Genomic DNA, 113,430 nt, shown 5'->3' with positions numbered 1-113,430 from the left:
CAATTGCTCCAGCTCTCCGGCACAGCCGTGCACATCGCCGATCAGGTCGAACGGGCCGGTATCGTCGATGAAACGATCCGGCGGAGTGGGCGAAACGCGCATGTCCATGTCCCCAATATGGGGTGTTGCGTCCACAGGGCGAACCCCTAAAGCGGGGAGAGGCGGTTCACATGGCCCATCTTGCGGCCGGCACGCACGGCACGCTTGCCATAAAGATGCAGGCAGGCCTGGGGATCGGCCGCCAGCGCCGCCCAGTCGTTCGCATCCTCGCCGATCAGATTCGTCATCACACAGGCCGAATGCGGCGACGGATCGCCCAGCGGCCAGCCGGCCACGGCGCGCATATGCTGTTCGAACTGGCCGCAACCGCAGGCGTCCATGGTCCAATGGCCGGTATTGTGGACACGCGGCGCGATCTCGTTGACCACCAGCCCGTCTGGGCCCAGGTCGAACAGCTCGACCGCAAAGACACCGACATGCTGCAGCCCGCCGCCGATGGCGCGGGCAATCTCCAGCGCACGGGCCTGGGTCGCCGCGTCGATACCGGTCGCGGGGGCGTGGGTCTGTTTGAGAATGCCGTCGCCATGGACGTTTTCGCCCAGCGGCCAGGCCTTCACCATGCCGTCGACCGAGCGCGCCGCCACCACGGAAAGCTCGCGCGTGAAGGCGGCGGCGCCTTCCAGGATAGCCGGCTTCTCGCCGATCGCCTGCCAGGCTTTCGCGGCATCGCCGGGCTCGCGGATCCAGGCCTGGCCCTTCCCGTCATAGCCGAACCGCCGGGTCTTCAGCACAGCCGGCAGGCCGATCTGCGCAATGGCCGCTTCAAGGCTCTCAAGACCGTCAACGGCGGCGAAGGGCACGGTGGCCACGCCGGCCTGGTTGATGAAGGTTTTCTCGACCAGCCGGTCCTGGGTCAGCTCAAGCGAACGGGCTCCCGGGCGCAGATGCGCGACGCGCGACGCGATCTCGACCGTCGCGACGGGCACGTTCTCGAATTCGTAGGTGACCGCGTCGCAGCGCTCGGCGAAGGCCTGGACGGCGCCTTCATCATCCCAGGGCGCGCAGAAGGAGCGGGCCGCAACGCGTGAAGCCGGACAGTCCGGTTCCGGCTCATAGACGTGGACATCAAAGCCCAGCGCAGCGCCGGCCGTGGCCAGCATGCGGCCGAGCTGTCCGCCGCCAAGAATGCCGATCACCGAACCGGGCGAGAGCGGGGCTGTCGTCATGGAAGATCAGTCCTCGACCGTCACCGGTACACTGTCGGTCTGGGCCTGGCGCCAGTGCGCCAGCCGGCCGGCGACCCCGTCATCGGACAGGGACAGAATGGACGCGGCGAGAAGCCCGGCATTGGTGGCGCCGGCCTCGCCGATCGCCAGCGTGCCGACCGGCACGCCGGCCGGCATCTGGACGATGGACAGAAGGCTGTCCTGGCCGTTCAGCGCCTTGGACTTCACCGGCACGCCCAGCACCGGAAGGGTCGTCATGGAGGCGATCATGCCCGGCAGGTGAGCGGCACCGCCGGCACCGGCGATGATCACCTTGATACCGCGATCGCGCGCTGTCTTGGCGAACTCGACCAGCCGCTCCGGCGTGCGATGCGCCGAGACGACCTGCGCCTCGTAGTTCACGCCGAGATCGCGCAAAAGGCCGGCCGCCTTCTTCATGGTCGGCCAGTCGGAACGCGAGCCCATGACGATGGCAACATCGGCAAGACTGGCAGTGGCAGCCATATCGGGTGAGGACGGCGAAAGATCGCTCATGATGCTTCCTGAACGAAGAAAAGGAAGCGCGGGACCTTAACCTCAGCGCGAGGAAGGTCAAGGCGCCTTTCGGTACAGGGCTATTCTTTCGGCGCTTGAGGGTTTCTTAACCACACTTGTTCACGTTTTGGGGTGATTGGAATCGGAGTGGATCGGCGCATGCGCATCGGCCCCTTGAACACGACCGGCAATGTCTCCCGCAGCGGGCGGACGGACCCGGCCCGGAAAAGCGACGCGACAGGCTCTGCTGCGGCGCCGCGGGATTCCGCCTCTATCATGGGCGTGCCCGAGAGCGAACTGACACCGAACGTCCAGCGCGCCCTGCTGTCGCTGATGGGCGAGGTTGATCAGCTGCGCAAGGAAACCGAGCGTCTGCGCGGCCGCGTGCGCGAACTGGAATCGCTGGCCGATCACGACGTCTTGCTGCCGGTGCTGAACCGCCGCGCCTTCCTGCGCGAGGTCTCCAAGGCCCTGGCGCTGGCGGAACGTCACGAAGCGCCGTCCTCGCTGGTCTATATGGACCTGAACGGCTTCAAGGAAATCAATGACACCCACGGTCACGCTGCCGGCGACGCTGCGCTGCATCACGTTGCGGGCCTGCTGGCCACCCATGTGCGCGAGACTGATGCGGTCGGCCGTCTGGGCGGAGATGAATTCGGCCTCGTGCTGACCCTGACCGGCCACGAAGGCGCCCAGGCGAAAGCCCAGGAACTCGTCGATATCATCGAAACGACGCCCTTTGTGCACAAGGGCCACGAGCTGAGTGTGGGTGCGGCCTGGGGCAGCCATCCGCTGCAGGCCGGTCACAAGGCCGAAGAGGCGATGGCCCAGGCCGACGCTGCCATGTATGCGCGCAAGCAGGCCCAGAAAGCCGAAGCCCGCCGCCGTCAGGCCTGAGGCAAGAAGCCCGGCCCGGCTCAGGCGATGATATCGGGTGTGATCTGGTCCTCAAGCCGGGTGATCTCGTCCTTCAGCCTGAGTTTTTCCTTCTTGAGACGAGCGACCTTGAGCTGGTCGACGACACCGTTGTCGGACAGCATATCGACCTCTGTGTTCAGCGCATCATGCTGCTCGCGCAACGCGGTGAGCTGTTCGAGAAGGGCCTGTTGCTCCTGGGAATCTCCGTCCATTCCTGAGCCGTCTCTTTCCGGTTGTCGAACAGAAGCCGCCGGCTCGCCGGCGCCGCCTCGCGGGCGTCGGGCCGGTGTGGCGCGACGAAACAGGGATATTAGCGGCTTTCGACCGGCAGATAAATCCGCAAAGGGCGCTGCGGGCGCGAAGACGCATTCAGCGCCGCCCGCCCTCCAGATCCTCGCCCCAGCGGCGGGTTGAGTCCCAGTCCAGCCCGAACAGGTCGAGGGCCCGGCCGACCGACTGGTCGACCAGATCGTCAATGGTTTCCGGCTTGGCATAGAAGGCCGGCAAGGGCGGACAGATCACCGCTCCCATCTCGGTGAGAGTCTCCATCGTGCGGATATGGCCCAGATGGAAAGGTGTCTCGCGCACCATCAGCACCAGACGCCGCCGCTCCTTGAGCACGACATCGGCAGCCCGTGTGAGCAGGCTGGATGTCACACCGGTGGCGATCTCGGACATGGTGCGCACCGAGCATGGCGCGATCAGCATGCCGCGTGTCTGGAAGGAGCCGGACGCGATCGGCGCGCCGACATCGGGCATCTTGTAGACGTGATCCGCCCGCGCCCGGAAGTCGCGGATCGACAGATCCGTTTCATATCCGAGAGTCATTTCGGCGGCTTTCGAGGCCACCATATGGCTCTCGATCCCCATCGCGCGGAGCGCATCCAACGCCCTGATTCCATAGATAATTCCGGAGGCGCCAGAGACACCCACAATCATCCGGTCCGGCTTCACCATCCCCTAACCTCGAAACGTTTCGTGAATAGACATAATGCGTGGACGTGTTTCAATCGAGTGTTCCACTTCACAAAGAGGAGACATCTCCATGTCCATCGAAGCCCGCATTCGTGAGCTCGACGCCCGTCACACGCGTCTGGATTCTCAAATCGACGAATTGAACAAGCATTCGTCGGCGGACTCGCTGGAAGTCGCCCGGCTGAAGAAGGAGAAACTTTTGCTCAAGGAACAGATCCAATCCCTCCGAACGACCACGCATCAGTCTCTGGCCGGATAATCCGGACGAACTGATGCAAACCCGACTGACACGCGAAGCAGGGGGCGGCTTTCGAGCCGCCCTTTTTGCAGGTTACACTGCGTGTCCCGAAACGGAGACTATCATGCGTGCCTTTGCAGCCCTCCTGTCCCTCGCCCTGATCGCGGCCCCGGCCGCCCTGGCTCAAAAGGACGTGTCGCCCTGTCAGGCTGGCCGGCTCGCGCTGGATGCGGGCGAAAGCGCGCAAGCGATCGAGGATCTGGAGACCTGCCTGGCCAGCGAGGACCTGGAGCCGGATCGTGAGGTCAGTGTCTATGCCGGCCTGGGCGCCGCGTTTCTTGCTGAACAGCGCTACGAGGATGCACTGAACGCCTATAATTTCGCGTTCGCGATTGCAGAAACCCAGCGCGCTGAAGTGATCGAACCGACGCTGTGGCGCAATCGCGGCATCGCCCGGACCGAACTTGGCCAGCTCGACGAGGCGCTGTCCGATCTGCGGCGCGCAGCCGCTGAGATGCCAAACGATGTGATGACCCGGCTGACGCTGGGCATCATCTACCAGGACATGGATCGGGCCGCCGATGCCGTGGTCGCCTATGATCACGTCGTCCGGCTGGAACCGTCATGGACCGGCGCATGGATCAACCGGTCGAGCGCCCTGCTGGACGCCGGCATGACCGGCGCCGCCGTCGACGATGCACGCCGGGCCGTCGAACTGGAGCCGGACAGCGGCACCACGCTGAACATGCTGTGCTGGACCCTGATCCAGGACGGCCGCGCCCGCACGGCACTGCCCCTGTGTGAACAGGCTGTAGCGCTGGAACCCGAATCCGGCGCGATCGTGCACTCCCACGCCTCGGCGCTGGAGGCACTCGGCCGGATGGACGAAGCCCTGCCGCTCTACCGCCGGGCCTGGCAGCTGGCGCCGGACGATCCGGAAATCACCCAAGACTATCAGCGCACGCACAATCCCTGACCGTCCCGCCACCCCGGTATCCGGGCAGGCGCCATTGCAACGCGCCGCAGCTCGTGCAAGGTCAGCGATCCCGCTTGGGCGCAACACGCCCGTTTGGAACAAGAGGATCACATCATGGGTGACCGCGTCGCCATCGTAACCGGTGGAGCCAACGGCATCGGCAAGGCCTGTGCGCGCCGTCTGAGCGAGGATGGCTGCCAGGTCGTCATTGCCGATATCGACCAGCAGGCCGGCGAAGCCCTGGCCGACGAGCTGGGCGCCGAGAAGGGCAAGGCCCTCTTCGTCTCCTGCGATGTGTCGGACCGGCTGTCGGTCAATAACCTCCTGTCAGAAACGCGGGCGACCTTCGACCGGCTGGACGTGCTGGTGAACAATGCCGGCATCGTCGCCAAGGGTGACATTCTCGATCTGTCGGATGGCGATTTCGACCGGGTTCTGGGCGTCAATCTCAAGGGCGCCTTCCTGGTCGCGCGCGAAGCGGCGCGTCAGATGGTCGATCAGATCGAGGAAGGCGGCGAACGCGTCGAGGATGCCCGCCGCCGCTATGCGATCATCAACATGTCCTCGGTCAACGGCGTCGTGGCCATTCCCGACCAGCTGGCCTATTGCGTCACCAAGGGCGCGATCGATCAGCTGACCAAATCCATGGCGCTGGCGCTCGCGAAACACGGTATCCGCGTCAACGCGATCGGCCCGGGTAGTATCAATACCGATGTGCTCAAATCCGTGAACGACAATCCCGAAGCCATGGCCAAGATCATGTCGCGCACGCCGCTGCAGCGGATCGGCGATCCCGACGAAGTTGCCTCTGTGGCATCCTTCCTCGCTTCGCGCGATGCCAGCTATGTCACCGGCACCACGCTCTATGTCGATGGCGGGCGGCTGGCGATGAACTACACGGTGAGCTGATACAGCAAGGCCGGCCCCGACGGGACCGGCCCTTTTCCTGTCATCCTGATGATGATCAGTCCTGCTTGGAACCGCCGAACAGGGTTTCCAGATCGACATCGTCCGGATTGAACTCGTCGCTCGGCTTTTCCAGCTCTTCCTGGGCCTTGAGCGTATCGCTGAGCATTTCCGGATTTTCTTCTTCCAGCTTGCGGCGGCGGGCCGAGGCCTTCTTGACCTGATCGTCGAGATCGATCTGGGTGCACAGGCCCAGCGAGACCGGATCCGTCGGCTTGATATTGGCCGAGTTCCAGTGCGTGCGCTCGCGTACAGCCTGGATCGTGGTCTTGGTCGTACCGATCAGCTTGGAAATCTGGGCGTCGGACAGTTCCGGGTGGTTGCGCACCAGCCAGGCAATCGCGTCCGGACGGTTCTGGCGGCGCGACAGCGGCGTATAGCGCGGACCGCGGCGCTTGGCCGGCGTGTGCAGGTCGGCGTATTTCGGCTTCACCACCGTCATGCGGTAGTCGCTGTTGTTTTCCGCCTTCTCGATTTCTTCCCGGGTCAGCTGCCCGTTGGAGATCGGGTCGGCGCCGCGCACACCCACGGCCACGTCGCCATCGGCAATGCCTTTGACTTCCAGCGGGTGCAGGCCGCAGAAACCGGCAATCTGCTCGAAGGTGAGCGAGGTGTTGTCGACGAGCCAGACCGCCGTGGCTTTCGGCATCAGGATCTCGGTCATGGATTCAATCTCCCTGGGAGAAACAAAAAAGCCCGACGCGGCGGCCGGGCTTGGGCTTCCGACGCTCCAGTTCGGGATAGCCCGTACACGAAGCGATTTGGTGGTTTTATACCGCAATCGGGCGCCGCTGCAAAGCGGTTGCCCCGGCCAATTGTCAGCAAGTCAGCAGGATCTTCCCCGCATGTTCGCCGCCATCCAGACGCGCATGGGCAGACCTCACATCGTCCAACGCAAAGCGGCTGTCGATCACCGGTGCCAGGCGGCCGGCCGCGATCCACGGCCACACTGTCTCTCGCACCGCACGCGCCAGCCGCGCCTTCTCGGCGTCGGGCCGGGCCCGCAGGGTCGAGCCCGTCAGCACGATCCGCTTGAGCATGACCCGCATCAGATCGACCTCGACCCGGCTGCCTTTCAGGAATGCGATCGAGACAATGCGGACACCGACATTGGCGCAATTGATGTTCTTCTGGACATAATCCCCGCCCACCATGTCGAGAACAACGTCCGCCCCCCCGGCATCCTTCACGACCGCCTCGAAGCCGGCGGCGCGATAGTTGATGGCGATATCGGCGCCCAGGCGCTCGCACAGCGCCACCTTGTGTGCCGTCCCGGCCGTCGCGATCACGCGTGCACCATGGGCCTTGGCCATCTGGATCGCCGTCGTGCCGATCCCGCTCGTCCCGCCATGAACCAGCAGTGTCTCGTCCGGTGACAATGCCCCGATCTCGAACACATTCGTCCACACGGTCAGAACGGTCTCCGGCAATCCTGCAGCATCGGCGAGATCGATCCCCGGCGGTGCCGGCAGGACGGAGCCAGCCGGCGCGATGACATAGTCGGAATAACCGCCCCCCGCGACCAGCGCACAGACGGGATCGCCAACCGCAAACCCGTCGACGCCCGCGCCAAGCGCTGCGACATGACCGGCGACTTCCAGACCCAGCCCCTCAGGCGCGCCGCCCGGTGCGGGATAGAAGCCGAGGCGCTCGATCTGGTCCGGCCGGTTGACGCCGCAGGCGCGGTTGCGGATCAGCACCTGACCGGGTCCTGGCGGCGTCACAGGGCGCGTCACCACGTCCAGCACGTCCGGGCCGCCGGGTTCGCGGGCGATCACGATACGGGTGGTTTCAGCGGACGGCGTGGGCTGGGTCATGGGACTTTTTCCGGCTTCGCGCTATGTTGTGTCATCGCAGTGTGGAGGCTCCCATGTTTCACGATGACGATATGCCCGCAAGCGCCCGGGCGAAGAATGCCATCATCCCCGGCGAGGATCTCAGCGCCCTCTCTCTGGAAGATCTCGCCGAGCGCCGCGCCCTGCTCGAGGCCGAATTGCGTCGAATCGACACCATGACCGACAAGAAGCAGGCCGGTCGCAGCGCTGCGGACGCCGTGTTTAAGTTTTGATCAAGAGTTTCGGGCAGTCTGGCCCGAGCCTTGCTACGAATCGGGCCAGATGTTTGCGGACCGAAACTGGACACGTGATGACTGACAATACGCCGAACCTCTTTCCCGCCGGCGGCGCGCCGGCAGCCCGCGCCCAGGACTTCGCCAATTCGGAGATGTTCCAGAAACTCTTCCGGGAAGGCATGGACCTGGTCGAGGAAACGGCGTCCTATCTGGACGGGCCGGGGCGCGACGACTCCAAGTCGCTCGACCGCGCCGGCGCCCTGTCCTACGCCACCGAGAGCATGAAGCTGACCACGCGCCTGATGCAGGCCGCCTCCTGGCTGCTGGCCCAGCGCGCCGTGTCCGAGGGCGAAATGTCGGCCCACGACGCCACGGACGGCAAGTACCGGCTGTCCCGCGACCGTCCCGCCGACGGGCTTTGGCCAGAGGGTGAAATAGCACCGGCGGTCCTGATGGATCTCGTGCGCCGCTCGCGCTCGCTTTATGACCGGCTCAAGCGGATCGACGACAATCTTTATGTCGACGGGCCAATGGAGATCGACACCAATCCGGTCGCCGACCAGATCGCCATGCTGCGCGGGGCCTTTGGCGAGCGCTGATGCATCTGCATCCCTGAGAACGGGCAAAGAAAAAGGCGCGCTCCCTGCGGAGCGCGCCTTTTCTCTTGGCGTCTTGAAAGGACAGCTTACACGAAGCCCTTGAACTTGTCCTTGAAGCGCGAAACACGGCCGCCGCGGTCCAACAGCTGCTGATTGCCGCCGGTCCAGGCCGGGTGAGACGTCGGATCGATGTCCAGGGTGAGCACGTCGCCTTCCTTGCCCCAGGTCGACTTCGTCTGGAACTCGCTACCGTCCGTCATCTTCACAGTGATGACGTGGTACTCGGGATGGATATCCTTTTTCATCGGTCCGGCTTTCTTTTGATCCGCCGCGCCACCCGATTACGTTGCCGGGCACGCAGCTCATATAAACTCAGGAGCGCGGGTCTATACAGGAAGCCCAGCGCCAGAGCAACCACCGCCATGTGTTGCGGGAACAAGGTCTCCGGGCTTGCCTGGCTAACCGATTGACGTGATCCTCCCGCCCTATCGGTACGAGAGGAGAAGCGCTTGAAAAATCTGACCTGCGGCCTCGCCCTGCTGGTCGTCGTGGCCGCCCCCGCCACAGCCCAGGGCACCACCGCCGGCAGCGACAGCAACAGCGCAACGCCCATCCATTCCGGCACATCCCACGCGATAACCTCTTCCGTCCTCGGCGAAACACGAACGGTGAATGTCTGGCTGCCACCGCATCACGACACCGCGGAAACGCCCTACACCGTGCTCTACCTGATTGATGGCGGGGTGGAGCAGGACTTCCCGCACATCGCCGGCCTCGCCCAGCTCGGCGTGATCTCCTGGCAGTATGAGCCGCTGATCGTGGTCGGCATCGAGACCACTGAACGTATCCACGAGCTGACGCCCGCACCCGCAGACGCGCGCTACCAGAGCCAGTTCGACACCTCGGGCGGGGCGGATGCCTTCCGGGCCTATATTGCGCGGGACGTCATCCCCTTCATCGAGGCGACCTATCGCGTCGGCGAGCGCCGGGCCGTGATCGGTGAAAGCCTGGCTGGTCTGTTCATCGTCGACACCCTGCTCGAACAGCCTGACCTGTTCGACGACTATATCTCGGTGTCGCCCAGCCTGTGGTGGGACGATCAGGCCGTGGCCGAACGGGCCGTCGAACACCTTGCCGCCGCCGATCATTCGGACACGCGTGTCTATCTCACGATGGGCGATGAGGGCGGCACGATGCAGGCCGGGCTGGATACGCTGCTTGCGGCCCTCGATGCGGTCGAAGGCGCGCCGGAGTACCGCTATGTCGACCGCCGCGAAACCGAGACACATTCAACGATCTATCACGGCGCCGCGCTCGATGCCCTGCGCTGGCTCTATCCTTACCCGCCTTACGATTATGGCGAAGTCCCCTGGTATCTGATCGAGGGCGGCCAGCCCGATGTCGGGAACGAGTAGCGACCGGGCCGCATCCGCATTGATATACACACTCCTCGTGCGTATGCTCTTCGGATCAACGAGAGCAGTGCGCGATGAAGTATGAGCAACCCGCACCCCGCAAACGCGTCAATCTGACGGTTCGCGAAGACATCATGGCGGAAGCGCGCGCGCTGGGCCTGAACACCTCCCGCGCGGCGGAGGCCGGCATCGAGGCGGCGGTTCGCGAGGAGAAGGGCCGCCGCTGGCGCGAGGAAAACCGCGAGGCGATCGAGGCGCACAATCGCCGCATCGAGCGGGAAGGCACATTGCTTCCGACCCCGTGGTGGGCCCAGCCGAAGGATGAATAGGTGGCGCGGTTCGATCTCTACCGGGTCAACACATGGCACGTTCCGCTATTGGTCGACGTCCAGGCCGACATTCTCGAGAATTTCGCGAGCCGTGTGGTTATCCCGTTGCGCGCGGCCGGACCCGATGAGGAACCTTCCCTGCCACGATTGAAACCAATCCTCGCAATCGATGGCGAGCGCCATGTCCTCGTGACCACCGATATCGGTGCCCAACCCCTCCACTGGCTCGGCGAACCTGTCGGAAACATCCGGGAACACCGCGACACCATCACCGCTGCGATGGACTTCCTGTTTCAGGGCTATTGATCCCGCATCACCTAACGCGAAGTCAGTTTCAGCTCGATGCGGCGGTTGCGGGCATTGGCCTCGGCCGAGCGGCCCTGCGCGATCGGATGGTTTTCGCCGAAGCCGGCGGCGACCAGCCGCTCGGACGGCACGCCGAGATCCTCGAACCATTGCACGACCGAGATCGCGCGCGCGGCCGAGAGATGCCAGTTCGACGGATAGGTCGTGCGAATCGGCACCGGATCGGTATGCCCGTCAATGCGGATCACCCATTCGATATCGCCCGGGATCTCGTCGGTCAGCTGGATGATGGCATCCGCGATGGGCCGCAGGCTCTCGCGTCCCTCGCTCGACAGTGCTGCCGAGCCGGAGGGGAAGAGGACATCGGTCTCGAACACGAACCGGTCGCCGACGATGCGCACGCCGGTGCGGTTGCCGAGGATTTCGCGCAGGCGGCCGAAGAAATCGGAGCGGTAGACGGCTAGTTCGGCCGCGCGTTCGGCAAGGGCGGCGTTGAGACGCTCACCCAGATTGATCACCTGCGCCTCGGCCTCCTCGGCGCGTTGTTCGGAGGCCTCCAGCGCGGCGTTGAGCGAAGCGATCTGGTCGCGCAGCACCTGCATCTGCTGGTTCAGCAAGGCGAGCGCACGGCGGCTCTCCTCCGACATCTCCTCTTCCGCCGCGAGATCGGACTGCAGGCTTTCCACCCGGCCCGTCGCCAGGGTCAGCGCGTCTTCCAGCGCGTCGCGCTCTTCGCGCAGGCCGGTGATGCGCACTTCCAGCGCCGCATTCTCGTCGCGGGCCAGATTGAGCTCATCGGCGAGTTGGGACAGACGGGCATTGAGATCGGCCAGCTGGTCGTCCCGGCTGGTCAGCGCGCGCGACAGCGCGAACTGGCCGGCCACAAAGATCGACAACAGGAAGACGATGACCAGCAGCAATGTCGCCAACGCATCGACGAAGCCGGGCCAGTGATCGCCGTTGTCGGCTTCCTGGAAACGCGCAAACCGGGGCGAAGCCATGGCTTATTCCCCTCCCCGCTCCCGCGATTGCAGGGCACGGATGAACACCCGCAGCTCGTCGCGCAGGGCCCGCACCCCCTCCTCGTTCGACGCACGGCTGTCCTCGGCAAAGCGCTGCAGTGTGGTATCGAGCTGGCGGGTGTGGCGCTCCAGCGTATGCGCGAGCCGGTCGAGGGTTTCGGCCGTCTGCTCCAGAAGGGCGCCGACATAGGCCGAGGAAACCTCGCCATCGCCCGCCGATGCCGGACCGGCGGCCGCCAGGCGCGAGATCGAGGACAGCCATTCCTCGATCTCGTTATAGAAACGGTTCTGGGCGCGGCTGGCCTGAAGATCGAGAAAACCGATGACCAGCGAGCCGGCCAGACCGAACAGGGAGGAGGCGAAAGCCGTGCCCATGCCCTGGATCGGGTCTTCGATGGCCGACATCAGGCGCAGCACATCAGCTTCCGCACCCGTCGCACTTTCTGTCACCGCCCGCACGGCCTCGCCGACATCGGAGACAACCTGCAAGAGGCCCCAGAATGTGCCCAACAGGCCGAGAAAGATCAGCAGGCGGCCGAAATAGCGTGTGAAGGCGCCCGCTTCCGACATGCGAGCCCCGACGGAGTCGAGCACGGTGCGCACCGAGCCGGCCGACAGCGAGACGCGACCATCGGCCTGGCCGATCATCGAGGCCATCGGCGCGATGAGTGCGGGCGGCCGTGGCAAGCTGGACGGGTCTTCTGAGGAGCGGAAACGCACCAGCCAGCGAGCGGCCGGCCCGATCCCCAGCGCCTGGGCATAGGTGTAGAGAACACCGATGACGAGCACGGCAAGGATCAGTCCGTTAATCGCCGGGTTAGCCATGAATGCCGCTTGCAGCGGCTCGATCAGGAACAGCGAAATCGCTGCAACCGCCGCCGTGAACAGCGCCATCCAGACGATGTACCGCCAGGGTCCGGTAAAGCGCACCGCCGGTGCGGAATGCGTGCGATCGTTCCGGTCGAGAACAGGCATACCTTCCCCTCGTGTCAGCTCCAGCCCTTCCTTACCCCGGATTGGGACATTTTGGAGGCGAGGTCAAAGCCTGCCTGCCGCCGGGGGCGCGGGCGTCCTGCAGCACCTTATTCCAGATCGGAATTAATGGAATTCCAAAAGGCGAATTAAATCCGGATGAGAGAGAACATAATTGTCGATCGTCGCGCGGCAGACCCGCCGCCGGACCTGGAAAGCCGATGGAGTCTTCCGATGACCGATACCTCGCCCCGCCACATCCTCCGCGTCGACGCCAGCATGCGCCGGGAGGGCTCGCACAGCCGCGGCCTCGCTGATCGTGTGATCGACCGCCTCACCGCGCAGCGCCCGGGTACGCGCGTCACGGTGCGCGACCTTGCAGACGGTTCGATGCGCCTGGTCGACGAGACCTGGATCGGCGCGAACTTCACCGAGCCCGCCCAGCGCAGCGACGACCAGAAGGCCGCCCTGGCCTTCTCCGACCGGCTGGTCTCGGAATTGCGCGCTGCCGACACGATCGTCATCACCGTGCCGATCTACAACTTCACCATTCCGGCCTCGCTGAAGGCCTGGATCGATCTGGTCGCCCGGGCCCGGGAAACCTTCCGCTATACCGAAGCCGGCCCGGAAGGCCTGCTGACCGGCAAGCGCGCCATCCTGGTCTATGTCTCCGGCGGCGTTGCAGCCGGCAGCGAGGCCGACTTCGCCACGGACTACATGAAGCATGTGCTGAATTTCATCGGCATCACAGATGTCGCGATCATCGATGCCGGACAGCTGATGTTTGCCGAAGCCGAGAAGCTCGAAGCGGCGCATGCACGGATCGAGACGCTGGCGGCCTGAAGCGTGATCAGGTGAAGTGGACACCGGATCACCGGTTCGATCACGCGACCACTCAGGAGTCTGGAGCAGAACCGTTTCCGCAGGAGACAATTCTGCCCTAGGCCGACGCCGCCTTCAGGCGCGCGGTGAGTTCGGCGAGCATGTCCTCGTTGCCGGCGGCGATATTGCCGGTGCGCAGGATGTCCTCGCCGCCATCGGCTTCGGCCACGAAACCGCCGGCCTCTTTCACCAGCACGATACCGGCTGCGATATCCCAGGACTTCAGATTGCGTTCCCAGAAACCGTCATAGCGGCCGGCCGCGACCCAGGCGAGGTCGAGCGCCGCGGAGCCCATGCGGCGGATCCCCGCCGTGTGGGGCATGATCTGGTGCAATTCCTTGAGGAAGCGGGCATGGCCGGTCTTGCCCATGAAGGGCATGCCGGTGGCGATCACGGCCTCGTCGAAATGCTTGCGGCTGGCGACGCGCAGACGGCGGTCCGCCAGCCAGGCGCCACGGCCCTTCTCGGCGTGGAACATCTCGTCGGTGGCGGGATTGTAGACGACGCCGGCGACCAGCTCGCCGTCGCGCTCCAGCGCGATGGAGACGGCGAAGTGCGGCATGCCGTGCAGGAAGTTCAGCGTCCCGTCCAGCGGATCGACGATCCAGCGGTGGGAGCGGTCAGTGCCCTCGACCACGCCGCGCTCTTCCATCAGGAAACCGTAACCCGGACGCGCCTGGGTCAGACGGTCATAGATGATGTCCTCGGCCTTCCTGTCCGCAATGGAGACGAAGTCGGCCGGCCCCTTGCGGGACACCTGCAGGTGCTCGACATCACGAAAATCGCGATTCAGCGAGCGCCCGGCGCGGGCGGCCACTTCGGTCATCACGGTCAGGAGGGGAGAGAGGGCACCCATGCCGAATCAGTCCGCGCGACGGACGTAGGAACCGTCCTCGGTGGCCACAATGATCTTCTCACCCATGCCGACGAAGGGCGGCACGGAAGAGCGCACGCCGTTGGACAGGATGGCAGGCTTGTAGGAGTTGGCCGCCGTCTGGCCCTTCACGACCGGCTCGGTTTCGGCCACTTCCAGCGTGACGTGCTGGGGCAGGGAAATGCCGATCGGGCGATCTTCGTGGAATTCCACAACGACGGTCATGCCTTCCTGCAGGTAGGCCGCGCGGTCCTCTCCGACGAAATCCTTCTGCAGCTCGATCTGCTCATAGCTCTCGGAATCCATGAAGGTGAGCATGTCGCCGGTATCAAACAGGAAGGTGTGATCCTTCTGTTCCAGACGCACGCGCTCGACCTTGTCGGCGGCGCGGAAGCGTTCGTTCAGCTTGCGGCCGTCGAGCAGATTCTTCAGCTCGACCTGGGCGAAAGCGCCGCCCTTGCCCGGTTTCACGTGGTCGGTCTTCACCGCAACCCAAAGCGTGTCCTGGTGCATCAGGACGTTGCCGGGCCGGATTTCATTGCCGTTGATCTTCATGCCGTCACCTTGGGGCAATAAGCGGAACAGCGGCCGGATAGCCGCAAGGTGGCGCTCTCCTATCAGCGAGGACAGGGAACGGCAAGCGCGGCGCCGCAATCGGCTCAGTCGCCCGCGCCGACCTCGCGGACACGCGCCTGGACTTCCAGCGGCAGCGCGCGTTCGAGTGCCGCCTGCAAACGGTCGCGGTCGCGATTGTGGACCGGTGCGCCCAGCGCATCGGCGCCGGCCGCGACGACCCAGCGATAGGCCGCCTCGAGATCCTGCTCGACACCATCGCCCTGGGCCAGCACAAAGGCGTAGAGGAACTGGCTTTCCGCATCGCCGCCGCGCGCGCCCTGGCCGAACCAGTGAGCCGCCAGCGCGGCATCGGCCTCGCCACCACGGCCCTGGTAGAGCATGAGGCCATACTGGCCCTGGGCCGGCGGATAATTGCTTTCTGCGGCAATGCGCAGCCAGCGCCTCGCCTCGGCATCGTCCTGCTCGCCACCCTCGCCATCGGCCCACATCATGCCGGCCTGGAAAGCGCCTTCGGCCAGATTGGCGTCGGCTGCCCGCTCATACCAGATACGCGCGCCCTCGGCGTCACGCGCGCCGCCATCGCCGGCATCGAGCATCTGGGCCAGCTGATACATGCCCTCGGCCGATCCCTGCTGCGCCGCCCGTTCCGCCCAGCGCCGGGCTGACTGGCCGTCCTGCGGCACCGAAGAGGCCTTCAGGGCCAGCGCGTAGGCGACCATGGCATCGATATGCCCGGCCCGTGCCGCGCGTTCGAACCAGCGTCGCTGATCGCCCAGATCGAGACTGTCATCGCCCAGCCGGGCCAGCAGGCCGAGCTGGAAGAGCGCAACGGGGTGATCCTGTTCGGCCGCCCGGCGGAACCAGCCTGCAGCCGCAGCCATGTCGGCCTCACCGCCGCGTCCGTCGCGAGCCATCAGGCCTGCCAGCGCTGCGGCGTCGGTGATGCCGGAAACGGCGGCCGTTTCCGCATAGCGGCGAGCCAGGTACCAGTCCTCGCTGACAAAGGCCATCTGCGCCCGGTACCAAGCTTCCTGGGCAGGGGTCATGCCGGTGGGGACCTCGGCGGTCTCGGCATCGAAATCGCCGGCCTGCGCCTCGCGCTGCACATCTTCGGGCAGCAGGATCAGCTCGTCGGGAAATGCCGCTGCCGGCTCCTCCTGCGCGTGAGCGGCGGAGAGGACGGCAAGGCAGGCGGCGGTCAGGACGGATCGGATCATGGCGTCTCTTTCAGCGCGACGCAGGGGTGCCGGTCAAGTGACATAGCGGTCACATGCGGCCCTCACAGCGGCCCGCTCAGCGGCACACTTCGTTGAACGCCTTCACCGCGGCAGCGGGTCCGTCGGGATGGTTCCAGACACCGCCGGACACGGCGAGGAAATCGGCCCCAGCATCGACCAGCGGCGCGGCATTGCCGACCGTGATCCCGCCGATCGCGACACAGGGCAATTCGAACAATTCGGTCCACCAGGTCAGGATGCCCGGCTCGGCCTGCGTCGGCGCGTCCTTGGTGGCGGTCGGGTAGAAAGCGCCGAAGGCGACATAGTCCGCCCCGGCCTCACCGGCGACCATCGCCAGGTGGCGGCTGTCATGACAGGTCACGCCGACCGTGCGGTCCTTGCCCATGATCGCGCGCGCGGCTTTCACCGTCCCGTCCTGCTGGCCGATATGAACACCGTCACAGCCCAGCGCGTCGGCCAGTTCCGGATCGTCATTGAGGATCACGGCGACATCGCGGGCATGGGCGGTCTCGATCAGGGCCGGCGCCAGGGCGCGGACCTCGTCACGGGAATGATCCTTCAGGCGGATCTGCAGCGCCGCCACCTCACCGCCACCCAGGGCTTCGGCCAGGCGGGCAACGAATGTTTCGTCGATACGGGGCGGGGTGATCAGGTAGAGCGCGGTCGTCATGCCGGCTCTTCTGGCAGCTCGCCCTGCAGCCGACAACCGTTTTCAGCGCCCGCCATTGCGCGCGGGGGAAAACGCCGCCCGAACTACGTTCAGCTTCCCTTCATCTGCATTATGTGAGAAGCACGCGTACGGGATGGCCGTGAGCCTCCCGATCTTTTTTTTCGCAGGGGGAATTCATGTCCATCAAAACCGTTTTCGCCGCCACGATCGCCGCTGCCGCGGTCGCCGGTGTTGCTGCCGCCCAGGACTGGTCGCAAAGCCCGACCTTCGGCCAGACCACGTTGACGGCCGGTTTCGCGCCGGATCCGTACACGGTTTCCATCACCGCCGGCGGCTCGATCGACGCCGGTTCTTCGCTCGGTGGCGCCTGCCGCGGCATGATCGCCAACGCACCGGACTACCGCCTGCACTACAATGCCGGCAGCCTGCCGCTCTACATCGGTGCCCGCTCGAGCTCGGACACGACGATCGTGGTCAACGCACCGGACGGCTCCTGGTACTGCAATGACGACAGCAACGGCCTGAACCCGATGGTGTCCTGGTCGAACCCGCCGTCTGGTCAGTACGACATCTGGATCGGCACCTATGGTTCCGGCAGCGGCATGGCTTCCGCCACGCTGACCATCTCCGAGCTGGGCCGCTAGGCCCTCCGGCGATATCCGAAACGAGAACGGGGCCCCGCGGGGCCCCGTTTTTTATTGCGCAGATGTCGAAGGTCCGGCGGTTCATGCCGTTTCCTTCTCCAGTGCCGCGTCCCATTCGCCGAGCGAGGCGAGGCCGTTCATGCGGGCGCGGTGGTTGAAGGCGGCCTGACCGGCATCGAGATTTTCCGCCTTGCCGGCCCAGGCCTTCAGCGGCGCGGCCTGCAGGGCGCGGCCATAGGAGAAGGTCAGCGGCCAGGGCAGGTCATAGCTGGCATTCATGGCATTGAGGTGGGCCGTGGCCTCCTCGTCGCTCTGCCCGCCCGACAGGAAGGCGATGCCCGGAACAGCGGCCGGCACGCAATTGGCCAGGCACTGCACGGTCATGTCGGCGACTTCCTCGATGCCCGCACGGTCATCCGCCGTGGTGCCGGAGATCACCATGTTCGGCTTGAGGATCGTGCCTTCCAGCACAACGCCCTGGTCGAACAGTTCGCGGTAAAGGGTTTTCAGCGCGAATTCGGTGACTTCATAGCAGCGCTCGATCGAGTGGTTGCCATCCATGATAACTTCAGGCTCGACGATCGGAACGATATTGGCTTCCTGGCACAGCGCCGCATAGCGGGCCAGGGCGTGCATGTTCACATTGATGCAGTACTGGCTGGGCACGCTGTCTTCGCCATTCTGGCCGATATTGATCACGGCGCGCCATTTCGCGAAGCGGGCGCCGAGCTCGTAATAGTCGCCCAGGCGGTCGCGCAGGCCGTCCAGGCCCTCGGTCACGGTCTCGCCCTCAGCGCCGGCCAGCGCCTTGGCACCGGTATCGACCTTGATGCCCGGGATCGCGCCGGCATTGCGGATCAGCTGGACCAGCGTGGTACCGTCCTTGGCGCTCTGGCGGATGGTCTCGTCGTACAGGATGACGCCGGAGACGTGCTCATTCATCGCCATTTCGGTGCGGAACAGCATTTCGCGCCAGTCCCGGCGATTGTCCGGCGTGTTGTCCAGACCGATCGAGGCAAAACGCTTGCCGATCGTGCCCGTCGACTCGTCCGCCGCGAGAATGCCCTTGCCCGGCGCCACCATGGCACAGGCGGTTTCGTTGAGTTGATCGAGATCCATCGCGTCTACCCCAGCTTTAAATACCGATTGGCGGACCGCCGCGGTCCGCCCGTTTTACCCTCGGGCCCTTTTAGTACGCCGGACCCGGCTTGCCCACCGCCGCCCGGCTCAGGCCGCGACGCCGGCCTCGTCCTTGAGCACGCTCACGCCCGGAAGGACCTTGCCTTCCATCCACTCCAGGAAGGCGCCGCCTGCCGTGGAGATGAAGGAGAAATCATTCGACACACCGGCCTGGTTCAGCGCCGCCACCGTGTCGCCGCCACCGGCGACGGCGACGAGGCCGCGTTCCTTGACCGCCGTTGCCGCCTGCTGTGCCGCCGCCACGGTCGCGGTCTCGAAGGGCGGCGTCTCGAACGCACCCAGCGGACCGTTCCAGATCAGCGTCTTTGCCTCTTCCATCGCCATGGCGAGCGCCACGACAGTGGCCGGGCCGCAATCGAGGATCATCTCGTCGTCGGCGACGTCATTGACCGGCGCCAGGCGGGTTTCCGGGTTCGGCTTGAACTCCGTCGCCACGACGACGTCGGAGGGCAGCATGATGCGGCAGCCGGATTCCTCGGCCGTGGCAAGAATGGCGCGGGCCGTATCGACCAGATCCTTCTCGCACAGGCTGACGCCGACACCGACACCCTGGGCATGCAGCAGCGTGTTGGCCATGCCGCCGCCGACAAAAAGGATGTCGACCTTCTTCACCAGGTTCTTCAGGAGATCCAGCTTGGTCGAGACCTTGGCCCCGCCCACCAGGGCGATAACCGGACGTTCCGGCGCTTCCAGCGCGGCGACCAGATGGTCGATCTCGCGCTGCATAGCGAGGCCCGCATAGGCCGGCAGCAGGTGTGCGACACCTTCCGTCGAGGCATGCGCACGGTGGGCGGCGGAAAAGGCGTCGTTGACGTAGATATCGCCGAGATCGGCAAGATCCTTGGCAAACGCCGGATCATTGGCTTCCTCGCCGGCATGGAAGCGCGTGTTTTCCAGCAGGAGAACATCGCCCGGCTGCATGTCGGCCACGGCCGACAGGGCCTCGTCGCCGGTGGTCTCGGTGCAGAAATCCACCGCCGCGCCCAGAAGATCGGCCAGCGGCTGGGCCACCGGTTCCAGCGACATCTCCGCCACGCGCTGCCCCTTCGGCCGGCCGAAATGCGCCAGCAGGATCACTTTCGCGCCGGCACCGGTGAGATGCTCGATGGTCGGGATGGCCGAGACCAGACGCGTGGCGTCGGTCACCTGCCCGTCCTTCATCGGCACGTTGAAGTCGACACGCACGAGGACGCGCTTGCCGGCGACCTCCGCGTCCTGGATCCGGCGGATCTGCGTCATGATCAAAAGCCCCGAGCGCGATCTAGAGGTATTTGCCCATGGCGACAGCAGTGTCGATCATGCGGCAGGCGAAACCCCACTCATTGTCGTACCAGGTCATGACGCGCGCGAGGCGTTCGTCGACCACATTGATCTTGTCGATCGCGACGATGGAGGAGCGGCTGTCGTGATTGTAGTCGATGGAGACGAGCGGGATGCTGTCATAACCCAGCACACCCTTCATCGGACCGTCGGCCGCCGCCTTGACGGCCTCGGCCAGTTCTTCCGCGGTCGTGGCACGGCCGGGCGTGAAGACCAGGTCGATCAGCGACACATTCGGGGTCGGCACGCGCACCGAAGCGCCGTCGAGCTTGCCGGCGAGTTCCGGCAGCACCAGACCGACAGCCTTGGCGGCACCGGTCGTGGTCGGGATCATGGACATGGCGGCCGCACGGGCGCGGTGCAGGTCCTTGTGATTGCGGTCCAGCGTCGGCTGGTCGCCGGTATAGGCGTGGATCGTCGTCATGTGACCGCGCTCGATGCCGACGGCATCGTTGAGCACCTTGGCGACCGGCGCCAGGCCGTTCGTGGTGCAGGACGCGTTGGAGACGACGAGATCGTCGGCCGACAGCTGGTCGTGGTTCACGCCGTAGACGATCGTCTTGTCGGCATTCTTGGCCGGGGCCGAGCACAGCACCTTCTTGGCGCCGGAGCTCTCGATGTGCGCCATCGAGGCTTCTTTCGAATTGAACTTGCCGGTGCATTCCAGGACGATATCGATGCCCAGATCCTTCCAGGGCAATTGCCCCGGATCGCGGTTCGAGACTTTCTGGATCTTGCCAAAGCCGGCATCGATCCAGTCGTCGCCGACCTTGATCTCGCCGGGATAGCGGCCGTGCACGCTGTCATACTTCAGGAGGTGCGCATTGGTTTCCGGCGTCGAGCTGTCATTGATCGCCACAACCTCGATCTCGCCCCAGCGCTTCTCTTCCAGGACGGCACGCAGTGCCAGGCGGCCGATACGGCCAAAGCCGGTAATCGCAACGCGAAGAGCCATGCTCACAATTCTCCATGCAGCACGCCGGAAGGCAGATTCCCGGCCAGAATTTGGCGCGGATTTAGCGGCCTTTCGCGCCTGCGTCCACCGATGCAGTGCGGCAAATGGGTCCGGACGGGAAATTTTTCCTTCCGCCGGCGGAGCAATCACAATTGCCGGACACCGTCCGGCCCGCAAAAGCGCCTTCCGCAAACCCCCGGAAACCCGAAATAATTTTTCGTGATAGCGCTATCGTTTGCAGGGCTGAGCCCCTGCCGGGCGCTCCCATGGCCCGTCCGCAGTGCGCAGCAGCTCCCGCAGGCGAGGACTTGAAATGCCGCCGCCCCCCTGCGAGAACCCTTTTCAACAGTTGATCAACACGTCAAGGGCAGGCGCGTAACACATGAAAGTAATCGTTCTGGGCGGAGACGGCTTCTGCGGATGGCCGACGGCGCTTCACCTCTCCAATCTCGGTCACGATGTCGTCATCGTGGACAATCTGTCCCGGCGCATGATCGACGTCGAGCTTGAGGTCGACAGCCTGACGCCGATCCGTCCGATGTCGGAACGCCTCGCAGCCTGGAAGGACGTCTCCGGCCGCGAAATCCGGTTCGTGAACATGAATGTCGGCAAGGACTACCAGGAGCTGGTGGACCTGATCGAGGCGGAAGCGCCCGACACGATCATCCATTTTGCCGAACAGCGCGCCGCGCCGTACTCGATGAAGTCGGCCCGCCACAAGCGCTATACCGTCGACAATAATCTCAACGCCACCAATGACGTGCTGGCCGCGATCGTCGACAGTGGCCGCGACATCCATCTCGTCCACCTCGGCACGATGGGCGTCTATGGCTATGGCACGGCCGGGATGAAGATCCCCGAGGGCTATCTCAAGGTGAAGGTGGAAACGGAGCACGGCCTGCAGGACCAGGAAATCCTGTATCCGGCCAATCCGGGCTCGATCTATCACATGACCAAGACCCAGGATCAGCTCTTCTTCCATTTCTACAACAAGAACGACAAGGTGAAGATCACCGATCTCCACCAGGGCATCGTCTGGGGCACCCAGACCGAAGAGACCAAGCGCGACGAGCGCCTGATCAACCGGTTCGACTATGACGGCGATTACGGCACGGTGCTGAACCGCTTCCTGATGCAGGCCGCCGTGGGCTATCCGATGACCGTGCACGGCACGGGCGGCCAGACCCGCGCCTTCATCCACATCCAGGACACCGTGCGCTGTGTTCAGCTGGCGGTCGAAAACCCGCCGCAGCACGGTGAAAAAGTGCGCATCATGAACCAGATGACCGAGACGCACCGCGTGCGCGATCTGGCGAAGATGATCGCCGATCTCGCCGGCGCAGAGATGCAGCTGGTGCCGAACCCGCGCAACGAGGCCGACGAGAACGAGCTGCATGTCGAGAACGATACCTTCCTGCAGATGGGCCTGAAGCCCACCACGCTGGCCGACGGCCTGATGGAAGAAGTCACCGATATCGCCCGCAAATATGCCGAGCGCTGCGACAGGACGAAAATCCCCTGCATCTCCTACTGGGGCAAGGGCCGCGAGGAAGCCGCCGAAGGCGTCAAGTCCGCTGCGGAGACCGCTGCGGAATAGGCCGTCCGGCCACCGGAACGAAGAAGGGCGCCCGAAGCGGCGCCCTTTTTTGTGCCCGTCAGCGCGGCAGCAGCCATTTCAGTGCATCGGACTCGGTTTCGAAGACCGCGAAGGCGTGATGCGCATCCTTCAGGGGCAGGTGTTCCCAGACCTGGATAATGGGCGAATTCCAGCGCTCGGGGATAACCCAGGCCTCGCGCACGCCCGGGCCACGCTCTTCCCGGGTCGCATCCATATAGGGCATGGCGACACGCAGATACTGCTCCACCGTCAGCGCGCTCAGATCAGCGCTGCGGGCCAGATCGGTCAGGATACGGCGCGAACCGGGCCATTCGGGTTGGGAGATGATTTCCCGGTCCGACCGGAGGATTTCCTCCATGTCGACCCGCCCCTCAAAACGGATGCGGAACGACATGATTTCCGGATCAAACCGGAAGGCATAACTCATGGAAACCCCCGTCCCCGACCGCTTCTAGACGCGAACCACTGACACCAGCCGCTCAAGGAAGATACAATATTGATAGACTTGGTCGATGACCTCATGGAAGACATGACCGACTTCGCCCTCAAGTGCGCCGCGTGGCGACCATCACACCCTGAACCCGCCCCAACCTCTACCGTCATTCCGGCGAAAGCCGGAACCCAGTCGAACGGCCGGTCTGGGTCCTGACTTTCGTCAGGATGACGGTGCATATCTATTGATTAAACCTTGAAACGCCGAGCACATAACCTGCCGCGATCGAGATAGCTCCGCCGCAAAACGCGACAATAACAAAGGTCTCAAAACCCCGTATCATCAACGCCGAAACTGATACCAGCAATACGACCGCCAGTACGAAATAGTAGATTCCAATTTGGAACCGGCTTGCTTTTCGGTCTGCCCGCCTTGCCACCTACCCCTCCAGCACCCGCACAAGCTTTTCTATGAACACGCAGCACTCATCGAGTTGGTCGATGGATACAAATTCATCCGGCTGGTGGGCCTGCTCAATCGAGCCGGGGCCGCAGACGACGACGGAGAGGCCCGCAGCCTGGAACTGGCCGGCCTCGGTGCCGTAGGAGACGACGCGGGTGGAATTGTCGCCGGTGAGCTGGCGGGCCAGGCGTTCTGCCGCGCCATCTTCTTCCGGGGCAAAGGCCGGCACATCGGAGCGCACGGTGATTTCGACCCGCGCTTCGGGCGCACCCTCGCGCATTTTCGCTTCGACAGCAGCCGCCTTCTCCCGCAGACCCCGCTCGATCGCCCGCACATCATCCCAGGGCGCCGGGCGCATCAGCGAGGCGAATTCGGCTTCCAGCGCCAGGATGTTCAGCGCGGTTCCGCCGTGCATCTGGCCGATGGTCAGCGTGCCATGGGGCGGGTTGAACGGGCTGTCGGCCGGCGCGGCGGCCTCCATCTTCGCGGCTTCGTCGACCAGATACTGCATCAGCGGCACGGCGTGGGTGACGGCGCAGGCACCATCCCTGACCAGCGAGGAATGCGCCTCGCGGCCGCGCAGTTTCACGGTCAGGGAGAACAGGCCCTTGTGCGCGGTGACCACCTTCATGTCCGTCGGCTCGCCGACCACCACGATGGCCGGCTTTACCGGGCCCTCCATGATCCGGTCGATCAGGGCCGGCGCGCCGAGGCACCCCACCTCCTCGTCATAGGAAAGCGCGATATGCACCGGCTTTTTCAGCTCCGCCGCCGCAAAGGCCGGCGCCAGGGCGAGGATGCAGGCCGAAAACCCCTTCATGTCACAGGTGCCGCGCCCATAGAGCAGCCCCTCCTTTTCGGTCAGCGACCAGGGATCGGTCGACCAGGGCTGGCCGTCCACCGGCACGACATCGGTATGGCCGGACAGGATCACGCCGCCATCCACCGCCGGGCCGAAGCGTGCATGCAGATTGGCCTTCGTGCCGTCGGCATTGGGAATGCGCTCGCACACCGCCCCCAGCGCGGCCAGCTTGGCCTCGACATGGTCGATCAGCGGCAGGTTGGAATTGCGCGAGGTGGTGTCGAAGGCGACCAGATCGCGCAGTTCGGCGATGGCAGTGTCGAGACGGGAGGAGGCAGCGGCCATGAGAGCAATCCGATTTATATTGTCGCCAACGTGTTAGCCGGGTTTTTACGGCAAAGACAAATGCGAGTCCGCCCCGGGCGCGATCTTGGGCACAGTCGCCCGGTTCGACTGGGACATGTGGGCGATGATCGCGAAGCTGGCAAACCGGATGATGATGTTCGCGCGGGCGACGCGCGGCAATGTCGCGATGATCTTCGCGCTGGTGCTGACGCCTTTGACCGTGCTGTCGGGCGGTGCCGTCGATCTCAACCAGGCCCTCAATGCCCGCACCCGCCTCTCCCAGGCGCTGGACGCGGCCGCGCTGGCCGTCGGCGTGCAGACCTCGATCAGCGAGACCGACGCTGCCACGCTGGCCCGCGACTTCCTGCAGGCCAACTACCGGAACCGCGAGATCGGAAGCGTGCAGAATCTCGTGGTGACGCTGGACACGGTGAATGACCGGGTGCGGGTCAGCGCGGAGTCGAAGATCGACACCATCGTGCTGGGCCTGATCGGCATCCCCCATCTCACGGTCGGCTGGGAGACCGAGGTCCAGCGGGCACGCAGCGAGCTGGAACTGGTCATGGTGCTCGACAATACCGGCTCCATGGGCGGCTCGAAAATCTCCAGCCTGCGCTCGGCCGGCCTGCTGCTGACCGATATCCTGTTCGACGGCGCCGATGCCGGCATGCTGCGGATCGGCCTGGTACCCTTCTCCTCGACGGTGAATGTCGGTACCCGGTTCGAGCGCGCCTGGTGGATGGATCCGGACGGGCTGTCGCCGGTTCACTCGGAGAATTTCAGCCCGGCCGCCAATCGCTGGGACATTTACGACACGATCCGCAATCGCGACTGGACGGGCTGTGTGGAGGCACGGCCCATCCCGCACGATGTCGAGGACACCCCGCCCTCGGCCGGCGATCCGGAAACCCTGTTCGTGCCCTATTTCGCACCGGACGAATCCGACCGCGGCTCCTATTCCAACGATTATCTCGACGACGATATGGGCGGGTATGACGAGCGGGCGCGGATGCGCAATACGTCGAAATACACCAATGCCTGGATCTCCGGCGCCGGTCCGGGCTGGGGCTGCACCGCGCGCCCGATCACGCCGCTCACCAGCAATCGCCGCACGATCGATGATGCGATCGGCGACATGATCGCCAATGGCACGACCAATATCCCCAACGGGATCGGCTGGGGTGTGCGCGTGCTCTCGCCCGGCGAACCCTTCACCGGCGGCTCGCCCTTCGGCGAAGAGGATACGATCAAGGCCATGGTCGTGCTGACCGATGGCGAGAATGTCATCAATGGCCGGTCGAACCGGAATTATTCCGACTATTCCGGCTATGGCTATGCGCGCGACGGCCGGGTCGGGGTTGTCACGTCAAGCTCCGGCTCGCTGTCGAACGCACTGGATGCGCGCACCCGGGCAGCCTGCGACTACGCCAAGTCGCTGGGCATCCGCGTCTACACGATCACCTTCCAGGTCAACTCGACCTCGACCCGGAACATGATGCGCGATTGTGCGAGCACGCCCTATCTCTATTTCGACTCGCCGTCGGAATCGGCGCTGCGCAGCGCCTTCGAGATGATTGCCGGTGACCTGACCAATCTGCGCCTCTCCCGGTAGGCGCTTAACCCTCCGGAAACCCTGCGGGATAACGTGCCCTTAATTCAGAACCGCTAGCATTTTAGCGAGTTCGAACGGGATTCCGTCATGCCGCTTGCCAGGCTTTTGAAAAATGTGGGCGCGTTCCTCGCCGACCGGCGCGGCAATGTGGCCATGATCTTCGCGCTGTCGCTGATGCCGATCACGCTTCTTGCGGGCGGTGCCGTCGACCTGAACCAGGCGATGACCGCACGAACCCGCCTGTCGCAGGCGCTCGATGCCGCTGCCCTCGCCGTGGGTGTGAATACCAGCCTGTCGAATGCCGATGCGCTGCGGATCGCGAACGACTTCATCGCCGCCAACTATCCCAACAACCGTGTCGGCACGGTGACCAGCATCACGGTGCTGATCGATGACGACACCGACACGGTGACCGTGACCGGCGAGGCCACCGTGGACACGATCATGCTTGGCCTGGCCGGCATTGAGTATCTCACAGTGGGCTGGGAGAGCGAGGTCCAGCGGGCCCGCCAGCGGCTCGAACTGGTCATGGTGCTCGACAATACCGGCTCCATGGGCGGTTCGAAGATCCGCAATCTTCGCGACAGCGCCGAGCTGCTGACCGAAATCCTGTTCGAGGCCGCCGACGAGCCGGGCGACGTCAAGATCGGCCTGGTCCCCTTCGCAGCGACCGTCAATGTCGGCACGCAATACGAGCGCGCCTGGTGGCTCGATCCGGACGCCCGCTCACCCCTGCATGGCAATTGGGCAGGCCCGGGCGGCGTGGTCGAGGAAGAGGAGTGCTCCGGCCGGGGCCGGCGCCGGCGCTGCACCACAACCACGACCAATGTGAATCACTGGGACTTGTTCGACCAGATCCGCAATTCCGACTGGCAGGGCTGTGTCGAAGCGCGTGGCATTCCGCACGATATCGAAGACACGCTCCCCTCGAACGGGCAGCCGGAAACCCTGTTCGTGCCCTACTTCTCACCCGACGAACCGGATAATGATTGGGATTATGCGAATGATTACATGAATGACGAGGTCGGCGGCAGCACCGAAGAGCGCATGGCCCATCTCGACAAGTACAATAATGCCAACGAGTCCTCATCGCGCACCAACCGGTCGTGCACGACCACCCCGATCACGCCCCTGACCTCAAGCCAGCGGACGCTCGAGGACGCGATTGATGACATGGGCGCCAATGGCACCACCAACATCCCCAACGGCATCGGCTGGGGCGTCCGGGTCATTTCGCCGGGCGCACCTTTTACCGAAGGCACCGGCTATGACGATGACGAGGTCATCAAGGCCATGGTCATCCTCACCGACGGCGACAATGTGATGACCGGCCGCTGGACGGATCTGATGTCCGACTACGAGGCCTATGGCTATGCCCGCGATGGCCGGCTTGGCGTGGTCTCGACGAGCGGTAACACGCTGTCCAACGCGCTCGACGATCGAACGGCGGCCGCCTGCGCCTATGCCAAGGCGCAGGGGATCCGCGTCTACACGATCACCTTCCAGGTAAATTCCAGCTCGACGCGGTCCATGATGGAAGCCTGCGCCTCGCATCCCAGCCTGTATTTCAACTCGCCGTCGAACCAGGCCTTGCGGGATGCCTTCGAGATGATTGCGGGTGACCTGACGAATCTGCGCCTGTCGCGCTAGCCGGCTTCATCGGCCCCGGCTTCACCGTTTTCCGCTTCAGGCAGGCCCACCAGCTCGAGCTGGAAGACCAGCGCCTGATTGGGGCCGATCGGACCGCCCGGCGTGCCGCGCACGCCATAGCCCAGATCCGGCGGGATATAGAGTTCCCAGGTCTCGCCGACCCGCATCAGCGGCAGCGCCTCGACCCAGCCGCGGATCAGGCGGTCGGACGGAAACGTCGCCGGCTGACCGCGCGAATACGAGGAGTCGAACTCCTCGCCATGCGGGAACAGACCGCGATAATGCACCGTCACCAGATCGCCGCGTTCCGGCGAGAGCGCGTCCTCATCGGCCGACTGGCGGATCCGGAAGACAAGACCATTGTCGAGCTCGAACACGCAGCGTTCCTCGCGGACACTGTCGAGATAGGCCGTCGCGGCGTCGATGTTTTCCTGTGCACTCGGACGGCTTTCCGGCGCGTCCACTGTCAGGATGGCGGTATCGTCCGGCGTATTGCAGCTGCGGGCCCGGGCGATGGCTTCCTCATCCGTCGCCGGCGGCGGCGTCGAACAGGCCGCAACCAGTCCCAGAACACAGACACTCGTCAACCAGCTGAATTTCTTCATATCTCAAACCCTCCGAGCACTCACTCACCGTCACGCGGCAGGATAGTAACGCGCCAGCTGTCCTGCGGTTGCAGATAGGTTTCTGCCAGGGCGACGATATCCTCACGCGAGATGCTCTCATAGTCGGCGGTCAGGGCCCGGATCCGCTCCAGCCGGTCGGGGTGCGACCAGGACTGCGCCAGCCAGCTCATCCAGGCGCCATTATTCTCGAACGCATTCTCGATCTGCTCGAGCAGCGGCCGGCGGGCCCGCAGCACTTCGTCTTCGGTGATCGCGCCCGCGGCGAGATCGGCCGCCAGCTCCTCGATCGCGGCATAGGTCGCATCGACATTCTCGATACGGACATCGGCACCCACATAGAGATAGCCGTAGCCGGGATAGACGTCGGACGTGCTGGTATTGTTGAAGGCCGAATAGGTGAAGCCCTCCTGCTCGCGCAGACGCTCGGTCAGCTTGAGATCGAACACAGCCCGCAGCAGCGACAGGGCCCGCGTGCGGCGCGGGTCGCTGTCATCGAAGGTCGGCCAGTAGACATTCGCCATCGCCTGGTAGTCGGGGCCGTTGTGATACAGCACGACAGGGTCCTGGACGGGATCCGGGAAGCGGATGGTGCGGGCTTCCTCATAATCCGGCCAGCTCGCCGCCCGTTGCGGCAGAGCACCGAGCGTCGGGGCCAGCGCCGCGACGAGATCCGCCTCGGACACATCGCCGACCACGGTGACCTCGATGGGGGCCTCGTCCAGAGCCGGCTCCAGGAAGGCCTGGACGGCGGCCATATCGATGGCGGCAACCTGTTCGGCATCGGGCAGGCCATAGCGCGGATCGCCGCCCCGGATCATCCGCGTCACATCCGCCTGCAGCACACCGGACGGCGAGGAATAGAGATTGCGGCGGATTTCCGGGATGACGGCACGGAACTGGTCCAGACCTTCCTGGCGCCAGCCCGGATCGGTCAGGAAGGCGGTGAGAAGATCGAACTGCACCCGCAGGTCCGACGGCGTCGTCGTGGCCTGGAAGGTGAAGCTGTCATCGCCGACGCCGAAGCCATAGCCGATATTGCGGCCGGCCAGGACGCGGCCAAGCGCGTCCTCGCTGTGCTCGCCCAGCCCGGCCGAGGTGAAGACGGAACCGGAAATAATGTCGACACCGTCCAGCGCGCGCGGCTCCAGCTCGCCACGGCCGAAGTCCAAACGCACCCGGATCGAGCGGTCCTCGAAATCGGTCTGCTTGAAGGTCACGGCAACGCCATTTTCGAACTGAAAGCGCACAAGGCCGAGACCCTCGATCTCCTCGCGCGAGACGACCTCGCCGGCCGGGCCGAAATCGCCATAGGCAAACTCGCTCGCGCCACTGTCTTCCGGCGCCTCGACGGGCTGCTCGCGGCTTTCTGTCCAGGTCTGGCGGATTTCGTCTTCCGGATTTTCCAGCTCCGTCGGCGACGCCAGGAACAGCAGCGGCTCAACACCCTCCCACTGTTCGCGGAAGGCCGCGTTGACGGCCTCGACGGTGACATCGTCCAGCGACGCCTCGAACCGCTCCAGCATGGAAGCCGGCGTGGTCAGCACCTGGTCCTGGCGCCACATCGACCAGGTCTGGTCGGCGAGATTGGCGCTGGTGCGCGTGCCGGACTGGTCGGCTGAATCGCGCAGGGCGGTACTCATATTGGCAACCTGCTCGGCGAGTTCGGCCTCGGTGAAGCCATGCTCGACGGCACGCCGCAGCTCCTGCTCGACCACCGCGATACCGTCCTGCCACTGGTCCGGCCGCATGATGGCCAGCACAGTCGCCCGGTCGGCAATGCTGAAATCGGAACCGTGATTGGCCGAGGCCTGGATCAGCGGCGAGGTGCCGGAACTGGTCAGCGTCGCAAAGCGGCGCGACAGGATGGCATCGCCCAGATTGGCCAGATTATTCTCGAAACGGGCCTGGGTGGTATCCAGCTCGTCCTCGTGGGGACGCACGGCATCAACCGTGAAGATGGTGTAGATTTCCGGATCGTGGAAATAGCCCACAGAAAGCGGACGCCCTTCGGTGACGGAGCCGACGTCCGGATCGCCGCGCGGATCCTCGATGGACTGCCAGTCGGCAAACGTGTCGCGGATCTTGGCCTCGATCGTGTCCGGATCGACATCGCCGACGACGACCAGCATGCCACGCTGCGGCACGTAGTAATTTTCGTAGTAATCAACAAAGCGCTCGCGCTGGGCGGTCTCGATCACATCGACCGTGCCGATGGCGTCGCGGTCGGGCACCAGAGAATCCGGCAGGCGGAAGCGCCACAGTGCCGTGTTCCAGCGGCGGATCGGCGTGTTGCGGAAACGCTCCTCGGACAGGATGACGCCGCGTTCGCGATCGATCGCCTCGCTGTCCATCAGAAGCTCGCTGGCGGTCTGGCGCATCAGGAACAGCGCCGTATCCACCGTTTCCTCGTCCACTTCGGGGATGTCGAGCTGATAGCCGACCGTCTCATAGCCGGTGAAGGCATTGGTATCGGGACCGAATTGCAGGCCGTGGCGCTCGAGCAGCGGCACCATCTCGCCTTCGGGAACCTCGGTCGAACCGTTGAACGCCATGTGTTCGATGAAGTGGGCGAGACCGCGCTGGTCGTCAGCTTCAGCCAGCGAGCCGGCATTGAAGACCAGGCGGACGGACGCGACATTCGGCGGCGTGTCGTTCTGGCGGATGGCATAACGCAGCCCGTTGTCGAGCTGGCCGTAGCGCACATCCGGATCGGCCGGCAGATCGGAGACTTCATGGACCCAGGTATAGTCCTGCTCCTGCGGCGTCTCGGCAGACGGCTGGCAGGCCACAAGAAATGCGGCCATCGCGATCAGCGATACGCGCTTGAATACTCCGGACACCGGATCTTGCGACATGAGGCTCCCCCTGTTTGCAGCGTGCCGAGCCTAGCGATCCGCGGCCGCAAGTCGAGTGAAAGCCCCGTCAGATTGCAGTCGGGCGGTGTGGTCAGGCCTCGACCGGATCGTGTTCGGCGACCCAATGGCCCGGCACGACCTCGATCAGCTCGGGGCGGTACTGTTCCGCATCCGGATCATCGACCAGCTTCGACTTCATGAAGCGCAACTGGGCCCGGGTATCCATCGGTGAAGGCAGTTCGCCATCCAGCTTGATGCGGACCTTGTTCTTTTCCACCTTGGGGTCGGGTACCGGCACCGCGGAAATCAGCGCCTGGGTATAGGGGTGGCGCGCATCCTCGTAGATCTGGTCCCGATCGGCCATTTCGACCACGCGCCCCAGATACAGCACCATCACGCGGTGCGAGATCTCGCGGACGACAGACAGGTCGTGCGAGATGAAGATCATCGACAGGTCCATTTCCTGCTGCAGCTTGATCAGCAGTTCGACGATCTGGGCCTGGATCGACACGTCGAGCGCGGACACCGCCTCGTCGCAGATCACCAGTTTGGGCTTCAGAATCATCGCCCGGGCGATGCCGACGCGCTGGTTCTGGCCGCCGGACAATTCATGCGGATAGCGGTTGATCATGTTCGGATCGAGCCCGACGCGCTTCATCATCTCGCGCACGGCTTCGGTCCGGGCCTTCTTCTTCATCGACTTGCGGAAGATGAGCATGGGTTCCTCGATCGAGGCACCGATGGTCATGCGCGGATCGAGCGAGGCGAGCGGGTCCTGGAAAACGATCTGCAGGTCTTCGCGCATCTTGCGCATGTCGTCCTTCTTGAGGCCGAGCAGGTCGCGACCGATCCAGGAGACCGTGCCGTCCGCCGACGGGACGAGGCGCAGGACAGCGCGCGCGAGGGTGGACTTGCCGCAACCGGATTCGCCCACCACACCCAGCGTTTCGCCGGGCTTCAGGTCGAAGCTGATACCGTCGACGGCACGCAGCGTCTTGTATTGCGGCTGCAACCCGCCGGAGACGCGGATCGGGAACTGCACCTTGACGTCGGCGACCGAAAGCAGCGGTTCCGCGTCAGCCCCGGAGGCGACCGGCGCCAGCGGCGTGTGACCGGGCCGGTCCGGCTGGTCGAGGCGAGGCATCGCATCCAGCAGCATGCGCGTATAGGCATTCTGCGGCGCGTCGAAAATCTCTTCCGCCGTGCCTTCCTCCACATAGACGCCGTCCCTCATCACCTGGACGCGGTCGGCCATGCGGGCCACCACGCCCATATCGTGGGTGATCAGGGCCAGCGCCGCACCGGTATCGCGCTTCAGCTCGTCCATGATGTCCAGAACTTCGGCCTGGACCGTCACATCGAGTGCGGTGGTCGGTTCGTCGCAGATCAGAAGGTCCGGCTCGCACAGCATCGACATGGCGATCATGACGCGCTGGCGCATGCCGCCGGACAGCTCGTGCGGGAATTGTTTCAGGCGGCGCGCGGCCTCGGGGATGCGCACCCGGTCGAGCCATTCCAGCGCGCGCTTCTCGGCGTCGGCGCCGTTCATCTTCATGTGAATGCCCAGCACTTCCTGCATCTGGGCACCGATACGCATGTGCGGCGTGAGCGAGGTCAGCGGATCCTGGAAGATCATCGTCATGTGACGGCCGCGCACACTGTTGAGCTGGCGCGGCCGCAGGCCGAGGATTTCCTTGTCACGATACTTGATCGAGCCGCGGGCCTTGCCGTTCGAGGCCAGCAATCCCATCGCGGCGAGGAAGGTCTGGCTCTTGCCCGAGCCCGACTCGCCGACGACCGCCAGGCACTCACCCGGATCGATCTTCAGCGAAACGCCCTTGACCGCATTCACAGTCCCATCCGGCGTATCGAAGGCCACCGTCAGGTCGGAAACCTGCAGTATGGGCGCAATATCCTTGCGGACGCCTTCTGTCTCGGACAATGAACAACTCCTCAAACGCACGCTCGAAACGGCGGAGCATATCGCGGGAATCCGCCTTGACCAGTACCCGCATCATTGTCGGATGCAGCGATCCTGCGACGGAACTTGCCACTTCAGGGTGTCCGCTACGGAAACCCTTCCCATGATACACGCGATTGATGCAAACTGGGACCTATGCATGGCACAATCAGGCAATTGCGACGAAGATCTGACCGGATGGCGGAATGACCGCGAACGCTGCAGAAATACTGCGCGCGCTTTACCGCGCTGCGCCGGTCGCCGTCATCATGCTCGACAAGACCGGCCGGATCGACAGCGCCAATCCTGCCGCGGTACGCTTTTTCGGGCAGACCGAAGCCAGTCTCACCGGCCAGCGCGGCGATGTGCTGTTCGCCTCTCCCGATGACTTCAAAACCCTGGCCGAAACCGGCTTCGGGCTGGATGCAGATCGTGAGACGCACGAATTCACCGCCCGCTACCGGGCGCGCGGCGGGCGCGTGCACGATGGCGAGACCATCGCCAGTCGTATCGCCGGTGACGACGGTGACGAGACCGCGCCCAACACGCTGCTGATCGTCCGCGACGTCTCGGCGGAACGTTCGCTTCAGGCGCGGCTGGAAGCCAGCGACATCCAGCTTCGCGCCGCCCTGGCCTCGGCCAATGAGGGCGCCTTTTCACTCAATCTCGCGACCGGTCTCGGCTCATCGCGCGGCTTCATCAATGAGTTCCTGGGGATCCAGACGTCCGATGCCACGATACGGCTGGAACGCCTGCTGAATGTCATCCCCGCCAACATGCGCGACGCGGTCGCTGGCGCGATCGACCGCCTGTCACGCGCGCCGGGCGAGCCCCTGCATGTCACCTTCCCGGCCAGGCGGGCCGATGGCGAGACCCGCTGGCTGGAATTGCGCGGCCAGGTATCGGAATTCGCGCGCGACGGCTCTCCGCTTCGCCTGTCGGGCGTGATCTCCGACGCGACCGAACGCCAGTCGCTGGAAGAACAGCTCGCCGAGCGCGAGCGCCAGCTGGCAAACGCGATCGAGGCGGGGTCCTGCGGGGTCTGGGAGCTGGATACACTAACGCAGTACGTCATGCTGATCGGCCCGATCCGCGACATGCTCGGCCTGGAAGCGGACGCGAAGGCGACTGACACGGCACATTGGCTAGACCGCATCCATCCTGACCAGCGCGACAGCGTGGCCGCCCGCCTGGACGCGCTCATTTCCGGACAAGCCGACCGTCTGGACGTCGAGTATCAGCTGCGCGACGCCCGCACCGATCGCTGGACCTGGCTGCGTTCGCGCGGCCGGCGGCTCAGCGAGGACTCCAACGGACGGCTCGCGGCGGGCATCCTGACCGACATCAATGAACGCAAGGCGCTGGAATTCAGGCTCGCCGCCAGCGAGCGCATGCTGCGAGAAGCTGTCGACTCGGCCAATGAAGGCGTGTGGAGCCTTGATGTGGAGACCGGTTCACTGCGGGTATCCGGCTTGCTGGCCAGCCTTCTGGAGACCTCCGGCAGCGACGAGGCCATCCCGTTCAAACGCTGGACCGAAGTCGTCCTGACAGACGATTTCGAAGCGGGACGCCAACGCTTCCTGCGCATGCTGGAGACCCGCAAGCAAATCCTGTCCGGACCGCCGCGCGCCCGGATCTGGGAGTTTCGCGTCAAGGGCAGCAGCGATGTCGTGGTGTGGCTGCGCGCCAGTGGCCAGATCGCCGAGTGGACTGCGGACGGAAAGCCTGCCCGGATCGCCGGAACCGTGACCAATATTACCGAGGAGCGCCGGCTGCGCGACGAACTCGATCAGAGTGAGGCGCGGCTGCGGGAGGCCCTGGCCGGCGCCCGCGAAGGCGCCTGGCATTTCAATCTGCAGACCCGGATCGGCAATGTCACGGGTATTATTGCCGAAATGATGGGCCTGCCGGCACAGGATGCGCGCGTCACCTTCGCCGACTGGTCGACCCGTATCCATCCGGATGACGCTGACCGGGCGGCGCTGATCACCAACGCCCTTATCGAGGGCTCGAAACCCCAGATCGACACTGTCATCCGCTACCGGTCGGAGGTCGACGGCTGGATTCACATTCATATTCGCGGTCGCATGACCGGCACCGATGCGAGCGGCAAACCCCTTGTTGCGGACGGTTTCATCACCGACATCTCCGAACGCATCCGGACCGAACACCGGCTGAACCAGCGCGAACAGCAACTGGCCGAAGCGGTCGATGCCGCCTCGGTGGGGCTGTGGCGGATCGAAACCGGACCCCGGACACTGGCGCTGCAGGGCACCATCGTCGCCGAACTCATTGCCGACGGCACCGAAGCCGTTGTCGGGCTGGACGACTGGTTCTCCCGAGTACACCCGGATGATCTGCCCGCCCGCGAAATGGCGGCCAAAGCATTCCGGGATACATCGCGCGGCGCGGTCGATGCGGAACACCGGGTGCGCGGACGCAATGGCGAATGGATCTGGTATCGCTCTACGGGGAGTGTCGTCGAGCGTGATGCGGACGGGCTTCCCCGGGTCATCAGCGGCGTCATATGGAATGTCGATGCTGCCCGCCGGGCCGAGGCGGATATCGTCGAACGCCGGGCACGGTTCGAGCGTATCTACCGCGCAACACCGGCAATGATGTACACGATCGATGCCGACGGCGTCATTGTCGAGGTAAGCGACCACTGGCTCAGCCAGATGGGCTATGGCCGGGAAGAGGTGATCGGGCGCAAATCGGTCGACTTCCTCGACGCGGAATCCCGGAAACGCGCCATTGACACCCATCTGCCGCACCTGTTCAGCGCCGGCGGCAACTCCCAGATCCCCTACCGGTATGTGCGCAAGGACGGCTCGACACTGGACGTGCTGCTGTCCTCGATCCTGGAGCGCGATACGGATGGCACGCCCTTGCGCAGCTATGCCGTGCTCAGCGACGTCACGGACCTGCGCGAGGCCAACCGCTTGCTCGAGCGCTCAAACCGCGAGCTCGACCAGTTCGCTACCGTCGCCTCGCACGACCTGCAGGAACCCCTGCGCAAGATCGCGGCCTTCTCCAGCCTGGTCCGGCGACGCTATGGCGAGCGCCTTGACGCGGACGGCCGGCGGAACCTGGAATTCCTGGTGGATGCTGCGCACCGGATGCAGCGCCTGATCGACGACCTTCTGACCTATTCCCGCCTCGCCAGCCAGCCATTCGAATACCAGCCCGTCGACCTGGCCGGCCCGGTGGCCCAGGCCCTCGACAATCTGGACACCTCGGTGGCCGAGAGCCATGCCCGTATCGAGATCGGCGACATGCCGACCGTGCGGGCGGATCCCGTGATCCTGACACAGATTTTCCAGAACCTGATCGGCAACGCGCTGAAATACCGCAGCTTTGCCACGCCGGAAGTCGATATCAGCGCGCGCCGGGACGGCGATCGCTGGATCATCGCCGTCAGCGATAACGGCATCGGTCTCGACATCAAGTTTGCCGAAAAGATCTTCGCGCCTTTCCAGCGCCTGCATTCGCACGAAGCCTATCCGGGCACGGGGATCGGGCTTGCCATGGTGCGCCAGGCCGTGGAACGCCATGGCGGCGAAATCTGGGTAAAGAGCGCACCGGGCAGCGGCGCGACCTTCTATTTCACCCTGCCCGCCGACCGGTCCGTGCCGGCACCGGAACAGGAAACGGCCGATCCCGGCAACGCCGCCCAATAGCGCGTCTTGCGGGATCGCGTTCAAAACCCACAGCCTTGAGCGCGTTCCATGTGAGCATCGACCCCGGCGCCGAAACCCGGTGCCAGGCCCGGGTCGAGCGGAGCGGGAACAAAGAAATAAACGCCGCCGAGTAGCGCGCCCTATTCGAACCGCAGCGCCTCGATAGGATCGAGACGCGAGGCCCGGTGTGCCGGATAGAAGCCGAAGAACACACCGACCAGCGCCGACGCACCGATGGCAATCGCCACAATCAGCGGATTGACGGCGATGTCCAGTTCACCGACTTGCGCATAAACCAGCGTACCGCCCACACCGACGACGAGCCCGACGACGCCGCCGATCAGGCACAGCACAATGCTTTCAATCAGGAACTGGTTGCGCACATCCCGGCGCCGCGCGCCGACGGCGAGCCGCAGCCCGATTTCGCGGGTCCGCTCTGTGACGGAGACAAGCATGATGTTCATGATGCCGATACCGCCGACCAGCAGCACGATCCCCGCCCCGACCGCCAGCAACAGGCCGAGCTGGCTTTCTGTCTCGTTCCGCGCGCGGATGAATTCCGCCATATCGCCGACGATGAAATCATCTTCAGCACCGGGTTGAAGGCCACGCCGGATCCGCAGCAATTCCTCGATATCCGCGATAACCCGTGAGTTGGTTTCGCCCGGTGCGACATCGACAAAGATCGTTTGGACCGCATCGCGCTGGGTTACACGGGCGCCGGCACCAAAGCGCTGGCGGACTGTGTTGAGCGGCGCGAAGATCACATCGTCCTGATCCTGGCCCCAGCTATTCTCGCCGCGCGCCAAAAGCGTCCCGGTCACCTCGAAGGGGTGGCCGCCAATCCGCACTGTCTGGCCGAGCGGGCTGGCGCCGTCGAACAGCTCTTCGATAATCGTCTCTCCGACCAGGGCATAGCGGCGCCCGGCTTCGACTTCGGCCTGGGAGAAGCTGCGACCCTGATCGACTTCCCAGCCGCGTGCCGACAGATAGTCCGGATTCATTCCGACGACACGGGTCGTCCAGTTGGCGCCGCCGAACACCACGGCCGAGGATGTGGTCACCTCGCCGGAGGCACCGGCCACACCGGCGATCTGGGTGCGCAGGGCTTCCACATCACCATCGGTCAACGGATCGGCCGTGCCGGCCCCGCCGCGCCGGCCGCCGAACATGCTGGAGCCGGGCCGGATGATCAGCAGGTTGGCGCCGAAACTGGCGATCTGTTCCTCGACGGCCTGTTTGGTGCCTTCGCTGATCGAGACCAGAACGATGACCGAAGCGACACCGATGACGACGCCCAGCATGGCGAGCGCACTGCGCAGGGCATTCACACGGAGCGCGATCAGGGCGATGCGCAGGGAGGCAGCGAGGTTCATTGGCGGTCCTCCACGATCCGGCCGTCCCGGAACACGATCTGGCGCCGCGCATGATTGGCGACGTCCTGTTCGTGGGTTACGACGATAATGGTGATGCCCTCGCGATTGAGCTGGTCGAAGATCGCCATGATGTCGTCCGATGTCCGCGAGTCGAGTGCGCCCGTGGGCTCGTCGGCCAGCAGGATTTTCGGGTCGTTGACAAGGCCTCGGGCGATCGCCACGCGCTGCTGCTGGCCACCGGACAGCTGGTTGGGCTGGTGGTCCGAACGATCGCCCAGCCCCACCTGTTCCAGCCGCGCCATGGCCCGCTTGCGCCGTTCCGGGGCCGGCACGCCGGCATAGACCAGCGGCAGGGCGGCATTTTCCAGCGCAGACGTACGCGAGAGCAGGTTGAACTGCTGGAAGACGAAACCGATCGTGCGGTTGCGAAAGGCGGCAAGCCGGTCGGCGTCCAGCGCAAGAAGATCCTCGCCCGCAATATGCAGCGAGCCGGAATCCGGCCGGTCCAGCGCGCCCAGCATGTTCATGAAGGTCGATTTGCCCGAGCCGGATGCGCCGGTGACGGCGACATATTCGCCGGCCGTGATGTCGACGCTGACGCCGTCCAGTGCCCGCACCGTCTGGTCGCCCATCGTGTAGACGCGGACAAGGTCGCGACAGGCGATCAATGCGCTCATTCGCGCACCTCGCGCGCGCGGGTCACCACAGCCTCGCCGGCTTCCAGACGGCCGCCGACCACTTCGCTTTTCTGGCTGTCGGAAATCCCGACGCGGATGGGCCGCTCGACCAGCGTGCCGTCAGCCTCCTCGACCCAGACCGTCGCCGAACGGGTTTCGCGCATCTGCCGCTGGTAGGCGCGATAGCGTTCCAGCTGCTCCTCATTGAGCAGCGGGCGGATCTCGCGATCGATCTCGGCCTGCAGGGCGTCGCGATCGAACTCGCCGCCGGCCTGGGCCTGGCTCATCGCCCGTCCCATGGCCGCGCGGAAAACGCCGCGGATCTGGTCCTGCTGGGACGCATCCAGACCGACAGCCTCGCTCATGCGCGCCAAGGGGTCATTGCCCGAACGGCCCCCACCCTGACCACCGCCCGGACCGCCAGGGCCTCCCCGGCCACCTTGCGAGCGACCGCCGCCTTCAACCATCGGCTGCGTCCGCCCTTCCAGCGCCGGCGAGGGCCGGAAGCGAAGGGCCGCATTGGACACTGTGAGAACACCGGCACGTTCCCCGGTGATGATGTCCATATTCGCCGTCATGCCCGGCAGCAGCAGCTCGTCCGGGTTCGCGGCCAGCACGACCACCGTGTAGGTGACGACATTGTTCAGCGTTTCCGGTGCCAGGCGGATCTGGTCGACCACGCCTTCCATTTCGGTGTCCGGGTGGGCATCCACGGTGAAACGCACCGGCTGGCCGGCGCGTATCTGGCCGATATCGGCCTCGTCGATCTGGGCGTCGATCTGCACCTGTCCCAGATCCTGGGCGATGGTGAACAGCACGGGCGCCGTCATGCTCGCTGCGACGGTCTGGCCGACATCGACGGCGCGGTCGACGACAATACCGTTGATCGGCGCGCGGATCGTCGTGCGCTCGAGATCGATGCGGGCGCTAGCCAGCGAGGCATCGCGCTGGGCCAGCACGGCCTGGGCATTGGCGATCTGGGCGCGGGCCACCTCGACATCGGCCTGGGCCGCGTCGAGCGCGGTCTGGGCGGTGTCGAGCGAAGTCTGGGCCACCGTGCCGCGTTCGCGCAACGTCGCCATGCGGTCGAATTCCAGCTGAGCCTCGCGCAGCGTCGCCTGGGCGCGGGTCAGCGAGGCGCGCTGCAATTGCAGGCTCGCCGCCGCCGTCGCGCGCGCGGCCTCCGCTTCGGTGACGCGGATTTCGTAGGTTTGCGGGTCGAGCCGAGCGATCACCTCGCCTTCCTCGACCTCATCGTTGAAGTCGACAAGCAGCTCGGCGATCTGGCCGGACAATTGCGAGCCGACCTCGACCGTCACCAGCGCGCTGACAGCACCGGACGCCGCCACGATGCGGCGCACATCGGCCGGCGCCGCGGCCTCGGTCTCGATTGTCACCTCACCGCTACCGCCTTCGCCGCGGCCGAACATCCACCAGCCGCCCCCGGCAATGACGGCAAGTACAACCGCCCCGGCAATCCAACGCCTGTTGTCGAGCATTCCGTATCCCTTCACGAACCGGCCCTTGCGGCCCCGCCACCCCTGCAGACGGTGCAACGCAGCACGGCGGGCAATCCGTCGCGGCAGATGCAGATCATCGCATGTAGCTCACGGGGGAGGGAAAGGCTATGACGGGAGGTATCGAGTTCAGCGGAAGGCGCCGCGCGTGGAGGAAATCGAGTTCCTGCTGTCCGTTCCGGGCATGCCGCTGGCCTTGCGCCTCGCGCCGCTGGTTGCTGTCGTGGTGTGGATCGTCATCACCGTCAATCTCTGGCGCGGCGGTTTCACCGACCTCACCGAACGCCTCAGCCGCCCGCGCTGGGCTGGCCCGGAGCGCGCCCGGGCCGTGATGATGATTCCGCTGCGCGCGCTCATGCTGGCCGGTGTCGCAGCTTTCGCCGCCGTGATGACGGTGCTGGGCCTGCTGTTCAACGCCGCCGTGATCCTGAACATTGTCCAGGCTGTGCGGGGGCTTTGAGCCCCAAAATCAAGGAAACCTGTCATGAGCGAGCTCCCGCCCTGTCCCGAATGCGGCTCGGCCTTCACCTATGAGGACGGGGCGCTGCTCGTCTGTCCCGAATGCGCCCATGAATGGACGCCCGGCGCCGCACCGGCAGCGGCAAGCGGCCCGGTCTGGCGCGATGCCAATGGCACAGAGCTCGCCGACGGCGATACGGTCACCGTGATCAAGGACCTCAAGATCAAGGGCACGTCCCAGGTCGTGAAGGTCGGCACCAAGGTAAAGAATATCCGCCTGGTCGAAGGCGATCACGATATCGACTGCCGCATCGACGGCGTCGGGCAGATGGGCCTGAAAAGCGAGTTCGTGAAGAAGGTCTAGAAGCTCAGCGTCACCTGCCCGTATCCCAGAAGCGTGGTATCCGTGCCCGGCCCGCCGGGGACAGTGTCCGGGAATTCGCCGGCCAGGAAAGCCGAAGCGCCGATTTCGAACTCCAGCCCCTCAGGGCCGGGCCGGTAGCGGGCACGCCCGTCGATCGCGTGTCCGAGAAAACGGCCGGACTGGCCGGACGGGTCGCGCAGTCCGGCAATGACCCAGCTGTCGGTCGCACTGGCCAGCGATGCCGCCGACCAGGCGATGCGCGCATCCCAGCGCGGCCCGGGCACGACTTCCAGCCTCAGGCCCGGCGCATTGAGATTGGCCGGGGTCAGCGGTCCGTGCAGGCTGGTATTGTTCAGGTCCGTGCGCCGTGAACCGAACAGGCGTTCATACTGGTCGAACCGCCCGTCATCGGGATCCTCGTCACCACTTGCCCAATAGTATTCCGCCGCCAGCCGGGGCTGCCAGGGCAGGTCGAACGTGTAGCCGACGGCCGCAAACAGCATGGTGGCGCTGACATCCAGATTTTCCGTGTCGGTGGCCGCCCGGCTGGCCCGGCGGCGGCCCAGACGCCAGGCGCCTTCCACATCGACATCCCAGCGGCCGGCCTGCGGCGCACGATAGGCCCGTACGCCGGAGGTCACATACTGCCGGTTCGGCGTGGGCGTATCGGCGGTATCGCGTTCCGTCAGCCCATAGACGAAGACCTCGCCGGTCACACCGTCGGCGAGTGCCGGCGCCACATCCTTGCGCCGGTAGTGGACGGCCCAGATGCGCCGGTTCCATTCCTCTTCATCGCCGGACATGCGGTTGTCGGCGATCTCGGCCCGGTTGCCGGGCCGCCGGGAGACCGGGACCACTGCAACCAGGTGCAGTTCGTCGCCGCGCGCATTGTCCGCACGGTAATGAAAACCGGTATAGCTCTTGATCACATTGGCATAGCTGATGCGCTCGATCTGCCGTTTCGAGCCGATGCTCACCGTCTGGCGGCCCACCGTCAGCGTCGCCGATCCGTCCGTGCCGAGAAGCGAGGGCACGTCCGCGCGAGCGTAGAGCTGCAGCACGTCCAGCGGGTTGACGTAGCTCGTACTCAGCGGCGTACCGCTGTCGTCCAGCCAGGCGCGGCTGTCCTGCAGTTCCAGACCGAAAGTGACAGGCTGTATCTCGTACTCGGCGAGCAGAAGATTGCGCATGAACAGCGCCTGGTCGCCACCGGAACCGCCCGCGCGGAACTGGCCGTCCAGCGTTTCATAGCGCAGGCGCGTTTCCCCAGATACCGACAGGCGCGACGGCGGCGTATCCTGGGCCTGCGCACCGGCGCTGACGATCGTGGCCGACACAAGGGCGGCACCGAAAGGGGCAAAACGCAGAAGGCGCGATTGGCCATGGCAGCGCGGCGCGTGCATGATAGGTCTCCGAAACGATGCTCGCCCCGCCTATACGATACGGTTCGATTGTTCAATGACTATTGAAATGAATGACACCCCGGCCGATGACGAAGCCGCCGCCCGCCTCTCCGCACTCGGTCACCCGACCCGGCTGCGCGTCTTCCGCGCATTGATCACAGCGGGCCCCGACGGCATGCCGGCCGGCGAACTGGCCGCGCGCGTCGGGGTGGCGAAGAACAATCTGTCCTCGCATCTCAACGTGTTGCGGCAGGGTGGGCTGATCGTCATGCGACCGTCGGGCCGGTCCCGCATCTATGCCGTCGACCTCGACACGATCGCCGCCACGATCGGCTATCTGGTTTCCGACTGCTGCCAGGGCCATCCCGAAGTGTGTGAAGCCCTGTCGCCCGGCATGGAGCGCGCCTGTTGATTCAATAATACATGAACTATTGAATCATTTGGCTGACAGGATCATACTCCCGGGACAAACAACCGGGAGGTCATCATGAGCATTGCAACACTGAACAGCATTCTGGCGGCGACGCTCGCAGCCGCGGTCCAGACAGGTGTCGAACCGTCGGATGTCAGCATCCGCATCATCGGCTCCGGCTCGCTGGACTGCACGTTCCAGACTGCGGACGGAGAGGTCAGCCGGCAGCAACGGGCACGCCGGTCCGGCAGTTTCGAGACCGTCCGCGCGAACGACGCGTTGTCGGGCCAGTGCACCTACAGCGTTACCGAGAACCGCGAACTGCATGTCCGCATCATGGAAGCGGGACAGTTCGCCTGCCCGTTCGAGCCGGGCATCACCCCCGAAGAATGCTCGGTATCGTTCAGCGGCGAGACGAGCGGCACGTTCGATCTGACCCCGGCCGGTTAATCAGCCGGCCATCTCGTCCGGGAAGTTGCGGGTCCAGACATCGCCGAAGCGGTCATGGGCCCGCACCGCCCGGCCGATCGCCGCGAGGCGCGGGGTTTCCGCGTCGAACCAGTCGCGGCCGGGACGCCGGCGGCCAGACACAGCCGGACTGGTCCGGCGCAGATGCGGCGACCCGTTTTCTTTCGCCCATCGTGATGGATGCGGTTGCGCTGCTGGGCGAGGACAATGCGGCGCGGCTGAAACAATGCGATGGCGAGCGCTGTGGCTGGCTCTTCCTCGACACATCCAAGGCCGGGCGCCGCCGCTGGTGCGATATGGCGACCTGCGGCAATGTCTCGAAAGCCCGCCGCCATGCGGCTCGCAAACAGCCGGCAGGCTAGTGCCAGGCCATCTCCGGCGCCGCCCGCAAGTCCAACATTACGGGAATTTTACTTAACCGGCTGGCCTTTGATGTTGCACTTTGCGACCATAATTCCTGCATCACAGGTTAGGGGTACATCATGAAACGACTACTTACGGCTGCGCTCGCCGCGGCCGTCTCGCTTGGCGGTCTGGCGAATGCCCAGACGCCCGAGATCGACATTCCTTACGAGAGCTTCGAGCTCGAGAACGGCCTGACGGTCGTTGTCCACGAGGACCGCAAGGCGCCGATCGTCGCCGTCTCCATCTGGTATGGCGTCGGTTCTGCCGACGAACCGGCCGGCCGCACGGGCTTCGCCCACCTGTTCGAACACCTGATGTTCAACGGGTCGGAAAATTACAACGACGATTATTTCGGTCCGTTCGAACAGGTCGGTGCGACCGGCATGAACGGCACGACCTGGTTCGACCGCACCAACTATTTCCAGACCGTGCCGACGCCGGCCCTGGAAATGGCGCTGTGGATGGAATCCGACCGGATGACCCACCTGCTGGGCGCCATCGACCAGGACCGCCTCGACGAGCAGCGCGGCGTTGTGCAGAACGAGAAGCGCCAGGGCGACAACCAGCCTTACGGCATGGTGGAATACTCCCAGCTGCGCGCGCTCTTCCCGGAAGGCCACCCCTACGCCCACTCCACGATCGGCTCGATGGAAGACCTCGATGCCGCCTCGCTGGAAGACGTGCAGGACTGGTTCCGCCAGTATTACGGCGCCTCCAACGCGGTTTTGGTGCTCGCCGGCGACATTGACGCCGAAGAAGCCCGCCCGCTGGTGCAGCGCTATTTCGGCGACGCGCCGGTCGGCCCCCCGGTCACCCGCATGGACCAGTGGATCCCGGAACGCGACCGCGACACGACCGAGACGATGTATGATGACGTGCCGCAGGCGCGCATTTACCGCACCTGGGTCGTGCCGGGCCGTATCACCGAGGAACGTGCCCAGCTGGAACTGTTCGCCACCGTCCTGGGCGGCGGCCGCACTTCGCGCCTCTATCGCGACTTCGTCTTCGACCGCCAGGTCGCAACCCGCGCCGTGGCCTATGTCGAGGAACACCAGCTCGCCAGCCAGTTCCACATCGAGGTGACGCTCAATCCGGGTGAAGACCCCGACGCCGCTTCGGCCCGTATCGACGAGATCGTCGCCGAACTGCTCGCCGAAGGCCCGACGGCCGACGAGCTGGCGGCTGCGCGCACGCGCATCAACGCTTCCACCATTCGCGGTCTGGAACAGATCGGCGGGTTCGGCGGCAAGGCCGTCACGCTTGCCGAAGGCCAGCTCTATGCCGGTGATCCGGCGTTCTGGCGCACCCTGCTGGACCGTCTGAACACGGCCAGCGCCGAGGCGATCACCGCGACGGCAAACGAGTGGCTGTCCACCGGCTATCACGAGATCACCGTCCTGCCCTTCGGCGAATTCCAGAGCGTCGCCACCGACGCCGACCGCTCGGCCCTGCCGTCGGTCACGGAAACGCCGGAACTGGTCTGGCCGGCCGTCGAGACGGCTGAACTGTCCAATGGCATGGATATCGTCTTCGTGCGCCGCGATGCCGTTCCGGTCGTGGAAATGCAGATGGTGTTCGACGCCGGCTATGCGGCCGACAGTGTCGAAGGCGGCCAGACGGGTCTGGCCAGCTTCACCATGAACATGCTGGACGAAGGTGCCGGCCGCATGGACGCGCTGGAAATTGCCGCCGAGGCCGAACGCCTGGGCGCCAACCTGTCCACCGGTGCCGGTCTCGACCAGTCCACGGTGACGCTCTCCGCCCTGCGCTCCAATCTGCGCGCATCGCTCGACCTGATGGCGGCCGTGATCACCGATCCGACCTTCGCCGATGACGATATCGAGCGGATCCGCGAACAGTCGCTGAACGGCATCCGCCAGGAGATGGCCAATCCGATCGCCATCGCCCTGCGCATGCTGCCGCCGGAAATGTTTGGCGAAGGCCATGCCTATTCGGTGCCGTTCACGGGTTCGGGCACGATGGAGAATGTGACGGGCTTCACCCGTGACGATCTCGTCGCACACCACCGCACCTGGATGCGTCCGGACAATGCCACGCTGTTCATCGTCGGCGACACGACGCTGGACGAGATCACGCCGATGCTGGAGCGGGCCTTCCGCCGCTGGGATGCCCCGAACACCCCGCTGCCGCAGAAGAACATGGCCCGCGCGGAGAATGCGGACGGCGCCCGCGTGATCATCGTGGACCGTCCGAACTCGCCGCAATCGCTCATCCTGGCCGGTCTGATCGGTCCGGAAGGCACGGTGGAAAATCCGGAAGTCTATTCCGCGATGAATGACGCCATCGGCGGTTCCTTCACCGCCCGGGTCAACATGAACCTGCGTGAAGACAAGGGCTGGTCCTACGGTGCCCAGACCTTGCTCTGGGGCGCCCGCGGACAGCGTCCGTGGATCGTCTATGCGCCGGTCCAGACCGACCGCACGGCGGACAGCCTTGCCGAACTGCTGCGGGAGTTCAACGAGTTCACCTCCACCAACCCGGCCACGGCCGAGGAGCTGGAGCGCTCGATCAACAACTCCACCCGCTCCCTGCCCGGTCAGTTCGAGACCGCCGCCGCCGTGCGCGGCAGCCTCGTCTCGAGCCAGAATTACGGCCGCGACTGGGATTATCCGGCCGGCCTGACCGAGCGCTATCGCTCGCTCGACCTCGAAGAGGTCCGGGCCGCCGCGCAGGAAGTGGTTCACCCCGAACAGCTGGTCTGGCTGATCGTGGGCGATGCCGCCCAGATCGAGGAAAGCATCCGCGCCCTCGACATGGGAGACATCGAAGTGCGCCAGCTGGGCCAGTAAGGCCCGGCCCGCCGGCCGCAAGGCCGCAGGCGAAACAACACCGGGCGCCGGAGACCTCTCCGGCGCCCGGTTTCTTTTCAGGCGCTGGCCAGGCCGGCAGCCGAACGCGCCAGCTAGCCCGCGCGCGTATGGGCGACGCCGCCATCGACGATCAGGGTCGAGCCGACGACATAATCGCCCGCCCGCGAGGCCAGGAAGATGGCCGCGCCGGCCATGTCCTCCGGCGTGCCGATCCGGCCGGAGGGCACGAAGTTTGACACCATGTCGGCATGATCGCGCGCCGCCTTGTTCATCGAGGAGGCAAAGGCGCCCGGCGCGATGGCCGACACCACGACGTTCGACTTCACCAGTTCCAGCGCCATGCGCTTGGTCAGATGGATCAGGCCGGACTTGGAGGCGGCGTAGGAATAGGTCTCCATCATGCTCACCGACAGCCCGTCGATCGAGGCGATATTGATCACCTTGGCGGGACGGTCCTGCGTGGCGCCGTCCTTCAGCGCGCCGAACAGGGCCCGGGTCAGGAAGAAGGGCGATTTCACATTGAGATCCATCACCTTGTCCCAGCCGCTCTCGGGAAACTCCTCGAAGGGCGCGCCCCAGGCGGCGCCGGCGTTGTTGACCAGGATGTCCAGCGCGCTCTCATGCTCGAGATACTGTTTCGCCAGCGCCTGCGCGCCGTCGGCGCCCGACACATCGGCCGGCAGGGCGATGCAGGTGCCCAGTTCCGACAGACGTTCCGCCGTCGCCAGGCAGTCCGCCGCCTTGCGCGAGGAGATATAGACTTTCGCCCCGGCCCGCACATAGCCCTCGGCAATCATCTCGCCGATCCCGCGCGACCCGCCGGTAATCAGCGCCGTGCGCCCTTCAAGGGAAAACAGAGTATCGAGCATGGGGACCTCCCGCTTTGGATTATTGTGTTGCAGGAAGGGTTAGCCGGGCGCGCGGCCCGTGTCGAGGGGGCGGTATGGAATACCTTCCCGTTCCACGAGAGGCTGTCATCCCGGATGGACGCCCCGCGCAGGCGGGGCGAAAGTCCGGGACCCATAATCTCGCTGCTACTCCACTCGCCGCGGGCAGCAGGCCTGCTTCCGGCGAAGACCGGGCGTATAGGTCCCGGCCCTGCGGCCCGCCTGCGCGGGCCATCCGGCCGGGATGACACGGAAGGGGGCTGTCCTGTCGGTGAGAAGGTGGCCGAAGGCCGGAGAGACGCACAAGCTCACCCCTTCTCCCCACCCGGGGAGAAGGTGCCGCGAAGCGGCGGATGAGGGGCGCGCGCCCGCGCCACAAAGAGTCTTTGAATGGCCGCTCCGCGGCCGCCCCTCACCTTTGATTCCTCTCCCCGGGCGGGGAGAGGGGGCAGTATGGAAAGCGCGCTTACGCCAGCGCGACACGCTCGCCCCGCCTTGGCCCCCGGCCCGCCAGGGCCCGCCAGGCGCGCTCGAGCGGACCCTGCCCGAAGGCCTTGAGCCATAGAGGGCTGGCAACAAGCTGGACGATCCATATGCCCGCCACCCAGACCAGGCGATCGTCGGGGTCGAGGGTGTCATAGGCGACCCATTCCAGACCGGCGAAGATCACCAGAAAGAAAACGGAGTGGAAGATGTAGTTTGACAGCGCCATGCGCCCCACCGCCCGGACCGGCGCGGTCCAGCGCGCCGTTTCATGCCCCCGGAACATCAGGATCAGCCCGCCCAGCAATGCCATCGACGTTGCCGCCGTGCCGGTCATATAGGCAAGGGTCGACAGGGGCAGGCTGTGGCTCCAGCCGAGGAAAGGCCCCACGGTCTCGTGCCCGCCGATCCGGCCCAGCAGTCCGTAGACCAGGGGCGGCAGACCGAAGACAAGCCCGCCCGTAATCAGCCGGCGATAGATCCGCGCATCGGCCCGGGCCTGCAGAATGCCCCAGCGGAACAGCGCCATGCCGATCAGCATGAAGCCCAGGGCATTCCACATGCGGAAATACGGCATGGCCGTCCACTGGATGAACTGGTTACGCCAGACATTGTAGCTGAAGAGGTCCGCATAGCTGCCGGCATAGGCCGCGGCCTCGCTCATCGGCGGATCGCCGATGACCAGCCAGCCGTCGAAGAGCCAGGCTCGAAGCGTCTGGGCGTAAAGCTCCGGCCATTGAAGGAAGGCCAGGTCAACCGCCTTGAACGCCAGCCCGCAGGCCAGCAATACCGGCGCCGAAACGCGCAGGAAGAGCAGCAGGACCGGCGCACTGAGGGCATAGGTGAGCAGGATGTCGCCCGGCCAGATCAGATAGGCATGTGCCAGGCCGATCATGAACAAGACCGCCATGCGGCGCAGGTAGAAGCGGCGGAAGCCCGGCGCGTTGACGCGCCCGTCCGCGAGCAACAGCACGCCAGCCCCGAACAGCATGCAGAAGATCGGCATGAAGCGCTGATCGACCAGGGCGTACTGGATCAGCCAGGCCGCGACACTGAGCCCGTCCACATCGTGAATCCGGGACATCGACGTCCCCGTATGCCAGGGGATGTTCGCAACGAGCATCCCCAGGATCGCCACCCCACGAAGCCAGTCCAGACTGTCAAGCCGCTCTGCCCGCATCGCCGCCCCCTGATTGATATGTTATTACGTTGTATGAAGGGGTCGCCGCGTCACAACTTAGCAAGCTGCTAATATTGCTCACACTTCCGTGAGGCGCTGGCGCGGCCGCGGCGCGACGAGCACCCCCGCCTCCCCTCACGGGGAGACGGGGTGCTCGGAAGAACAGCCCTATTCCGCTTCGCTGTCATAGACGAAGACGGCCTCGTAGACCGGCATCCATCCGCCATCGCCGTCGGCGAAGAAATGGGTGTAGCGCCAGCCGCGCGTCTCCAGCTTTCGGGTCTCGGTGCGGAAGGCGATCTGCGATCCGTCGGCGAGGTATTGCTCGCCCTCGATCCAGGACAGGTTCGCCGCCGCATCGCGTTCACCGCGCCCGTGAGAGATCGCCGTTCCGCCGCCGCCATAGAAACTCCATTCATAAAGCCCGGCCGCCGTGTTGTAGCCGGACACGCCTACGCCCATCGGCGCGCCGGCCGGCGAGAGATGGACGCAGCGCAGATAAAGATCACCGAACACCATTTCGCATTCGCCGCGGCCGGACATCGTCTCGCCGCTTTGCGGATCGGTGGCCTCCCAGCTGAAACCGCCGTCGAAATTCTCCTTCAGCCAGAGATGTTCGGGCGTCGCCTGGGCCGCCGCCAGGGACGAGGCAGAGACAGCGAGCACACAGGCCGCGAGACCGTGGCGCAGGGGGGAGCGGAACGGAGTGGACTTGAACATGGGGGAACTCCTCGTTTCGGGATTGGTATCGACCAGGCGCAATCCGGTGCGGACCACGCTGACCGACATCCTGAAAAGAGGTCCGGTGAGGCGTCTTGCCTATTTGGAAATCGGCGATGCCGTTCACGAAGCGTGAGCGGGCGGGCAAGCCTGCGCCCGCCTCGCACTCCCTTCTCCCCGGCCGGCGAGGGGGGGGGGAGAAAACTTATCCCCGCCCCGCCGGGCCGGGTTAGACTGGCGGGGCTGTTTCTCATTGCCGGATTTCTGCTTTCGCGCGCCGCCTTCCGGGCTCTGGCGCAGCCTTGTCATCCTGTGGCACCGCCATGTCGCACCCATGGGGCTGTTATGAGGGTGCTATAGGGCCGTTATGCGACAGATCCGGCACATCAAAGGCCGGACGGCATCACCATAACCACTTATAATTTCGGAATTTTTCCGGATCACCCCGGCAAGATCAGTCCCGGACCCTTATCAGACCTTCCTGGGCCGTCGAGGCGACGAGCTTGCCGTCGCGGGTGAAGATCTGACCACGATTGAAGCCTCGGGCCCCGCCGGACCAGGGGGCGTCGGTGGAATACAGCAGCCAGTCATCCATGCGCACATCATCATGGAACCACAGGGCGTGATCGAGGCTGGCGGACTGCATCTTGCGCGTCATCCAGCTGACCCCGTGCGGCTGCATGCAGGTCGACAACAGGCCCATGTCCGAGGCGAAAGCGAGCACGGCCCGGTGCATCAGCTGGCTCTCGCCGATCGAGCCGGAGGCACGGATCCACAGATTGCGCACCGGGGCACGCTTGTCCGGATTGACCGGGTTCCAGATCTCGACCGGGCGGATCTCGATCGGCCGCGAACGGGTGAGAAACGTGTAGAGCGGTTCCGGGATATCGTCCTTGTAGCGCAGGAAAATTTCCGCTTCCGAGGGCAGGTCGTCCGGTGCCGGCACATCCGGCATCTCGACCTGGTGCTCCAGCCCTTTTTCCTTGCGCTGGAAGGAGGCCGTCATGTTCAGGATCGGCTTGCCGCGCTGCATGGCGATGACGCGGCGGTTGGAGAAACTGCCGCCGTCATAGTCACGCTCGACGCGATAGATGATGGGAAAATCCTCGTCGCCCGGGCGCATGAAATAGGCGTGCACCGAATGGGCGACCCGCTCGGCTTCGACCGAGCCGACTGCCGACATGAGCGCCTGGGCAATCACCTGGCCGCCAAAGACGCGCCCCTTGCCGCCCGGCTTGCGGGCACCGCGGTAAAGGTCGACATCGATCTGTTCAACATCGAGCAGGACGACCAGCCCCGCAGCCACTTCCTGCGGTGTCGGACGGCGATCCGCCGGCGTGCCGTCCTGCGCGCGTTCATCCCCGTCCATCATGCGGCCTCTTTCACGATTGCGTGTTGCACTGCGGCAAGTCTGGACCGTCCGGAGGCAAATTTCCAGCTTCCGGTACGCCGCAGTGCAGGAGGCAGACCGTCTAGGAAGCGACGAGCTTCAGCGATTTGGTCGGCGCATCCCAGGGCAGGTGATTGTCTTCGAGCATCACCATATTGTCGCGATTGATGATTTCCGGGCGCGCGTGATAGCCCAGCAATTCCTCGACATCCTGGTCGGCATGGCGCGCAAGCACCATGGTCTCGTCGGACGAGAAATTCGTCAGGCCACGGGCCAGCTCGTCACCATCCTCGTCATAGACGTGCAGGACATCGCCCTTCTGGAAGTCGCCATGGATTTTGACGATGTCCTCATGGCCGACACCCGCCTTGCTCTCGCGCAGCTTGGTCGCCGCGTCCTGACGGATCACCAGCCCGCCGGCCCGGTGCAGGCGGTTGGTCAGCCAGACCGCCCAGGACGAAGCCGGCGTCCCCTTGGCGATGCAGCGCGTATGACGGCGCTCGCCCTTGAGGATGCCGGACACGGGGCGCTCGATGACACCCTCGCCGATCAGCGTGTTGACGCCGGCGTTCTGCGCCATGTTGGCGGCGCGGATCTTGGTGAGCATGCCGCCGGAGCCCAGCGAGCTGGTGCCGGCGGTGACCTCGAGATACTCGCTGACATCCTCGACCGTCTCGATGAACTGGGCCTCCGGGTCTTCCGGATTGCGGTCGTAGAGCCCGTCGATATTGGTCAGCAGGATCAGATGGTCAGCCTGGATCATCTGCGCCACCTTGGCCGCCAGGCGGTCATTGTCACCGACGCGGATTTCCTCGGTCGTGATGGTGTCGTTCTCGTTCACGATCGGCATGATGCCGTGCTCGAACAGGCGCTGGATCGTGTTCTTGGTATTGAGGAAGCGGCGGCGCTCCTCCAGATCCTCGAGCGTGACAAGAATCTGGGCGATATCGAAGCCGTGCTCGTGGGCGACCTGCTTGTAGGCATTGAGCAGCAGCGGCTGGCCGCAGGCGGCAGCGGCCTGCTTGTCCAGCACGCCGGCATCTTCCGGTGACTTCTTGATCGAGTTCAGCCCCAGGGCCACCGAGCCCGAGGAGGCCAGCACCACATCATATCCCTCCTCGCGCAGCTGCGCGATATCGGCCAGAAGACCATGCATGAAGGCGTATTTCAGGGTCAGCCGGCCATCATTGGCCAACAGGCTGGACCCGATTTTCACGACGATGCGGTTTCGAACACTCACAAGAGGCTCCTCCGTGGCGCGGAACGATGCTGCTCCGCAAAATGACTGGGCGCAAAATATTTTGCGTTCAAATTTTTTCAACCCCAAACCCCGGACGCAGCCATGCAGTATCGCCGCGCCCGCTTCATAATTTGCAGGGTAAAGCTGAACGATTGCTTGTCATCCGGGCTTTCCGCGCAACCAGAAATATTATTTGAATTCGAAATATATTTTGCTATGTATCCGCCCATCAGCGGCTCGATGCGCTTCCGGCGCGTCGAGCGCATTTGTTGTGGGTCTGTCGCAATCGCGCAAACAGTGCGTAATCTGCCGCCGGGCCTCGACAGCGCAGAAGGATTGGCGATGGACATTCTGATGATCGGTTGCGGGAATATGGGCGGTGCCATGCTGCGCCGCTGGGTGGATGCCGTTCCGGCCAGCTATACGGCCGTGAACCGGACACCGTCCGCGATACCCGCCGGCGCCGGTCATGCAGGGTCTCCGGACGCTCTGTCAGGGCGGAAATTCGACGCCATCGTCATTGCCGTCAAACCGCAGCAGATCGCCGATATCGTGCCGGCCTACATGCCCTTTATGAAGGATGATGGCTGTGTCGTCTCCATCGCTGCGGGCTTTTCGATCGCCTCGATGAAGGCCGCCCTCGGCGACCGGCCGGCGATCCGCATTATGCCCAACCTGCCGGGCCAGATCGGCCGCGGCGTGAACGGGCTCTATGCCGATCCGTCCTGTTCCCCGGCCCATCGCGACCTGGCCGACCGGCTGGCGAAGGCCACCGGCTCTGCCATCTGGCTGGACACCGAGGACGAGATCGACCGGATCACGGCCGTCGCCGGTTCCGGCACGGGCTATGTCTTCGAGATTGCCCGCGCCTATGTCGCGGCGGCCGAACGCCTGGGCTTCGCCCCGGACACCGCCCGCACCCTGGTCATCGAGACCCTGGCAGGTGCGGTGGAAATGGCGGCCCAGAGCGAGACGAGCCTGGAAGATCTGCGCAATTCCGTGATGAGCAAGAAGGGCACGACCGAGGCGGGCATCCACGCGCTGCGCCGTGACGGGCTGCTCGAGCAATTGCTCGTCGAAACCACGGAGGCCGCGTACGCACGCGCCTGCGAATTGCGCTAGTTGCCGCGCCTCCGAAACTCCCCGACACTCCAGACCCCGAGCGAACGAGACATGTCAGATCGTATGCAAGCCTATATCGAACAATTGGGACGCCAGGCAAAAGAGGCGGCGCGCCAGCTCGCGACAGCCTCCACCGAGCGCAAGAATGCCGCACTCACGGCTGCAGCCGCCTCCCTGCGTCTTCACGCCAACGACCTCATCGCGGCCAATCGCAAGGATGTCGAGAGCGTCCGCGAGGCCGGCAAGCCGGACGCCTTCATCGACCGGCTGATGCTGGACGAGGCGCGGATCGAGGGCGTCGCCCAGGCCATCGAGGCCATCGCGACCCTGCCCGACCCGGTCGGCCGCCAGCTGATGTCCACCGAACGCCCCAACGGGCTGCGCATCGAACGCGTCGCCGTGCCGCTGGGCGTGATCGGAATGATCTATGAGTCGCGTCCGAATGTCGGCGCCGATGCCGGCGCGCTGTGCCTGAAATCCGGCAATGCCGTGATCCTGCGCGGCGGCTCGGAAAGCCTCAACTCCACCCGCATCATCGTGGAATGCATGAAGGAAGGCCTGCGCGAGGCCGGTCTGCCGGAAAACGCGATCCAGATGGTCGACACCACCAATCGCGCCGCCGTGCAGCACCTGCTGCAATGCACCGATTATGTCGACCTGGTGATTCCGCGCGGCGGCAAGGGCCTTGTCTCGCTGGTGCGCGACCAGGCCAAGGTGCCGACGCTGCTACACCTGGACGGCAATTGCCACACTTATGTCCACCAGCGCGCCGACCTGACCAAGGCGGCCGCGATCGTGAAGAATGCCAAGCTGCGCCGCACCGGTATCTGCGGCGCGACCGAAAGCCTGGTCGTCGACCGCTCTGTCGCCGGCGATTTCCTGCCCGGCCTGGTCGACAGCATGGCGGGCTGCGAGTTCCGCGGCGATGCCGACGCCGTCGCCATCGACAGCCGCATCCAGCCAGCCAGCGAGGAAGACTGGGACACCGAATATCTCGACAGCTGCCTGTCTGTGAAACTGGTCGACGGGCTGGAAGAGGCGATGAACTGGGTGTCCAATCACTCCTCGGCCCACACCGACGCCATTGTCACCGAGGACGCCGATGCTGCGGCCGCTTTCCTGACGGCCATCGACAGCGCCGTCGTGATGCACAATGCTTCGACTCAATTCTCGGATGGGGGCGAGTTCGGCATGGGGGCGGAAATCGGTATCGCGACGGGCAAGATGCATGCCCGCGGCCCGGTCGGGCTGGAGCAGCTCACCTCCTTCAAATACCTCGTACACGGGGACGGCCAGACCCGCGCCTGACGCCCTGCGTCCAGCCTGTCCCCTTCTGACCATCAACCCAAGGCAAGTTCATGGATATTGAAGCTCTGATCTCACTTGCGCTCTATTTCGTCCTGATGATGGCGATCGGCCTCTACGCCTATCGCAAGTCGACGGACGACGTGTCGGGCTACATGCTCGGCGGGCGCCAGCTGAACCCGGCCGTGGCCTCGCTGTCGGCAGGCGCTTCGGACATGAGCGGCTGGATGCTCATGGGCCTGCCCGGCGCGATCTTCGCCACCGGCATGTCGGAGGCGTGGATCGCCATCGGTCTGATGATCGGGGCCTATTTCAACTATCGCCTGGTGGCGCCGCGGCTGCGCGTCTACACCGAGATCGCCGACGACGCGATCACCATTCCGGACTTCTTCGAGAAGCGCTTTGCGGACCATTCGCGCACGCTGCGCGTGATTTCCGCCGTGGTGATCATCATCTTCTTCACGCTTTACACCTCGGCCGGCGTCGTGTCGGGCGGCAAGCTGTTCGAGGCCTCGTTCGGCCTGGACTACCGCCTCGGCCTGTTCCTGACAGCGGGGGTCGTCGTCGCCTATACCCTGTTCGGCGGCTTCCTGGCGGTGTCCCTCACGGACTTCGTGCAGGGCTGTATCATGTTCGTCGCCCTGATCCTGGTACCGGTGGTGACCATCATGCAGCTGGGCGGGTTCGGCCCGACGGTGGATGCGCTGAGCACGCTGAGTGTGGATGTCGGCGGATGGGAGAAATCCTATCTCTCCATGATCCCGCAGGAGAGTCTCGGCCTCGCCGCGATCGGCATCATCTCCACCATGTCCTGGGGCCTGGGCTATTTCGGCCAGCCGCATATCATCGTGCGCTTCATGGCGGTGCGCTCGCTCAAGGACGTTGCCGTAATGCGCCGCATCGGCATGAGCTGGATGCTGATCACGGTGCTCGGCGCCGTGCTGACCGGTGCTGCCGGCCTCGCCTATGTGAAGAGCCAGAATATCGACGTCGCCGACGGCGTTCCGATCGCCCGCGTGATCGAAGCACCGACCGATGCAACAACGTTCAGCGAGCTGGACAATATCGATACCACCGGCGCCTTCTCGGACGGCGATGTGGTGCTGGGTGACCAGGAGACGATCTTCATCCTGCTTTCCCAGGTGATCTTCCACCCCTATATCGCCGGCTTCCTGCTGGCAGCCATCCTGGCCGCGATCATGAGTACGATCTCGTCCCAGCTGCTGGTGTCGTCGAGCTCACTGACTGAGGATTTCTACAAGATCTTCCTGCGACGGGGCGCCAGCCAGAAAGAGCTGGTTCTGGTGGGACGCCTGTCCGTGCTGGCGGTATCGCTGGTGGCGATCGCGCTGGCCTTCGACCCGGATTCCAACATCCTGAACCTGGTCTCCAACGCCTGGGCCGGTTTCGGTGCTGCCTTCGGCCCGGTCGTCCTGATCAGCCTGTTCTGGCGCGGCATGACCAAGCTGGGTGCGATCGCCGGCATGGTGACCGGGGCCGTCACGGTGCTGGCCTGGATCTACGTCTTCAACCTGTCGGGTGTGATGTACGAGATTGTGCCGGGCTTCATCGCGGCGACGATCGCCATCCTTGTCGTCTCCATGGTGACGAAGGACCCGGAAAGCCACGTCACCGACTATTTCGACGAGATGACCGGCATCCTGAAAAAGGGCGAACTGCCCGGCAAGGAATAGACCGTCCGGTCTCTGGACAGTCACGACAAACAGCAACGGCCGGCGGAGCGATCCGCCGGCCGTTTGCATTGGAACGTCAGCATCAATCAGGTGGGGAAGCGGATCGTGACGCACGCCCCGCCCTGCGCACCCTGTGAACGGGTGAGTTCTCCACCAAGACGCTGTGCCAGAGCCTCCATCAGCGAGGACCCCATGCCCTTTCCGGCACCTTCCGCATAGCCCTTGCCATTGTCGCTGACCGACACGGTCGCCTCGTTCTCGCTGATCCGTTCGAGGCTTACCGTTACCAAACCGGGCTCGGTCATGCCCGGTTCGAACGCGTGCTTGTAGGCGTTTGTCACGGCCTCGGTAATGAACAGAGCAGCGGGAATGGCGATATCGGGATCCAGCTCGACACTATCGGCTTCGACGCGGGTATCGACGTCACAGCCATAAACCGTGCTCGCCTGACGCAGATGGTAGAGCAGCTGCTCGAGGAAAGGCGCCATCTCGACGAACCGCAGATCGTCATTTTCATAGAGCGTCCGGTGTACGAGCGCGAGCGCGTTGATCCGGCCGCCGGCCTCGGACAGAACGCGCCGGGCCTCGGCATCGCTGGTCCGGCGGGCCTGGATATTCAGGAAGCTCATCGTCACCTGGAGATTATTCTTCACCCGGTGATGGATTTCCCGCAGCAGGGCACCGCGCTGTTCCGCTTCGGCCTCAAGCTCGGCCGTCCGGGCTTCGAGATCATTGGCCATGGACGCCATCGTCTCGGCCAGATTACGGATTTCCGCTGGTGCGCGGCTGGCGCGCACGGGCTGCAAACCGAGGCGCCCACTGCCGTAGAGGCGGGCCATGCGGCCGAGATAGGCGAGCCAGCGCAGCACGAAGAAATCAACGGCCAGCGACACGCAAAGCAGCGCCAGCAGCCACATCAGCGATGGGACCAGCACCGTCCCCACAATGTCGAAGCCGGCCCAGCTGCCGAGCAGCAGCGACGGCGCGATCAGAACCAGCTGGATGTCGCGGCCAGCGAGCGGCGCCACCAGAAGCGCGCGGCCGGCCAGGCCGTTCACATTCTCGAGCATGACCGGCTCGCCGGTTTCGCGCACCCGGGCCGGAACACCGTCGGGCAGGCGCGAAATGCGCTCCTCGCGCGGGCCGTCTGGAATATAGGCAAGATTGCCGTCAGCATCGCTCAGGGCCAGGCTGGCCTCCGGCGGCAGTGCCTGCATCTGCAGCAGACTGCGGGCCGGCCGGGTGTCGATATCAACCGCGACTGCGCCGGCAAACTCGCCGTCAGCGGCAAGCCTTCGCGCCACAGTCATCACCGGCCGCTGCACCGTCCACCAGTCCAGATAAACGTCGCTGAAAACCTCGTCCTCGCCCTCGCTCAGCCGCACGAACCAGTCGAGCCCTGCCAGCTGGACGCTGTTGGAATCGATCGTCTCGACCGCAGCACAGACGATGACGCCATCCTGGTCGATCAACTTGATATTGGAGTAGATCGGCTGTGCCGCGCGCACGGCAGCCAGTGTTTCAACGCAGCGACGGCCTGTGAGATTGCCGATATCGGGATAATTGGCCAGCGCGGTGACCACGCCAGACACGCGGTCGAGTTCTCCGGCGAGATCTGCAGACGCCTCGACAAGCGCAGAATGCAGACTTTCGCGCTGCCGGGCGCTTTCCTCGCGGAACTCGATCACGCCCTGCGCGACGGACAGGACAAGGAGCGGGCTCAGGCTGAGCGTCAGAATCGCCAGCAGCTGCAGGCGCAGACCGCGTCCCTGCTCCCGCCCCCCGTCGGATTTCGCGCTCCCGGTCAGCCGGCCGACTGGCATTCGGATATCTGCTCAAGCTCATTGAGAATAGTGTCCAGCGCGTCAGACGCCGAAACGCCGTCCTCGCCGCCGGCCAGGGCCGGGCCTTTCTCGAGCACTTCAAGCAACCTGGCACGGGCACGATTGACCCGGCTCTTCATGGTCCCTACCGCACAGCCGCAGATATCAGCCGCCTCCTGATAGGCGTAGCCGCCCGCACCGACGAGCAGAAGGGCTTCGCGATGCTCGGCCGACAATTCATCGAGCGCCCGGCGCACATCGTCCAGCGCCAGCACGTTATCCTGGTCGACTGCCGCCGGCAGCGTTTCACGCGCTGTTTCCTCGTCCAGCTGGACCTGGCGCCAGGAGCGCCGCTTGTCGGAATAGAACTGGTTGCGCACGATCGTGAGCACCCAGGCCTTGAAATTGGTGTTGGCGCGAAACTGGTGACGCCTGTGCCAGGCGCGCAGCATGGCATCCTGGGCCAGATCGTCAGCCGCGGTCGCATCGCCGGTGAGGCCGCGTGCAAACGCACGCATGTGCGGAATCATGTCATGGAGCAGGGCCTTGAACTCGGTCTCTGGCACCTGCTCGACCGGATTGCCATCAGCCATCCGACACCCCCTGTTCCGCCTTGTCTGCCGTCTTGCCGGCAGGCTCGGCAGCGTCGTCGCCGGCATCGTCCAGCGCGCTGAGGAGTGCTTCGAAATCGTCCGGGACACCTTCGTCCAGAACGCTGTCATACATGTCCCGCAACCGGCGCCCGATGAGTTGCTGCCGCGACCGCGCTGTGTCGGCGTCGACGGATCTGGGCGGGCGGGAATCTGAAGAATCGTCTCTCATGATTTCCATGTTTTCAATGCCGCACGCTTTTACAAGCCTAACACGAACCGGCGAAAAAACACCGTCTCGACGGAGGAAACGCCCCAAGCTGCAATGGGTTCCATCTTTTTTCTGGAACACTGGAACCGCACACGCGCGAATGCGTTATGTATGATGCTGGACTGTTGATTATCGGAGGGACGAGGGCCAGATGCCGTTCTCGGAAAACGTAAAACCCCATATTCCCTATCTGCGGCGCTATGCGCGCCTGCTGACAGGTGATCAAAGGTCGGGCGATGCCATTGTGCGTGCCGCTCTGGAAGCTGCGGTCGCCGGCGTCACGCCGATCAACCGCGACCTGCCCCCGCGGGTCTCGCTCTACAAGCTGTTCCACGACAACTGGAAACAGGACACCATTGCGCCGGCCGGCGGAAGCGCCGCCCAGGAACGCCTCACGCGCATCCCGACCCAGGCTCGCCAAGCTCTTCTGCTCACAGCCGTCGAGGGCTTTTCGGTACGCGATGCAGCGATCATCCTTTCGCTTTCGACCGACGATGTCGACCGGCTGGCTGTGGAGGCGCAAGGCGCGATCGAGGAGGGTCTGCGCACGCGTGTGCTGATCATCGAGGACGAGCCGGTTGTAGCCCTCGATATCGAGGCAATCGTCGCCGAGGGCGGCCACGAGATTGTCGGCATTGCCCGGACCCGTCAGGAAGCCGTCGATCTCTATCGCACCAATGATGTGGAACTGGTCCTGGCCGATATCCAGCTGGCGGACGGCTCTTCCGGCATTGATGCGGTCAATGACATTCTCGCTGAGTCCGAAGTGCCGGTGATCTTCATTACCGCCTATCCGGAGCGCCTGCTGACGGGTGAGCGGCCGGAACCGACCTATCTCATCACCAAGCCCTTCATGCCGGAAACGGTTGCGGCGACGATCGGCCAGGTCCTGTTCTTCTTCGAGCCGGCCGAACCCGCACCGGCACAGTAGCGACAGCGCTTTTTGAACTCTACTTGCGGGAGGCTCGCCCCGGGCCTCCCGCTGCTGCATTCAGCTGAGCTGAACGAGCAACAGGATCACCGAAAGGCTGAACAGGGTCAGATAGATCGCGACCCGCGACGGTGTTTCTCCGGGCTTCATCCTTGCCTCCGTGGTCTTTGTTTTATCAAGGCATTAGATCAACGCGCCGGTCCTGCTTCTGTTCCGCACAAGCTCTCCGGATTTCCTTGTATTACAGGCGATCCGGGGATTCTGCGTCACACCCGCCCCGCACAAATGAAAACGCCCGCCTCTTTCGAGACGGGCGTTTCGCAACGTACCGGGAACCGGATCAGCCGTTGTACGGCTCGGTTTCCGTGTCGTCCTCATCGGTCGACGCATCGTCGATGCCGTCTTCCGGGTTCGCCATCTTCCAGGTGTCGAACTCGTCTTCATTGAGTTCGCCATCGGCGTCGGCGTCATAGGCGTCGAAGCCCTCGGAGGTCACGTCCGGTGCGATGGCCTGGACTTCGGCGAGGCTCAGGCCACCGCTCATATCCGTGTCGGCATCAGCGAAGGTGGTATCCTGGGCAAAAACCGGAGCGGCCAGACCAAGGGCAGCGACGGAAGCGATCAGAACAGTCTTTTTCATCTAGGTCTCTCCATTGTTGACCGGTGCTACGGGCCGGAACCGGGGGGAGCTTGTGGCCCGTGCACTTCATCAACGCACCGGCCCCGACTTCGATCCATCGCCGGATGCGAAATTTCGCAGGAATCGTCATGACGGATCCGCGGCATGCTGGATTTGCAGGCCTGCACCCGGTATCGCTCGCATCGTGATAAAAAGAAGCAGGAGCCTCCCATGAGTTCACTGACCGGACGCGTGGCCGTCGTCACCGGCGCATCCAGCGGTCTCGGCCGCCGCTTTGCGCATCTTCTCAGCGATGCCGGTGCCTCGGTTGCCCTGATGGCCCGTCGCGAGGATCGGCTTGCCAGCGAAGTCGACGCCATCGTGGAAAAGGGCGGCAAGGCCATCGCTCTGCCCCTCGACGTCGTCGACGCGGAGGCCATCGGTCCGGCGCTCGACAAGGCGCAGGACGCACTCGGCCCGATCTCGATCATGGTGAACAATGCCGGCGTCGGCGGCGATGGAGCCGCGCTGACCATGCCGGTAGAGCGCTTCGACAATACGTTCGACGTCAATGTGCGCGGCGTTTTCTATGGCGCGCGCGAGGCCGCCAGCCGCATGATCGATAGCGGCGTCGCCGAACGCGAGGAGGCACGGATCATCAATATCGCCTCCATGGCGGCCTTTGCGACCCTGCCCGGCCTGTCAGTCTATTGCGCGTCCAAGGCGGCCGTCGTGGCGATGACCAAGAATCTCGCACGCGAGTGGTCGAAACACCGCATCGGCGTCAATGCGATCTGCCCGGGCTATATCGAAACCGAGATCAATTCGGACTGGTTCGCCTCGGAGGGCGGCCAGCGCCAGATCCAGGGGTTTCCGCGCCGCCGCCTGATGGACGCCTCCTCACTCGATGCGACCTTCATGATGCTCGCCGGCGACGGCTCGCGTTTCATGACCGGGACCGCCATCACGATCGACGACGGCCAGACGCTCTGACACCCCGCCCGGCACCTCACTGATGGCGGATGGAACTCCTTTGGATTGCGCGCGTTGGTTTAGTGGACCAATCAGAAGGAGAGTTGGGTATGAAATCGAGTCATTGGCTTGTTCTGCTGTCCGCCGCCGGCATTCTGGCTGCCTGTTCCGACGGGCCGGCCGAAAACGCCGGTGAGGACGTCGATTCCGCGATCGAGGACGTGACGGGTGAAGATACCGACGCGTTCGAGGAAGCCGGCGAAAGCGTCGACGAAACCACCGAAGACGTGGACGACGAGCCGCAACGCTTCTAGAGCGACCGCCACGCTAGGAGATCGGCCGGGCCAGAAGGGTGTTCACACGCCCTTCGAACGCCCGGCCGACCCGTATTTCAGTACCGTTGTTCAGACGCAGCATCTTGCTGCCTGTCGGCGTTGCCGCCGTCCGGGCGACGCGGCGCAGATTGACGATCGCCGACCGGTGTACCCGGGCAAACTGGCAATCCCCCAGCGTCTTTTCCATCGACGCCATCGTAGCACGCATCAGCCAGGACCGGTCCCCGGCATGGATGCGTACATAGTCGCCTTCGGCCTCGATCCAGTCGATCCGGTTCTTTTCCAGACGCGTGCGGCCATTTCGGTCGCGTATCCACAGATCGCTGTGCCCGTCCCCGCCCGTTCCCCGCAAAGACTGAAGCAGCGCTTCCAGCTCGTCCGCCCGCGCCGTTGCATCGCGGCCGGCCAGCTGTGACCGCGCCCGCCCGAGGGCCTCGTCCAGCCGCTCCATCTCGACCGGTTTCAGCAGATAATCGATGGCCGCAGCCTCGAAGGCCTTCACGGCGTGGGCCTCGTAGGCAGTCACGAAGATGATCTCCGGCCGCACGGTCTGCGACAGGATGGAGGCTATCTCGAAACCGTCGAGCTGCGGCATCTGGATATCGAGAAAGACAACGTCCGGCTTGAGGTCCCGCGCGACTTTCGCGGCCGCGTGACCGTCCCGGACCGCGGCAACAACCTCGACCCAGGGCCGCCGCGACAGCAGGATTTCCAGCCGGCGCAGGGCCAGCGGTTCGTCATCGACCAGAAGTACGCGCATCGCTCTCCTCCCCTCGTGCCGGCGGTTCCATGCCCTGCGGCCATTGCAGCGGCATCGTGATCACAGCCTCGAATCCGCCTTCCGGCCGCGGGCCCGCCTCCAGCCGGCCGGCCGCACCATAAAGAACGGCCAGACGGGCCCGGATATTGGCGAGCCCGACACCGCCGCCGCTATAGGCGCGGGTCGCGACAGCGCCGGCACCGGAATCCGTCACCCGCAGCTCCAGCGCCGTCGCAGAGATGGCGCGGGCCGCAATCCGCACCCGGACCGGGCGGGTCGTCTGCGACACGGCGTATTTGACAGCGTTTTCAAGCAGGGGCTGCAGGATCATCGTCGGAACCAGCGCCTCCTCGACATCCGGCTCGAAATCGACCGCGACCTCCAGACGGTCAGCGAACCGTGTCTGCTCGATTTCGAGATAGAGCTGCTGGGCATCGATCTCCCGGTGCAGCGGCACACGGTCATCCGGTGCGGCATCCAGGGTAAAGCGCAGGAATTTGGACAATTGCGTGAGCATCGTGTCCGCCTCGTTCGCCCGCTCGTCGAGCAGAAGCGAGGAGATCGCATTGAGCGTGTTGAACAGGAAATGCGGATTGAGCTGGAAGCGCAGCATCTTCAGCTGCGATTCCTGGGCCAGCATGATCGATTTGTAGAGCTGGCGCTCCTGCGTGCGCAGGCGCTTGGCAGCATCGAGCGCGAGATAGAATCCGACCCAGCCGACAAAGACCGGAAAATTCAGGAACATCCAGCGAGGTGCGAAATAGAGCAGGAATGACAGCCCGGTATCCATCGGCTCGCCATTGCGCAGCGGCGGATCGCCGGGCAGGACCTGATAATAGGAAAACCAGATGGCGCAGATGTAGATCACCGTCAGAATGATCGCGACACCCAACGCCAGTGCGGCGCGCCGGTAGAGCGGCCAGAGCCGGGTCGGTTTGAGAACAAGGAAATGGGCCAGGGAGGACGCAGTCATGCCGATCCCCTCGGCAAGCGCCACGCGCCAGGCAGTGCCGATGCTGTCGCCGCCATTAACCAGATTGGCCGTCGAGAACACCATCATGGCGGTCCAGAACACGCCCTGGAAGGTCCAGAACCAGCGGGCATTCAGCCCGTCCCAGAGCTCGGCCCGTGCGAACAGGCGCGCGCGTATCCACTCCTGCTCATCATCGGCCTCCGGCACCCCGCCGGACGCTGCACGCCCCTGGTCGAGCAACAGATAGAAACCGCCATAGGCGGCAAATACCCAGTAGTGGACCAGCATGATGCGCAGCATGCGTTCGGTGTCACTGCCGGGCGCTTCGGGGTGCGGCAGAAGCGGTCCGATCAGCACCAGAACGACCGCGGAATAGATCGCCACGCCCACCAGGGCGAGCGCCACCGCGAGCGCAAGGCGCGCGGCCGGGCCCCAGCGGCGCACCTCGGACAAGGCCAGCGCCATGCCGACCGACAGGGCGGCGCCCACCACATCGCTCAGCAATGGCCGCCACGCCGTCGCGACAGACCCGCCAAAAGCGTCCCAGCCATAGGCCAGCGTCACCAGGCTGAAACAGCCCCAGAAGATTCCCGTGAAGATGAGCAATCCGCGCAATCCCAGCGCCGTGCTCGGTGCATCGCGGTGCGCGGCTGGAACAAACGCGGTCTCGATATCCCTCTGCATCACGCCAGTATATGCAGGACCACCGCCTTGCTGGAAATGTCCGTCAATGCCGCTGGTCGTGCTTTTCAGGTCGTTCACCGAAGAATTGCGGACTTTTCGCCGTTACCAGAGCCGTTAATCGTAAATTTTGGCGGCGCTATCGCTTGCACGCAGGTCCAAACCGCGCGGGCCGGGCCACCCCCTCCTCCACGGCCGCACAGACCACTCTGACGACGGCCTCCGGTCCGCACGGGCTCCGTTCGCATATGCTGTCAGGACCGGCGTATAAAATATCGAGCATAAATTGCGCCTTGCCCCTAGCCGAACCATGGAATGCTCTGTTAAAACTTCCTTAATGGGGCAAGCGAACGGGATGTCCATGAAACGCCAGTTTTTGAGCGGTGCCGCTGCAACCGCGCTCGTCGTGTCTTCCGCAATCTTCAGCCAGGGCGCTCTGGCGCAGGAAACCGCAGCTCAGGGGCCTGTCCGGGCGATGGGCGGGGACATCAATCCCTTCGGTGGGGACATCAATCCCTTCGGCGGCGACATCAATCCCTTTGGCGGGGACATCAATCCCTTTGGTGGGGACATCAATCCCTTCGGTGGGGACATCAATCCCTTCGGTGGGGACATCAATCCCTTCGGTGGGGACATCAATCCCTTCGGCGGCGACATCAATCCCTTCGGTGGCGACATCAATCCCTTCGGTGGCGACATCAATCCGTTCGGTGGCGACATCAATCCGTTCGGTGGCGACATCAATCCCTTCGGCGGGGACATCAATCCGTTCCAGGCGTCCCAGAGCCCGTTCTACGGTTTCGTCAGCCCCTTCTGGGGCAATGTCGAGCCCTATTGGGGTGACATCAATCCCTTTGGTGGCGATATCAACCCCTTTGGTGGCGACATCAATCCGTTCGGTGGGGACATCAATCCCTTTGGCGGGGACATCAATCCGTTCTGGGGCGATCTTTCGACCGTAGGCGGCGACATCAATCCCTTTGGCGGAGACATCAACCCCTTCGGTGGCGACATCAATCCGTTCTGGGAAACCGCCGGCGGTGTCTGGGGCGTGATGAATCTCGGCTGGGACCAGATCGATCCGGAAACTGGCGACTACCAGCCGATCGCCGACGGTCTCAACCTGATCTTCGATGAAGCCGAAAACGTCTTCGGCGAGGCTATCCAGAGCGCGACCGGAAAGTCGATGAACGACGCTTTCCTCAACACGCTGCTCAATGATTTCGGTATCGACCCGGCCAATCCGGCCTCTCTGGCGAGCATGGATGCTGCAGACCGGTCCGAGTTTTTCCTGACCTTCTACGACAATCTGATGTCCTATACCGGCATCGACCATGTCGATCACTGGATGGCCGCGACCAACTGGTACCCGGCGCTGTCTCAGATGTATGGCGGCGGCGATCGCGTCCGCATCGGCCTGATGGACTTCTCGACGCGGTCGGGCGACGGCTATTTCCAGCTCGGCCAGGGCGATTTCGGCTCACGTGACTTCCATCACGGTGCGGCAGTCCGCAGCCTGATCAACGCCCCCCTCGACGGCCGCGGCGTGATGGGTGTGGCCCAGGACGCCCGCCTGATCTCCTTTGACCCGTATGACGACACCCAGACCACGGACTGGGGCATGGTCGAACTGGGGATGAACTATCTCGCCCTGATGCAGACGGACATTGTGAACCTGTCCATGGGCGTGTCCGGCTGGACGCTGGCACCGGAATGGGAGCGTGTCTTCACGAGCCCCTTCGTGCGCCTGTTCGGCGACGACACACTTTTCGTTCTGGCCGCCGGAAATGACGGCACCGCCCAGAGCGCCGATGTGAACTGGACCGGTGTCAACACCGTCGACAATCTCCTGATTGTCGGCTCTGTCGATCCTGGCGGTCACATCTCCAGCTTCTCCAACCGTCCGGGCGATGCCTGCCTGACGGTGCAGGGCAGCTGCCAGCCCGGCCATCGCCTGATGGACCGCTTCCTGGTCGCACCGGGCGAGCTGATCCTCGTCGATGATGGCGATGGCGGTGTGATCCGCGTGTCCGGCACGTCTTTCGCTGCACCGCTCGTTTCCGGCGCCGCCGCGCTGGTTAAGGGGCATTGGGGCTGGCTGGAAGGCGCCGATCTTGCCGATGTCCTGCTGCAATCTGCCACCGACCTCGGCGATGAGGGCGTCGACGCCGTCTACGGCCACGGCCTTCTGAACGTGGCTGGCGCCATGGCGCCCATCAATGCCGGCGATCTCTACGTCGTCGACCGCCGCGGCCGCCAGGTTTCGGCCAGCGACGTGATGATTGATGGCGGCCGCCTGCGTTTCCGCTACGGTTCCAGCGACACCGTCGTGCTGTTCGAGAACGTCAACGACACCTTCCGCGATTTCGAGATCTCTGTGGACGCGCTGACGGCTGGCTCCAGCCTGTCGGACAATGTCTCCAGCATCTATGCCGAAACCTATATCTACGAGCGCACGACCGGCAGCTCCGGCGCGAGCTTTACCGATGCCGGCATGATGGACCGCCCGGTCCTGCGCCGCGGCAATCTGGAAGTGACGGCCTTTGCCGGCGCCACCGATCTGCAGGGCCGCGGCCTGTCGCGCGAGCTGGGCTTCCAGACCGGCCTGCGCTTTGCCGACCGCAGCACGGGCCGCGATGTCATGCTGGGCGTTGGCGAAGGCGCGCTTGCCCTGACGGGGAATGACGGGTTCGGCCTGTTCTCCGATCACCGTCCGGAGACCGGCGGCGTGAACCCGGTGCTCGGCTTCGCATCGGGCGGCATCTTCGCCGCCAGCGGCTTCCAGCTCTCGGAGCGGACGCGCCTGACAGTCGGCTCAACGATGAATCACGAAGAGCGGACCTATCTGATCCCCGGCACGGGCGAGGAGCGGCCGCTGCATGATGGCTTGGCCGCCTATCAGGCGATGGCGCTGAACGTGGCGATCGAACATCGCCTGTCGGACACAACCACCCTGCACGGTGCGGTGACGCAGCTGCACGAGAGCACCGGTCTGCTGGGCGCCCAGGGCACGGGACCGCTGGACTTCTCCGGCGGCGCCGATACCAGCGCCTTCTCCATGGGTGTGGACACAGAACTCACGCCGCGCCTTCGTCTGAGTGCCTCGACAACGGCCGCCGTGACCCGTCAGACTGCGTTCGACAGCGGCCTTCTGGATCTCGACGACAATATCGTCTCGACGGCCGCGCAAATGAGCATCCAGTATTCCGGCATCGCCGGTGAGGCCGACGCCATCCGCGTCAGCCTGATGCAGCCGCTGCACGTGGAGACGGGTTCCCTGCGTTACACGGCAGCCCGTGTGACCGACCGGGAAACCGGGGCGCTGGGCTTTGACAGCCAGGTGTGGGAACTGGGTGGCGAGCGTCCGCTCTATACCGAATTCCTGTATTCCACACCGCTGCCCGCCATCCAGGGCGAAGCCAGCCTGTTCGCCCGCCAGCAGGTCGCCGGCAATGCCTTTGACCGGGCCCGGAACGATCTGGCCGCCGGCGCCAGCTTCCGCATGCGGTTCTAAACACCATTGCCGCCCACCGGCGGACATGATTTGCAATACCGATCAAGGCCCTTTCGCAATCGCGAAGGGGCTTTGGTTTATATTAACTTGCATACCCTAACTTCTGGCGAGGTGGACCTGCCGAGTTGGGGAGGCAAGTGAATCAATGCAGCGGCTAATCCTGGCGATTGCAGGCGTGTGTCTGCTGCTCGGTGCAGTGTGCGGACCCGCGTCCGGTCTGACCCGCACCGACGAAGCCCCGCCCGCAAGCAGCTATCGTCAGGCCGTTGAATCGGCCCAGGCGGTCATGATGGCCTCGCCGCAGGAAGCGCTTGAGCGTGCCCGCACCGCCGAAGCCCTGATCCCCACCATCACCGATTTCACCGATCCGGCCACGGCCCAGGCAACCGTCTGGTGGCTCCAGGCAGAAGCCCTTCTGCGCCTGGCCCGGTTCGAGGACGCCCTGCCCGTTGCCACCCGTGCACTCGAGGCGCTGGGCGAAAATCCGCCGAACAGCAAGCTTCACGCGGATATCCTGACCGCGCTCGGCCGCATCAACAAGATGCTCGGCGGCCATGGCGAGGCGCTGGAAAACTACCAGAACGCCTATGACATTTACCGCGATATCGGCGAACCACGCAGCGAATCCATCACCCTGCAGGGCATTGCCTCGCTCTATACCGATGCGCGCCAGTATGAGCGCGCGGTCGAGTATTTCCGTCATGCGCTGGAACGCTATCAGGACCCGGCGCTCGGCCTGTCGGCCAACAATAACATCGCCAATGCGCTGACCCAGCTGGAACGTTATGACGAGGCCGAACTGGCCTTCGAAGCGGCGCTGACACTGGCCCGCGACATGGAGAGCGCTTCGCTGGAGGCGCGCATCCTGGAAAACCTGGCGATCATGCAGGCCGAGGCCGGTTATTTTGATGACGCCAGCGCCAGTATCGACCTGGCCTTCGAGCGCGTCAGCGACATGCCGGATCTGGAATGGACGCGCTTCTTCTGGGGCGTGCGCTCCCAGATTGCCTATGCCCGCGGCGATATCTCGACCGCCATCCGGCACATGGAACGCGTGTTCGACGGCCGTGACCTGACAACCACCACGCAGGCCTACATCACCTATCACGAGATGGCGGCCCGGCTGTACGAATCCGAGGGCGACTGGCGCGATGCCATGGCACACCTGCGTGCCTTCAAACGCCTTGATGACGACCGCGCGCAGTTTGCCACATCGGCCAATACGGCGCTGATCAATGCCCAGTTCGATTTCGCGATCCAGGAAATGGAGATCGACCGGCTGCGGATCGAAGGCCTGCAGCGCGAGCTCGCCCTGCAAAGCTCGCGTGCCAGCCAGCGCGTGATCATCGCGACGGCGGCACTGGCCCTGGTGCTGATGCTGCTGATCGTCGCCGTCGTGCGGCAGCGCTCGGCCAAGGAGCGCGCACGCATCCTGGCCCGCACGCTGTACGAGGATTCCCAGACCGGCCTGCCATCACGCGCCGCACTCGAGCGCAGCCTGGCCGAACGGGCCGTACGCTCGGACGTGCCGCCGAATGTCATCGCCCTGCAGCTCAATCGCCGCAAGCATCTGGAAAGCGTCCTGGGCTTCACCAAATTCGCCGAGATCCAGGCCCGCATGGCCGCCCGCCTGCGCGAGATCGAGCCGGTCGACACGGTCTACAGCATCTCGCCCGGCATGCTGGGCATTCTGGCGACCTGCCAAACCGCAGAAGACGCCCTGGCGCTGGCCCGGACCTGTGTCGAGCGGCTGGCCGAGCCTGTCCGGATTGCGGATCTGGATATCGATGTCTCGGTCCGCGGCGGTGTCGGGATCGGCGACGATCCGGAATTGTGCATCCGCCACGCCACGATTGCCGTCCACCAGGCGCAGCAGCATCGCGAGACTGCAGCCCTGTTCGACGCGGGCCAATACGGCGATCCGTCGCGCAATCTGACCCTGATGACCCGCATGCTCCAGGCGACCCGCGCGGGCGATATGAGCATGCACTACCAGCCCAAGCTCAATCTGCGCACCGGCCGCTACCAGTCCGCCGAAGCGCTGTGCCGCTGGTTCGATCCGCAGCAGGGCTTCATCCCGCCGTCGGCCTTTATCCATCAGGCCGAGGAGATGGGGCATATCCGCGCGCTCACCGAATGGGCGATCCAGCGGGTGATCGACGACCAGCGGCGGTTTACCGAAGCCGGTCACGATATCTGCGTTGCGACTAATATTTCCGGCGCACTCGTTTGCGATACGGATTTCGTCAATATCGCCCTCGACCTGATCAAGACCGCCGCCGGCCGGATCACGTTCGAGATCACGGAAACCGCCGTGATGGATGATCCGGAGCTGGCGATCGCCAACCTGAACCGCATCAATGAGGCGGGCGTGCGCCTGTCGATCGACGATTATGGTTCGGGCCTGTCATCGCTGGCCTATCTGCGCACGCTTCCGGCGCGCGAACTGAAGCTCGACCGCGCCTTCGTGCAGCATGTCGCCACATCGGAACGCGACCGGATGGTGGTGAAGTCGACCGTCGACCTCGCGCACAATCTCGGCCTCGATCTCGTCGCCGAAGGCGTCGAGGACGATGCGGGCCTGGCGATCGTGAAACTGCTGGGCTGTGACTGGGCACAGGGCTTCGGCCTGTCCAAGCCGCTGCCGGTGCCGGAACTGGTGGCCTTCCTCGATGCCGCGAAGGCGGCGGGCGCCGTCGACCTGCCGGCCCCCACCTTCACCCCGCGCCAGATCGGCACGCGTTAGTTCTCGTCATCCTCCGGATCGACCGGGAGCGGCTGCCACTCATAGGCCTCCTCGCGACCCAGATGCCGGGCATACCAGTCCAGTTCCGCATTGATCCGGAACAGGCGGTGCGACAGGTCCGAGAAGGAATGCCCCTCGCCCGGCGCCAGATAGAGCCGCGTCTCGACACCCAGATTGCGCAGCGCCTGGTAGAGCATGATCGATTGTGACGGGTGCACCCGCTCATCATCCTCGCCGGCAAAGATCAGCGTCGGCGTGGTCACGCGATAGAGATCCCGCAGCAGGGATTGCGGCTGGAACACGGTTTCCAGCGCCCCCTCGGCCCAGGCATCGGCGCCGAACAGGAGACGGCGGGCCTGGCGGGTATCGCTGGTGAGATGGTGCGCCGCCCAGTCAACCGCGCTGGCTCCGGACGAGGCCGCGCGGAAGCGGTCCGTCGTGGTGATCAGCCGGTTGGTCATGTGACCGCCGGCGCTCCAGCCGGACATGATCAGCTGCTCCGGGTCGGCGCGGCCCGTCTCCACCAGATAGTCGACCCCGCTCATCACATCCCGGTCGGCATGGGCGAAATAGGTGCCGTGCATGGCCTGCATGAAGGCGTCGCCATAGCCGGTGCCGCCGCGATAATTCACCCACAGCACGCCATAACCCTGCGCCGTCATCACCGGCACATAGCGCCCCCATTTCCACAGGCCGAACTCATCCGCCGAGCGCGGCCCGCCATGCGCCTGCACCACCAGGGGCGGTGGGCCGTCGCCGGTGTGGACGAGCGGCGGGAAGTAGAAGCCCTCGATCACCTGACCGTCATGACTGTTCCAGCGGATCAGCTGCTGTTCGGGCAGGTGATAGGGCGCGACGGTGGCGGCGCCGATCGTCGTCAGGCGGGTTTCCGCCCCATCGGCCGTGATCCGCCAGAGATCGCCATTCGTCGTCGGCGTCTCGAACAGGGCGACAACATTGCCCGCCGCATCCAGCGACCAGTCGGCCAGATGCCGGTCGTGCAGCGAGAGTTCCGTCACCGCGCCGGTTTCCGCATCGATGCGCACCAGGCCGGAACGCACACCCGCCTGCACCGCCACAACCAGCGTCTCGCCATCGGGCAGCCAGGCCATGCCGTCGACTTCGAAATCGGCACCATCGGTCAGGATCCGGCTCTCATTGGTCTCCAGATCGATGACGATGAGATTGTTCTGCACATAGTCCAGCCCGGCACCGCTGACGCGGGCCTTGTAGGCAATCCGCCGGCCGTCGGGCGACAGGCTGGCATTGCTTTCCATCCAGGTGTTGACGGTGATCCGGCGGAACTGGCCGCCCGGTTCGGGCGTCTCGCTGATCCACAGCTCGCTGTCATAGGCGGAGTCCAGATCGGCGGCCGGCGCGATCCGGATCAGCACGGCGCCACTGGCAGCGACATCATAGCTGCGCACCGACCAGTCCCCCTGTGTCATGCGCTCGCGCGCGCCGCTCTCCACATCGACCCGCCAGAGATGGCGGTGCCGCGTGGTCTCGAAATAGGGCTCGATCAGCTCGATCCGGTCACGCCGGTCGCGCTGTTCGTCGCTGAGATCGTCGGTCGCCAGGTAGTAGATGAACTGCCCGTCCGGCGACCAGGACATGCTCTGCACGGAGGTGGGATGCCGGGTCAGCCGGCGCAGATCGCTGCCATCGGCATTGGCCAGAAAGACCTCGTCTTCCTTGCGTCCTTCGGGCGGCTGGTCCGCCGCCAGCATCCGGCCGTCCGGCGAGAAGGCCACCGTATCGGCCTCGTCGAAACCGGACAGATAGGTCAGCTGGCCGGATGCGATATCAAGCACCCAGTACCGGTCGGCCCGTTCATCCTCGGCCCAGTCGGCATGGGTCAGCGTGACAATGGCGCGCCGGCCGTCATCGGCGAGCGAGACCTCGCCGATACTGCGAAGCGCCACCATATCAACCGGTGTCATATACCGGGCGGCAACCGGGATGTCCGGCCGGGCATCCTGAGTTGCGGGGGCGAGGTCTTCAGCGAACGCCGGATGCAGGGGCGCGCTCGCGGCCAGCATCGCGGCCACGGTGGAAAAAGCGAATTGGCGGAACATGGTATCCTCGCAGCGCCTTGCCGGCGCCGTCCAGTCAAAGCGTTGAAAAAGTGCCCGGCACCCTGCCCTGCCATAAAGACAGGACAGCGTGCCGGGCCCAATCGTCTCGGAGGAAGAGACTTAGAAGCGGGAACGCAGGCCGACGTAGAACTGGCGTCCGATCGGATCGTTCTGCGGACCCTTCAGGTTGGACTGGCTGCCCGAGTTGAAATTGCTGGGCAGGAAGGTGCCGTAATCGTCGAACAGATTGGTCACACCGGCATAGACCGTGGTGCGGTAATCGTCACCGAAGCGGTAGCGGGCATAGATGTTCGACACGAAGCGGTCGTCGGCCTCGAAATAATAGGGATCGCTGGGATCCACATCGAGATCGTCGATACCGCCGGACTCGTAGTTCAGCGTATAGCTGGCATAGAAGTCGCCGCGGCTCCAGAACAGGCGGGCCCGGGCCTCGTGTGTCGGATCGTACATGGAACCGTTGGAGTCCTCGCGCACCGGCGTACCGGCTTCACCGATGAACTCGAACTCGTCGGCCAGCGAGCGCGAATAGCGCAGGTCGAGACCGAATTCGCCCGGCACCGACGGCACTTCGAAGTCCCAGAGCACGGAGACGTCGATGCCTTCGGCAAGCAGCTCGTTGAGGTTTTCCTGGCGGTTGATCACCTCGATCACCCGGCCGTTCGACGTGTCGCGTGTGACGACATTGCAGAAGCGGTTGTTCGGGAAGTTCGGCGAGCCGTAGCACAGATCGACCGTGGTCTGGGTCGACACCGAGCCGATCGCATCCTCGACCTTGATATTGTAGTAGTCGACGATGAAGACGAGATCTTCGGCAAAGGCCGGCGACCAGACGGCACCGATGGTGAAGGTGTCGGCGGTTTCCTCGGTCAGCGTGTTATTGCCGGCATTCGGAGCATTGACCGAACCGTCGAATTCGAAGGCCTCGCCGGCATTGTCCGGATCGGCAAAGAAGGCCTGGATACCCGGCTGGCTCAGGCAGTTGGCGGAGATCACGGACGGATCGAAATCCGTGCCCGGCGGCGCCGTGATACCCGAACCGTCCGGCATCAGGCCATCGCACGGATCGCGCAGATCATCGGCGTCCTGGCGCGGCGCCGAGTAGAACTCCGTGATTGTGGGTGCACGTTGCGAGCGCGAATACTGCGTGCGGAAACGCAGCGTGTCGGTCGGTTCCCAGTAGCCGCCCACATTGTAGGACGAGATCGTGCCGATCGTTGAGTAGTCGGCCACGCGCGCCGCGAGCTGTGCGGTGACAGTTTCCAGCAGCGGGATCTCGACCTCGGCAAACGCCTCGACCACGTCGAAGCTGGCTTCGATTTCCGGAATCACCGACAGGCTGGTGGTCTCTTCCAGGATGATCGCGTCGACATTCGTGTCCTGGGTTTCTTCACGCCATTCCAGACCGAAGGCGGCGGCAACCGAACCGGCCGGGGCCTCGAACAGGACGCCGTCCATCGAGCCGCCGATCACGGTCTGCTCGCGGATCTGCTGGACGTGGCCGTCGATACGGATGTAGTCGGCCATTTCCGGCGTGATCGAACCCTCACCGAAAATGTTCAGCGGGATACAGCCATCGGCACGGGCGCCTGCATCGGCACACTGATAGCCGCCGGCCCCGTCTGACTCGACATCCAGCGCATAGCGGATGTTGAGATAATTCAGGTTGTTGCCCTGGATCTGGTTCTGTTCGAACCGACCATAGGTGGCAAAGGCATTCCACTGCCAGGTGTTTCCGATCTCACCGGTCAGGCCGGTCGCCAGGCGCAGTGTTTCGCGTTCATTGTCACGGGTCTCCTGCCCCACTTCGACAAAACGGCGATACCAGCTGACAGAGCCAATGCGTGTTTCTTCGACGGCCGCGGGAATGAAAGGATGATCGCTCGCAATCTGGCCGATATCGAACGAATTGCCGATCGGGCCGATATCCGTGGAATAGATCGCGGACTCGTAAGAGCCCTCATAGAGGCTGTCCACGCGCGACCAGAGCACATCGCCGAAAACTTCCAGGCGCGGCGTCAGCTCGTAACGGCCGCGGGCGGCGGCGGTATAGGCCGTAACTTCCGGCGACAGGGTGCGTCCGGGGCGATAATTCCAGCCATCCAGCGCGGTCTCGAACCCGACAGCCGGATCGCGGCCATCGGCCGGCGCGAGCGATTTGTCATTGTACCAGACGCCGTCGACATTCCAGGCGTCGTCGGACTCGAAACGGCCGCCGGGAATATAGGAGGTCAGGGAGTAGTCATTATACTCGCCATTGCCCGACCAGTCGTCGGTGCGCAGCGAGTCGGGGCGGGTCTCGTCGGCATAGACCGGTGTTTCATGGTCATAGCTCAGCGCCACCATGATATTGCCGCGGTCATTGTCGAAATTGCGGCCCATGGTGAGTTCGAGCGTGGTTTCCTGTTCGCCGCTCGCATCGGCCCAGCCATAGCGGGCCTCGACCTCGACGCCTTCCATATTGCGCTCGAGAATGATGTTGGCCACACCGGCAATGGCGTCGGAGCCATAGATTGCCGAGGCGCCGCCCGTGGTGACTTCGATCGAGTCGACAAAGCCGGCCGGAATGGTCTGCAGGCTGACGCGTTCGCCATTGCCCGAATTCGAGACGGCGCGGCGGCCGTCGATCAGGACCAGCGTCCGCTCGGAGCCCAAGCCCCGCAGATTGATGGTCGAGAGACCGGAATTCTGGATGCTCAGATCGGTGCTTTCCGGCGACAGGCTGGAATCGACACCCGGGATGTCGACCAGGATTTCACCGACATCGACCGTGCCGGACTCGTCGATATCGTCCGTCGTAAAGATCTGGGTCGGGATCGCCGTGGTCGCGTTGGAGCGCCGGATGCGCGAGCCGGTGACCACGATCGTGTCTTCGCCGGACGCCTGCGGGTCGGCCGAAGCGTCCTGCGCGACAGCGGCGCCGCCAAGCAGCATGGCGGCCGCGGACACACCGCCCATCAGCATGGCCCGGCCCGTGGTCCATGCGGTTCGATTACCCAAACTCATCGGAAATCCCCTTGTTTTTCGCACCGTCCCCTCGACCGCGCGTAGTGTTGGTAGAGGGGAGACACGCAAGGGACCGCATCGGGTACCCGGGCTGTCATAAATTTTGAGAAAAAGATGGCGCCGGCCTACCAGCGCGCCCGCACGCCGGCATAGAAGCGGCGTCCTTCGACGTCATAGGCAGGGCTGAAATTGCGCCGCCCGCCGCTTTCCGTGCCGCTTGGCAGGAAGGGGCCGTAATCGTGGAAGACATTGTTGATGCCGCCGAAAAACTGCAGCCGGCCATCTGCGCCGGCGAGATAGCGCACATGCAGATCGTGTTGCATCCACGGATCGATTTCCAGGAAGAGCATGTCTTCGGCATTGGCCTTTGAGGCGCGGTCATGCCCGTCGATCACCGCACCTTCATAGCGCACCCGCCACTGCACCAGCCAGGGCCCGCGTGTTACGCCCAGCCGGGCCGTCCAGCGATGATGCGGCGCGCCGGCCTCGCCATCCCAGACCGCACGGCTGATATCGCCATCCGACGCTTCAAACACCTGCTCCAGGCGATCAGTATAGGCGTAGAGAACCCGCAAATCCCAGTCACCGGACCAGATCGAGGCCGCAGACACCTGCCAGGCATAATCCAGCGTCACATCGGCTCCGGCAGACCGGATCTCGTTGAGATTGGCGACACGGTTCTGCATCTCGAGGAGCTGGCCCGTCTCACCGCGCTGGATGTTGGCGCAATACCGGTTGGCGGTTATCGCAACCGGCGCACCATAGCATTCCGACAATAGCGCCTGGCTGGACAGGGACGAGATCGCACCGGAAACGCGGATATCATAAAGGTCGACCGACAGGCTGAGCCCCTCGGCCTGCACAGGCGTGTAGACCAGTCCCAGCGTCACGGCATCCGAGCGCTCTTCCTGAAGGTCCGGATTGCCCGAATTGGGCGCGTAGACGCTGGTGATCGTCTGCTCGTAGACGCCGTCTTCCGCGATGGCCCGGGCAATCCCCGGCTCGGAGCGGCAGTTTTCGGCAATCTGGCCGGAACTGGTGCCGGTTACGCCGTGGCAAGGGTCGCTGACGGTGTCATAGTCGCCGCGCGGACCGGAATAGAGCTCGGTCAGGCTGGGCGCGCGCTGGGCGCGGGAGATCTGCCCGCGGAAGGCCAGCGCATCACTGGGCGACCAGACCCCGCCGAGACGATAGCTGCCGACCAGACCGACCCGGTCGATATCGTAATGGGCCAGACGCACGGCTGCGGTCACGTCGAACCGATCCGGGACAACAGGCACTAGCGCTTCAGCAAAGACTTCGCTCGCATGGCCGGCCGCATCCAGACCGGGAACGCCGACATAGCCGGTCTCGCGATTGAGAGCCGCCGCATCGCCACGCGTGCGCTGGCTGTCGACGCGGTATTCGCCCCCCCAGGCAAGCGACATCACGCGCCCGTCCGGCAGCACGACATCGCCCAGCGCCGACCCGGTCAGCGTCCATTGCTCGACCTCGACCTCCAGCCGGTCGGTGGCGCGGATATAGTCCGCCGCATCCGCCGAGATCGCGTTCACGCCGAACATGTCCAGCGGCGCGCATCCGGCTGCGCGCGCAGCGGCGCTGACACAGCGATAACTGCCGGGGTTTGCCGGGTCGGCCTCGATGTCCAGGGCGTCGCGGATGCGGGCGTAATTCACCTCACCACTGCGCAGCTGGTCCTGGTCGTAGCGGCCATGGCCCAGGGCGATATCCCAGCTCCAGATCCCGGCCTCGCCCTGAAGCCCGGCCCAGAAGCGTTGTGTCGTCCGGTCATTCTGGCGGTATTCCTCGCCCAGCTCGCTGAAGCGCCGGCGCCAGGTGATGCCGGACAGCCCCTCGTCCAGCGCAGCCTGCCGGATCGGCTCGGGCACCAGTGCATGATCCACCGGGATCATGCCGATCCGCTCATTTTCGAGCCCGAAACGCTCATTGTAATAGGCGGTCTGGGCTTCCCGGATGGACAGACTCTCGCTGCGCGAGAACAGGCCCGTGAAATAGGCCGACACGCCGCCATCGAAGTCGTAGTCGAGCTTCAGCGCGAACAGGTCGCGCTCACGCGGGACCGAAATCGTGGCGAAGGAACGGGTGTCATAGCCGTCGGTCGCGATGTCGAAATCGGTCTGCAGCCCGGTTTCGTCATACCAGAAATCATAGCCGATGAAGCGCCCGCCCGGCGTGTAGCTCGACAGGTCCGTTTCCAGCGTTTCGCCATCGCTCGACAGGCTGACCGGAACCCGTGCCCAGTCGCGATCCTCTGCACCGATACGGCGGATGCTGTCCTGGGTGAGATTGAGAAGGAGACGTCCACGGCCATCGCCGAACCGCCAGCCCTGCGTGGCGCTGAGCACGCTATACTGGCCGCCGCCATCCTCGGTCATGCCAGCCTGGGCGAGCAGGCGGCCGCCTTCCAGGCTATCGATCAGAACGAAATTGACCACGCCCGCAATGGCGTCCGAGCCATAGACCGCAGAGGCACCGCCGGTAGAGATTTCCACCCGTTCGACAAATTCCGCCGGGATGGTGTCCGAGCCGAAGCGGCTGGCATTGCCGCTATTGGCCACCGTGCGCCGCCCGTCGATCAGCACGAGTGTCCGCGTCGTGCCCAGACCGCGCAGCCCGATCGAGGACAGGCCGGCATTCTGGGCGCTGAGATGGGTGGAGGCGTTGGAGAATTCCAGCGTCGCCGGCGACTGGCTGGTGATCATCTCGCCGATCTCGATGGCGCCCGAAGTTTCCAGCGCCGCACGGCCGATCACCTGCACGGGCAGGACCGCCGCTCGCCCCGCCCGTTCGAAGCGCGAGCCGGTGACCAGGATCACTTCCCGCGGATCGATATAGGCCGACACCGCAGGCGTTCCGGCCGGATCCTCGCTCACGCGGTGCCCGGACAGACGGATAACGCCGGGGGCCGCCTCGCTTGCCGCATCCGGCCCGGCCGCATCGGCCCGCCGTGCAAGAACATGGGTCCGGGTATCGACTGTGCTGAATTCCAGACCCGTGCCGGCCAGCAGCACATGCAGCCCGTCTTCCGCCGCATAACGGCCCTCGATACCCCCGGTCCGCACACCGTCAACCAGATGCGATTCCGCCAGCAATTGATGATCCGTCACGAGGGCAAAGCGCGACAGCGCAGGCCCCAGCGGTCCGGCGGGAATATCGAAGCTGAAAGCGTCCGGCGCGGCGGTTTGCGTTTCCTGGGCCACAGCCGGGGCATACGGCATCATCACCGGGAGCAGCGCACCAAGCATGGCTGCCCGGACGCTCCTCATCCTGACTGATGTCCTGCCGCTGACGCGCATCCCCGCACCTCGATACGGGGACGCCCGATCCCCCTCACGGGATAACTTGCCAGAAGCCGTGTGACATCGCTGTTACCGAAATGTCGCAATATCGCCGGAAGATGCACGCGAAGACCGCTCAGGGTTGTATATTTCCATCGGAGGCGTGGATGCGGATACCATCGCCGGCCCGCTCGATCCGCAGCGATTCGGTTGCCGACAGGGCCGCCAGGAAGGCCTCGCTGTCGGACGGGTCGAAGGAGCCCGAAATCTGCAATTCGCCCAGCTGCCCTTCGGCGAAGGCAATGTCGAGATCATTATAGCGCCGGAATTCGCTGACCACCTCGCTCAGACGACGCCCGTGGAAGACGAGCCGGCCCTGACGCCATGCCGTCGCAGCCACCACATCGACCCGCGCCGGTTCGGATGCCGGCTCGCCCGGCACCAGCTCGACCTGGTCACCGGCGCGCAGCAAGGCCGCCGATGCCGGACCGCTTTCGACCCGCGTCTGCACCAGGCCCTCGACCACTGTCACAACCGTGCGGCCGTCATCGCGCGAATAGACGTTGAACGCAGTGCCCACGGCCCGCACCTCATGACCGCCCGCCTCGACGATGAAGGGCCGCGCGGGATCGTGCGAAACCTCGAACAGGGCTTCGCCCGCTTCCAGCACAACCCGGCGCTCATCGGCGGCGAAAGCCGTCGTCACCCGGGAGCCGGTATTCAGCGTCATCACCGACCCGTCCGGCAGGGCGATTTCCTGCCGGTCACCCCGCGCCGTGGAATAGGTTTCCAGAGCCGCGACCTGCACAACTCCGTCAATGTCAGTCGCCCGGTCACTGCCCAGCAAGCCTGTCCACACGGGCAAGGCGATCGCCAGGGCGAGCATCGCCGCCATGCCGATCACGGCCGGCGCGATCCAGGCCGGACGGCCGGGCGCCTCTTCTGCTGCCAGTTCCGCCTCGGTAGCGGCGATCAGATCGTCGGCCCAGTCGCTACCGTGCGCGGCATCGATCATGCCCTCGAGCTCGAGACAGGCATTGAGCGCCGCCTGGTGCTGCGGATCGGCCTGCAGCCAGGCTTCCAGCTCAGCTTCAGCGGCTGCGTCCAGCGCACCATCGGCCATAAGACGCTCGGCCCAGACAGAGGCGGTGTCGAAGATGTTCATATCGCGATCAGCCGGCATCATTCGCCGCCCTTGCTGTATCCCCGTTCCCGTCCGGCATCCCGTGCAGATGCTCGGCCAGACGCGCCATGCCGCGCTGAACGTGTTTCTTGACCATGTGGATCGAAATACCCATCCGCTCTGCGGCCTGCTGATAGGTCATCCCCTTCAGCTTGCAAAGCACGAAGGCGTGCCGGCATTTCGGCGGCAGCTGCCCGATGGCTTCGGACAGGGCCGCGCGCCGGGCTGTGTCACGCTCTTCGTCCCTTATGGTGTCCGCAGGCGACGCAAACGGGGCAACAACGTCACTGTAATGATGCGCCACTGCAGCAGAATGGCGCCTTACCGTATTGCAGTGCCGCAGATGATTTCGCGCAAGATTGGTCGCGATCGTGGTGACGAAAGCGCCCTCATTCCGCACGGGTCCGGTATCGCCATCGACCTCGAGCAGCCGCTCGAATGCGGCGTGCGTGATATCGTCAGCATCCTGGGCATTGCCGACAATGCGCCACACGATCCAGCGCACGCGCCGCCCGTGCACGCGATACAACTCTTCCACATTTACGGCATCATTGACGGCCGCCACCATTCTTACGCTTCCCCGCAGCCGGCCGCCCCCTTTGGCGCCCTGTCCCAGGACAGTCCGACATGCTCCCCCAGAGCCGGTGCAGGCGCAAGGTACCCGATGCGGAGCGTCACGTGTCTCATGTCGAATGCGGTTGAGTCTGTCAGTCGGCGGACGGGTCCGTCTCGCGCGCAGCCCGCGCTGCGGCGATGACCGCGTCGACCTGCTCGCCCGCCTGGCCGAGATAGGTTTCCGGATCCAGCAGGATATCGATTTCCGCCTCGCCAAGCACGTCGCGGATGACAGCATTGCCCATCACAGCCTCACGAAGACCGGCACCGTTCTCACGCGCTTCAGCGGCCAGATCACGGATCAGTTCCTCCGCCTCGGTCCGGCCGATGTGCGACGCCAGCGCGAACACGAAACGCTGTGACAGTATCCAGCCGCCGGACCGATCCAGATTGCGGCGCATCGCTTCGGCATCGACATGCAGCCGCCCGACAAGCCGGTTCGCCGCGGACAGCATGTCCTCAGCTTCGATCGACAGTTCGCCGATGGCATCATTGGGGCGTGAAGTATTGTCGCGCTCGAAAAAATTGATCATGTCGCCAGCAACGATATCCGACAGGGCAGGAACGGTCCGGGAATAGTGGATCAATGCCTCGGAGAGGGACGGATTATTCTTGTGCGGCATCGTGCTCGACCCGACAGCCGTGCTGCTGCGTTGCTCGACGACCTCCGCAATATCGGTCATCTGCAACAGGAAGACCTCCTGCCCGACCCGACCGTAAAAGCGCGCGAGCAGACCGAGGCTGACCGCATATTCGGCAAACACATCGCGCGAGGCGTGCCAGTCATCGGCATAGGGTTCTGACAGGCCCAGCTCTTCACCGAACCGGCGCTCGACCGCCTGGGCCCGGTCACCCAGACCGGCATAGCTGCCAACCGCGCCCTTCATGATGGCTGACCGTTCGACCCGGCCCAGCAGATCGGTCAGGCGCTCGATATGGCGACGGTTCTCGCCGATCCAGCCGGCAACCTTCTTGCCGAAGGTGATCGGCAGGGCATGCTGGCCCAGCGTGCGGCCGATCATCGGCGTGTCACGGTGCGTCTCGGCGAGATCGATCAGCTGCAGCTCGATCGCCCGCAAATCCTCGATCAGAAGCAGGATCGACTGCCGCACCTGCAGGATCGCCGCCGTGTCATAGATATCGACCGTGGTCGCGCCATAGTGGAGATAATTGGCCGCATCGGCGTCGAGGGACCGCGCGAACACATTGAGGAAGGCCACCATACGGTGGCGAACAACAGCATATTCTTGCGCCAGCGCCTCCGCCGGAACCGCGTCCGGCCGCGCTGCAGCCGTGATCGCATCGGCCGCTGATTGCGGGATCACGCCTTCGGCCGCCTGCGCGCGCGCCAGGGCGGCCTCAATCTCCAGCACGTAGGCGTTCAGCCGCGCATCCGAGAAAACGGCCTCGACAGTCCCAGACTGTGCGCCTGCGGCGCCGGGAGCCAGGCCGGTGAGCAGGATGACTGCAGCGCGAACGGCGAGCCGCAGTTGGCTCACTGCCCGGTCCCCAGGCCACGCATCAGGATGTAAACATAGTCGATGGAAGCGGTGAGCGGATCTTCGGATATCCGCCAGTCGGTGAAACTGTTCGCGGCCGCAATCGTGTAGCCGCCATTCAGGAAGACGGCGTGAGTCAAGATGCGCTCAGCCGCCTGGATGTCTACCGGACGCGCCTCACCGGCTTCAACAGCGTGCTCGAGCGCGTCGCCGAAGCGCCGTGCGATATTGCGCAGCCTGGCCGCATGCCGGCGCTGGCGCGCTTCCGGCAGGGCCGCTGCCAGCGAGGGCCGCAGCAACGGCGTGACACCACTGGCCTGCTGGTAGATCAGGTCGCGAATGGCATGCTCGATCACACCGAGCCCGGAACGGCCGCCACCCTCGGCCCGGTCCAGCGCCTGCTCGACCGTGGTGAAGGATCGCTCGAGGCATTGCTCCAGCAACTGCTCCTTGTCGGGGATGTGATAATAGAATGCGCCCCGGGTCACCCCGAGCGAAGCGGCCACTTCCGACAGGGCGACCCCGCCGAAGCCCTTCTTGTTGAAGAAACGCGTGCCGGCCTTGAGAAAGGCTTCCCGTTTCATGCGATTGCGCGCTTCGCGGTCAAAGACCTGCGGGACGCCGACGTCCGGGGTTCCCGGTTGAAGAGGCGCCGGCTGCCAGCCGCCGCTCGCTTTGAGACCGCCGGCGAGTATCTCGAGGAGCGTGTCTGCCGCCGTGTCGATATTCCAGTCGCGCTTGCGCCGCGGCCAGGACCCCATCCAGTCAAGAAGTTCGAAAACGAGGAAGGTCGCCGGTTCGGACCGTCCGAGCGGCGCCCCGCTTTCCCGGACCCAGCTGGCAATCATGTCATTCACGTCCGAGACGCAGCGCGACAGCTCTTCGGCTATGCTCGCGTGGAGTTCGTCCCCCAGCGCGTCGAGATCATTCATCGCCGCCAGATTATGCCGCCGGCCTTCCGATACGGCCCGCATGTGATCGGCAAAAACCGCGAACAGTTTGCGCAGTTGTGCGGACGGGCCGCCCGCCGTACGTGCAATCTCGACCGCCTCGGCCAGGGCCCGTGCCGCGGCGTGGTAGACTTCACCGGCCAGGTCTTCCTTCGACGCGAAATAATAGCTGATCCCGGTTTTCGTCAGCCCCAGATCCCCCGCGATGTCCTCGAGCCGCGTCGCATGGACACCTTCGGCGTCAAAGCGCCGCGCAGCCGCCGACAGGATGGCCGCCTCCTTGCGCTGCCGCTCCTGTTCGCGCGAAAAAGGCGAAGAATGATCAGGGAAGTCGGGACGGAGTACGCTCATAGATCGTGCCTCTTTCCTTTGAGTACGGGATCGGAAAAGACCGACCCCGCGGGCATTTGCGACATTCCGAAGAGTCGCGCACCCGCCCTGCTCCTCTCCATAAAACCCCAGCCCGGCATTATTGACAAGCCCAGGAGAAGACAATTTGAACGGCGTGTACGTTTTTTATTGACACCGTCGAAAGTTCGCCGTCACTGTCATGGAAATACAAAATGCGGGGAGGGTAGCATGAATTCAAGGGCACGCTCGAAGTGTGACCAGTTCGCCCGCATGCTCAGCAAGCGGGCGCTCTAGCACGCCGTACATCCAGCCTGCCCTCCCGGCCCGAATCCGGACCGTCTGATATGCGACTTTCCCACATGGTCACGCTTGCCGCCCTGTCCGCCATGGCCGGGACCGCTTCTGCTCATGGCGCCGACACGGGCTTTGCAGTTCCCGCTGGCCGTGCATCGCTGACCTATTCCGGATGGGGCGGGCCCGACCTCACCGTCGAAACCTACCGGCCCGAAAACCTCCCCGCCGACGCTCCCATCATCTTTGTAATGCATGGCGTGAACCGAAATCCCGACGATTATCGCGACGCCTGGATCGAACTGGCCGACGCCTGCGGGCTGGCCATCATCGCCCCCGGCTTCGGCCAGGGCGGCTTTCCGGGATCTTCCGGGTATAATCTGGGCGAACCGCTGCCGGGCACCGGAGCGGTGTCCGCCTTCGACGCCATCGAGCCCTTGTTCACCACCATGCGCGCCGGACTGGGTTCGACACGCAACCGGTATTCGATATTCGGACATTCGGCCGGTGCACAATTCGTCCACCGTTTCCTGATGCTGACACCGGATACGCACGTCGAAGCCGCGGTGGTCGCCAATGCCGGCTGGTACACGTGGCCGGACATGTCAGCCGAATGGCCCTACGGGTTTGCCGGCGCGCCGCGCGCGCCGCTCGATCCGGGCGATATAGCCGCCCTGCCGATCACCCTGCTTCTGGGCGAGGCCGACAATGATCCGAATGCATCCAATCTGCGCCAGACCCCCGAAGCCCGGGTCCAGGGCGCACACCGGTTCGAGCGCGGCCTGAATACTGCCGCCCTGGTGGAGCGATTGGCCGCCGGTGCCGAGCTGGAACACGGATGGGCGGTCGCGACGGTGCCTGGCGTAAGCCATGACAACACCCGGATGGCGCCCGCCGCGGTCCGTCATCTGGTACCCGAACAGGTCTACAATACGACTGCCTGCCAGCTGGCCATGAACGGAGACTGACATGACAGACGCGACGCACGACGACGCGCCCGCCCTCTATCAGCGCATCGGACTGGCCGCCGGCCCGCTCGCCGCAATCCTGATCGGATTTTTCCTGCGCCCGGAAGGCCTTTCTGTTGACGGTGTATTCGTCGCCGCGATCGGTGCCTGGATGGCAATCTGGTGGGCAACGGAAGCGATTCCGGTTGCCGTCACCGCCTTCCTGCCACTGGTCCTCTTTCCCATCCTCGGCGTGTCGACGATCAGTGAGATCTCGTCCCCCTACGCCCATCCGATCATCTATCTCTTCTTTGGCGGCTTCGTCGTGGCCCTCGCAATCGAGCGGTGCGGCCTGCACCGGCGCATCGCGCTCGGCGTCTTCCGTATGGTGGGCACGAATGCGCGCGCACTGGTCGGCGGTTTCATGCTGGCGGCGGCGATCGTCAGCATGTGGATCTCCAACACTTCGACGACGCTGATGCTGCTGCCCATCGCGGTTTCCGTGGTCACGGTGATCGGCGAGACCATGCCGGATCTGGACGTTCGCCAGCGGAGCAATTTCTCCATCGCGCTCCTGCTCGGCCTCGCCTATGGCGCCACGCTGGGCGGGGTTGCCACCCTGGTCGGCACACCGCCGAACGCATTCATGGTCGGGTTCATGTCAGACAGCTATGGCGTCGAGGTCGACTTCGCACGCTGGATGCTGGTAGGCGTTCCGGTGAGCGCCGTGCTGCTCCCGATTGCCTGGCTGACGCTCACCCGCATCATCTTCCCCGTCCGCTTCACGGCCTCGGCCGACGCCATGAAGCATATCGGCCAGATGCGCACAGCTCTCGGCCCGATGAGCACGGCCGAAACGCGCACAGCCATGCTGTTCGCCTTTCTGGTGATCGGCTGGGTCGGACGCGGTTTCCTGTCGGGCGTGCCGGTCATCGGTTCGATCTCGGACACCGGTATTGCCATGATCGCTGCGGTCGGCGCCTTCCTCATTCCCTCCGGCAAGGACGGGCAGGCACTCATGGTCTGGGAGGATATGGGCAAGCTGCCCTGGGGCGTGCTGATCCTGTTCGGCGGCGGCCTGGCGCTGGCCTCGGCCGTCGCCGGTTCGGGCCTTGCACTCTGGCTGGGCGAACAGCTGGCACCGCTCGGCGCGCTGAACCTCGCCCTGCTGGTGATCGTCGCCACAGCACTCGTGATCTTCCTGACCGAGCTGACCAGCAATCTCGCAACAACCGCGACCTTCCTGCCAGTCATCGCTGCGATCGCCGTGGAAACCGGTCAGGATCCGCTGGTCTTCGTCATCCCGGTCACGCTGGCAGCCAGCTGCGCCTTCATGCTGCCCGTCGCGACACCGCCCAACGCCATCGTGTTCAGCTCGGGCCTCGTCTCGATCCCGCACATGGCCCGCGCCGGCTTCCTTTTGAATATTGTCGCCATCGCCGTCCTGGCCATGGCCGCACTCTGGCTCTCGCCGGTCGTGTTCGGGGGGTAGGGATGGGGACAGCGCGGAGCCCTCAAGCTCCGCGCTCATTTCCTAGAACCGGCTGTAGGACAAGTCGTCCTTGCCGCGTTTGCCCATCACCATTTTGGGGTCGTCGGGATTGAACAGGCCCAGACACCAGGTCTCGTTGGCGGGGGCGTCGCGGTTCCAGTCGAAGGCCATCTTGCGGTGGGCGATGCGCCAGATCCCGTCGCGGCGCTCGAAGCGGTCGGCCAGCCGGCCACCGGTCAGCGTGTCATGCGCCTGGCCCGACTTGTCGTCGAAACGGGCGAAGGTCAGCACATAGCTTTCCACCCAGGCGGTTTCGCCATCGTCAGAGAATTCGACGTGGACGTTGCTGACATAGTGCGCCATCGGGTGGCTCAGCTTGGCAAGACGCTCAACCGCGCCGAGCACATATTCATGGGCCGGCCCCTGATAGGTGCTGCCATGCTCCTCGATCGCGTCAGCATGATAGCAGGACAGGAGCAGGTCGGCGTCGGCCCGGTCCACACCCCGGGCATAGCGCGCGAGGACATCGTGGATGTCCTGTTTGGCGATCAGGGTCTCAAGCGTGTTTGGCGGATAGCTCATCTCCGACCTCCGTTCAGGCTGCTGACTGGGCTGCACGCACCGTCGGACCGTCGGCCCAGGTCGCATGCGTGCCGCTGGAAATCCGGTGGGGCAGGATGATCCGGCACACCGGGCCGTCTGTGATATTTTGCGCGTCGACGAGAACGCATTCCGAGCGGTTTTCGACCATGTCGGTGATAAAGGAAACGATGTAGCCGTCATCCTCGGACCTTGCGCCGACGCGCGGCGCAAACGGCGCCTCGCTGCCGAACCGGCCTTCACCAAAATTGAGCGTCTCACTCTTGCCGGTCTCGAAGTCGTGCTTCACGAAGCCCTCGAACAGGAACCAGCCCGGTTTGGTGAATGTGGAATAGAGATAGCGCGATTTAACGCCGCCATACGTCTGGTTGAAACTGCCGAATTCGAGCAGCCGGTCGTCGAGATGGCTTTCGCTGACGGCGCCTGTCTTCAGGTTGAAGCGCCAGCGGTGCAGTTTCGGCTTGAACGAGTTCTCGTCCAGATAGGCCATCAGCTGACCGAGGCGCGGATCGCCGCCGGGCGCATCGAGCGGTTTGGGTGCCGGGTCTTCCTGGAAATAGCCGTCGAGCACGATCTCGTCGCCCTCTTCCCAGGCATTCATCCAGTGCAGCACATAGGTTGGCGCGGCCTCGAACCAGCGGATGTCTTCCGGCTGGCCATAGCGCGGCACGATCGCAAAACGGGTCGGGATGTCACGGTGGAAGCGGGCGGCATGGCGCCCCTTGGCCAGAATGTCAGCATCCCAGAACAACGGCAGATCCGCGATGATCGAATAGTTTTTCGTGAAGGCCATGTCGTGCGGCAGGCGCGGCCCCGGCACCGGGATCGGGATGTAGTGCTTCAGCTTGTTGTCCGGCCCGACCACGCCGTAATGCATGTAGGGCGCGTGAGTGGAGTAGTTGAAGAAGAGCAGCTCGCCGGTGCTTTCATCCAGCTTGGGGTGGGCCGAGATTCCGTCGAGCGGCACCCAGCCTTCCGTCCCGAATTCTTCCATCGTGTAGGGATCGAGCCGATAACCGTCCCCGCATTGGTAAAAGGTCGACAGGATCTTGCCGGCGTGCACGACGACATCGGTCGAGGAGGCGTCCTTGATGCCACCATGCGCGCCCCAGCCCGGCCGGGTCGACAGGCGCGGATCCTCGGCAATCCCTGCCCAGAGTGGCTTGCCCGCCTCGACTTCAGCCATCAGCCCCTTGGTGCGCACAAAGCGGTTCTTGTAGCTCGCCTTGCCGTCGCGGAAGGACATGGTGTGAATCATGCCGTCACCGTCGAACGGGTGATAAAGACCGATCGATCCGAAGGCCGGGTTCTCGCTGTTCCGGACATAGATCCCGTCGATATCCTTCGGGATCTCGCCGATCACTTCGAGATCGTCGGCATCATACTCGTCGAATACCGGAGTCCAGGCGCCGGACGTGTAGGGGTGGTTGGGATCCGGGTCGAGATGCGGAAAGGTGCCGCGGTTCACAACAGACATCGGAAACTCCTGTGATCAGGCGGCGTCGCCGGCATCGCGGCGTGGCGGCATCGGAATGAAGGAACTGGTGCGGCGGATATAAGCCTCGTACTCAGGCCGCGACCGCTTGAGACGGCGCTCAAGCAGGGCAGCCCCGCTCCACTGCACCAGAAGGAAGGTGAGCATGATCGGGCCGGCGATCGAGAACAGACCCAGAGTCGTCTCGGCGGCAATAATAAACAGCCCCCACCACACGCAGGCATCGCCGAAATAGTTGGGATGCCGCGTATAGCGCCACAGGCCCTGATCCATCACTTTTCCGGCGTTATCCGGATTGCCCTTGAACCGCGCCATCTGCCAGTCGCCGACGCTCTCGAAGAAGATGCCGATGATGGCCAGCGCGGCACCGGCCCAGGCCAGCCAACCCACACCAGTCGGCTGCGCCGGCACCTGGCCCAGCTGGACCGGCAGGGAGACGAGCCACAGAAGGACGCCCTGCAGAAGGAAGACCTTGGTCAGGCTGGTCATGTGCGGATTGCCCTTGGCCTTGCCGAGCAGCGCGACATAGCGCTTGTCCGGCCCTTCCTTGCGCCAGCGCCAGAGAAGATAACCCGCCAGTCGCAGCCCCCACACTGTCGTGATCGCCAGCAGCAGAAGCTTGCGCTGGGCGTCACCGTCGGGCGTCAGGAAATGGGTTACGAAGGCCACAAGCACAAAGCCCGCCGCCCAGAAGGAATCGATGAAGCTGACATCGCCGATGGCGACACTGATCAGCCACAGGGCCAGCATGGTTCCGATCAAAACGGCGAAGTTGACGCCGATCACAAATACAAATTCAGGCATGTCTTGCTCCGTTGGTCAGGCAGGTCGTCAGCGCGCGATTTCCACCACGCCCGCATCGGGCGCGTCGGCATAGAGACGCTCCACATCGGCGGCGCGATGACGCCGGGCCGCTTCCTGATTGATCGTTCCCTTGTCAGATACTTCATGGCGTTCGGCGTTCGGCGGGTCTGACAGCAAGGCAAACCGGCGAATGCGTTCGCTGGACCCGGAGCACGCCGCATTGTGTGCAGCAAGGCGTGCCTCGATAGCGGCCAGGGCGCGCGGATCGCGTACCAGGTCAGCGGGCGGCATGTCCGGCAGTCCGGCTTCGGCTGCCAGCGCCCCGGCGTTCGGCCAGATGAGAGCGGACAGGTAGGACCGGTTCTCCCCGCACAGCACGAGATCGGTGATCAGCGGCGCGCCGACGCGAACCAGTTCGGCCCGCAGCTCGCCGCCGCTGACAAATGTGCCGGTGTCGAGTTTGAACTCTTCGGCCAGACGGCCGGCAAAGGCGAGCCCCTGGCTGGGATCGGCCGGATCGTGAAAGCGGGCTGTGTCGCCGATCTTGTAAAAGCCGTCCTCGTCGCGGATCTGGCTCTCCAGATCAGGCCGGCCGAGATAGCCCAGCGTCACCATCGGCCCCTTCATCCGAAGCTCGAAACGGGTCTCGTCCAGCGGGACAAGCTTCACCTCAAGGCCCGGCATCGGCAGACCGATCCCGACCTTTTCCGAGTGGAAATAGATCGACATACAGCCCGATGTGGTCTCGGTGGCGCCGTAGCCGGTCGTCATGAAGACGCGATTTCCGGTCTCCGCCTCGGCGATCGCCTGCAGACGGTCATAGACAGGCTGCGGCAAGCCCGCCCCGCCATAGAGCATCAGGCGCAGCTTCTCGAAGAAGGTCTTGCGCAGCGCCTCATCCTTCTCGAGCGCCTCGGTGAGCATCGCATAGCCTGCGGGCACATTGGTGAAGTAGGTCAGCGGGATTTCGCGCAGATTCTCGATCGTCTCGTCGAAAAGGCCGGGCAAGGGCTTGCCATTGTCGATGTAGAAGGTGCCGCCGAAGATCGCCGCGGCCATCGAGGAAAACGCGCCGGAGACATGGCTCCAGGGCAGCCATTCCAGCAGCACGTCATCCCAGCCGGCAGCGCGGCCGAGCACTTGCCATCCCTGATAGAGATTGGAGGTGATCATGCGCTGGGTGTGGATCACGGCCTTGGGCTTTCCGGTCGAGCCGGACGTCAGCATATAGGCCGCCGGCGCATCGGGGTCGAGCGCAGCGATCCGGTCTTCGATGTCGTCTCCGGCCGGTGCGGACAGCACGTCGGCCAGATCGGTTGCCGGTGCCCTGAAAGCGTCAGGGGCCCGGCTCAACACCACCGCATCGGCCGGCGCCGTCGCGTCGACTGCGGGGGCATAAGCCGCCGTTTCCGCGAAAACGAAGCCCGGATTGACCATGTCCATCACGTGGCGCAGGCGTTCGAACCCGCCGGCTGCGCCCAGCAGGGCGTAATTCGCACTGACCGGACACACCGGCACACCCGCCCCCATCGCGCCATAGCGCACGACGGCGTGGTCGATCGAATTGCCCGAAACGATCACCAGCGGCCGGGCGGGGTCCACGCCCTTGTCGATCAGGAAACGCGTCAACGCGTCTGCCCGCGCCTTTACCTCGGCAAAGCTCGCCGTCACCCAGGGCTCGCCCCGTGCCGGGCGGGCCGCCAGATGCACCTTGTCCGGCTGCAGTCGCGCCTGGCGCGCCAGCCCCGCCGGGACGGAAGCATCCCTGACATCGAGCGGCTCGCGCGGCGTCATCACCATTACCCCGTCGGGGCGGCGGTCTATTTCAAGGTCAACCGGCGGGAATTCCACGGCGCGGTAGTCTGCGGGCATGACGACATCCAGGTATTATTATGCAATTCATGTCACGTTAGAGCGCTCTTCGCGGGACTGTCAATCGATGAACGGACCAACCCGGAATCCCGCCCCGCGATATGACTTGCATTACGTTACCTGAAATGACTAGGCTGCGCTCGCAACTCACCGAAGGGCGGCGCAATGGCGCATATCGACACCGTTCATCGCATCATCGAAGCCTGGAAGCGCGGCGACATCGAAACCGTGCTGGACGCTGTCTGCGAGGATGTTGTCTACCACTATCATGTTGGCTCCCGCCCGCTGGAGGGCCGCGACGCCATCCGCCGCTTTCTCGAGAAATTCGGTGCCGGCCAGACGGAGATCGCCTGGTCGATCACCCGGCACAGCGAAACCGGCGACCTGCTGATGGTCGAGGGCGTCGATGATTATGTGAATGCCGAGGGCGTGCGCATCCGCACTCCCTATGCCGGCGTTTTCGAATTCCGCGACGGCCGCATCTGGCGCTGGCGGGACTATGTCGACAGCGCCGCGATTGCTGCGGCGCGCGCAGGCGAGCCCGTGCCGGCCTGGGTCGAGCCCCTGCTGGCCGGTGAATCCGGTTCTGCTTGACGCACCGGGTTTCTCCCGCTCTTATGACTTGCACAATAAAACCTATGGGAGGAATTCATGCGTAATCTTGTCGTCGCTCTCGCGCTGAGCGTAGCCATGCCTGCCGGGGCCGCGCTTGCCGACACCGGCACGCAGCAGACCTCTGACAATCCGAAAGTCCAGGTCGTTCTGGACATGGTCGATGCCTGGAACACGCAGGACTGGGACCGCGTCGTCTCGATGTTTGCCGAGGACGGTTCGCTGCATTCGATGATGGTCGACCCGATCGTGGGCCATGAAGCCCTCGCAGCCCGCATCGGCCATATCGGCGCCGGCATCGAGGAGATCACGCTGAATGTCCGGAATATCGGCCAGGTCGGCGACGTCGTCTTCATCGAGCGGGTCGACGAGTTCGTCTACAACGGTCATGCGGGCGCCGTACCGGTGGTCGGCGTCATCGAGATCAATGATGACGGCTCCATCCAGGAGTGGCGGGAATACTATGACCGCGCCGAGCTTCTCGAAGCTATGGGCATTCACACCGACTTCGACGCAGAAGCCCGGTGAGTGACGCACCGGCCGGCGGCCCGGGCGGGGCCGCCGCCAGCGAGGACGGTTACCCCGCGCCGGCCGTGGCCTGGGCGATGGTGGCCGTTCTCTTCATCGCCTACATCTTCTCTTTCATCGACCGCATGATCATCGGCCTCCTGGTCGAGCCCCTGAAGGCCGATCTGGGCCTGACCGACACGCAGGTCAGCCTGCTGCAGGGCTTCGCGTTTGCGATCTTCTACACAGTGATGGGCCTGCCGCTGGGCCGGCTGATCGACCGCTCGACGCGCCTGCCCATCGTCGCCGCCGGCGTTGCCCTGTGGAGCATCATGACCGCGTCCTGCGGACTGGCCGTACACTACTGGCAGCTCTTCCTGGCACGCATGGGCGTGGGCGTCGGCGAAGCGACCCTGTCGCCGGCCGCCTATTCGATCATCTCGGATTCCTTTCCGCAAAAGCGCCTCGGCCTTGCCATGGGCGTCTACGGCCTGGGATCGGCCGTCGGCGCGGGCCTGGCCTTCCTGATCGGCGCCGTCGTGATCGAGATGGTCGCCAATGCGGGATCGATTTCCCTGCCCCTGTTCGGCGAACTCAGCGCCTGGCAGGCGACCTTCATCATCGTCGGCATGCCCGGCCTGCTGATCGCGGGCCTGTTCATGATCCTGCCCGAACCGCCCCGTCACGGCGTCGCCGCCGGGACTGTGCGCGAAGCGGTGCCAATGCGCGAGGTGATGAGCTTTATCCGCAAGCGCGCGGGTGCCGTTCTGGGCCTGTGCTTCGCGGTCGGCATGGTGAATTTCGCGGTGTTTGCCGCGGTTTCCTGGTTCCCGGTCTTCCTGATCCGCGTGCACGGCATGGATCTGGCGTCAGCCGGCCATCTTGCCGGCGGCGCGCTGATCATCGGCGGACTGATCGGCCTGGTGGGCGGCGGCTGGGCGACAGACCGTTTCGGCGGCGGGACGGCAGCGGGGCGCCTTGCCTTCTGCGGCTTTGCGGGCCTTGCGGGGACGGTGTTTGCCGTGATCTTCCCGCTCGCCGGATCGCCCGCGCTGTCGGCCGTCGCCTTCGTGGTCTTCTTCTCGGCAGCAGCCGTGCCCATCGGCGCCGCCGCGAGCGCGCTTCAGCAACTCACACCCAACCGGATGCGGGCGACCCTGTCAGCCATCTACCTCTTCGTGGTGAACCTGATCGGGCTGGGCGCCGGACCGACCGCCACCGCGCTGGTGGGCGACACCTTCTTCCCGTTCGACGAGGGGGTGCGCTACGCCATCGCGATCGTGTCGCCAATCGGCTTTGCGATTGCCACCGGTCTCTTCTTCCTGTCGGCCAGCTATGCCCGGCGGCAGGTCGACGTGTGAGGCCTGTCCGTCCGGTCTGATTGTCGCAGACCGGCCGGCAGCCTTGCGATGACGGGCCATGGCGCTTAACAGGTATCACTGCGCAAGCGGAGCGCGGATTCGGGCTCCGCACCAGATCAACAGGAACCCATCGCGCCTCACGACATGTCTGACCGCAAATTCATTCGTACCTGCTCGATCTGGCGCGCCCTCGAAGTCGTCGGCGACACCTCGATCCTGCTGATCCTGGAAGCAAACTGGCTCGGCGCACGCCGGTTCGAGGAGCTGCGCAACCGGACCGGCCTGCTCAAGCCGCTCCTGTCCGACCGTCTGAAACGTCTCATGGCAGCCGGCGTACTGGAAAAGACCCCCTACAGCACCTCGCCCCAACGGTTCGAATACCGGCTGACCGAGAAAGGCCGCGGTCTTTACTGGACCGCACTGATGATGCTGCGCTGGGAGCGCCGCTGGGGCCCCAGCGAGGGCAAGATCTCGATCACCCTGCGCCACACAGGCTGCGGTCACGAGTTCGAGCCCGTGCCCGCCTGTGGCGATTGCGGCGGCGAGATCCATGCGCGCGAAATGGCGTGGAGCGAAGGCCCGGGCCTGGGCTGGATGACACCGACTTATTCGCGCCGGCGCCGCCACCGCGACACGGCGACAAACCGCGAGGCCGACTCCATCCTGCTGGATCATGTCGCCCAGATCACCGGCGACCGCTGGGCGAGCCTGGTCCTGCGCTCGATCTTTACCGGCCTGCGCAAGTTTGACGAGATCTGCGAAGACACCGCGATCGCCACCAACATTCTTTCCGAGCGCCTCAACTGGCTCTGCCAGATCGGGATGCTGGAGATGCACCCCTATTCCACGCGGCCCAATCGCTATGAATACCGGCTGACGGAAAAGGCGATCGACTACTACCCGATCCTGCTCATGCTGCTGCAGTGGGGAGACACCTATTACGTCTCTCCGGAGGGCCCGCCCCTGTTGTTGACGCACAAGCCCTGCGGCCATGAGCTGACCCCGATCGTCGTCTGCTCGCATTGCCGCCAGCCCGTTGCCCCGGAAGAGGTGACCTTCGAGATCGCCGAAGGCCCGGACCGCACCCCGGACGCCGCCGGCGGCACCTGACCAAAAGCGGACACCGTGCCGAAACTGGCTTGCACTATAAAACCATCGTTTTATAGTTTGTTTATGCAAGCTTCAAATCCTTCTCAACGGCCGCTGGAAGGCCGGGTCGCAATCGTCACCGGCGCCGGCAAGGGGCTGGGGGCGGCATTCGCCCGCGAGCTCGCCCGCCAGGGTGCCAGCATCGTCGTCAACAACCGGCTCAAGCCGGGTCGCGCCGACGAAGCCGCAGCCGTCGCGGCGGAGATCCGCGATGCCGGCGGCAAGGCCGTTGCCGAACACTCCGACATCACCGATCCCCAAGCTGGCGAACGCCTTGCCAAGGCCGCGCTCGATGCGTTCGGACAGCTGGACATCATCGTCTGCAATGCGGGCATCACCGGGCCGGCCGCCAAATTTTCGCCCGAGGGGCCGGCGACGATCCGCGCTGTGATGGACACCAACCTGTTCGCCACGGCCGATATCCTTGCGGCATGCCAGCCCGCCCTGGAAGCCTCGTCTGCAGCACGCGTGCTGATGGTCTCGTCCTCGGCGGGACTCTATGGCGTGCGTGGCCGGGCAGCCTATGCGGCATCGAAAGGCGCCATGAACGCCTTTGCCCTGACGCTTGCCGACGAGTGGCGCAAGCCGGGCATCCTTGTGAACGTGTTGTGCCCCTATGCGGCCACCCGGATGACGGCCGATGTCAGCCGCCCGGACGAGATCGACCAGCGGCTCCTGCCGGAGAACATTGCCCCCGCAGCGGCGTGGCTCACATCACCCGCCCTCACCCGCACGGGCGAGATCTGGCTGGGCGGCGCCGGTTGGCTGCGCAAGGTGCGGATCGTCGAGACCGAAGGCGGGCCGATGCCACAGGCGCTCGAGGCGTTCGACGCCTTTGCCGAGACCCAGTCCGGCCTGGAAACCGCGCGCGGTTTCCCCGGTGCGGAGCCTGCCTTCGCCGATCTCTACAAGACCATGGCGCGCCACAATTCGGAGACCGGCACATGACCCTTCGCGTGATCCAGTGGGCGACGGGCGCCATGGGACGAACCTGCCTGCAGGCGGTGATCGACAGCCCCCAAACCGAACTCGCCGGACTTTATGTCTACGGCGAACGCAAGGCCGGCCGCGATGCCGGCGACATTGCCCGGCGCGATCCGGTGGGCGTGGTGGCCACCCGCGACATCGAGGACATCCTGAAGCTGGACGCCGATGTCGTGATCCACGCGGCTCGCCTCGATCCGCCCTTCGAACGCCACGACGAAGACATCCAGCGCCTGCTGCGCTCCGGCAAGAATGTCGTGAGCATCAATGGCGGCACCAATCCCGACTACTGGCCCAAGGTCCGCAGGGACGCGTTCGAGGCTGCCGGCCGTGAGGGGAACGCCACCTTCATGGGCGCCGGTCTCAATCCCGGTTTTGCCGCGGAAAAACTGGCTGTCCTGGCAACCGGCGTCTGCAGCGATGTCAAACGCGTCTCCATTCACGAGATTGTCGACTGCCGCGCCGTCAAGAGCCCGGAATACGTCTTCGACGTGATCGGCTTCGGCGCAGAGGTCGACACTGTGGATCCCAATTCACCGGACTGGGCACCGGCCGGCATGATGAATGCCCTGTTCGAGGAAGTGACGGCCTGCGTCGCGGAACGGCTGGGCTGGACCGCAGACCGCGTCATCAAGGCCCACAGCCTGCGGCCGGCACGCCAAGCCCTCGAGATCGCCGCGGGGCGGATCGAACCGGGACGCGCTGCCCGCATTGACTGGCTCTGGCAAGCGGAAGCCGATGGCGCCGTGCGCGTCGAACTCGGTGTTTCCTGGACCATGGAACCGCCCGACCCTGCCGAAGCCGAGCCGGGTCTGTGGTCGATCCGGGTCGAGGGCACGCCCAGTGTTGCGCTGAGCTTCGGCCTGGAACCGCCGGCAGGCTGGACCGAACGCACGACGCCGGAAATGCTCGGCGTCGCCGGCGCCGTCCTCAACACGCTTCGCCACGCGGTTGCCGCAGAACCCGGCGTTTCACAGACACCCCTCACCCTGGCCTGGCAGGCACCGGGCGCTGACAAGAAGGCCCACGCATGAGCCGCAAGACCGACATTCTTCAGTCCATCATCGATGTCTGGTGTCATCATCAGGATATTGACGCCGTTCTGGCCCATCTCAGCGACGACCTGGTGTGGCACTACTCCGCAATCTCCCAGCCTCCCAAGCACGGCAAGGCCGGGGCGCGAGAATTCCTGGAAGCCTACAAGGCGAAGGTTCGCAATCCGCGCTGGCGCATCTTTAAGATCGCTGAAACAGACGACGCCCTGTTTCTGGAAGGCGTCGACGAGTTCGACACCGCAGACGGTCACCACGCGGTCGTTCCCTATATGGGCATTCTCGAATTCGACGGCGACCTGATCACCGGCTGGCGCGACTATTTCGACCGTGGCTCGGCTGACCGCAGCGCCGCAGGAACACCCCTGCCCGACTTTACATCCACACTGACCGCGCGGCCGGCCGTGCTCGAACCGGCCAGCAAGACGAGGAACCCGACATGACCGACACTCCCGCAAATGCCGACGCTGCGATGATGGCCGAGCTCCGCGCCCTCCTCGACAAGCAGGCGATCCACGAGGTTCTGGTGAGCTATTGCCGCGGCGCTGACCGGGGCGATGCCGATCTGATTGCGGCGGCCTATCACGACGACGCCATCGAGGATCATGGCGGCACGTTCAAGGGCCCGGCCTCGGACTATGTGGCAGCCATGCGGAAAGTCCTGCCCAAAGCACCGCGCATGACCCACGCCGTCACCAACATCATGATCGAACTCGACGGCGATCGCGCCCTGACCGAGTGCTACATCATGACCTTCTCCCGCCGCGATACCGGCGTCGAGGACCCGTTCGACAGCCTCACCATGGCGCGCGTGATCGACCGGTTCGAGCGCCGCGACGGCCGCTGGGCAATCGCCCATCGCCGCCTCGCCTGGGAGTGGAACCACGAAATGCCGCTGCATGAGAGCTGGGGCCGCGGTGCCATCGCGCCGGACCCGGAAGCCCTCGTGCGCGGCGCCAAGAAACCCGACGACATTCTCTACAGCCAGGACTGGAGCTGACATGAAGATCGAAGGCTGCACAGCGATCGTTACCGGCGGCAACCGGGGCATCGGCCTCGGCTTTGTCGAGGAACTGCTCGACCATGGCGCGGCACGCGTCTATGTCGGCGCCCGCAAGCTCACCGATGCCGAAGACGTTGCAAAAGCCGACCCGGCGCGGGTTGTACCCGTCGAGCTCGACGTGACCCGTCCCGAACACGTAGCCGCCGCTGCCGACAAGGCGCGTGATGTCACGCTCGTGGTCAACAATGCCGGTGCGTTTGAAATGCAGCGCCTCTACGGCACCGACGACCCCGACGCGGCCCGGCGTGAGATGGAAGTGAATTATTTCGGCGTTCTGTCGATGAGCCGGGCCTTCGCGCCGGTCATCGCCGCGAACGGGGGCGGCGGCATCATCAACGTGCTCTCTGCCGGCGGTATCGTCGCCGTTCCGGACATGGGCGGCTACAGCCCGTCCAAGTTTGCGGCCCGCGCAGCGTCCGACTGTCTGCGCGCGGAACTGGCGCCGCTGGGCGTCGGCGTGACGGCCCTGATCGTCGGTTCGGTCGACACACGCATGGCCGCGCATGTGAAGGTGAAGAAGTCCCAGCCGCGCGATATCGGCAAGGCCGGCCTCTGGGCCATCGCGAACGGCGTCGCCGAGCACGACACCGATCCGCATTCCATCGCCGTGCGCGCGCATCTGGCCCGCGACCCCTACGGTCTCGCCAAGTCGATGGCCGACCGGATGGCTCCGAAAACCTGAGCCGGACAAAAAATGAGCCGGCCCGTCATTGACGGCCGGCTCAGGCGGGAGTGCAGCCCCGGCGCCATGGCGCCGGGGCTTTTGCATGTCTAGAAGGTCGTCGAGAGCTCGATCCCGTAAGTGCGCGGCGCGCCCAGGCGGGACACCTCATCGCCGAAGAAGGCGATGATATTGGTGCGATAGATCTCGTCGGTCAGATTCTTGCCCCATACCGAGACGGTCCAGTCCCGATCCGGCGGCGTCAGAGTGACACGGCCATCGAGCAGGCCATATGCGTCTTCCGTCTGGGCGTTGTCCGGTGCCCAGAACATCTCGCCCTGATAGCTGTAATTGCCACGGATGGAGAGCGCGTCCCGCCAGGCGCCGACATCGAGCGTCAGCTCGGCACCGACATTGAACTGGGTCTCCGGCGTGCGTTGAAGCGTGTTGCCGGACGTGTCGAGACCGTTGCTGTCGACGAAGTCGACATATTCGGTTTCCAGCACCGTGGCGCCCGCCCACATCATCAGGCGGTCGGTGGCGGCAAACTGGAACTCGGCCTCGATACCCATGATCTCGGCGTCGGCCGCATTGTCGGTGATGTTGCACAGGCAGCCATCATCGGTCTGCGTCACCTGCAGGTCCTGATAGTCCATCATGAAGGCAGCAACGTTGAACCGGGCCCGCCGGTCGAAGAAGTCCAGCTTGGCGCCGAACTCGATATTCTCGACCGTCTCCGGATCATAGCCGGCCTGGGCGGCCGCCGGGTTGGCCGGGTCGTCTTCGAACCCGCCGCCCTTATAGCCGCGCGACCAGGTCAGATAGAACAGGGCATTGTCGTTGGGCTCGTATTCCGCCGTCACCTGCGGCGTCACTTCTTCCCATTCCATGCCGTAATTCGCCGAGAAGGTATCGCCTTCCACATAGGTGCCGGCGAGCGGCGTCAGGGCCACCTGGTCGGTCGGGTTGAAGGCGTCGCCACCTTCCACAGCCCGGGCGAACACGGTGCCGGACTTTTCATCCCGCGTGTAGCGGATACCCGCCACGACCCGGAAATTCTCGGTGAACTGGTAGCCCAGCTGACCGAAGACCGCGGCAGAGGTGGTTTCCGCGAAATTGTCCCAATGCGATTCACCGGACAGGGTTGCCAGCGCCGGGAAGGGAACTTCCGCCCAGAACCGGTCGAACTTCTCGACTTCGTCATGCTGGTAGTAGGCACCGATGATCCAGTCGAAATTGCTGTCACCAAGATCGGAGACAAGCCGGAATTCCTGGGTGAACTGGCTGATCTCTTCGCGCTCATTGACCGGAAAGCGGAACAGGAGTGGCGAAACGATGCCATAGCCGCTGTTCGGCCCCATGCCGGTCTGGTCATAGAGATTGTAGGCGTGACCCTGGCGATAGCCGGTGATGCTGGTCAGGGTGGCGAAATCGCCGATATCCCGGTCGATATCGAGCGAGATACCCCAGGCTTCACGCCGCAGCGCCTGCGGGGACTCCACCGTGTCACCCGCATAGATCGGGTGTTCCGGGAAGCTCTCGCGGATGTCGAGCGGCCGGCCGCGGGCGGTACCGATCAGCTCGCGCATGGCGCTCCACGGGCCTTGCGTTGCCGGATCGGGGCCGTCGATTGCCACGGAATGGAAGCCGTTCGACTCGTCGTCCATATAGTCGATGACCAGGCGAGCCGACACATTTCCGTCGATCGGCTGGAACAGCAGCTGAGCCCGGGCCTGCAAGGAGCGCAGATCGTCCAGCTCGCGGTCGTGCAGCAGGTCGTGATTGAACCCGCCCCGATCGCGGGACGAGAAGGAAATCCGGCCCGCGAGCACCTCGTTGATCGGACCGGTCACATGGCCCCGCACGAGCGTTTCATTGTAATTGCCCAGGGACACCGACAGTGCACCGCCGGGTTCGAACTCCGGGCTGGCCGTCACGATGCTGATGGCACCGCCGACCACATTACGGCCCAGAAGCACGCCCTGGGGGCCGCGCACGACCTCGACCCGTTCAATGTCGTACATGTCGGCGTTGAACAACCCCGACCGGCCGACATAGACATCGTCCAGGAAGATGCCGATCGACTGGTCTGCCGACGGTGAGTCGAGGCGGGTATTGGTGATGCCGCGGACGTTGAATTCCTGGTCCAGCGGCGACAGAGCGGTGAAGGACAGCGATGTCACGCTGCCTGCCAGATCCTCGAAGCTGAGGATCCGGTCCTTTTCGAGGTTTTCTCCGCTGATCGCCGAAACAGCGATGGCGGAATCCTGGACGCTCGCCGCGCGGCGTTGTGCGGTGATTTCGATCACGTCCAGCTGCGGGCCCGAGCCGGTCTCTTCCGGCTCGGCATTCTGGGCATAAGCACCGGCTGTCCCGGTCATGCCGAGTATCAGAGCCAGTGCCGTCATTTGTTTGAACTTATTCACGGTATTCCTCCCCTTCGGTGCACCCGAAGCTGCCTTGCCAGCGCTATTGGTTTGAGGGTCACACCGGAAGGGACGCTACACGCAGCGGGCTAGGTTCGTCAATGCAAGTTAGTATGGATTCTTCTATCGAGGCGATAAATCACGGTATATAAGGGACTTGCCGCCACTATCCGGCATTTGTGCACTTGCGCACTGAAACCAGAAGATCAGCTGCCTGACCGTGCACGCTGGAGGCCCGGCACCCGGCACCAACTTGCAAATTTGAACCCGGGGCGCGCCTGCGCAGACGCCCTGACAGGCCGCACACGCTCGCCCTGATCACGCCTGGGACCCGACTTGCACAGACCGCAAGCACCGGGCTCGCAGCTCTCCACTTGCTCCATGATCATAGCATCGATAAAGTGAGTTTGACTACGCAAGTTAATTCATTGTCAGATTGCCCGGCCAGACCATCATGGCCTGACGGCCAGAGTGCCCAGAGCCGCCAAACACCGAAAGGGGACGCCATGACCTACCGATCGACCGCCCGGACCAGCGCCCCGCCCGTCTTCATTCTCGGCGGCGCCCAGAGCGATTTCGCGCGCAACTGGACGCGCGAGAACAAGGGCCTGTTCGACATGATCGCCGAGACCACGGATGCCGCGCTCGAGGATGCACGGATCGACGCCGGCGATGTCGAAGTGCTCCATGTCGGCAATTTCGCGGCGGAACTCTTCTGCGGCCAGGGTCTGCTGGGCGGCATGGCCGTCCACGCCAATCCCGCCTTCGCCGGCCTGCCCACCAGCCGGCATGAAGCCGCCTGCGCTTCCGGCTCCATGGCGATCCTGGCGGCCATGGCGGATATCGAGGCCGGCCGCTATGGCCTGGCCGGTGTCATCGGCGTCGAGATGATGCGCAATGTGCCGGGCCAGACCGCAGCGGAAAATCTTGGCGCCGCGGCCTGGTCGGGACGCGAAGCCGTCGGCGCCCGTTATCTCTGGCCGGCCATGTTTTCCAACCTCGCCGCCGAATATGACCGCCGCTACGGGCTGAATCCCGACCATCTGGCGGAAATCTCGAAGATCAACTTCGCCAATGGCCGCCGCAATCCGAACGCCCAGACGCGGAACTGGGAGTTCACCGAGCGCAGCTTTGCCCAGGACGATGAAGCCAATCCGGTGATCGAGGGCTGGATGCGCAAGAGCGATTGCGGTCAGGTCACCGACGGTGCGGCCGTGATCTTCCTCGCCTCAGAAGAGGTGGCGCGTGAGTATGCCGATGCCCGCGACCTCGATCTGGAAGACATTCCGCGACTGAAAGGCTGGGGCCACACCACGGCGCCGCTTCTGCTTGAGTCAAAACTGGCGGAGAGCGCCGGCACCGACGGCTATATCTTCCCCTGGGTGCGCAAGGCGATCACCGATGCCTACGCCCGGGCCGGCCTGTCGGGACCGGACGATCTCGACCTTGTTGAAACCCATGACTGTTTCTCAGTCACCGAATACATGGCGATCGAGCATTTCGGCCTGTCCGCTCCGGGCGAGGCGTGGAAGCCGGTCGAGGATGGCGTCATCGCGCCCGGCGGCAAGCTTCCCTTCAATCCGTCGGGCGGCCTGATCGGTCTTGGCCATCCCGTCGGCGCGACCGGCGTGCGCATGGCCCTGGATGCAGCCCGCCAGACATCGGACCGGGCGGGAGACTGCCAGGTCGAGGGCGCCCGCACAGCGGCGACCTATAATGTCGGCGGATCGACGACCGCCAGTGTCAGTCTGGTGATCGGGGTCTGATCGGGCATGGAAGTCTATGTTTACGACGCGGTGCGGACACCGCGCGGCAAGTCGAAGGCCACCGGCGGCCTTGCCGAATTCACACCGCAGGAACTGGTCGGACAGCTGATCGATGCGCTCAGGACCCGGACCGGCGAAGACACGATCGACCGTGCGGCCGGGCTGACGCTGGGCTGTGTCGGCCAGATCGGCGCCCAGGGCGGACATATCGCGCTGGTCAGCCGGCTGCACGCCAATCTGCCGCCAGAGATGCGGGCGCTTTCGCTCAACAATTTCTGCGTTTCCGGCCTCACCGCCGTCGGCCTGTCTGCCAGCGACGCCCTCGCGCTTGGCGACGACCGGCTGCGCATTGCCGGCGGTGTCGAGATGATGTCGCGCGTGCCCTTCATGGGCGACCACGCTTTCTACTATGACGATCCGGAAACCGCCGCCCGCCTGCGCTATGTGCCGGTCGTCCTCTCCGCCGATCTGATGGCCACGATGAACGGCTATGACAAGGCGGACCTCGACGCCGTGACGCTGCGCTCGCACCAGCGCGCCGCAGCCGCCTGGGCGCGCGGCGATCTGGGGGGCGTTGTGCCGATCGTCCGTGCGGACGGGTCGGTCGCCCTCGCCCATGACGAGGGCATACGCCCCGACACAACGGCGGAAGGCCTCGCCGCGATGGAACCTGCCTTCGCCGGACTGGGCGCCAAAGGGTTCGACGCCATCATGCTCGACGCCCGGCCGGAACTGGACGCGATCCGGCACGTCCATTCCGTGGCCAACTGCCCGCCGACCTGCGACGGCGCCGGACTGGTCCTGATCGGCTCACGGGCAGCCGGTGACGCCTCCGGCCTCACCCCGCGCGCGCGGATTCGCGGCTTTGCCGAAGCCACCGCCGATCCCGTACTGCAACTCACCGCCGGTTTCGCCGCGATGGACAGCGTCCTCGCACAGACCGGGCTGGCGATCAGCGATTTCGACCGTATCGAATTCATGGAAGCTTTCGCGGCCACGCCGGTCCGCTTCGAGCGTGAATACGCGCCCGATCCGGACCGTGTGAACCCGGACGGGGGGCACCTGGCAATGGGACACCCGATGGGGGCATCAGGCGCCATCCTGCTGGGCACACTTGTTGACGGCATGGAGCGCCGGGGCGGCAGCCTTGGACTTGTTGTGGTGCATGGCGGATCGGGTGTCGGCAGCGCGATGGTGGTCGAACGCGTTTAGCGCTCGGCCCGGCCTTCTGATCAGCCATCATCACGCAGCGCAAGAATCTCGACCATCGCGCCGGGCTGTTCTGCCGGTGCTCCGGATCGTCTCCGGATCAGGCAGTCGGCCTGCGCCAGCGCTGACAGGGCGGAGGAGTCCTGGTTCGCCAGCGGCGCAACCCGGCCGTCCCGGTCGCGCCCCGCCCGCAGATAGCTTTCCCGCCAGTCATTCGCGTCCAGCGCCACGGCGAGCACAGCCTGGGCGAAGACGGCGCTCGCGGCACCCCCGCCCAGCCGCGCCAGGGCGGGACGAAGAAAAAGGCGCGCCATCACCAGGGCCGAAACCGGATTGCCCGGCAAGCCGAGCAACGGATGCCCCTCTACCGTGCCGAACCAGGTCGGCTTTCCTGGCCTCGCCGCAATCCGCTCGAATGCGAACCGGCCGCCATCGGCCTGGAAGACCGCGCGCAGATGATCATGCCCGCCGACCGATGCCCCGCCGACCGTCACCGTCAGGTCGCAGTCCCGCCCGCGTCGAAGCGCATCCCGGACGGCATCGGGCCGGTCGCGGGCAATGCCAAGATAGACCGGTTCCCCGCCCCAGATACGGACCAGTTCCACGAGCCCGGGCGCGATTGAATTGACAATTTGCGCAGGCCCGGCGGGCTCACCGGGCTCAACCAGTTCGTCCCCCGTCGCCAGGATCGCGATGCGGGGCCGCGGGTGTATATGAAGCGTCGCGACACGCGCCGCGGCCGCCAGCGCGACAGCGTCCGGCGACAGGCGCCGCCCGGCCTCAAGCAGACGATCTCCGCGGCAAAAGTCCGTACCGGCCGGCCGGATATTTGCCATCGGGCGCGCCGTATCGTCGAGCCGGACGGTATCGCCTGTACGCGAGGCCTTTTCCTGCATCACCACCTGATCGGCACCGTCCGGCACCGGCGCTCCGGTGGAAATCCGCACGGCCTCGCCAGGGCCGACCGGCCGGCCAAAGCCATGCCCGGCCGCCGCCTCGCCAACCAGGCGCAGCGCTTCTGTTCCTGCAACGAGATCGGCCGAGCGGACGGCGTAGCCGTCCATAGCCGACGCGGCGAAAGGCGGCTGTGTCCACTGCGCGACCAGCGGCTCGGCCAGAACCGTGCCTGCGCAGTCCGCAAGCGGCCGCTCGACCTGCGGCAGCGGCGACAGAGCGGCCAGCATTGCGTCCAGGGCTGCATCGACGGTCAGCATGGCGGGGTCCGACATCTCAACGCTCCGTCAGCCGGGGGATGAGCTCGACCAGATTGCAGGGCCGGTGCGTCCGGTCGAATTCGATTCTCAGCACTTTCTCCCAGGCGTCCCGGCAGCCGCCGCTCGAGCCTGGCACGGCAAACAGATAGGTGCCGCCGGCGATGCCGGCCGTCGCCCGCGACTGGATGGTCGACACGCCGACCGAGGCATAGCTGACCTGGTGAAAGACCGCAGCAAACCCGTCCATCTCCTTGTCATAGACACCGCGAAAGGCTTCCGGCGTGACGTCGCGCCCGGTCAAGCCGGTTCCGCCTGTCGCAATCACCGCGTGAATGCCGGGGTTGGCGATCCAGGCACCCAGCTGCGTGCGGATCGCCGTCACATCGTCCGGCACGATGGCATGGTCCACGACGCGGTGACCATCGGCCGAGATGGCCTCACGCAACCAGGGACCTGTCTTGTCCGTTGCTGCATCACGCGTGTCGGACACTGTCATGACGGCAAAGCCGACCCGATCCGGAACTGCACCCATTCACACGCTCCCTTGCTTCATCACTGTCGAAGTGGCCCCGTTTTGCCGCGGGCACAAGTCGCGGACCAGACACGGCCGCCGCAGCGGGCGCAAATGACCGTCACAAATCCGCGAGCGGTCATGACAGTGAAACAATCTATGGATTTGCCTGATAAAATCGATTTGATTCATATGTCGCCATCCGTCATCCTCGCCGCAGTATCCAAGAGTAAATCGGCATCCACGCATTCAAGACATGATTGGAGACATCATGGACGGCAATGATACGCAGTCGCCCGGCAAATGCCCGGTGATGCATGGAGGAATGACGTCTGGCCGCGCATCGGTGATGGATTGGTGGCCGAACGCGCTGAACCTCGACATCCTTCACCAGCACGACACCAAGACCAACCCGCTGGGCAAGGACTTCAACTATCGCGAAGCCCTGAAAACCCTCGACATCGAGGCCCTGAAGAAAGATGTCACCGACCTCATGACCGACAGCCAGGACTGGTGGCCGGCCGACTGGGGTCACTATGGCGGCCTGATGATCCGCATGGCCTGGCACGCAGCCGGCTCCTACCGGCTGGCCGACGGCCGCGGCGGCGGGGGCACCGGCAATCAGCGCTTCGCGCCGCTGAACTCCTGGCCGGACAATGTCAGTCTCGACAAGGCCCGCCGCCTGCTCTGGCCGATCAAGAAGAAGTACGGCAATGCCGTCTCCTGGGCCGACCTGATCATCCTGGCCGGCAATATCGCCTATGAATCCATGGGGCTGAAGACGTTCGGCTTTGCCTTCGGGCGGGAAGACATCTGGCATCCGGAGAAGGACACTTATTGGGGCGCCGAGAAGGAGTGGCTCGCCCCGAGCGATGGCCGCTATGACAATGTCGACGATCCGTCGACGATGGAAAATCCGCTGGCCGCCGTGCAGATGGGCCTGATCTACGTCAACCCGGAAGGCGTCAACGGTCAGCCAGACCCGCTGAAGACCGCAGCGCAGGTGCGCGAAACTTTCGCCCGCATGGCAATGGACGACGAGGAAACCGCCGCCCTGACCGCAGGTGGCCACACCGTCGGCAAGACCCATGGCAATGGCGATGCCGGCGCCTTGGGTCCGGACCCCGAGTCCTGCGGTGTCGAGGAACAGGGCTTCGGCTGGAGCAATCCCAATATGGGCGGCAAGGCGGCCAATGCGGTCACCTCGGGGCTGGAAGGCGCCTGGACCACCCATCCGACCACATTCGACATGGGCTTTTTCGACCTGCTGTTCGGCTATGAGTGGGAGCTGAAGAAGAGTCCAGCCGGGGCCTGGCAATGGGAGCCGGTCGACATCAAGGAAGAGGACAAGCCGGTCGATGCGACCGACCCGTCAATCCGTCACAACCCCATGATGACCGATGCCGACATGGCGATGAAAATGGATCCGGCCTACCGGGCGATCTGTGAGAAATTCATGGCCGACCCGGCCTATTTCCGCGACACCTTCGCCCGGGCCTGGTTCAAGCTGACGCACCGCGACATGGGTCCCAAGGTCCGCTATGTCGGCCCGGACGTGCCGGACGAGGACCTGATCTGGCAGGACCCGGTTCCGGCCGGCCCGGCGAATTACGATATCGGGGCCATCAAGTCGAAGATCGCCGCGAGCGGCCTGCCGACGGCTGAACTCGTCGCCACGGCCTGGGACAGCGCACGCACCTATCGCGGTTCGGACATGCGCGGCGGCGCAAACGGCGCCCGTATCCGTCTGGCACCCCAGAAGGACTGGGAGGGCAATGAGCCGCAGCGTCTCGCCAGGGTGCTGGGCGTTCTCGAACCCATAGCGAAGGAATACGGGGCCAGCCTGGCTGATGTCATCGTGCTGGGCGGCAATGTCGGTGTCGAGCGTGCGGCTGCCGCCGCGGGTGTCGACATCACCGTGCCCTTCGCACCGGGCCGCGGCGACGCCACTGATGAGATGACCGACGCCGACAGTTTCGACGTTCTCGAACCCATTCATGACGGCTACCGCAACTGGCTGAAGAAGGACTATGCGGTCAGCCCGGAAGAGCTGATGCTCGACCGGACCCAGCTGATGACTCTGACGGCGCCGGAGATGACGGTGCTGGTCGGCGGCATGCGTGTGCTGGGCACCAATCATGGCGGCACGAAACATGGCGTCTTCACCGACCGCGAAGGCGCTCTGACGACCGACTTCTTCGTCAACCTCACCGATATGGCGAATGCCTGGAAACCGGCGGGCGACGGGATCTACGAGATCCGCGATCGCAAGTCCGGCCAGACGAAGTGGACCGCGACCCGGCTTGACCTGGTCTTCGGCTCCAATTCGGTCCTGCGGGCCTATGCCGAGGTCTATGCCCAGGACGATGCGCAGGAGACGTTCGTGAAGGACTTCGTGGCGGCCTGGACCAAGGTGATGAACCTCGACCGGTTCGACCTTAACTGACACCGGGACGATCGCGGCGATGGTCACACGAGGGGCGGGTCATGCCAGCAGCATGACCCGCCCCTGCGGCTTTCCGGCCGGGCGCAACGCAGGACGCCCGGCGCGGCTTCATCATCCCTCTTGCTTGCACCAGGCCCGCACAGGGCCGACACGGCGATGCACAGCACAACCAGGCCGAATCCCGGCGTGTCCTTTTCGGCGAAACGAGCCACGGGATGCCGGGGCGGGTTGCCAGGAGCGCGACGAATGTAGCATTATCGCTAGAATCGTAACAACCGGAGCTCGCTGATGTTCTGTCGCGCCGTCACGGCGGCACTGACCGCCGGCCTGGCCAGCCTCGCGGTGAGTGCAGCCGGCACCGCCCAACCTCCCGAAAGCCTGTCAGAGTCGGTGACGCGCCATGTGCGGATCGACAGTCCGCGTCTGGCCCTGACCGGCCTGCAGCTGATCGACGGCTCAGGTGCTCCGGCACGGCAGAACCAAACCATTCTGATCGAAGATGGCCGCATCCGGGCCGTGGGTGACAGCCGCGACGTGACGGTCCCCGACGGGTTCGAAGAGATGGCGCTGGGCGGCCGCACGGCGATGCCGGGCATTGTCGGCCTGCACAATCACCTTCACCATCCGGGCGTTCCCGTCAGCCATTTTGCCGCGCCGTATCTTTATCTTGCCGGCGGTGTGACGACCCTGTTCTCCGCCGGCAGCGCCGCCCCGATGGCCGAACTGAATATGGCGGAAGCGGTTGCGCGCGGGCTCGGCCCGGGCCCGGACATGCGGATCGCCGCGCCCTATGTAACGGGCCCCGAGGGCAATTGGGTGATGCCGCGCCCGGCCACGCTCCTGGCCGCCCGCGACTTCGTCGATTACTGGGCCACCGCAGGGGTTTCCGGGTTCAAACTCTACCGCCACGTCACGCCGCCGATCGCCGCCGCGATCATCGACCAGGCCCACACGCACGGCCTCACCGTCACCGGGCATCTGTGTTCCCTGACCTTCCGCGCGGCGGCAGAGATGGGGATCGACCGGATCGAGCACGGCCTGATTTCCATGTCGGACCTGGTCGAGGACAAGCCCGAGGGCGAATGCGTCTCCACCCTGTCATCCCTGACCGAAGCCGATATTGACGGACCGGCGGTCTCGGCCGTGATCGAGACGCTCGTTGCCCATGACGTGACCCTGACCTCGACCCTGGCCATTATCGAGTCCCATTTCGCCCATCGCCCCCAGGGCGAGCCGCGCGCGCTGGAGATGCTGTCGCCGCTCGAGCGCGCCGCTTATGATGCCCGCCAGACCGCCCTTGCCGAACGCCGCGACACGACCCGTTTCACGCCGGCGCTTTTCAGCCGCATCCTCGCATTCGAGCGCCGCTTCGCCGAAGCCGGCGGCCGGCTCGTTGCCGGTCCGGACAATGGCCGCCATATCGTCGCCGGCTATGGCGACCAGCGGAATCTGGAAGTCCTTGTGGAAGCCGGCTTCTCCGTGCCCGAAACCGTGCAGATCATGACCCATAACGGCGCCGTCGAACTCGGCCTGGGCGAAGACCGCGGTCTGGTACAGGCCGGCTACCGGGCGGACATCCTGATCCTCAATGGCGACCTCGCCGCCGACCCGGCCGCGATCCGCTCACTCGAATACGTGTTCCGCGACGGTCTGGCCTATGATCCCGCCAGCCTCGCCGAAACCGTGCGCGGCGAAGTCGGCCTGCGCTGATCCCGAACCCTCCATCCAGCCAAGCGGACCGGACATCATGTTTCTGCGTTACCTTCTGCCCCTGACCCTCCTTGCCGCCCCGGCCGCTTCCGCACCGGGGGAGGCCCAGACCACGCCCGCCGCACAGCGTGGAATGATCGCGATCACGTTCGACGACGCACCGCGTGGCGGCGGGGCCTTCTTCTCCGGCGCCGAACGGACCCGCGCGCTGATCGAGGCGCTGGACCGGGCCGATGTCGACGGGGCGATGATCTTCGTGGCCGGCCGCAATGCCGAAGCCCATGCGGACGGGCTGGACTGGTTGCACGCCTATGCCGCCGCCGGGCACAGCCTGGCGAACCACTCGTATTCCCATACCTGGCTGTGGCAGAGCGAACCGGCCGCCTATCTGGCCGATATCGACCGCACCACCCGCCTGCTGGAAAGCCTGCCGGGCCATACGCCCTATTTCCGCTTCCCCTTCCTCGATGAAGGCCGCACGGTCGAGGGCCGCGACAACCTGCGGCAGGGTCTCGCCGAACGCGGCCTGCGCAACGGTTATGTCACCGTCGACAATTATGACTGGTACATGGATGCGCTGGTCCAGCGCGCCGTCGCGGCCGAGCGCGAGGTCGACATGGACGCGCTGCGTCACGCCTATGTCGACATCCTGCTCGAAGGTGTCGATTTCTACGATGCGCTGGCCCGCGAGACGCTGGACCGGTCTCCGGCCCACGTCCTGCTGCTGCACGAAAACGATCTCGCCGCGCTCTTCATCGACGATCTCGCGGCGGCCCTGCGCGAGGCGGGCTGGCAGATCGTGCCGGCGGAAACCGCCTATGCCGATCCGATTGCCGACATGCTGCCCGACACGCTTTTCAACGGCCAGGGACGCGTCGCCGCCCTCGCTCACGCCGCCGGTCTGAAACCCGCGCGCGAAATGGTGCCGCCCTTCGAGGACGAAGCCTGGCTGGAAGCCGAATTCACCCGCCGCGGCGTCTTCTCCAGCGCGGACTGAACCGGCTTGGATTAGTTCCGATAGGGCTCATGGCTGATCAGGCGCATTGTGTAGGCGGCGTCGCCCAGCCCGTTCATGTGCCGGTCCGAAGACAGCTCGCCCGTCACCCACACCGGATCCCACAAGCGCTCGACCCGCAGCGGTTCGTCCAGCGTGACATAGACGATCTGGTTGGGCGGCGGCGGCGGGGTGTGAATGCAGGCGCCGAAATAGGGCACCAGCAGGAATTCGTCGATCTCGCCGCCGGGCTGATAATCCAGCGGCAGGATGAAGCCGGGCATACGCACCGTCTGGCCGATCAGAGCCGGCTCGACATTGAACGTGCCGATCTGCTGCATCTGTCCGCCGAAATGGTTGATCTCCATGGTCGCATAGGCCGAGTTGTAGAGCTGCTCGATCCGCTCCAGCTCGCCTTCCGGCAGGAGATCATCCCAGTTGATCGTGATGACACCATTCTCGTCCGGCGGCGGGAAATCGGGACCGGGCGGCGGCGGCGTTGCCCGCAGCGGCGCTTCATCGTCCGTGCTCGCGGCTTCTTGCACTTCCGACCCGGCAGCATCATCGGCCTCGTCGGCCTGCGCTTCCGGCTGCGACGGTTCCTGCTGCGACGGTTCCGGCTGCGCGGCGTCCGCGGTCTGGGAACCACCCGCCGCCGCATCGGCGCCTGGGGAAGACTCTGCACCGCTGGGACTGGCACCGCAGGCGGCGAGCAGAAGAACGGGAAGCAGGTAGAAGCGGATCGAAGACATGGTGGACCTCAAAGTCGGATGGACAGGCCGTCGGCCAGCGCATTGCGCTGTGCCCGCCAGGCCGGCCAGGCGCCCAGCAGCGCGCCGGACAGGGTGACGGCCCCAAGGACAAGGATTTCGGTCAGGCCCGGCCCGCCAGCCAAGTCGAGCCCGTAACGTATAGCAACCGATCGGGCGATGATAGCAAAGCCGATCTGGGCGAGGAAGATGCCGATCACCGCTCCGGCCGCCGCCAGGGATGCGGCTTCCAGGATCAGCAAGGCGAAAATGTCGCGGGGCCGCGCGCCGGTCGCCCGCAACACCGCCATCTCGCGGCGGCGCTCGTTCAGCCCGGCCGACAGGGCGGTAAGGATGCCGGTCATGCCGACCACGACGACCAGCAACGAGATTGCCTTGAAAGCCGTCTCGCCCGCACCGATCACCTGCCAGAGCTGTGACAGCGCCACGCCCGGCATGATCGCGCTCAGCGCCTCGCCCTGATAGGTGTTGATCTGCCTTTGCAGGCCCAGCACCCGGATTGGCGAGCTCACCCCGACCAGGATGGCCGTGATGCTGTCGGGCTCGAGCGTTCCGGCATCAGGCGTCTCGCCTGCAGCCTGTCCGGACGGCGGCGCCCCGCTCTCCCAGCCGACATGGATCGCCTCGATGCTTTCCAGCGAGACATGGACAGACCGGTCCACCGGCGTGCCGGTCGGCGCGAGAACGCCGACAATCTCGAAATCATGGCCTGAATGCTCGGCAAAGCTGACATCGCCGATCCCGTGCGACAGCCGGATAAATCCGCCCAGGCCATAGTCGAGCTGACGGGCCACTTCCGCGCCCAGAACGACCTCGTGCGTGCCGTCGAAGACGCGCCCGTCGGATAGTGCCAGCGGCTGGCGGCGGCCGTAACGGTAGTGGTCGAAATAGGCCTGTGTCGTACCGACGACCCGGTAACCGCGGTGACTGTCGCCCAGCGAGATGGGCACAGCCCATTCGACATCCGGCGCCGAGGCGATCAGCTGATAGGTGTCCCAGCCGATATTCGCGGTCGGGTCTCCCAGGCGGAAGACTGAATAGAGCAGGAGATTGATCGCCCCGCCGCGCGCGCCGACGATCAGATCGGTGTCCGAAATGGTGGAGTCAAAGCTCGCCCGCACACCGGTGCGGATCTTCTCCACGCCCAGAAACAGCATCACGGCGAGCACGATGGACAGGATCGTCAGCGCCACCGAGACACCGCGATTGGCCAGGCTCTTCCAGGCCAGGGTGAGAAGCGACGCACTCATGCCGCCGGCCTCGCGCGGTTGATATCAGCAAGTTCGATCTGCCGGTCGAAACGGTCCGCCAGGGTGCGGTCATGGCTGACGAACAGCAGCGCGGCGCCGGACTCGCGGCACTCCGCGGTCAAAAGAGAGAGAAAGGCATCGCGGGCAT

Annotated in this window: 101 protein-coding genes (2 of these 101 running past the window's edge); 45 read left to right on the top strand and 56 right to left on the bottom strand. The window is 64.8% G+C overall.

Annotation, left to right across the window (positions count from 1 at the left end; translation table 11 throughout):
* The 3 genes in view from prpE to purE are tightly spaced (at most 44 nt apart) and all read right to left on the bottom strand, a layout consistent with a single transcriptional unit that may run on beyond the window.
* A protein-coding gene (gene prpE / locus ACXAJV_RS12570; RefSeq protein WP_475085739.1) for a bis(5'-nucleosyl)-tetraphosphatase PrpE crosses the window boundary here: on the bottom strand, positions 1-102 show its beginning. The gene continues 690 nt to the left of window position 1, outside the view; 102 of the gene's 792 nt are visible here — the first part of the coding sequence; it begins with the start codon at positions 100-102; the stop codon falls past the left edge of the window.
* Positions 103-146: 44 nt separating this feature from the next.
* Positions 147-1,226 carry a 5-(carboxyamino)imidazole ribonucleotide synthase gene (locus ACXAJV_RS12565; protein WP_475085737.1) on the bottom strand — a complete coding sequence of 360 codons (1,080 nt, stop codon included), beginning with the start codon at positions 1,224-1,226 and terminating at the stop codon, positions 147-149.
* A 6-nt stretch (positions 1,227-1,232) separates the two neighbouring features.
* The gene (purE, locus tag ACXAJV_RS12560) at positions 1,233-1,760 is read right to left on the bottom strand and encodes a 5-(carboxyamino)imidazole ribonucleotide mutase (protein WP_348515992.1); all 528 of its coding nucleotides are present in this window, start codon (positions 1,758-1,760) and stop codon (positions 1,233-1,235) included.
* Between the two features lie 276 nt (positions 1,761-2,036).
* Between purE and ACXAJV_RS12555 the strand changes: the two genes are divergently transcribed.
* Positions 2,037-2,657 carry a GGDEF domain-containing protein gene (locus ACXAJV_RS12555; protein ID WP_475085735.1) on the top strand — a complete coding sequence of 207 codons (621 nt, stop codon included), beginning with the start codon at positions 2,037-2,039 and terminating at the stop codon, positions 2,655-2,657.
* Between the two features lie 20 nt (positions 2,658-2,677).
* On the opposite strand, the gene ACXAJV_RS12550 is transcribed toward ACXAJV_RS12555, so the two are convergent.
* Positions 2,678-2,890, bottom strand: a complete 213-nt coding sequence (locus tag ACXAJV_RS12550; RefSeq protein WP_475085734.1) for a YdcH family protein — start codon at positions 2,888-2,890, stop codon at positions 2,678-2,680.
* A 157-nt stretch (positions 2,891-3,047) separates the two neighbouring features.
* The gene (locus ACXAJV_RS12545; protein WP_475085733.1) at positions 3,048-3,635 is read right to left on the bottom strand and encodes a UbiX family flavin prenyltransferase; all 588 of its coding nucleotides are present in this window, start codon (positions 3,633-3,635) and stop codon (positions 3,048-3,050) included.
* 88 nt (positions 3,636-3,723) lie between these two features.
* On the opposite strand from ACXAJV_RS12545, the gene ACXAJV_RS12540 reads away from it, so the two are divergent.
* The 3 genes from ACXAJV_RS12540 to ACXAJV_RS12530 all read left to right on the top strand — a co-directional run bounded on the left by ACXAJV_RS12540 (position 3,724) and on the right by ACXAJV_RS12530 (position 5,776).
* A complete protein-coding gene (locus tag ACXAJV_RS12540) occupies positions 3,724-3,912 on the top strand; it encodes a DUF465 domain-containing protein (RefSeq protein ID WP_475085732.1) in 189 nt (62 codons plus the stop codon).
* Positions 3,913-4,015: 103 nt separating this feature from the next.
* Complete coding sequence (locus ACXAJV_RS12535) at positions 4,016-4,867, top strand: tetratricopeptide repeat protein (protein WP_475085730.1); 852 nt, start codon at positions 4,016-4,018, stop codon at positions 4,865-4,867.
* A 114-nt stretch (positions 4,868-4,981) separates the two neighbouring features.
* Entirely contained in the window at positions 4,982-5,776 is a 795-nt protein-coding gene (locus ACXAJV_RS12530; RefSeq protein WP_475085729.1) for an SDR family NAD(P)-dependent oxidoreductase, read from the top strand.
* Positions 5,777-5,831: 55 nt separating this feature from the next.
* Here the strand turns inward: ACXAJV_RS12530 and ACXAJV_RS12525 are convergent, their stop codons facing one another.
* Both ACXAJV_RS12525 and ACXAJV_RS12520 read right to left on the bottom strand, forming a co-directional pair.
* A complete protein-coding gene (locus ACXAJV_RS12525) occupies positions 5,832-6,497 on the bottom strand; it encodes a DUF1013 domain-containing protein (protein WP_348508825.1) in 666 nt (221 codons plus the stop codon).
* Between the two features lie 154 nt (positions 6,498-6,651).
* Positions 6,652-7,650, bottom strand: a complete 999-nt coding sequence (locus tag ACXAJV_RS12520) for an NAD(P)H-quinone oxidoreductase (protein WP_475085728.1) — start codon at positions 7,648-7,650, stop codon at positions 6,652-6,654.
* Between the two features lie 53 nt (positions 7,651-7,703).
* Here ACXAJV_RS12520 and ACXAJV_RS12515 point away from each other — a divergent pair, with 53 nt between their 5' ends.
* Together ACXAJV_RS12515 and rcdA are read left to right on the top strand one after the other, a co-directional pair.
* Positions 7,704-7,901, top strand: a complete 198-nt coding sequence (locus ACXAJV_RS12515) for a DUF1192 domain-containing protein (protein WP_291883908.1) — start codon at positions 7,704-7,706, stop codon at positions 7,899-7,901.
* A 77-nt stretch (positions 7,902-7,978) separates the two neighbouring features.
* Positions 7,979-8,503 carry a protease adaptor protein RcdA gene (gene rcdA / locus ACXAJV_RS12510; protein WP_475085726.1) on the top strand — a complete coding sequence of 175 codons (525 nt, stop codon included), beginning with the start codon at positions 7,979-7,981 and terminating at the stop codon, positions 8,501-8,503.
* Between the two features lie 86 nt (positions 8,504-8,589).
* On the opposite strand, the gene rpmE is transcribed toward rcdA, so the two are convergent.
* A complete protein-coding gene (gene rpmE, locus ACXAJV_RS12505) occupies positions 8,590-8,808 on the bottom strand; it encodes a 50S ribosomal protein L31 (protein ID WP_475085725.1) in 219 nt (72 codons plus the stop codon).
* Between the two features lie 204 nt (positions 8,809-9,012).
* Here rpmE and ACXAJV_RS12500 point away from each other — a divergent pair, with 204 nt between their 5' ends.
* The 3 genes from ACXAJV_RS12500 to ACXAJV_RS12490 all read left to right on the top strand — a co-directional run bounded on the left by ACXAJV_RS12500 (position 9,013) and on the right by ACXAJV_RS12490 (position 10,553).
* Positions 9,013-9,918, top strand: coding sequence for an alpha/beta hydrolase (locus ACXAJV_RS12500; protein ID WP_475085724.1), 906 nt, complete (start codon positions 9,013-9,015; stop codon positions 9,916-9,918).
* 74 nt (positions 9,919-9,992) lie between these two features.
* Positions 9,993-10,247: a type II toxin-antitoxin system CcdA family antitoxin gene (locus ACXAJV_RS12495; RefSeq protein ID WP_475085722.1), complete on the top strand. Its 255-nt coding sequence runs from the start codon at positions 9,993-9,995 to the stop codon at positions 10,245-10,247.
* Positions 10,248-10,553 (top strand): CcdB family protein, encoded by a 306-nt coding sequence (locus ACXAJV_RS12490; protein ID WP_475085721.1) that lies wholly within the window; start codon positions 10,248-10,250, stop codon positions 10,551-10,553. It begins immediately after the preceding gene.
* Between the two features lie 11 nt (positions 10,554-10,564).
* Here the strand turns inward: ACXAJV_RS12490 and ACXAJV_RS12485 are convergent, their stop codons facing one another.
* Together ACXAJV_RS12485 and ACXAJV_RS12480 are read right to left on the bottom strand one after the other, a co-directional pair.
* Entirely contained in the window at positions 10,565-11,554 is a 990-nt protein-coding gene (locus tag ACXAJV_RS12485) for a peptidoglycan-binding protein (RefSeq protein ID WP_475085720.1), read from the bottom strand.
* A gap of 3 nt (positions 11,555-11,557) precedes the next feature.
* Complete coding sequence (locus ACXAJV_RS12480; protein ID WP_475085719.1) at positions 11,558-12,550, bottom strand: hypothetical protein; 993 nt, start codon at positions 12,548-12,550, stop codon at positions 11,558-11,560.
* 231 nt (positions 12,551-12,781) lie between these two features.
* On the opposite strand from ACXAJV_RS12480, the gene ACXAJV_RS12475 reads away from it, so the two are divergent.
* Positions 12,782-13,390, top strand: a complete 609-nt coding sequence (locus ACXAJV_RS12475; RefSeq protein ID WP_475085718.1) for an FMN-dependent NADH-azoreductase — start codon at positions 12,782-12,784, stop codon at positions 13,388-13,390.
* A 97-nt stretch (positions 13,391-13,487) separates the two neighbouring features.
* Here the strand turns inward: ACXAJV_RS12475 and ACXAJV_RS12470 are convergent, their stop codons facing one another.
* From ACXAJV_RS12470 to thiE, 4 genes are all read right to left on the bottom strand, one after another.
* On the bottom strand, positions 13,488-14,285 hold the full coding sequence (locus ACXAJV_RS12470) for an inositol monophosphatase family protein (protein ID WP_475085716.1): 798 nt from the start codon (positions 14,283-14,285) through the stop codon (positions 13,488-13,490).
* 6 nt (positions 14,286-14,291) lie between these two features.
* Positions 14,292-14,858: an elongation factor P gene (gene efp / locus ACXAJV_RS12465; protein WP_475085714.1), complete on the bottom strand. Its 567-nt coding sequence runs from the start codon at positions 14,856-14,858 to the stop codon at positions 14,292-14,294.
* 104 nt (positions 14,859-14,962) lie between these two features.
* Complete coding sequence (locus tag ACXAJV_RS12460; protein WP_475085713.1) at positions 14,963-16,096, bottom strand: tetratricopeptide repeat protein; 1,134 nt, start codon at positions 16,094-16,096, stop codon at positions 14,963-14,965.
* A 76-nt stretch (positions 16,097-16,172) separates the two neighbouring features.
* On the bottom strand, positions 16,173-16,787 hold the full coding sequence (gene thiE, locus ACXAJV_RS12455) for a thiamine phosphate synthase (protein WP_475085712.1): 615 nt from the start codon (positions 16,785-16,787) through the stop codon (positions 16,173-16,175).
* Positions 16,788-16,963: 176 nt separating this feature from the next.
* Here thiE and ACXAJV_RS12450 point away from each other — a divergent pair, with 176 nt between their 5' ends.
* Positions 16,964-17,431, top strand: a complete 468-nt coding sequence (locus ACXAJV_RS12450; RefSeq protein ID WP_475085711.1) for a peptidase S1 — start codon at positions 16,964-16,966, stop codon at positions 17,429-17,431.
* Positions 17,432-17,512: 81 nt separating this feature from the next.
* On the opposite strand, the gene ACXAJV_RS12445 is transcribed toward ACXAJV_RS12450, so the two are convergent.
* The 3 genes from ACXAJV_RS12445 to gap form a co-directional block, all read right to left on the bottom strand.
* A complete protein-coding gene (locus tag ACXAJV_RS12445; RefSeq protein WP_475085709.1) occupies positions 17,513-18,550 on the bottom strand; it encodes a class I fructose-bisphosphate aldolase in 1,038 nt (345 codons plus the stop codon).
* A gap of 108 nt (positions 18,551-18,658) precedes the next feature.
* Positions 18,659-19,870 carry a phosphoglycerate kinase gene (locus tag ACXAJV_RS12440; RefSeq protein ID WP_475085707.1) on the bottom strand — a complete coding sequence of 404 codons (1,212 nt, stop codon included), beginning with the start codon at positions 19,868-19,870 and terminating at the stop codon, positions 18,659-18,661.
* 22 nt (positions 19,871-19,892) lie between these two features.
* Positions 19,893-20,906, bottom strand: a complete 1,014-nt coding sequence (gene gap, locus ACXAJV_RS12435) for a type I glyceraldehyde-3-phosphate dehydrogenase (protein WP_348508808.1) — start codon at positions 20,904-20,906, stop codon at positions 19,893-19,895.
* Positions 20,907-21,288: 382 nt separating this feature from the next.
* Between gap and ACXAJV_RS12430 the strand changes: the two genes are divergently transcribed.
* Positions 21,289-22,503 carry an NAD-dependent epimerase/dehydratase family protein gene (locus ACXAJV_RS12430; RefSeq protein WP_475085705.1) on the top strand — a complete coding sequence of 405 codons (1,215 nt, stop codon included), beginning with the start codon at positions 21,289-21,291 and terminating at the stop codon, positions 22,501-22,503.
* A 58-nt stretch (positions 22,504-22,561) separates the two neighbouring features.
* On the opposite strand, the gene ACXAJV_RS12425 is transcribed toward ACXAJV_RS12430, so the two are convergent.
* Both ACXAJV_RS12425 and argE read right to left on the bottom strand, forming a co-directional pair.
* The gene (locus ACXAJV_RS12425) at positions 22,562-22,951 is read right to left on the bottom strand and encodes a hypothetical protein (RefSeq protein ID WP_475085704.1); all 390 of its coding nucleotides are present in this window, start codon (positions 22,949-22,951) and stop codon (positions 22,562-22,564) included.
* Positions 22,952-23,396: 445 nt separating this feature from the next.
* Positions 23,397-24,566, bottom strand: coding sequence for an acetylornithine deacetylase (gene argE, locus ACXAJV_RS12420; protein WP_475085703.1), 1,170 nt, complete (start codon positions 24,564-24,566; stop codon positions 23,397-23,399).
* Between the two features lie 85 nt (positions 24,567-24,651).
* Between argE and ACXAJV_RS12415 the strand changes: the two genes are divergently transcribed.
* Together ACXAJV_RS12415 and ACXAJV_RS12410 are read left to right on the top strand one after the other, a co-directional pair.
* Positions 24,652-26,178: a pilus assembly protein TadG-related protein gene (locus ACXAJV_RS12415; RefSeq protein WP_475085701.1), complete on the top strand. Its 1,527-nt coding sequence runs from the start codon at positions 24,652-24,654 to the stop codon at positions 26,176-26,178.
* Between the two features lie 87 nt (positions 26,179-26,265).
* Complete coding sequence (locus ACXAJV_RS12410) at positions 26,266-27,828, top strand: TadE/TadG family type IV pilus assembly protein (protein ID WP_475085700.1); 1,563 nt, start codon at positions 26,266-26,268, stop codon at positions 27,826-27,828.
* Here ACXAJV_RS12410 and ACXAJV_RS12405 read toward each other — a convergent pair.
* From ACXAJV_RS12405 to ACXAJV_RS12395, 3 genes are all read right to left on the bottom strand, one after another.
* Positions 27,825-28,433, bottom strand: a complete 609-nt coding sequence (locus ACXAJV_RS12405; RefSeq protein WP_475085699.1) for an FKBP-type peptidyl-prolyl cis-trans isomerase — start codon at positions 28,431-28,433, stop codon at positions 27,825-27,827. The genes ACXAJV_RS12410 and ACXAJV_RS12405 overlap by 4 nt on opposite strands.
* Before the next feature lie 20 nt (positions 28,434-28,453).
* Positions 28,454-31,309 carry a M16 family metallopeptidase gene (locus ACXAJV_RS12400; RefSeq protein WP_475085697.1) on the bottom strand — a complete coding sequence of 952 codons (2,856 nt, stop codon included), beginning with the start codon at positions 31,307-31,309 and terminating at the stop codon, positions 28,454-28,456.
* Positions 31,310-31,400: 91 nt separating this feature from the next.
* Entirely contained in the window at positions 31,401-33,251 is a 1,851-nt protein-coding gene (locus ACXAJV_RS12395) for an ABC transporter ATP-binding protein (protein ID WP_475085695.1), read from the bottom strand.
* 224 nt (positions 33,252-33,475) lie between these two features.
* Here ACXAJV_RS12395 and ACXAJV_RS12390 point away from each other — a divergent pair, with 224 nt between their 5' ends.
* Entirely contained in the window at positions 33,476-36,949 is a 3,474-nt protein-coding gene (locus ACXAJV_RS12390) for a PAS domain-containing protein (RefSeq protein ID WP_475085693.1), read from the top strand.
* Positions 36,950-37,089: 140 nt separating this feature from the next.
* Here the strand turns inward: ACXAJV_RS12390 and ACXAJV_RS12385 are convergent, their stop codons facing one another.
* Genes ACXAJV_RS12385 through ACXAJV_RS12375 form a run of 3 tightly spaced genes read right to left on the bottom strand, consistent with a single transcriptional unit; the run spans position 37,090 to position 40,501 of the window.
* Positions 37,090-38,325 carry an ABC transporter permease gene (locus tag ACXAJV_RS12385; protein WP_475085691.1) on the bottom strand — a complete coding sequence of 412 codons (1,236 nt, stop codon included), beginning with the start codon at positions 38,323-38,325 and terminating at the stop codon, positions 37,090-37,092.
* The gene (locus tag ACXAJV_RS12380; protein WP_475085690.1) at positions 38,322-39,002 is read right to left on the bottom strand and encodes an ABC transporter ATP-binding protein; all 681 of its coding nucleotides are present in this window, start codon (positions 39,000-39,002) and stop codon (positions 38,322-38,324) included. Before ACXAJV_RS12380 ends, ACXAJV_RS12385 begins: the two co-directional genes overlap by 4 nt.
* Entirely contained in the window at positions 38,999-40,501 is a 1,503-nt protein-coding gene (locus ACXAJV_RS12375; protein WP_475085688.1) for an efflux RND transporter periplasmic adaptor subunit, read from the bottom strand. Before ACXAJV_RS12375 ends, ACXAJV_RS12380 begins: the two co-directional genes overlap by 4 nt.
* A gap of 166 nt (positions 40,502-40,667) precedes the next feature.
* On the opposite strand from ACXAJV_RS12375, the gene ACXAJV_RS12370 reads away from it, so the two are divergent.
* Both ACXAJV_RS12370 and ACXAJV_RS12365 read left to right on the top strand, forming a co-directional pair.
* The gene (locus ACXAJV_RS12370) at positions 40,668-40,979 is read left to right on the top strand and encodes a hypothetical protein (protein WP_475085687.1); all 312 of its coding nucleotides are present in this window, start codon (positions 40,668-40,670) and stop codon (positions 40,977-40,979) included.
* A 24-nt stretch (positions 40,980-41,003) separates the two neighbouring features.
* Positions 41,004-41,342, top strand: a complete 339-nt coding sequence (locus tag ACXAJV_RS12365; protein ID WP_475085686.1) for a zinc ribbon domain-containing protein YjdM — start codon at positions 41,004-41,006, stop codon at positions 41,340-41,342.
* Here the strand turns inward: ACXAJV_RS12365 and ACXAJV_RS12360 are convergent.
* Positions 41,339-42,745, bottom strand: a complete 1,407-nt coding sequence (locus ACXAJV_RS12360) for an alginate export family protein (protein ID WP_475085684.1) — start codon at positions 42,743-42,745, stop codon at positions 41,339-41,341. The genes ACXAJV_RS12365 and ACXAJV_RS12360 overlap by 4 nt on opposite strands.
* Before the next feature lie 67 nt (positions 42,746-42,812).
* On the opposite strand from ACXAJV_RS12360, the gene ACXAJV_RS12355 reads away from it, so the two are divergent.
* Both ACXAJV_RS12355 and ACXAJV_RS12350 read left to right on the top strand, forming a co-directional pair.
* A complete protein-coding gene (locus ACXAJV_RS12355; protein ID WP_475085682.1) occupies positions 42,813-43,157 on the top strand; it encodes an ArsR/SmtB family transcription factor in 345 nt (114 codons plus the stop codon).
* Between the two features lie 75 nt (positions 43,158-43,232).
* Complete coding sequence (locus ACXAJV_RS12350) at positions 43,233-43,607, top strand: hypothetical protein (RefSeq protein WP_475085681.1); 375 nt, start codon at positions 43,233-43,235, stop codon at positions 43,605-43,607.
* Here ACXAJV_RS12350 and ACXAJV_RS12345 read toward each other — a convergent pair whose 3' ends face one another.
* Positions 43,608-43,748, bottom strand: a complete 141-nt coding sequence (locus tag ACXAJV_RS12345) for a hypothetical protein (protein WP_475085679.1) — start codon at positions 43,746-43,748, stop codon at positions 43,608-43,610.
* A 53-nt stretch (positions 43,749-43,801) separates the two neighbouring features.
* Between ACXAJV_RS12345 and ACXAJV_RS12340 the strand changes: the two genes are divergently transcribed.
* Both ACXAJV_RS12340 and ACXAJV_RS12335 read left to right on the top strand, forming a co-directional pair.
* Positions 43,802-43,987, top strand: a complete 186-nt coding sequence (locus tag ACXAJV_RS12340; RefSeq protein WP_475085678.1) for a CGNR zinc finger domain-containing protein — start codon at positions 43,802-43,804, stop codon at positions 43,985-43,987.
* A gap of 120 nt (positions 43,988-44,107) precedes the next feature.
* On the top strand, positions 44,108-46,840 hold the full coding sequence (locus tag ACXAJV_RS12335; RefSeq protein ID WP_475085677.1) for a M16 family metallopeptidase: 2,733 nt from the start codon (positions 44,108-44,110) through the stop codon (positions 46,838-46,840).
* 113 nt (positions 46,841-46,953) lie between these two features.
* Here ACXAJV_RS12335 and ACXAJV_RS12330 read toward each other — a convergent pair whose 3' ends face one another.
* From ACXAJV_RS12330 to ACXAJV_RS12305, 6 genes are all read right to left on the bottom strand, one after another.
* On the bottom strand, positions 46,954-47,730 hold the full coding sequence (locus tag ACXAJV_RS12330) for an SDR family oxidoreductase (RefSeq protein ID WP_475085676.1): 777 nt from the start codon (positions 47,728-47,730) through the stop codon (positions 46,954-46,956).
* Between the two features lie 484 nt (positions 47,731-48,214).
* On the bottom strand, positions 48,215-49,315 hold the full coding sequence (locus ACXAJV_RS12325) for a DUF418 domain-containing protein (RefSeq protein WP_475085674.1): 1,101 nt from the start codon (positions 49,313-49,315) through the stop codon (positions 48,215-48,217).
* A gap of 264 nt (positions 49,316-49,579) precedes the next feature.
* Positions 49,580-50,131: a DUF1579 family protein gene (locus tag ACXAJV_RS12320; protein WP_475085673.1), complete on the bottom strand. Its 552-nt coding sequence runs from the start codon at positions 50,129-50,131 to the stop codon at positions 49,580-49,582.
* A 454-nt stretch (positions 50,132-50,585) separates the two neighbouring features.
* Positions 50,586-51,503 (bottom strand): acyl-CoA thioesterase, encoded by a 918-nt coding sequence (locus tag ACXAJV_RS12315; RefSeq protein WP_475085672.1) that lies wholly within the window; start codon positions 51,501-51,503, stop codon positions 50,586-50,588.
* Positions 51,504-51,603: 100 nt separating this feature from the next.
* Positions 51,604-52,761 carry a glutamate 5-kinase gene (proB, locus tag ACXAJV_RS12310; protein WP_475085671.1) on the bottom strand — a complete coding sequence of 386 codons (1,158 nt, stop codon included), beginning with the start codon at positions 52,759-52,761 and terminating at the stop codon, positions 51,604-51,606.
* Between the two features lie 77 nt (positions 52,762-52,838).
* Positions 52,839-53,111 carry a hypothetical protein gene (locus ACXAJV_RS12305; protein ID WP_475085669.1) on the bottom strand — a complete coding sequence of 91 codons (273 nt, stop codon included), beginning with the start codon at positions 53,109-53,111 and terminating at the stop codon, positions 52,839-52,841.
* Here ACXAJV_RS12305 and ACXAJV_RS12300 point away from each other — a divergent pair.
* The 3 genes from ACXAJV_RS12300 to ACXAJV_RS12290 are packed head-to-tail and all read left to right on the top strand — an operon-like array spanning position 53,104 to position 56,882.
* Positions 53,104-53,883, top strand: a complete 780-nt coding sequence (locus tag ACXAJV_RS12300) for a pyrroline-5-carboxylate reductase family protein (RefSeq protein WP_475085668.1) — start codon at positions 53,104-53,106, stop codon at positions 53,881-53,883. The genes ACXAJV_RS12305 and ACXAJV_RS12300 overlap by 8 nt on opposite strands.
* Before the next feature lie 51 nt (positions 53,884-53,934).
* The gene (locus ACXAJV_RS12295) at positions 53,935-55,191 is read left to right on the top strand and encodes a glutamate-5-semialdehyde dehydrogenase (RefSeq protein ID WP_475085666.1); all 1,257 of its coding nucleotides are present in this window, start codon (positions 53,935-53,937) and stop codon (positions 55,189-55,191) included.
* Positions 55,192-55,241: 50 nt separating this feature from the next.
* Positions 55,242-56,882 (top strand): sodium:solute symporter family transporter, encoded by a 1,641-nt coding sequence (locus ACXAJV_RS12290; RefSeq protein ID WP_475085665.1) that lies wholly within the window; start codon positions 55,242-55,244, stop codon positions 56,880-56,882.
* 86 nt (positions 56,883-56,968) lie between these two features.
* Here the strand turns inward: ACXAJV_RS12290 and ACXAJV_RS12285 are convergent, their stop codons facing one another.
* The 3 genes from ACXAJV_RS12285 to ACXAJV_RS12275 are packed head-to-tail and all read right to left on the bottom strand — an operon-like array spanning position 56,969 to position 59,527.
* Positions 56,969-58,705 carry a sensor histidine kinase gene (locus tag ACXAJV_RS12285; protein WP_475085663.1) on the bottom strand — a complete coding sequence of 579 codons (1,737 nt, stop codon included), beginning with the start codon at positions 58,703-58,705 and terminating at the stop codon, positions 56,969-56,971.
* A complete protein-coding gene (locus ACXAJV_RS12280) occupies positions 58,687-59,298 on the bottom strand; it encodes a sigma-70 family RNA polymerase sigma factor (RefSeq protein WP_475085662.1) in 612 nt (203 codons plus the stop codon). Before ACXAJV_RS12280 ends, ACXAJV_RS12285 begins: the two co-directional genes overlap by 19 nt.
* On the bottom strand, positions 59,291-59,527 hold the full coding sequence (locus tag ACXAJV_RS12275) for a NepR family anti-sigma factor (RefSeq protein WP_475085660.1): 237 nt from the start codon (positions 59,525-59,527) through the stop codon (positions 59,291-59,293). Before ACXAJV_RS12275 ends, ACXAJV_RS12280 begins: the two co-directional genes overlap by 8 nt.
* Before the next feature lie 190 nt (positions 59,528-59,717).
* On the opposite strand from ACXAJV_RS12275, the gene ACXAJV_RS12270 reads away from it, so the two are divergent.
* Positions 59,718-60,497, top strand: a complete 780-nt coding sequence (locus ACXAJV_RS12270) for a response regulator (protein WP_475085658.1) — start codon at positions 59,718-59,720, stop codon at positions 60,495-60,497.
* A gap of 340 nt (positions 60,498-60,837) precedes the next feature.
* Here the strand turns inward: ACXAJV_RS12270 and ACXAJV_RS12265 are convergent, their stop codons facing one another.
* A complete protein-coding gene (locus ACXAJV_RS12265; RefSeq protein ID WP_475085657.1) occupies positions 60,838-61,137 on the bottom strand; it encodes an EF-hand domain-containing protein in 300 nt (99 codons plus the stop codon).
* A 210-nt stretch (positions 61,138-61,347) separates the two neighbouring features.
* Between ACXAJV_RS12265 and ACXAJV_RS12260 the strand changes: the two genes are divergently transcribed.
* The gene (locus ACXAJV_RS12260; RefSeq protein ID WP_475085656.1) at positions 61,348-62,109 is read left to right on the top strand and encodes an SDR family NAD(P)-dependent oxidoreductase; all 762 of its coding nucleotides are present in this window, start codon (positions 61,348-61,350) and stop codon (positions 62,107-62,109) included.
* Between the two features lie 89 nt (positions 62,110-62,198).
* Complete coding sequence (locus ACXAJV_RS12255; protein WP_475085654.1) at positions 62,199-62,402, top strand: hypothetical protein; 204 nt, start codon at positions 62,199-62,201, stop codon at positions 62,400-62,402.
* Positions 62,403-62,415: 13 nt separating this feature from the next.
* Here the strand turns inward: ACXAJV_RS12255 and ACXAJV_RS12250 are convergent, their stop codons facing one another.
* Together ACXAJV_RS12250 and ACXAJV_RS12245 are read right to left on the bottom strand one after the other, a co-directional pair.
* The gene (locus tag ACXAJV_RS12250; protein WP_475085653.1) at positions 62,416-63,183 is read right to left on the bottom strand and encodes a LytR/AlgR family response regulator transcription factor; all 768 of its coding nucleotides are present in this window, start codon (positions 63,181-63,183) and stop codon (positions 62,416-62,418) included.
* Positions 63,161-64,840 (bottom strand): sensor histidine kinase, encoded by a 1,680-nt coding sequence (locus ACXAJV_RS12245; RefSeq protein WP_475086001.1) that lies wholly within the window; start codon positions 64,838-64,840, stop codon positions 63,161-63,163. The genes ACXAJV_RS12250 and ACXAJV_RS12245 overlap by 23 nt, the downstream gene beginning before the upstream one ends.
* 358 nt (positions 64,841-65,198) lie before the next feature.
* On the opposite strand from ACXAJV_RS12245, the gene ACXAJV_RS12240 reads away from it, so the two are divergent.
* Together ACXAJV_RS12240 and ACXAJV_RS12235 are read left to right on the top strand one after the other, a co-directional pair.
* A complete protein-coding gene (locus ACXAJV_RS12240; protein WP_475085652.1) occupies positions 65,199-68,351 on the top strand; it encodes a S8 family serine peptidase in 3,153 nt (1,050 codons plus the stop codon).
* Between the two features lie 145 nt (positions 68,352-68,496).
* Positions 68,497-71,097 carry an EAL domain-containing protein gene (locus ACXAJV_RS12235; RefSeq protein ID WP_475085651.1) on the top strand — a complete coding sequence of 867 codons (2,601 nt, stop codon included), beginning with the start codon at positions 68,497-68,499 and terminating at the stop codon, positions 71,095-71,097.
* Here the strand turns inward: ACXAJV_RS12235 and ACXAJV_RS12230 are convergent.
* From ACXAJV_RS12230 to ACXAJV_RS12200, 7 genes are all read right to left on the bottom strand, one after another.
* Positions 71,094-73,175 carry a S9 family peptidase gene (locus ACXAJV_RS12230; protein WP_475085649.1) on the bottom strand — a complete coding sequence of 694 codons (2,082 nt, stop codon included), beginning with the start codon at positions 73,173-73,175 and terminating at the stop codon, positions 71,094-71,096. The two genes, ACXAJV_RS12235 and ACXAJV_RS12230, sit on opposite strands and share 4 nt — an antisense overlap.
* A gap of 120 nt (positions 73,176-73,295) precedes the next feature.
* Positions 73,296-76,199: a TonB-dependent receptor plug domain-containing protein gene (locus ACXAJV_RS12225; protein ID WP_475085647.1), complete on the bottom strand. Its 2,904-nt coding sequence runs from the start codon at positions 76,197-76,199 to the stop codon at positions 73,296-73,298.
* 125 nt (positions 76,200-76,324) lie between these two features.
* The gene (locus tag ACXAJV_RS12220; RefSeq protein WP_475085645.1) at positions 76,325-79,465 is read right to left on the bottom strand and encodes a TonB-dependent receptor domain-containing protein; all 3,141 of its coding nucleotides are present in this window, start codon (positions 79,463-79,465) and stop codon (positions 76,325-76,327) included.
* Positions 79,466-79,634: 169 nt separating this feature from the next.
* Positions 79,635-80,684 carry a FecR family protein gene (locus ACXAJV_RS12215; protein ID WP_475085643.1) on the bottom strand — a complete coding sequence of 350 codons (1,050 nt, stop codon included), beginning with the start codon at positions 80,682-80,684 and terminating at the stop codon, positions 79,635-79,637.
* Positions 80,671-81,249, bottom strand: coding sequence for an RNA polymerase sigma factor (locus ACXAJV_RS12210; RefSeq protein ID WP_475085641.1), 579 nt, complete (start codon positions 81,247-81,249; stop codon positions 80,671-80,673). Before ACXAJV_RS12210 ends, ACXAJV_RS12215 begins: the two co-directional genes overlap by 14 nt.
* A 139-nt stretch (positions 81,250-81,388) precedes the next feature.
* On the bottom strand, positions 81,389-82,795 hold the full coding sequence (locus ACXAJV_RS12205) for a lyase family protein (protein ID WP_475085639.1): 1,407 nt from the start codon (positions 82,793-82,795) through the stop codon (positions 81,389-81,391).
* Positions 82,792-84,096, bottom strand: coding sequence for a TetR/AcrR family transcriptional regulator (locus tag ACXAJV_RS12200; protein ID WP_475085638.1), 1,305 nt, complete (start codon positions 84,094-84,096; stop codon positions 82,792-82,794). Before ACXAJV_RS12200 ends, ACXAJV_RS12205 begins: the two co-directional genes overlap by 4 nt.
* A gap of 344 nt (positions 84,097-84,440) precedes the next feature.
* Here ACXAJV_RS12200 and ACXAJV_RS12195 point away from each other — a divergent pair, with 344 nt between their 5' ends.
* The gene (locus tag ACXAJV_RS12195) at positions 84,441-85,355 is read left to right on the top strand and encodes an alpha/beta hydrolase family protein (protein WP_475085636.1); all 915 of its coding nucleotides are present in this window, start codon (positions 84,441-84,443) and stop codon (positions 85,353-85,355) included.
* A gap of 1 nt (position 85,356) precedes the next feature.
* Entirely contained in the window at positions 85,357-86,826 is a 1,470-nt protein-coding gene (locus ACXAJV_RS12190; RefSeq protein WP_475085634.1) for an SLC13 family permease, read from the top strand.
* 42 nt (positions 86,827-86,868) lie between these two features.
* On the opposite strand, the gene ACXAJV_RS12185 is transcribed toward ACXAJV_RS12190, so the two are convergent.
* The 4 genes from ACXAJV_RS12185 to ACXAJV_RS12170 are packed head-to-tail and all read right to left on the bottom strand — an operon-like array spanning position 86,869 to position 91,597.
* Positions 86,869-87,408, bottom strand: coding sequence for a nuclear transport factor 2 family protein (locus ACXAJV_RS12185; RefSeq protein ID WP_475085632.1), 540 nt, complete (start codon positions 87,406-87,408; stop codon positions 86,869-86,871).
* Between the two features lie 13 nt (positions 87,409-87,421).
* Positions 87,422-88,903, bottom strand: coding sequence for a carotenoid oxygenase family protein (locus ACXAJV_RS12180; protein WP_475085630.1), 1,482 nt, complete (start codon positions 88,901-88,903; stop codon positions 87,422-87,424).
* 15 nt (positions 88,904-88,918) lie between these two features.
* Positions 88,919-89,725, bottom strand: a complete 807-nt coding sequence (locus tag ACXAJV_RS12175; RefSeq protein ID WP_475085629.1) for a DUF1295 domain-containing protein — start codon at positions 89,723-89,725, stop codon at positions 88,919-88,921.
* Between the two features lie 27 nt (positions 89,726-89,752).
* Positions 89,753-91,597: an AMP-binding protein gene (locus tag ACXAJV_RS12170; RefSeq protein ID WP_475085628.1), complete on the bottom strand. Its 1,845-nt coding sequence runs from the start codon at positions 91,595-91,597 to the stop codon at positions 89,753-89,755.
* A gap of 165 nt (positions 91,598-91,762) precedes the next feature.
* Between ACXAJV_RS12170 and ACXAJV_RS12165 the strand changes: the two genes are divergently transcribed.
* From ACXAJV_RS12165 to ACXAJV_RS12125, 9 genes are all read left to right on the top strand, one after another.
* Positions 91,763-92,191 carry a nuclear transport factor 2 family protein gene (locus ACXAJV_RS12165; protein ID WP_348509646.1) on the top strand — a complete coding sequence of 143 codons (429 nt, stop codon included), beginning with the start codon at positions 91,763-91,765 and terminating at the stop codon, positions 92,189-92,191.
* 57 nt (positions 92,192-92,248) lie between these two features.
* On the top strand, positions 92,249-92,737 hold the full coding sequence (locus tag ACXAJV_RS12160) for a nuclear transport factor 2 family protein (RefSeq protein ID WP_348509645.1): 489 nt from the start codon (positions 92,249-92,251) through the stop codon (positions 92,735-92,737).
* Positions 92,734-94,077: an MFS transporter gene (locus ACXAJV_RS12155; RefSeq protein WP_475085626.1), complete on the top strand. Its 1,344-nt coding sequence runs from the start codon at positions 92,734-92,736 to the stop codon at positions 94,075-94,077. The genes ACXAJV_RS12160 and ACXAJV_RS12155 overlap by 4 nt, the downstream gene beginning before the upstream one ends.
* 144 nt (positions 94,078-94,221) lie before the next feature.
* A complete protein-coding gene (locus tag ACXAJV_RS12150) occupies positions 94,222-95,187 on the top strand; it encodes a winged helix-turn-helix transcriptional regulator (RefSeq protein WP_475085625.1) in 966 nt (321 codons plus the stop codon).
* A 63-nt stretch (positions 95,188-95,250) separates the two neighbouring features.
* A complete protein-coding gene (locus tag ACXAJV_RS12145) occupies positions 95,251-96,174 on the top strand; it encodes an SDR family NAD(P)-dependent oxidoreductase (protein ID WP_475085623.1) in 924 nt (307 codons plus the stop codon).
* Entirely contained in the window at positions 96,171-97,244 is a 1,074-nt protein-coding gene (locus ACXAJV_RS12140) for a hypothetical protein (RefSeq protein ID WP_475085621.1), read from the top strand. The genes ACXAJV_RS12145 and ACXAJV_RS12140 overlap by 4 nt, the downstream gene beginning before the upstream one ends.
* Complete coding sequence (locus ACXAJV_RS12135; protein WP_475085619.1) at positions 97,241-97,705, top strand: nuclear transport factor 2 family protein; 465 nt, start codon at positions 97,241-97,243, stop codon at positions 97,703-97,705. The genes ACXAJV_RS12140 and ACXAJV_RS12135 overlap by 4 nt, the downstream gene beginning before the upstream one ends.
* Positions 97,702-98,262 carry a nuclear transport factor 2 family protein gene (locus ACXAJV_RS12130; RefSeq protein ID WP_475085617.1) on the top strand — a complete coding sequence of 187 codons (561 nt, stop codon included), beginning with the start codon at positions 97,702-97,704 and terminating at the stop codon, positions 98,260-98,262. The genes ACXAJV_RS12135 and ACXAJV_RS12130 overlap by 4 nt, the downstream gene beginning before the upstream one ends.
* A gap of 1 nt (position 98,263) precedes the next feature.
* A complete protein-coding gene (locus ACXAJV_RS12125) occupies positions 98,264-99,007 on the top strand; it encodes an SDR family oxidoreductase (RefSeq protein WP_475085615.1) in 744 nt (247 codons plus the stop codon).
* An 89-nt stretch (positions 99,008-99,096) separates the two neighbouring features.
* Here ACXAJV_RS12125 and ACXAJV_RS12120 read toward each other — a convergent pair whose 3' ends face one another.
* Positions 99,097-101,412 carry a TonB-dependent receptor gene (locus ACXAJV_RS12120; RefSeq protein WP_475085614.1) on the bottom strand — a complete coding sequence of 772 codons (2,316 nt, stop codon included), beginning with the start codon at positions 101,410-101,412 and terminating at the stop codon, positions 99,097-99,099.
* A gap of 506 nt (positions 101,413-101,918) precedes the next feature.
* Between ACXAJV_RS12120 and ACXAJV_RS12115 the strand changes: the two genes are divergently transcribed.
* Complete coding sequence (locus ACXAJV_RS12115) at positions 101,919-103,178, top strand: acetyl-CoA acetyltransferase (RefSeq protein ID WP_475085613.1); 1,260 nt, start codon at positions 101,919-101,921, stop codon at positions 103,176-103,178.
* A 6-nt stretch (positions 103,179-103,184) separates the two neighbouring features.
* Complete coding sequence (locus tag ACXAJV_RS12110) at positions 103,185-104,390, top strand: acetyl-CoA C-acyltransferase (protein WP_475085611.1); 1,206 nt, start codon at positions 103,185-103,187, stop codon at positions 104,388-104,390.
* 20 nt (positions 104,391-104,410) lie between these two features.
* Here the strand turns inward: ACXAJV_RS12110 and ACXAJV_RS12105 are convergent, their stop codons facing one another.
* Positions 104,411-105,616, bottom strand: a complete 1,206-nt coding sequence (locus ACXAJV_RS12105) for a molybdopterin molybdotransferase MoeA (RefSeq protein WP_475085610.1) — start codon at positions 105,614-105,616, stop codon at positions 104,411-104,413.
* Between the two features lies 1 nt (position 105,617).
* Complete coding sequence (locus ACXAJV_RS12100) at positions 105,618-106,133, bottom strand: molybdenum cofactor synthesis domain-containing protein (RefSeq protein ID WP_475085609.1); 516 nt, start codon at positions 106,131-106,133, stop codon at positions 105,618-105,620.
* A 250-nt stretch (positions 106,134-106,383) separates the two neighbouring features.
* On the opposite strand from ACXAJV_RS12100, the gene katG reads away from it, so the two are divergent.
* From katG to ACXAJV_RS12085, 3 genes are all read left to right on the top strand, one after another.
* A complete protein-coding gene (gene katG, locus ACXAJV_RS12095) occupies positions 106,384-108,558 on the top strand; it encodes a catalase/peroxidase HPI (RefSeq protein ID WP_475085608.1) in 2,175 nt (724 codons plus the stop codon).
* 288 nt (positions 108,559-108,846) lie between these two features.
* Complete coding sequence (locus tag ACXAJV_RS12090) at positions 108,847-110,268, top strand: amidohydrolase family protein (protein ID WP_475085606.1); 1,422 nt, start codon at positions 108,847-108,849, stop codon at positions 110,266-110,268.
* A gap of 37 nt (positions 110,269-110,305) precedes the next feature.
* A complete protein-coding gene (locus ACXAJV_RS12085; protein WP_475085605.1) occupies positions 110,306-111,265 on the top strand; it encodes a polysaccharide deacetylase family protein in 960 nt (319 codons plus the stop codon).
* 11 nt (positions 111,266-111,276) lie between these two features.
* Here the strand turns inward: ACXAJV_RS12085 and ACXAJV_RS12080 are convergent, their stop codons facing one another.
* The 3 genes in view from ACXAJV_RS12080 to ACXAJV_RS12070 are tightly spaced (at most 8 nt apart) and all read right to left on the bottom strand, a layout consistent with a single transcriptional unit that may run on beyond the window.
* Positions 111,277-112,014, bottom strand: a complete 738-nt coding sequence (locus ACXAJV_RS12080; protein WP_475085603.1) for a DUF3299 domain-containing protein — start codon at positions 112,012-112,014, stop codon at positions 111,277-111,279.
* Positions 112,015-112,022: 8 nt separating this feature from the next.
* Positions 112,023-113,282: an ABC transporter permease gene (locus ACXAJV_RS12075; protein WP_475085601.1), complete on the bottom strand. Its 1,260-nt coding sequence runs from the start codon at positions 113,280-113,282 to the stop codon at positions 112,023-112,025.
* Positions 113,279-113,430 carry the 3' portion of an ABC transporter ATP-binding protein gene (locus ACXAJV_RS12070; RefSeq protein ID WP_475085600.1) on the bottom strand. 550 nt of this gene lie beyond the right edge of the window, so only the last 152 of its 702 coding nucleotides appear in the window; its start codon lies off the right edge, out of view; it ends in the stop codon at positions 113,279-113,281. The genes ACXAJV_RS12075 and ACXAJV_RS12070 overlap by 4 nt, the downstream gene beginning before the upstream one ends.

The sequence above is a fragment of the Maricaulis sp. ABE4_448 genome (assembly GCF_056160825.1).
Note: the sequence above shows the minus strand (reverse complement) of the source record. Positions and strands in the feature narration are given on the sequence as shown.

What these genes read in the sequence shown, in the direction of transcription:
- ACXAJV_RS12425 (WP_475085704.1), bottom strand. Translation starts at nt 22,951, where the DNA reads ATGAGTTATGCCTTCCGGTTTGATCCGGAAATCATGTCGTTCCGCATC.
- ACXAJV_RS12475 (WP_475085718.1), top strand. Translation starts at nt 12,782, where the DNA reads ATGACCGATACCTCGCCCCGCCACATCCTCCGCGTCGACGCCAGCATG.
- ACXAJV_RS12210 (WP_475085641.1), bottom strand. Translation starts at nt 81,249, where the DNA reads ATGGTGGCGGCCGTCAATGATGCCGTAAATGTGGAAGAGTTGTATCGC.
- ACXAJV_RS12220 (WP_475085645.1), bottom strand. Translation starts at nt 79,465, where the DNA reads ATGCTTGGTGCGCTGCTCCCGGTGATGATGCCGTATGCCCCGGCTGTG.
- ACXAJV_RS12225 (WP_475085647.1), bottom strand. Translation starts at nt 76,199, where the DNA reads ATGAGTTTGGGTAATCGAACCGCATGGACCACGGGCCGGGCCATGCTG.
- ACXAJV_RS12520 (WP_475085728.1), bottom strand. Translation starts at nt 7,650, where the DNA reads ATGACCCAGCCCACGCCGTCCGCTGAAACCACCCGTATCGTGATCGCC.
- purE (WP_348515992.1), bottom strand. Translation starts at nt 1,760, where the DNA reads ATGAGCGATCTTTCGCCGTCCTCACCCGATATGGCTGCCACTGCCAGT.
- ACXAJV_RS12190 (WP_475085634.1), top strand. Translation starts at nt 85,357, where the DNA reads ATGACAGACGCGACGCACGACGACGCGCCCGCCCTCTATCAGCGCATC.
- ACXAJV_RS12495 (WP_475085722.1), top strand. Translation starts at nt 9,993, where the DNA reads ATGAAGTATGAGCAACCCGCACCCCGCAAACGCGTCAATCTGACGGTT.
- ACXAJV_RS12150 (WP_475085625.1), top strand. Translation starts at nt 94,222, where the DNA reads ATGTCTGACCGCAAATTCATTCGTACCTGCTCGATCTGGCGCGCCCTC.
- rpmE (WP_475085725.1), bottom strand. Translation starts at nt 8,808, where the DNA reads ATGAAAAAGGATATCCATCCCGAGTACCACGTCATCACTGTGAAGATG.
- ACXAJV_RS12200 (WP_475085638.1), bottom strand. Translation starts at nt 84,096, where the DNA reads ATGAGCGTACTCCGTCCCGACTTCCCTGATCATTCTTCGCCTTTTTCG.
- ACXAJV_RS12460 (WP_475085713.1), bottom strand. Translation starts at nt 16,096, where the DNA reads ATGATCCGATCCGTCCTGACCGCCGCCTGCCTTGCCGTCCTCTCCGCC.
- ACXAJV_RS12430 (WP_475085705.1), top strand. Translation starts at nt 21,289, where the DNA reads ATGAAAGTAATCGTTCTGGGCGGAGACGGCTTCTGCGGATGGCCGACG.
- thiE (WP_475085712.1), bottom strand. Translation starts at nt 16,787, where the DNA reads ATGACGACCGCGCTCTACCTGATCACCCCGCCCCGTATCGACGAAACA.
- ACXAJV_RS12445 (WP_475085709.1), bottom strand. Translation starts at nt 18,550, where the DNA reads ATGGATCTCGATCAACTCAACGAAACCGCCTGTGCCATGGTGGCGCCG.
- ACXAJV_RS12375 (WP_475085688.1), bottom strand. Translation starts at nt 40,501, where the DNA reads ATGCTCGACAACAGGCGTTGGATTGCCGGGGCGGTTGTACTTGCCGTC.
- ACXAJV_RS12315 (WP_475085672.1), bottom strand. Translation starts at nt 51,503, where the DNA reads ATGATGGACGGGGATGAACGCGCGCAGGACGGCACGCCGGCGGATCGC.
- efp (WP_475085714.1), bottom strand. Translation starts at nt 14,858, where the DNA reads ATGAAGATCAACGGCAATGAAATCCGGCCCGGCAACGTCCTGATGCAC.
- ACXAJV_RS12485 (WP_475085720.1), bottom strand. Translation starts at nt 11,554, where the DNA reads ATGGCTTCGCCCCGGTTTGCGCGTTTCCAGGAAGCCGACAACGGCGAT.
- ACXAJV_RS12550 (WP_475085734.1), bottom strand. Translation starts at nt 2,890, where the DNA reads ATGGACGGAGATTCCCAGGAGCAACAGGCCCTTCTCGAACAGCTCACC.
- ACXAJV_RS12380 (WP_475085690.1), bottom strand. Translation starts at nt 39,002, where the DNA reads ATGAGCGCATTGATCGCCTGTCGCGACCTTGTCCGCGTCTACACGATG.
- ACXAJV_RS12385 (WP_475085691.1), bottom strand. Translation starts at nt 38,325, where the DNA reads ATGAACCTCGCTGCCTCCCTGCGCATCGCCCTGATCGCGCTCCGTGTG.
- ACXAJV_RS12135 (WP_475085619.1), top strand. Translation starts at nt 97,241, where the DNA reads ATGAGCCGCAAGACCGACATTCTTCAGTCCATCATCGATGTCTGGTGT.
- ACXAJV_RS12410 (WP_475085700.1), top strand. Translation starts at nt 26,266, where the DNA reads ATGCCGCTTGCCAGGCTTTTGAAAAATGTGGGCGCGTTCCTCGCCGAC.
- ACXAJV_RS12245 (WP_475086001.1), bottom strand. Translation starts at nt 64,840, where the DNA reads ATGCAGAGGGATATCGAGACCGCGTTTGTTCCAGCCGCGCACCGCGAT.
- ACXAJV_RS12075 (WP_475085601.1), bottom strand. Translation starts at nt 113,282, where the DNA reads ATGAGTGCGTCGCTTCTCACCCTGGCCTGGAAGAGCCTGGCCAATCGC.
- ACXAJV_RS12140 (WP_475085621.1), top strand. Translation starts at nt 96,171, where the DNA reads ATGACCCTTCGCGTGATCCAGTGGGCGACGGGCGCCATGGGACGAACC.
- ACXAJV_RS12525 (WP_348508825.1), bottom strand. Translation starts at nt 6,497, where the DNA reads ATGACCGAGATCCTGATGCCGAAAGCCACGGCGGTCTGGCTCGTCGAC.
- ACXAJV_RS12285 (WP_475085663.1), bottom strand. Translation starts at nt 58,705, where the DNA reads ATGCCAGTCGGCCGGCTGACCGGGAGCGCGAAATCCGACGGGGGGCGG.
- ACXAJV_RS12110 (WP_475085611.1), top strand. Translation starts at nt 103,185, where the DNA reads ATGGAAGTCTATGTTTACGACGCGGTGCGGACACCGCGCGGCAAGTCG.
- ACXAJV_RS12355 (WP_475085682.1), top strand. Translation starts at nt 42,813, where the DNA reads ATGAATGACACCCCGGCCGATGACGAAGCCGCCGCCCGCCTCTCCGCA.
- ACXAJV_RS12325 (WP_475085674.1), bottom strand. Translation starts at nt 49,315, where the DNA reads ATGTCCCGGATTCACGATGTGGACGGGCTCAGTGTCGCGGCCTGGCTG.
- argE (WP_475085703.1), bottom strand. Translation starts at nt 24,566, where the DNA reads ATGGCCGCTGCCTCCTCCCGTCTCGACACTGCCATCGCCGAACTGCGC.
- ACXAJV_RS12305 (WP_475085669.1), bottom strand. Translation starts at nt 53,111, where the DNA reads ATGTCCATCGCCAATCCTTCTGCGCTGTCGAGGCCCGGCGGCAGATTA.
- ACXAJV_RS12090 (WP_475085606.1), top strand. Translation starts at nt 108,847, where the DNA reads ATGTTCTGTCGCGCCGTCACGGCGGCACTGACCGCCGGCCTGGCCAGC.
- ACXAJV_RS12250 (WP_475085653.1), bottom strand. Translation starts at nt 63,183, where the DNA reads ATGCGCGTACTTCTGGTCGATGACGAACCGCTGGCCCTGCGCCGGCTG.
- ACXAJV_RS12175 (WP_475085629.1), bottom strand. Translation starts at nt 89,725, where the DNA reads ATGCCTGAATTTGTATTTGTGATCGGCGTCAACTTCGCCGTTTTGATC.
- ACXAJV_RS12480 (WP_475085719.1), bottom strand. Translation starts at nt 12,550, where the DNA reads ATGCCTGTTCTCGACCGGAACGATCGCACGCATTCCGCACCGGCGGTG.
- ACXAJV_RS12470 (WP_475085716.1), bottom strand. Translation starts at nt 14,285, where the DNA reads ATGGGTGCCCTCTCTCCCCTCCTGACCGTGATGACCGAAGTGGCCGCC.
- ACXAJV_RS12405 (WP_475085699.1), bottom strand. Translation starts at nt 28,433, where the DNA reads ATGAAGAAATTCAGCTGGTTGACGAGTGTCTGTGTTCTGGGACTGGTT.
- ACXAJV_RS12105 (WP_475085610.1), bottom strand. Translation starts at nt 105,616, where the DNA reads ATGTCGGACCCCGCCATGCTGACCGTCGATGCAGCCCTGGACGCAATG.
- ACXAJV_RS12360 (WP_475085684.1), bottom strand. Translation starts at nt 42,745, where the DNA reads ATGCACGCGCCGCGCTGCCATGGCCAATCGCGCCTTCTGCGTTTTGCC.
- ACXAJV_RS12320 (WP_475085673.1), bottom strand. Translation starts at nt 50,131, where the DNA reads ATGTTCAAGTCCACTCCGTTCCGCTCCCCCCTGCGCCACGGTCTCGCG.
- ACXAJV_RS12535 (WP_475085730.1), top strand. Translation starts at nt 4,016, where the DNA reads ATGCGTGCCTTTGCAGCCCTCCTGTCCCTCGCCCTGATCGCGGCCCCG.
- ACXAJV_RS12145 (WP_475085623.1), top strand. Translation starts at nt 95,251, where the DNA reads ATGCAAGCTTCAAATCCTTCTCAACGGCCGCTGGAAGGCCGGGTCGCA.
- ACXAJV_RS12265 (WP_475085657.1), bottom strand. Translation starts at nt 61,137, where the DNA reads ATGAAAAAGACTGTTCTGATCGCTTCCGTCGCTGCCCTTGGTCTGGCC.
- ACXAJV_RS12160 (WP_348509645.1), top strand. Translation starts at nt 92,249, where the DNA reads ATGCGTAATCTTGTCGTCGCTCTCGCGCTGAGCGTAGCCATGCCTGCC.
- ACXAJV_RS12400 (WP_475085697.1), bottom strand. Translation starts at nt 31,309, where the DNA reads ATGTCGCAAGATCCGGTGTCCGGAGTATTCAAGCGCGTATCGCTGATC.
- ACXAJV_RS12540 (WP_475085732.1), top strand. Translation starts at nt 3,724, where the DNA reads ATGTCCATCGAAGCCCGCATTCGTGAGCTCGACGCCCGTCACACGCGT.
- ACXAJV_RS12390 (WP_475085693.1), top strand. Translation starts at nt 33,476, where the DNA reads ATGACCGCGAACGCTGCAGAAATACTGCGCGCGCTTTACCGCGCTGCG.
- ACXAJV_RS12180 (WP_475085630.1), bottom strand. Translation starts at nt 88,903, where the DNA reads ATGTCTGTTGTGAACCGCGGCACCTTTCCGCATCTCGACCCGGATCCC.
- ACXAJV_RS12565 (WP_475085737.1), bottom strand. Translation starts at nt 1,226, where the DNA reads ATGACGACAGCCCCGCTCTCGCCCGGTTCGGTGATCGGCATTCTTGGC.
- rcdA (WP_475085726.1), top strand. Translation starts at nt 7,979, where the DNA reads ATGACTGACAATACGCCGAACCTCTTTCCCGCCGGCGGCGCGCCGGCA.
- gap (WP_348508808.1), bottom strand. Translation starts at nt 20,906, where the DNA reads ATGGCTCTTCGCGTTGCGATTACCGGCTTTGGCCGTATCGGCCGCCTG.
- ACXAJV_RS12195 (WP_475085636.1), top strand. Translation starts at nt 84,441, where the DNA reads ATGCGACTTTCCCACATGGTCACGCTTGCCGCCCTGTCCGCCATGGCC.
- ACXAJV_RS12085 (WP_475085605.1), top strand. Translation starts at nt 110,306, where the DNA reads ATGTTTCTGCGTTACCTTCTGCCCCTGACCCTCCTTGCCGCCCCGGCC.
- ACXAJV_RS12270 (WP_475085658.1), top strand. Translation starts at nt 59,718, where the DNA reads ATGCCGTTCTCGGAAAACGTAAAACCCCATATTCCCTATCTGCGGCGC.
- ACXAJV_RS12235 (WP_475085651.1), top strand. Translation starts at nt 68,497, where the DNA reads ATGCAGCGGCTAATCCTGGCGATTGCAGGCGTGTGTCTGCTGCTCGGT.
- ACXAJV_RS12185 (WP_475085632.1), bottom strand. Translation starts at nt 87,408, where the DNA reads ATGAGCTATCCGCCAAACACGCTTGAGACCCTGATCGCCAAACAGGAC.
- ACXAJV_RS12530 (WP_475085729.1), top strand. Translation starts at nt 4,982, where the DNA reads ATGGGTGACCGCGTCGCCATCGTAACCGGTGGAGCCAACGGCATCGGC.
- ACXAJV_RS12260 (WP_475085656.1), top strand. Translation starts at nt 61,348, where the DNA reads ATGAGTTCACTGACCGGACGCGTGGCCGTCGTCACCGGCGCATCCAGC.
- ACXAJV_RS12240 (WP_475085652.1), top strand. Translation starts at nt 65,199, where the DNA reads ATGAAACGCCAGTTTTTGAGCGGTGCCGCTGCAACCGCGCTCGTCGTG.
- ACXAJV_RS12080 (WP_475085603.1), bottom strand. Translation starts at nt 112,014, where the DNA reads ATGTCTTCGATCCGCTTCTACCTGCTTCCCGTTCTTCTGCTCGCCGCC.
- ACXAJV_RS12365 (WP_475085686.1), top strand. Translation starts at nt 41,004, where the DNA reads ATGAGCGAGCTCCCGCCCTGTCCCGAATGCGGCTCGGCCTTCACCTAT.
- ACXAJV_RS12280 (WP_475085662.1), bottom strand. Translation starts at nt 59,298, where the DNA reads ATGGCTGATGGCAATCCGGTCGAGCAGGTGCCAGAGACCGAGTTCAAG.
- ACXAJV_RS12450 (WP_475085711.1), top strand. Translation starts at nt 16,964, where the DNA reads ATGTCCATCAAAACCGTTTTCGCCGCCACGATCGCCGCTGCCGCGGTC.
- ACXAJV_RS12115 (WP_475085613.1), top strand. Translation starts at nt 101,919, where the DNA reads ATGACCTACCGATCGACCGCCCGGACCAGCGCCCCGCCCGTCTTCATT.
- ACXAJV_RS12130 (WP_475085617.1), top strand. Translation starts at nt 97,702, where the DNA reads ATGACCGACACTCCCGCAAATGCCGACGCTGCGATGATGGCCGAGCTC.
- ACXAJV_RS12170 (WP_475085628.1), bottom strand. Translation starts at nt 91,597, where the DNA reads ATGCCCGCAGACTACCGCGCCGTGGAATTCCCGCCGGTTGACCTTGAA.
- ACXAJV_RS12350 (WP_475085681.1), top strand. Translation starts at nt 43,233, where the DNA reads ATGAGCATTGCAACACTGAACAGCATTCTGGCGGCGACGCTCGCAGCC.
- ACXAJV_RS12125 (WP_475085615.1), top strand. Translation starts at nt 98,264, where the DNA reads ATGAAGATCGAAGGCTGCACAGCGATCGTTACCGGCGGCAACCGGGGC.
- ACXAJV_RS12515 (WP_291883908.1), top strand. Translation starts at nt 7,704, where the DNA reads ATGTTTCACGATGACGATATGCCCGCAAGCGCCCGGGCGAAGAATGCC.
- ACXAJV_RS12255 (WP_475085654.1), top strand. Translation starts at nt 62,199, where the DNA reads ATGAAATCGAGTCATTGGCTTGTTCTGCTGTCCGCCGCCGGCATTCTG.
- ACXAJV_RS12100 (WP_475085609.1), bottom strand. Translation starts at nt 106,133, where the DNA reads ATGGGTGCAGTTCCGGATCGGGTCGGCTTTGCCGTCATGACAGTGTCC.
- katG (WP_475085608.1), top strand. Translation starts at nt 106,384, where the DNA reads ATGGACGGCAATGATACGCAGTCGCCCGGCAAATGCCCGGTGATGCAT.
- ACXAJV_RS12300 (WP_475085668.1), top strand. Translation starts at nt 53,104, where the DNA reads ATGGACATTCTGATGATCGGTTGCGGGAATATGGGCGGTGCCATGCTG.
- ACXAJV_RS12440 (WP_475085707.1), bottom strand. Translation starts at nt 19,870, where the DNA reads ATGACGCAGATCCGCCGGATCCAGGACGCGGAGGTCGCCGGCAAGCGC.
- ACXAJV_RS12335 (WP_475085677.1), top strand. Translation starts at nt 44,108, where the DNA reads ATGAAACGACTACTTACGGCTGCGCTCGCCGCGGCCGTCTCGCTTGGC.
- ACXAJV_RS12545 (WP_475085733.1), bottom strand. Translation starts at nt 3,635, where the DNA reads ATGGTGAAGCCGGACCGGATGATTGTGGGTGTCTCTGGCGCCTCCGGA.
- ACXAJV_RS12340 (WP_475085678.1), top strand. Translation starts at nt 43,802, where the DNA reads ATGGATGCGGTTGCGCTGCTGGGCGAGGACAATGCGGCGCGGCTGAAA.
- ACXAJV_RS12295 (WP_475085666.1), top strand. Translation starts at nt 53,935, where the DNA reads ATGTCAGATCGTATGCAAGCCTATATCGAACAATTGGGACGCCAGGCA.
- ACXAJV_RS12330 (WP_475085676.1), bottom strand. Translation starts at nt 47,730, where the DNA reads ATGCTCGATACTCTGTTTTCCCTTGAAGGGCGCACGGCGCTGATTACC.
- ACXAJV_RS12555 (WP_475085735.1), top strand. Translation starts at nt 2,037, where the DNA reads ATGGGCGTGCCCGAGAGCGAACTGACACCGAACGTCCAGCGCGCCCTG.
- ACXAJV_RS12215 (WP_475085643.1), bottom strand. Translation starts at nt 80,684, where the DNA reads ATGATGCCGGCTGATCGCGATATGAACATCTTCGACACCGCCTCTGTC.
- ACXAJV_RS12165 (WP_348509646.1), top strand. Translation starts at nt 91,763, where the DNA reads ATGGCGCATATCGACACCGTTCATCGCATCATCGAAGCCTGGAAGCGC.
- ACXAJV_RS12230 (WP_475085649.1), bottom strand. Translation starts at nt 73,175, where the DNA reads ATGTTCCGCCAATTCGCTTTTTCCACCGTGGCCGCGATGCTGGCCGCG.
- ACXAJV_RS12275 (WP_475085660.1), bottom strand. Translation starts at nt 59,527, where the DNA reads ATGAGAGACGATTCTTCAGATTCCCGCCCGCCCAGATCCGTCGACGCC.
- ACXAJV_RS12290 (WP_475085665.1), top strand. Translation starts at nt 55,242, where the DNA reads ATGGATATTGAAGCTCTGATCTCACTTGCGCTCTATTTCGTCCTGATG.